At 62.3% G+C, this 115,343-nt stretch carries 102 protein-coding genes and 6 tRNA genes (1 of these 108 only partly in view); 93 read left to right on the top strand and 15 right to left on the bottom strand.

Going from position 1 to position 115,343, the window contains the following annotated elements:
• The 9 genes from alaS to mgtE form a co-directional block, all read left to right on the top strand.
• Positions 1 to 2,167 carry the 3' portion of an alanine--tRNA ligase gene (alaS, locus tag LU688_RS20140; protein ID WP_160291116.1) on the top strand. The gene continues 458 nt to the left of window position 1, outside the view, so the window shows 2,167 of its 2,625 coding nt (coding positions 459-2,625); its start codon lies beyond the left edge, outside the window; its stop codon occupies positions 2,165 to 2,167.
• 83 nt (positions 2,168 to 2,250) lie between these two features.
• Entirely contained in the window at positions 2,251 to 3,486 is a 1,236-nt protein-coding gene (locus LU688_RS20135) for an aspartate kinase (RefSeq protein WP_028691060.1), read from the top strand.
• A 168-nt stretch (positions 3,487 to 3,654) separates the two neighbouring features.
• Positions 3,655 to 3,843, top strand: coding sequence for a carbon storage regulator CsrA (gene csrA / locus LU688_RS20130; protein WP_003254503.1), 189 nt, complete (start codon positions 3,655 to 3,657; stop codon positions 3,841 to 3,843).
• A gap of 72 nt (positions 3,844 to 3,915) precedes the next feature.
• A tRNA-Ser gene (locus tag LU688_RS20125) sits at positions 3,916 to 4,006 on the top strand.
• 48 nt (positions 4,007 to 4,054) lie between these two features.
• Positions 4,055 to 4,131 (top strand) — tRNA-Arg (locus LU688_RS20120).
• Positions 4,132 to 4,201: 70 nt separating this feature from the next.
• Positions 4,202 to 4,278: transfer RNA gene (locus tag LU688_RS20115), tRNA-Arg, on the top strand.
• A 72-nt stretch (positions 4,279 to 4,350) separates the two neighbouring features.
• Positions 4,351 to 4,427: transfer RNA gene (locus LU688_RS20110), tRNA-Arg, on the top strand.
• 72 nt (positions 4,428 to 4,499) lie between these two features.
• Positions 4,500 to 4,576 (top strand) — tRNA-Arg (locus tag LU688_RS20105).
• Between the two features lie 400 nt (positions 4,577 to 4,976).
• Positions 4,977 to 6,419: a magnesium transporter gene (gene mgtE, locus LU688_RS20100; protein WP_023629439.1), complete on the top strand. Its 1,443-nt coding sequence runs from the start codon at positions 4,977 to 4,979 to the stop codon at positions 6,417 to 6,419.
• Between the two features lie 65 nt (positions 6,420 to 6,484).
• Here the strand turns inward: mgtE and LU688_RS20095 are convergent, their stop codons facing one another.
• A complete protein-coding gene (locus LU688_RS20095; RefSeq protein ID WP_003254499.1) occupies positions 6,485 to 6,811 on the bottom strand; it encodes an Arc family DNA-binding protein in 327 nt (108 codons plus the stop codon).
• A 345-nt stretch (positions 6,812 to 7,156) separates the two neighbouring features.
• On the opposite strand from LU688_RS20095, the gene phnN reads away from it, so the two are divergent.
• On the top strand, positions 7,157 to 7,780 hold the full coding sequence (gene phnN, locus LU688_RS20090; protein ID WP_094011873.1) for a phosphonate metabolism protein/1,5-bisphosphokinase (PRPP-forming) PhnN: 624 nt from the start codon (positions 7,157 to 7,159) through the stop codon (positions 7,778 to 7,780).
• Between the two features lie 74 nt (positions 7,781 to 7,854).
• Positions 7,855 to 7,931, top strand: a tRNA-Arg gene (locus tag LU688_RS20085).
• A 46-nt stretch (positions 7,932 to 7,977) separates the two neighbouring features.
• Here the strand turns inward: LU688_RS20085 and LU688_RS20080 are convergent.
• A complete protein-coding gene (locus LU688_RS20080; protein ID WP_232888127.1) occupies positions 7,978 to 8,502 on the bottom strand; it encodes a hypothetical protein in 525 nt (174 codons plus the stop codon).
• A 256-nt stretch (positions 8,503 to 8,758) separates the two neighbouring features.
• On the opposite strand from LU688_RS20080, the gene LU688_RS20075 reads away from it, so the two are divergent.
• Positions 8,759 to 9,757, top strand: a complete 999-nt coding sequence (locus LU688_RS20075) for a sensor domain-containing diguanylate cyclase (RefSeq protein ID WP_023629442.1) — start codon at positions 8,759 to 8,761, stop codon at positions 9,755 to 9,757.
• Positions 9,758 to 9,828: 71 nt separating this feature from the next.
• Here the strand turns inward: LU688_RS20075 and lpdA are convergent, their stop codons facing one another.
• Genes lpdA through LU688_RS20055 form a run of 4 tightly spaced genes read right to left on the bottom strand, consistent with a single transcriptional unit; the run spans position 9,829 to position 14,772 of the window.
• The gene (gene lpdA / locus LU688_RS20070) at positions 9,829 to 11,208 is read right to left on the bottom strand and encodes a dihydrolipoyl dehydrogenase (protein WP_038706570.1); all 1,380 of its coding nucleotides are present in this window, start codon (positions 11,206 to 11,208) and stop codon (positions 9,829 to 9,831) included.
• A gap of 2 nt (positions 11,209 to 11,210) precedes the next feature.
• A complete protein-coding gene (locus LU688_RS20065; protein WP_094011874.1) occupies positions 11,211 to 12,479 on the bottom strand; it encodes a dihydrolipoamide acetyltransferase family protein in 1,269 nt (422 codons plus the stop codon).
• A complete protein-coding gene (locus LU688_RS20060; protein ID WP_038706568.1) occupies positions 12,480 to 13,538 on the bottom strand; it encodes an alpha-ketoacid dehydrogenase subunit beta in 1,059 nt (352 codons plus the stop codon).
• 1 nt (position 13,539) lies between these two features.
• Positions 13,540 to 14,772 (bottom strand): 3-methyl-2-oxobutanoate dehydrogenase (2-methylpropanoyl-transferring) subunit alpha, encoded by a 1,233-nt coding sequence (locus LU688_RS20055; protein ID WP_094011875.1) that lies wholly within the window; start codon positions 14,770 to 14,772, stop codon positions 13,540 to 13,542.
• 198 nt (positions 14,773 to 14,970) lie between these two features.
• Here LU688_RS20055 and bkdR point away from each other — a divergent pair, with 198 nt between their 5' ends.
• The 3 genes from bkdR to LU688_RS20040 all read left to right on the top strand — a co-directional run bounded on the left by bkdR (position 14,971) and on the right by LU688_RS20040 (position 18,361).
• Positions 14,971 to 15,459: a Bkd operon transcriptional regulator BkdR gene (bkdR, locus tag LU688_RS20050; protein WP_028691050.1), complete on the top strand. Its 489-nt coding sequence runs from the start codon at positions 14,971 to 14,973 to the stop codon at positions 15,457 to 15,459.
• A 204-nt stretch (positions 15,460 to 15,663) separates the two neighbouring features.
• A complete protein-coding gene (locus tag LU688_RS20045; RefSeq protein ID WP_177182930.1) occupies positions 15,664 to 16,905 on the top strand; it encodes a glutamine synthetase family protein in 1,242 nt (413 codons plus the stop codon).
• Between the two features lie 130 nt (positions 16,906 to 17,035).
• The gene (locus LU688_RS20040) at positions 17,036 to 18,361 is read left to right on the top strand and encodes an MFS transporter (RefSeq protein ID WP_094011877.1); all 1,326 of its coding nucleotides are present in this window, start codon (positions 17,036 to 17,038) and stop codon (positions 18,359 to 18,361) included.
• A gap of 151 nt (positions 18,362 to 18,512) precedes the next feature.
• On the opposite strand, the gene LU688_RS20035 is transcribed toward LU688_RS20040, so the two are convergent.
• From LU688_RS20035 to flgA, 4 genes are all read right to left on the bottom strand, one after another.
• Complete coding sequence (locus LU688_RS20035; RefSeq protein ID WP_046854637.1) at positions 18,513 to 19,256, bottom strand: flagellar brake protein; 744 nt, start codon at positions 19,254 to 19,256, stop codon at positions 18,513 to 18,515.
• Between the two features lie 79 nt (positions 19,257 to 19,335).
• Positions 19,336 to 19,803 (bottom strand): flagella synthesis protein FlgN, encoded by a 468-nt coding sequence (locus tag LU688_RS20030; RefSeq protein WP_094011878.1) that lies wholly within the window; start codon positions 19,801 to 19,803, stop codon positions 19,336 to 19,338.
• Positions 19,804 to 19,850: 47 nt separating this feature from the next.
• Complete coding sequence (flgM, locus tag LU688_RS20025) at positions 19,851 to 20,165, bottom strand: flagellar biosynthesis anti-sigma factor FlgM (protein ID WP_046854639.1); 315 nt, start codon at positions 20,163 to 20,165, stop codon at positions 19,851 to 19,853.
• Between the two features lie 175 nt (positions 20,166 to 20,340).
• Positions 20,341 to 21,090: a flagellar basal body P-ring formation chaperone FlgA gene (gene flgA, locus LU688_RS20020; RefSeq protein ID WP_094011887.1), complete on the bottom strand. Its 750-nt coding sequence runs from the start codon at positions 21,088 to 21,090 to the stop codon at positions 20,341 to 20,343.
• Positions 21,091 to 21,154: 64 nt separating this feature from the next.
• Here flgA and LU688_RS20015 point away from each other — a divergent pair, with 64 nt between their 5' ends.
• A complete protein-coding gene (locus LU688_RS20015; RefSeq protein ID WP_046854640.1) occupies positions 21,155 to 22,084 on the top strand; it encodes a chemotaxis protein CheV in 930 nt (309 codons plus the stop codon).
• Positions 22,085 to 22,135: 51 nt separating this feature from the next.
• On the top strand, positions 22,136 to 22,963 hold the full coding sequence (gene cheR, locus LU688_RS20010; RefSeq protein WP_046854641.1) for a protein-glutamate O-methyltransferase CheR: 828 nt from the start codon (positions 22,136 to 22,138) through the stop codon (positions 22,961 to 22,963).
• A gap of 71 nt (positions 22,964 to 23,034) precedes the next feature.
• Here the strand turns inward: cheR and LU688_RS20005 are convergent, their stop codons facing one another.
• Positions 23,035 to 25,641 carry an autotransporter family protein gene (locus LU688_RS20005; protein ID WP_232888126.1) on the bottom strand — a complete coding sequence of 869 codons (2,607 nt, stop codon included), beginning with the start codon at positions 25,639 to 25,641 and terminating at the stop codon, positions 23,035 to 23,037.
• 329 nt (positions 25,642 to 25,970) lie between these two features.
• On the opposite strand from LU688_RS20005, the gene flgB reads away from it, so the two are divergent.
• The 23 genes from flgB (at position 25,971) to LU688_RS19890 (ending at position 60,587) form a co-directional block, all read left to right on the top strand.
• Entirely contained in the window at positions 25,971 to 26,378 is a 408-nt protein-coding gene (gene flgB / locus LU688_RS20000) for a flagellar basal body rod protein FlgB (protein WP_046854642.1), read from the top strand.
• Positions 26,379 to 26,380: 2 nt separating this feature from the next.
• A complete protein-coding gene (flgC, locus tag LU688_RS19995) occupies positions 26,381 to 26,824 on the top strand; it encodes a flagellar basal body rod protein FlgC (protein WP_046854643.1) in 444 nt (147 codons plus the stop codon).
• Positions 26,825 to 26,839: 15 nt separating this feature from the next.
• On the top strand, positions 26,840 to 27,544 hold the full coding sequence (locus tag LU688_RS19990; RefSeq protein ID WP_094011880.1) for a flagellar hook assembly protein FlgD: 705 nt from the start codon (positions 26,840 to 26,842) through the stop codon (positions 27,542 to 27,544).
• A 30-nt stretch (positions 27,545 to 27,574) separates the two neighbouring features.
• The gene (gene flgE, locus LU688_RS19985) at positions 27,575 to 28,948 is read left to right on the top strand and encodes a flagellar hook protein FlgE (protein WP_094011881.1); all 1,374 of its coding nucleotides are present in this window, start codon (positions 27,575 to 27,577) and stop codon (positions 28,946 to 28,948) included.
• A 72-nt stretch (positions 28,949 to 29,020) separates the two neighbouring features.
• Complete coding sequence (locus tag LU688_RS19980) at positions 29,021 to 29,206, top strand: hypothetical protein (RefSeq protein ID WP_094011882.1); 186 nt, start codon at positions 29,021 to 29,023, stop codon at positions 29,204 to 29,206.
• A 118-nt stretch (positions 29,207 to 29,324) separates the two neighbouring features.
• Positions 29,325 to 31,055: a type I secretion system permease/ATPase gene (locus LU688_RS19975; RefSeq protein ID WP_094011883.1), complete on the top strand. Its 1,731-nt coding sequence runs from the start codon at positions 29,325 to 29,327 to the stop codon at positions 31,053 to 31,055.
• On the top strand, positions 31,055 to 32,365 hold the full coding sequence (locus tag LU688_RS19970; RefSeq protein WP_201755081.1) for an HlyD family type I secretion periplasmic adaptor subunit: 1,311 nt from the start codon (positions 31,055 to 31,057) through the stop codon (positions 32,363 to 32,365). Before LU688_RS19975 ends, LU688_RS19970 begins: the two co-directional genes overlap by 1 nt.
• Before the next feature lie 65 nt (positions 32,366 to 32,430).
• Positions 32,431 to 36,834 carry a beta strand repeat-containing protein gene (locus tag LU688_RS19965; protein ID WP_289678226.1) on the top strand — a complete coding sequence of 1,468 codons (4,404 nt, stop codon included), beginning with the start codon at positions 32,431 to 32,433 and terminating at the stop codon, positions 36,832 to 36,834.
• Positions 36,835 to 37,050: 216 nt separating this feature from the next.
• A complete protein-coding gene (gene flgF, locus LU688_RS19960) occupies positions 37,051 to 37,791 on the top strand; it encodes a flagellar basal-body rod protein FlgF (protein ID WP_160291229.1) in 741 nt (246 codons plus the stop codon).
• Between the two features lie 48 nt (positions 37,792 to 37,839).
• Positions 37,840 to 38,625, top strand: a complete 786-nt coding sequence (gene flgG / locus LU688_RS19955) for a flagellar basal-body rod protein FlgG (protein ID WP_046854649.1) — start codon at positions 37,840 to 37,842, stop codon at positions 38,623 to 38,625.
• 73 nt (positions 38,626 to 38,698) lie between these two features.
• Entirely contained in the window at positions 38,699 to 39,394 is a 696-nt protein-coding gene (gene flgH, locus LU688_RS19950; protein WP_046854650.1) for a flagellar basal body L-ring protein FlgH, read from the top strand.
• A 12-nt stretch (positions 39,395 to 39,406) separates the two neighbouring features.
• On the top strand, positions 39,407 to 40,516 hold the full coding sequence (locus LU688_RS19945; RefSeq protein WP_046857711.1) for a flagellar basal body P-ring protein FlgI: 1,110 nt from the start codon (positions 39,407 to 39,409) through the stop codon (positions 40,514 to 40,516).
• A gap of 11 nt (positions 40,517 to 40,527) precedes the next feature.
• Positions 40,528 to 41,727, top strand: a complete 1,200-nt coding sequence (gene flgJ, locus LU688_RS19940) for a flagellar assembly peptidoglycan hydrolase FlgJ (RefSeq protein WP_094012429.1) — start codon at positions 40,528 to 40,530, stop codon at positions 41,725 to 41,727.
• Positions 41,728 to 41,739: 12 nt separating this feature from the next.
• Positions 41,740 to 43,788: a flagellar hook-associated protein FlgK gene (gene flgK / locus LU688_RS19935; RefSeq protein ID WP_094012430.1), complete on the top strand. Its 2,049-nt coding sequence runs from the start codon at positions 41,740 to 41,742 to the stop codon at positions 43,786 to 43,788.
• 13 nt (positions 43,789 to 43,801) lie between these two features.
• Positions 43,802 to 45,370, top strand: coding sequence for a flagellar hook-associated protein 3 (locus LU688_RS19930; protein WP_094012431.1), 1,569 nt, complete (start codon positions 43,802 to 43,804; stop codon positions 45,368 to 45,370).
• Positions 45,371 to 45,521: 151 nt separating this feature from the next.
• A complete protein-coding gene (locus LU688_RS19925; protein WP_094012432.1) occupies positions 45,522 to 49,097 on the top strand; it encodes a glycosyltransferase in 3,576 nt (1,191 codons plus the stop codon).
• A 50-nt stretch (positions 49,098 to 49,147) separates the two neighbouring features.
• Positions 49,148 to 51,886, top strand: a complete 2,739-nt coding sequence (locus LU688_RS19920; protein ID WP_094012433.1) for a glycosyltransferase family 2 protein — start codon at positions 49,148 to 49,150, stop codon at positions 51,884 to 51,886.
• Between the two features lie 436 nt (positions 51,887 to 52,322).
• Positions 52,323 to 53,024, top strand: a complete 702-nt coding sequence (locus tag LU688_RS19915) for a WbqC family protein (protein ID WP_094012434.1) — start codon at positions 52,323 to 52,325, stop codon at positions 53,022 to 53,024.
• Positions 53,021 to 53,656 carry a class I SAM-dependent methyltransferase gene (locus tag LU688_RS19910; protein WP_094012435.1) on the top strand — a complete coding sequence of 212 codons (636 nt, stop codon included), beginning with the start codon at positions 53,021 to 53,023 and terminating at the stop codon, positions 53,654 to 53,656. Before LU688_RS19915 ends, LU688_RS19910 begins: the two co-directional genes overlap by 4 nt.
• A gap of 36 nt (positions 53,657 to 53,692) precedes the next feature.
• On the top strand, positions 53,693 to 54,460 hold the full coding sequence (locus tag LU688_RS19905; RefSeq protein ID WP_094012436.1) for a hypothetical protein: 768 nt from the start codon (positions 53,693 to 53,695) through the stop codon (positions 54,458 to 54,460).
• A gap of 10 nt (positions 54,461 to 54,470) precedes the next feature.
• Positions 54,471 to 55,850: an NAD(P)/FAD-dependent oxidoreductase gene (locus tag LU688_RS19900; protein WP_232888124.1), complete on the top strand. Its 1,380-nt coding sequence runs from the start codon at positions 54,471 to 54,473 to the stop codon at positions 55,848 to 55,850.
• A 24-nt stretch (positions 55,851 to 55,874) separates the two neighbouring features.
• A complete protein-coding gene (gene rffA / locus LU688_RS19895) occupies positions 55,875 to 57,029 on the top strand; it encodes a dTDP-4-amino-4,6-dideoxygalactose transaminase (RefSeq protein ID WP_094012471.1) in 1,155 nt (384 codons plus the stop codon).
• A 48-nt stretch (positions 57,030 to 57,077) separates the two neighbouring features.
• Positions 57,078 to 60,587, top strand: coding sequence for a glycosyltransferase (locus LU688_RS19890; protein ID WP_094012438.1), 3,510 nt, complete (start codon positions 57,078 to 57,080; stop codon positions 60,585 to 60,587).
• A 94-nt stretch (positions 60,588 to 60,681) separates the two neighbouring features.
• On the opposite strand, the gene LU688_RS19885 is transcribed toward LU688_RS19890, so the two are convergent.
• Complete coding sequence (locus tag LU688_RS19885; protein ID WP_094012439.1) at positions 60,682 to 61,461, bottom strand: class I SAM-dependent methyltransferase; 780 nt, start codon at positions 61,459 to 61,461, stop codon at positions 60,682 to 60,684.
• A 299-nt stretch (positions 61,462 to 61,760) separates the two neighbouring features.
• Here LU688_RS19885 and LU688_RS19880 point away from each other — a divergent pair, with 299 nt between their 5' ends.
• The 41 genes from LU688_RS19880 to LU688_RS19680 all read left to right on the top strand — a co-directional run bounded on the left by LU688_RS19880 (position 61,761) and on the right by LU688_RS19680 (position 101,588).
• Positions 61,761 to 62,696, top strand: a complete 936-nt coding sequence (locus tag LU688_RS19880) for a ketoacyl-ACP synthase III (RefSeq protein WP_094012440.1) — start codon at positions 61,761 to 61,763, stop codon at positions 62,694 to 62,696.
• 250 nt (positions 62,697 to 62,946) lie between these two features.
• Positions 62,947 to 63,807, top strand: a complete 861-nt coding sequence (locus tag LU688_RS19875; protein ID WP_094012441.1) for a flagellin domain-containing protein — start codon at positions 62,947 to 62,949, stop codon at positions 63,805 to 63,807.
• Positions 63,808 to 63,879: 72 nt separating this feature from the next.
• Positions 63,880 to 64,257 carry a flagellar protein FlaG gene (locus LU688_RS19870; protein WP_094012442.1) on the top strand — a complete coding sequence of 126 codons (378 nt, stop codon included), beginning with the start codon at positions 63,880 to 63,882 and terminating at the stop codon, positions 64,255 to 64,257.
• 78 nt (positions 64,258 to 64,335) lie between these two features.
• Positions 64,336 to 65,739 (top strand): flagellar filament capping protein FliD, encoded by a 1,404-nt coding sequence (gene fliD / locus LU688_RS19865; RefSeq protein WP_094012443.1) that lies wholly within the window; start codon positions 64,336 to 64,338, stop codon positions 65,737 to 65,739.
• A 131-nt stretch (positions 65,740 to 65,870) separates the two neighbouring features.
• Positions 65,871 to 66,266 carry a flagellar export chaperone FliS gene (gene fliS, locus LU688_RS19860; protein ID WP_094012444.1) on the top strand — a complete coding sequence of 132 codons (396 nt, stop codon included), beginning with the start codon at positions 65,871 to 65,873 and terminating at the stop codon, positions 66,264 to 66,266.
• Between the two features lie 14 nt (positions 66,267 to 66,280).
• On the top strand, positions 66,281 to 66,577 hold the full coding sequence (fliT, locus tag LU688_RS19855; protein ID WP_094012445.1) for a flagellar protein FliT: 297 nt from the start codon (positions 66,281 to 66,283) through the stop codon (positions 66,575 to 66,577).
• Between the two features lie 166 nt (positions 66,578 to 66,743).
• Positions 66,744 to 68,219: a transcriptional regulator FleQ gene (gene fleQ / locus LU688_RS19850; RefSeq protein WP_046854671.1), complete on the top strand. Its 1,476-nt coding sequence runs from the start codon at positions 66,744 to 66,746 to the stop codon at positions 68,217 to 68,219.
• A gap of 155 nt (positions 68,220 to 68,374) precedes the next feature.
• A complete protein-coding gene (locus tag LU688_RS19845) occupies positions 68,375 to 69,592 on the top strand; it encodes a sensor histidine kinase (RefSeq protein ID WP_094012446.1) in 1,218 nt (405 codons plus the stop codon).
• Complete coding sequence (locus LU688_RS19840; protein ID WP_094012447.1) at positions 69,589 to 70,965, top strand: sigma-54-dependent transcriptional regulator; 1,377 nt, start codon at positions 69,589 to 69,591, stop codon at positions 70,963 to 70,965. The genes LU688_RS19845 and LU688_RS19840 overlap by 4 nt, the downstream gene beginning before the upstream one ends.
• Before the next feature lie 107 nt (positions 70,966 to 71,072).
• The gene (fliE, locus tag LU688_RS19835; RefSeq protein WP_046854674.1) at positions 71,073 to 71,405 is read left to right on the top strand and encodes a flagellar hook-basal body complex protein FliE; all 333 of its coding nucleotides are present in this window, start codon (positions 71,073 to 71,075) and stop codon (positions 71,403 to 71,405) included.
• Between the two features lie 15 nt (positions 71,406 to 71,420).
• A complete protein-coding gene (gene fliF, locus LU688_RS19830; protein WP_094012448.1) occupies positions 71,421 to 73,199 on the top strand; it encodes a flagellar basal-body MS-ring/collar protein FliF in 1,779 nt (592 codons plus the stop codon).
• Entirely contained in the window at positions 73,192 to 74,211 is a 1,020-nt protein-coding gene (gene fliG, locus LU688_RS19825; protein WP_023631000.1) for a flagellar motor switch protein FliG, read from the top strand. Before fliF ends, fliG begins: the two co-directional genes overlap by 8 nt.
• Positions 74,212 to 74,316: 105 nt before the next feature.
• A complete protein-coding gene (gene fliH / locus LU688_RS19820) occupies positions 74,317 to 75,090 on the top strand; it encodes a flagellar assembly protein FliH (protein ID WP_094012449.1) in 774 nt (257 codons plus the stop codon).
• Complete coding sequence (fliI, locus tag LU688_RS19815; RefSeq protein ID WP_046857712.1) at positions 75,080 to 76,435, top strand: flagellar protein export ATPase FliI; 1,356 nt, start codon at positions 75,080 to 75,082, stop codon at positions 76,433 to 76,435. Before fliH ends, fliI begins: the two co-directional genes overlap by 11 nt.
• 6 nt (positions 76,436 to 76,441) lie before the next feature.
• Positions 76,442 to 76,894, top strand: coding sequence for a flagellar export protein FliJ (gene fliJ / locus LU688_RS19810; protein WP_046854677.1), 453 nt, complete (start codon positions 76,442 to 76,444; stop codon positions 76,892 to 76,894).
• Between the two features lie 99 nt (positions 76,895 to 76,993).
• The gene (locus tag LU688_RS19805; protein ID WP_094012450.1) at positions 76,994 to 77,299 is read left to right on the top strand and encodes an STAS domain-containing protein; all 306 of its coding nucleotides are present in this window, start codon (positions 76,994 to 76,996) and stop codon (positions 77,297 to 77,299) included.
• A gap of 8 nt (positions 77,300 to 77,307) precedes the next feature.
• The gene (locus LU688_RS19800; RefSeq protein ID WP_094012451.1) at positions 77,308 to 78,999 is read left to right on the top strand and encodes a fused response regulator/phosphatase; all 1,692 of its coding nucleotides are present in this window, start codon (positions 77,308 to 77,310) and stop codon (positions 78,997 to 78,999) included.
• A 104-nt stretch (positions 79,000 to 79,103) separates the two neighbouring features.
• The gene (locus LU688_RS19795; protein WP_046857713.1) at positions 79,104 to 79,400 is read left to right on the top strand and encodes an Hpt domain-containing protein; all 297 of its coding nucleotides are present in this window, start codon (positions 79,104 to 79,106) and stop codon (positions 79,398 to 79,400) included.
• A gap of 72 nt (positions 79,401 to 79,472) precedes the next feature.
• A complete protein-coding gene (locus LU688_RS19790) occupies positions 79,473 to 80,831 on the top strand; it encodes a flagellar hook-length control protein FliK (RefSeq protein WP_094012452.1) in 1,359 nt (452 codons plus the stop codon).
• Between the two features lie 174 nt (positions 80,832 to 81,005).
• Positions 81,006 to 81,503 (top strand): flagellar basal body-associated protein FliL, encoded by a 498-nt coding sequence (fliL, locus tag LU688_RS19785; RefSeq protein WP_046854681.1) that lies wholly within the window; start codon positions 81,006 to 81,008, stop codon positions 81,501 to 81,503.
• A gap of 10 nt (positions 81,504 to 81,513) precedes the next feature.
• Positions 81,514 to 82,482 carry a flagellar motor switch protein FliM gene (fliM, locus tag LU688_RS19780; RefSeq protein ID WP_046854682.1) on the top strand — a complete coding sequence of 323 codons (969 nt, stop codon included), beginning with the start codon at positions 81,514 to 81,516 and terminating at the stop codon, positions 82,480 to 82,482.
• Positions 82,483 to 82,528: 46 nt separating this feature from the next.
• The gene (gene fliN / locus LU688_RS19775) at positions 82,529 to 82,984 is read left to right on the top strand and encodes a flagellar motor switch protein FliN (protein ID WP_046854683.1); all 456 of its coding nucleotides are present in this window, start codon (positions 82,529 to 82,531) and stop codon (positions 82,982 to 82,984) included.
• Entirely contained in the window at positions 82,985 to 83,437 is a 453-nt protein-coding gene (fliO, locus tag LU688_RS19770; RefSeq protein WP_094012453.1) for a flagellar biosynthetic protein FliO, read from the top strand.
• A complete protein-coding gene (gene fliP / locus LU688_RS19765; protein ID WP_046854685.1) occupies positions 83,437 to 84,192 on the top strand; it encodes a flagellar type III secretion system pore protein FliP in 756 nt (251 codons plus the stop codon). The genes fliO and fliP overlap by 1 nt, the downstream gene beginning before the upstream one ends.
• Before the next feature lie 21 nt (positions 84,193 to 84,213).
• Positions 84,214 to 84,483, top strand: coding sequence for a flagellar biosynthesis protein FliQ (fliQ, locus tag LU688_RS19760; protein WP_046854686.1), 270 nt, complete (start codon positions 84,214 to 84,216; stop codon positions 84,481 to 84,483).
• Positions 84,484 to 84,490: 7 nt separating this feature from the next.
• Positions 84,491 to 85,267 carry a flagellar biosynthetic protein FliR gene (gene fliR / locus LU688_RS19755; protein ID WP_094012454.1) on the top strand — a complete coding sequence of 259 codons (777 nt, stop codon included), beginning with the start codon at positions 84,491 to 84,493 and terminating at the stop codon, positions 85,265 to 85,267.
• A gap of 2 nt (positions 85,268 to 85,269) precedes the next feature.
• Positions 85,270 to 86,412, top strand: a complete 1,143-nt coding sequence (flhB, locus tag LU688_RS19750; protein ID WP_094012455.1) for a flagellar biosynthesis protein FlhB — start codon at positions 85,270 to 85,272, stop codon at positions 86,410 to 86,412.
• A 1,020-nt stretch (positions 86,413 to 87,432) separates the two neighbouring features.
• Complete coding sequence (gene flhA, locus LU688_RS19745; protein WP_094012456.1) at positions 87,433 to 89,562, top strand: flagellar biosynthesis protein FlhA; 2,130 nt, start codon at positions 87,433 to 87,435, stop codon at positions 89,560 to 89,562.
• A gap of 11 nt (positions 89,563 to 89,573) precedes the next feature.
• Positions 89,574 to 90,887, top strand: a complete 1,314-nt coding sequence (gene flhF / locus LU688_RS19740) for a flagellar biosynthesis GTPase FlhF (protein WP_046854690.1) — start codon at positions 89,574 to 89,576, stop codon at positions 90,885 to 90,887.
• A gap of 114 nt (positions 90,888 to 91,001) precedes the next feature.
• A complete protein-coding gene (fleN, locus tag LU688_RS19735; protein ID WP_023630864.1) occupies positions 91,002 to 91,835 on the top strand; it encodes a flagellar synthesis regulator FleN in 834 nt (277 codons plus the stop codon).
• Positions 91,832 to 92,572: an RNA polymerase sigma factor FliA gene (gene fliA, locus LU688_RS19730; protein ID WP_038706555.1), complete on the top strand. Its 741-nt coding sequence runs from the start codon at positions 91,832 to 91,834 to the stop codon at positions 92,570 to 92,572. Before fleN ends, fliA begins: the two co-directional genes overlap by 4 nt.
• Positions 92,573 to 92,677: 105 nt before the next feature.
• Positions 92,678 to 93,052 (top strand): chemotaxis response regulator CheY, encoded by a 375-nt coding sequence (locus LU688_RS19725; protein WP_177182950.1) that lies wholly within the window; start codon positions 92,678 to 92,680, stop codon positions 93,050 to 93,052.
• Positions 93,053 to 93,071: 19 nt separating this feature from the next.
• Complete coding sequence (locus tag LU688_RS19720; protein WP_023630862.1) at positions 93,072 to 93,860, top strand: protein phosphatase CheZ; 789 nt, start codon at positions 93,072 to 93,074, stop codon at positions 93,858 to 93,860.
• A gap of 12 nt (positions 93,861 to 93,872) precedes the next feature.
• Positions 93,873 to 96,086: a chemotaxis protein CheA gene (locus LU688_RS19715; RefSeq protein ID WP_160291302.1), complete on the top strand. Its 2,214-nt coding sequence runs from the start codon at positions 93,873 to 93,875 to the stop codon at positions 96,084 to 96,086.
• 45 nt (positions 96,087 to 96,131) lie between these two features.
• Complete coding sequence (locus tag LU688_RS19710; RefSeq protein WP_038706553.1) at positions 96,132 to 97,256, top strand: protein-glutamate methylesterase/protein-glutamine glutaminase; 1,125 nt, start codon at positions 96,132 to 96,134, stop codon at positions 97,254 to 97,256.
• Positions 97,256 to 97,996, top strand: a complete 741-nt coding sequence (locus tag LU688_RS19705) for a flagellar motor protein (protein ID WP_023631606.1) — start codon at positions 97,256 to 97,258, stop codon at positions 97,994 to 97,996. Before LU688_RS19710 ends, LU688_RS19705 begins: the two co-directional genes overlap by 1 nt.
• Positions 97,997 to 97,999: 3 nt before the next feature.
• Complete coding sequence (gene motD / locus LU688_RS19700) at positions 98,000 to 98,857, top strand: flagellar motor protein MotD (RefSeq protein WP_094012458.1); 858 nt, start codon at positions 98,000 to 98,002, stop codon at positions 98,855 to 98,857.
• A 78-nt stretch (positions 98,858 to 98,935) separates the two neighbouring features.
• Positions 98,936 to 99,724, top strand: coding sequence for a ParA family protein (locus LU688_RS19695; RefSeq protein ID WP_023631839.1), 789 nt, complete (start codon positions 98,936 to 98,938; stop codon positions 99,722 to 99,724).
• Complete coding sequence (locus LU688_RS19690; RefSeq protein WP_160291301.1) at positions 99,724 to 100,644, top strand: CheW domain-containing protein; 921 nt, start codon at positions 99,724 to 99,726, stop codon at positions 100,642 to 100,644. The genes LU688_RS19695 and LU688_RS19690 overlap by 1 nt, the downstream gene beginning before the upstream one ends.
• Before the next feature lie 67 nt (positions 100,645 to 100,711).
• Positions 100,712 to 101,191: a chemotaxis protein CheW gene (locus tag LU688_RS19685; protein WP_023630607.1), complete on the top strand. Its 480-nt coding sequence runs from the start codon at positions 100,712 to 100,714 to the stop codon at positions 101,189 to 101,191.
• 1 nt (position 101,192) lies between these two features.
• Complete coding sequence (locus tag LU688_RS19680; RefSeq protein ID WP_023630608.1) at positions 101,193 to 101,588, top strand: DUF2802 domain-containing protein; 396 nt, start codon at positions 101,193 to 101,195, stop codon at positions 101,586 to 101,588.
• 42 nt (positions 101,589 to 101,630) lie between these two features.
• Here LU688_RS19680 and LU688_RS19675 read toward each other — a convergent pair whose 3' ends face one another.
• The 3 genes from LU688_RS19675 to fliK all read right to left on the bottom strand — a co-directional run bounded on the left by LU688_RS19675 (position 101,631) and on the right by fliK (position 106,359).
• Positions 101,631 to 104,378 carry a dermonecrotic toxin domain-containing protein gene (locus LU688_RS19675; protein ID WP_160291300.1) on the bottom strand — a complete coding sequence of 916 codons (2,748 nt, stop codon included), beginning with the start codon at positions 104,376 to 104,378 and terminating at the stop codon, positions 101,631 to 101,633.
• Between the two features lie 80 nt (positions 104,379 to 104,458).
• Positions 104,459 to 104,794: an EscU/YscU/HrcU family type III secretion system export apparatus switch protein gene (locus tag LU688_RS19670; protein ID WP_160291299.1), complete on the bottom strand. Its 336-nt coding sequence runs from the start codon at positions 104,792 to 104,794 to the stop codon at positions 104,459 to 104,461.
• A complete protein-coding gene (fliK, locus tag LU688_RS19665) occupies positions 104,791 to 106,359 on the bottom strand; it encodes a flagellar hook-length control protein FliK (protein WP_160291298.1) in 1,569 nt (522 codons plus the stop codon). The genes LU688_RS19670 and fliK overlap by 4 nt, the downstream gene beginning before the upstream one ends.
• A gap of 133 nt (positions 106,360 to 106,492) precedes the next feature.
• Here fliK and ccmA point away from each other — a divergent pair, with 133 nt between their 5' ends.
• The 12 genes from ccmA to LU688_RS19605 all read left to right on the top strand — a co-directional run bounded on the left by ccmA (position 106,493) and on the right by LU688_RS19605 (position 115,302).
• Positions 106,493 to 107,125 carry a cytochrome c biogenesis heme-transporting ATPase CcmA gene (gene ccmA / locus LU688_RS19660; RefSeq protein WP_094012462.1) on the top strand — a complete coding sequence of 211 codons (633 nt, stop codon included), beginning with the start codon at positions 106,493 to 106,495 and terminating at the stop codon, positions 107,123 to 107,125.
• On the top strand, positions 107,122 to 107,790 hold the full coding sequence (gene ccmB, locus LU688_RS19655) for a heme exporter protein CcmB (protein WP_031315999.1): 669 nt from the start codon (positions 107,122 to 107,124) through the stop codon (positions 107,788 to 107,790). The genes ccmA and ccmB overlap by 4 nt, the downstream gene beginning before the upstream one ends.
• 46 nt (positions 107,791 to 107,836) lie before the next feature.
• Positions 107,837 to 108,604, top strand: coding sequence for a heme ABC transporter permease (locus tag LU688_RS19650; RefSeq protein WP_023632019.1), 768 nt, complete (start codon positions 107,837 to 107,839; stop codon positions 108,602 to 108,604).
• Entirely contained in the window at positions 108,601 to 108,777 is a 177-nt protein-coding gene (gene ccmD / locus LU688_RS19645; RefSeq protein ID WP_023632020.1) for a heme exporter protein CcmD, read from the top strand. Before LU688_RS19650 ends, ccmD begins: the two co-directional genes overlap by 4 nt.
• On the top strand, positions 108,774 to 109,229 hold the full coding sequence (gene ccmE, locus LU688_RS19640) for a cytochrome c maturation protein CcmE (protein WP_023632021.1): 456 nt from the start codon (positions 108,774 to 108,776) through the stop codon (positions 109,227 to 109,229). The genes ccmD and ccmE overlap by 4 nt, the downstream gene beginning before the upstream one ends.
• Positions 109,230 to 109,240: 11 nt before the next feature.
• On the top strand, positions 109,241 to 111,214 hold the full coding sequence (locus LU688_RS19635) for a heme lyase CcmF/NrfE family subunit (RefSeq protein WP_232888132.1): 1,974 nt from the start codon (positions 109,241 to 109,243) through the stop codon (positions 111,212 to 111,214).
• Complete coding sequence (locus LU688_RS19630; protein ID WP_160291296.1) at positions 111,211 to 111,747, top strand: DsbE family thiol:disulfide interchange protein; 537 nt, start codon at positions 111,211 to 111,213, stop codon at positions 111,745 to 111,747. Before LU688_RS19635 ends, LU688_RS19630 begins: the two co-directional genes overlap by 4 nt.
• Entirely contained in the window at positions 111,744 to 112,220 is a 477-nt protein-coding gene (locus tag LU688_RS19625; RefSeq protein WP_023632294.1) for a cytochrome c-type biogenesis protein, read from the top strand. The genes LU688_RS19630 and LU688_RS19625 overlap by 4 nt, the downstream gene beginning before the upstream one ends.
• Positions 112,213 to 113,400: a c-type cytochrome biogenesis protein CcmI gene (ccmI, locus tag LU688_RS19620; RefSeq protein WP_038706547.1), complete on the top strand. Its 1,188-nt coding sequence runs from the start codon at positions 112,213 to 112,215 to the stop codon at positions 113,398 to 113,400. Before LU688_RS19625 ends, ccmI begins: the two co-directional genes overlap by 8 nt.
• Before the next feature lie 13 nt (positions 113,401 to 113,413).
• Positions 113,414 to 113,839 carry a hypothetical protein gene (locus tag LU688_RS19615; RefSeq protein WP_038706546.1) on the top strand — a complete coding sequence of 142 codons (426 nt, stop codon included), beginning with the start codon at positions 113,414 to 113,416 and terminating at the stop codon, positions 113,837 to 113,839.
• A 148-nt stretch (positions 113,840 to 113,987) separates the two neighbouring features.
• The gene (locus tag LU688_RS19610) at positions 113,988 to 114,776 is read left to right on the top strand and encodes a PhzF family phenazine biosynthesis protein (protein WP_094012464.1); all 789 of its coding nucleotides are present in this window, start codon (positions 113,988 to 113,990) and stop codon (positions 114,774 to 114,776) included.
• Positions 114,777 to 114,885: 109 nt separating this feature from the next.
• Positions 114,886 to 115,302 carry a cupin domain-containing protein gene (locus tag LU688_RS19605; RefSeq protein ID WP_104445096.1) on the top strand — a complete coding sequence of 139 codons (417 nt, stop codon included), beginning with the start codon at positions 114,886 to 114,888 and terminating at the stop codon, positions 115,300 to 115,302.
• Positions 115,303 to 115,343 lie beyond the last annotated feature (41 nt).

Here is a 115,343-nt window from a genome sequence, read left to right as displayed (position 1 = left end):
GCGCATCGGCGACAACAAAGGCGCCCCGTACGCCTCCGACAACTTCTGGACCATGGGCGACACCGGCCCGTGCGGCCCGTGCACCGAGATCTTCTATGACCACGGCGCCGACATCTGGGGCGGCCCACCCGGCTCGCCGGAAGAAGACGGCGACCGCTACATCGAGATCTGGAACAACGTCTTCATGCAGTTCAACCGTACCGCCGACGGCGTCCTGCACCCGCTGCCCGCCCCGTCGGTGGACACCGGCATGGGCCTGGAGCGCATCAGTGCGGTGATGCAGCACGTGCACTCGAACTACGAGATCGACCTGTTCCAGAGCCTGCTGGCCGCCGCCGCCGAAGCCATCGGCTGCAGCAACGACGACCAGCCATCGCTGAAAGTGGTCGCCGACCATATCCGTTCCTGCGGCTTCCTGATTGCCGACGGCGTGCTGCCGTCCAACGAAGGCCGTGGCTACGTGCTGCGCCGCATCATTCGCCGCGCCTGCCGCCACGGCAACAAGCTGGGCGCCAAGGGCAGCTTCTTCCACAAGATCGTCGCCGCCCTGGTGGCCGAGATGGGCGAAGCCTTCGCTGAGCTGAAGAGCCAGCAGGCGCACATCGAGCGCGTGCTCAAGACCGAGGAAGAGCAGTTCGCCAAGACCCTCGAGCAGGGCCTGCGCATCCTCGAGCAGGACCTGGCCCAACTGCAGGGCAAGGTCGTCCCGGGCGACGTGGTGTTCAAGCTGTACGACACCTACGGCTTCCCCATGGACCTCACCGCCGACATCGCCCGCGAGCGCGAGTTGACCATCGACGAAGCCGGCTTCGAGCGTGAAATGGAAGCCCAGCGCGAGCGTGCCCGTTCCGCCAGCGCCTTCGGCATGGACTACAACAGCCTGGTCAAGGTCGACACCGCCACCGATTTCCTCGGCTACGACACTACCGAAGGGCAAGGCAAGATCGTCGCCCTGTACAAGGATGGTCAGTCGGTCGACCAGTTGGGCGAAGGCGAGGAAGGCGTGGTCGTGCTCGACCGCACGCCGTTCTACGCCGAGTCCGGCGGCCAGGTTGGCGACAGCGGCTACTTGCAGGCCGCTGCCGCGCGCTTCGACGTGCGCGATACCACCAAGACCGGTGGTGCCTTCCTGCACCACGGCGTGGTCGCCAGCGGTGCGCTGGTCATCGGCTCGCCGGTCGAGGCCAAGGTCGATGCCGAGGTGCAACACGCCACCTCGCTGAACCACTCGGCCACTCACCTGCTGCACGAAGCGTTGCGCCAGGTGCTGGGCGATCACGTGCAGCAGAAGGGCTCGCTGGTCGACAGTCAGCGCCTGCGTTTCGACTTCAGCCACTTCGAGGCGGTGACGCCTGCGCAGATCAAGGCCCTGGAAGACATCGTCAACCGCGAAGTGCGCAGGAACACCCCGGTCGAGACCGAGCTGACCGATATCGAAACCGCCAAGGCCAAGGGCGCCATGGCACTGTTCGGTGAGAAATATGGCGACACCGTGCGTGTGCTGAGCATGGGCGGTGATTTCTCCGTCGAGCTGTGTGGCGGCATCCATGCCAAGCGCACCGGCGACATCAGTCTGTTCAAGATCATCAGCGAAGGCGGCGTGGCCTCTGGCGTGCGCCGTATCGAAGCGGTCACCGGCGCCGCTGCGCTGGCCTACCTGAACGCTGCCGAAGAGCGGGTCAAGGAAGCCGCGCAGCTGGTCAAGGGCAACCGCGACAACCTGATCGACAAGCTGTCGGCTGTGCTTGAGCGCAACCGCCAGCTGGAAAAGCAGCTCGAGCAGCTGCAGGCCAAGGCCGCCAGCGCCGCCGGGGACGATCTCTCCAACGCGGCCGTTGAGGTCAAGGGTGCCAAGGTCCTCGCCGCCCGCCTGGATGGGCAGGATGGCAAGGCCCTGCTGGCGCTCGTCGATCAGCTGAAGAACAAGCTCGGCCATGCAGTGATCCTGCTGGGCAGCGAGCATGAGGGCAAGGTCGTGCTGGTGGCTGGCGTGACCAAGGACCTCTCCAGCCAACTCAAGGCTGGCGATCTGATGAAACAAGCCGCTGCGGCGGTCGGTGGCAAGGGCGGCGGTCGCCCTGACATGGCCCAGGGTGGTGGCGTCGACGTCGCCGCGCTGGACAAGGCCCTGGCCCTGGCAGTGCCGTTCGCCGAGCAGGGACTTTGAGATGAGGCGGCCGGCGGTCTAGTCGCCGGTCGTTTCATGTTGGATTGTTTTTTGGGGCCCTTTAGGGCTGAGGCACCTTTGAAATGGCGTTGATCGTACAGAAATTTGGCGGTACCTCTGTCGGTTCCATCGAGCGGATCGAGCAGGTTGCCGACAAGGTCAAGAAATTCCGCGAGCAAGGCACCGACCTGGTGGTCGTGCTGTCGGCGATGAGCGGGGAAACCAATCGCCTGATCGACCTGGCGAAGCAGATCACCGACAAGCCCGAACCCCGCGAGCTGGACGTGATCGTCTCGACCGGCGAGCAGGTCACCATCGCCCTGTTGTCCATGGCCCTGATGAAGCGTGGCGTGCCGGCGGTGTCCTACACCGGCAACCAGGTGCGCATCCTCACCGACAGCGCGCACAACAAGGCGCGCATCCTGCAGATCGACGACCAGAAGATCCGCGCCGACCTCAAGGCCGGCCGTGTCGTGGTGGTTGCCGGTTTCCAGGGTGTCGACGAGCACGGCAACATCACCACCCTCGGTCGTGGCGGCTCCGACACCACCGGCGTGGCCCTGGCGGCGGCGCTGAAAGCCGACGAGTGCCAGATCTACACCGATGTCGATGGCGTCTACACCACCGACCCGCGTGTCGTGCCCCAGGCCCAGCGCCTGGAGAAGATCACCTTCGAAGAGATGCTGGAAATGGCCAGCCTCGGTTCCAAGGTGCTGCAGATCCGCTCGGTGGAGTTCGCCGGCAAGTACAACGTCCCGCTGCGCGTGCTGCACAGCTTCAAGGAGGGTCCGGGTACCCTCATTACCATCGATGAAGAGGAATCCATGGAACAGCCGATCATTTCCGGTATCGCCTTCAACCGTGATGAGGCCAAGCTGACCATTCGTGGCGTCCCGGACACCCCAGGCGTTGCCTTCAAGATCCTCGGCCCGATCAGCGCCGCGAACATCGAAGTCGACATGATCGTGCAGAACGTCTCGCACGATAACACCACCGACTTCACCTTCACCGTGCACCGCAACGAGTACGAGAAGGCGCTGAGCGTGCTGGAGAACACCGCCCGCGAGATCGGCGCGCGTGAAGTGATCGGCGACACCAAGATTGCCAAGGTATCGATCGTCGGCGTCGGCATGCGTTCCCACGCAGGGGTTGCCAGTCGCATGTTCGAGGCCCTGGCCAAGGAGAGCATCAACATCCAGATGATCTCCACCTCCGAGATCAAGGTCTCGGTGGTGATCGAAGAGAAGTACCTGGAGCTGGCCGTACGCGCGCTGCACACCGCGTTCGAGCTCGATGCTCCTGCCCGACAGGGTGAGTGACACGCTGCCTGGAGGGGCGCGGCTTGCCGCGCCCTTCGCGTTTCTGGTCGCAGCGGCTGTCCCTGTCCAGGCAGCCGTGGCGGTCGATCCGGGCCAGTGCCGTCGTCCCCGGCCAGGCCCAGCTTTTCAAAGACTGTTGTCCCTGAAGATTCATGTGAGGAGAAAACTATGCTGATTCTGACTCGTCGGTGCGCCGAGAGCCTGATCATTGGTGACGGTGAGATCACCGTGACGGTCCTGGGTGTCAAAGGCAACCAGGTGCGTATCGGCGTGAGCGCGCCGAAAGAAGTGGCCGTTCACCGCGAGGAAATCTACCTGCGGATCAAGAAAGAGAAGGACGAGGAGCCAAGCCTTTAATTCTTTTGAAGTTTTTTTCAAAAAAAGGGTTGCAAACGAGGAAGGGTGTGTTTAATATTCGCCTCGTGTTGCGGTGAGGTGGCCGAGTGGCCGAAGGCGCTCCCCTGCTAAGGGAGTATACCTCATAAGGGTATCGGGGGTTCGAATCCCCCCTTCACCGCCATTATTTGCCTGAAGCGCTTCAAGCGATTCGAATGGCACAGCAAGACACGGACTCATAGCTCAGCTGGATAGAGTACTCGGCTACGAACCGAGCGGTCGGAGGTTCGAATCCTCCTGAGTCCGCCACTTTTGAAGTGGCTTTGCTTGCGAGGCTGCTTCAATCAACCAGTGGTAATCTGGTCTAAAACTACCCCACGGACTCATAGCTCAGCTGGATAGAGTACTCGGCTACGAACCGAGCGGTCGCAGGTTCGAATCCTGCTGAGTCCGCCACTTTTGAAGTGGTTTTGCTTGCAAAGGCACTTCAACAAGCCAGTGGTAATCTGGCCTAAAACTACCAACCACGGACTCATAGCTCAGCTGGATAGAGTACTCGGCTACGAACCGAGCGGTCGCAGGTTCGAATCCTGCTGAGTCCGCCACTTTTTGAAGTGGCTCTGCTTGCAAAGACGCTTCAACAAGCCAGTGGTAATCTGGCCTAAAACTACCACCACGGACTCATAGCTCAGCTGGATAGAGTACTCGGCTACGAACCGAGCGGTCGCAGGTTCGAATCCTGCTGAGTCCGCCATACATCAAGAAGCCCGCTCATTTGAGCGGGCTTTTTGTTTTCCGTATGCGCTGAATTGTCGCAGATGTCCATCTAAGCTACTGCTGTAGGCGAACCTTGCAAGGATCTGCTGCTGTAGATCGAGTCGATACAAAACGAATGTGCTTTTAACGCCAGAGCAACCGTCGCACTGATGGCTTCGAGCGTTGTCATAGCTTTAGCGCGCAAACGATTGTTCTAGCCAAAAATTTAAGCGATCCGACAGCTTGCACAGTGTATGATTGCGCCCGTCAGCCCCGCCGGGGCTTGTGGAATACCACCATGGACTTACCCAGTAGTTACTCGCTAACACGCTTCATACAGACAGATCTGACCGATTGATTCTCCCGGCGTGCTCCGCTGCTGGGAGTGGAGTTCGCCTATGACCGAAATCGAAGTAAAGAAAACCCAAGACAGCCTGCAGGATCGCCTGGCCCAGGTGATCGAACTGTTGCAGCGCCAGCGGGTGGTCGAGGACCTGACGCACCGTCAGGAAGGTCATCACCATGACCTGGTGGAAAACCTGGTCCACCGCCAGAACCTGGTCGAGCTGCAGCGCAAGCTCGACGACCTGCACCCCGCCGACATCGCCTACATCCTCGAAGCCCTGCCCCTGGACGATCGCCTGACGGTCTGGCAGTTGGTGCGCTCCGACCGTGACGGCGACATCCTGCTTGAAGTCTCCGATGCCGTGCGCCAGACCCTGATCGCCGACATGGACGATCACGAGTTGCTGGCGGCCGCCAAGGAGATGGACGCCGACGAACTCGCCGACCTGGCTCCGGAATTGCCTCGCGATGTCGTTCATGAGCTCATGGAGAGCCTCGATGCCCAGCAGCGCGAGCGTGTGCGCTCGGCTCTGAGCTACGACGAGGAGCAGGTCGGTGCGTTGATGGACTTCGAGATGGTCACCATCCGCGAAGATGTCAGTCTCGAAGTGGTATTGCGCTACCTGCGCCGGCTCAAAGAGCTGCCAGGGCACACCGACAAGCTGTTCGTGGTCGATTACGACGGTATTCTCAAGGGCGTGCTGCCCATCAAGCGCTTGTTGGTCAACGACCCGGACAAGAAAGTCGCGGAGGTCATGGCCAATGACCCGGTGACCTTTCACCCCGAGGAAGATGCCTACGACGCGGCTCAGGCCTTCGAGCGATACGACTTGGTCTCCGCTCCGGTGGTGGACAAGAAAGAGCGCTTGATCGGCCGCCTGACCATCGATGAAATGGTCGATCTGATCCGTGAGGAAAGTGAGAGCGAAGTGCTCAACATGGCCGGTCTGCGCGAGGAGGAAGACATCTTTGCCTCGGTCTGGCGCTCGCTGCGCAACCGTTGGGCCTGGCTGGCCATTAACCTGATCACCGCGTTTGTGGCGTCGCGGGTGATCGGCCTGTTCGAAGGCTCCATCGAGAAGCTGGTGGCCCTGGCGGCATTGATGCCGATCGTTGCCGGTATCGGCGGTAACTCCGGCAACCAGACCATCACCATGATCGTTCGCGCCATGGCACTGGACCAGGTGTCACCGGGCAACACCAGCCGTCTGATGCGCAAGGAGCTGGCGGTATCGTTGATCAATGGCCTGGTCTGGGGTGGTGTGATCGGGGTGGTGGCGTTCTGGCTGTACGGCAGTTGGTCGTTGGGGTTGGTCATGACCGCCGCGATGACCTTGAACCTGCTGCTGGCAGCGCTGATGGGTGTACTGATCCCGATGACGCTGACGCGCCTGGGCCGAGATCCGGCAATGGGGTCGAGCGTGATGATCACTGCCGTCACCGACAGCGGTGGATTCTTTATCTTCCTCGGCCTGGCAACGCTGTTCCTGATGTAGGTCGAGGGAGCGCCAGAAACAAGAAAGCCAGCTTACGCTGGCTTTTTTGTGTGCGCTTGGTTGGATCAGGACGCGTCGGCGGCCATTTCCACATCGTGAGCGATGAGGGCGACCAGCGCATTCTGCTGGCGGTGGGACAACTGGCGGAAGCGTTGCAGCAGTTCGCGTTCGTGAAGGCTGAGCTCTGGGCTGTCCAGGCGCATGCTCAGCTCGTCACCCAGAGCACCTTCCTGGATGAGACTCTGCTCCAGGCGGGCGATGATCTCGGAGTTCATGCTGCGGTGATGGTTGCGCGCTACCTCGGCAATGCGCTCACGCATCCCGTCTGGCAGGCGGACGACAAACTTGTCAGCGGTGCGGCTGGAGTAGATAGCCTGTTTCATTGGGCGCATATAAATTGACCGGTTGTTCTGGTTCAGGGGAGCGGTTCTCAAATTGGCCGCACGGTGGAAGTACGACCGCGGCGACGACAAAATGTTCAACCGTGATGTGATTTTGGTTCTTCATCTTGCCTCATGGTCGCCGTTTCCTTGGCGTCAATTCTGTGACAAATAGTGATCTCGATAAAGGCTTTTTGCCAGTACCAATTATCAGAAATGAGCACTGGTTTGAAAAGTTTCACATTCATCGAATTGCACAGGTGTCAGACAAATGCCGTCAAAATCTGGTAAAAGACAGCAAAGGGTCAGGGAAAATCACTAAATGCGCTGGTTTTCCATACATTGAGCATAGTGGCTATGCAATATGACGCAAGCGGTGGGGCGGCCTCAAGGGGTCGCTTGATATACCTCATGGGACCGTCTGGGGCGGGAAAAGATTCCCTACTCGAGGCGGTCCGTGAGCGATTGCTCGCCCAAGGGATTGAAACCGCCCGGAGGGTCATCACGCGCTCTGCCGAAGCAAAGGGTGAAGCCGCGCATGGCGTGAGCGCAGAACGTTTCGAGGCGATGCGCGAAGCGGGGGCCTTTGCGTTGGACTGGCAGGCCAATGGCCTGCGCTATGGCATCCCAGCACAGCTGGATCTCTGGCTCGCTGCAGGGCGCTCGGTACTGGTCAACGGTTCCCGGGCGTACCTGCCGATTGCCCGGCAGCGCTATCCCGACCTCGTGGCCGTGGGGCTGGTCGTTTCACCGCTGGTACTGCGCCAGCGCTTGCTAGCCCGGGGGCGGGAGAGCACCGAGCAGATCGAGCAGCGCCTGGCCCGAAACTTCAGGCTGCAGGCCTACGATTCCGGCGTGCATGTCGTGGACAATTCCGGGTCGTTGGCCGGTGCGGTGGAGGCGTTGATTGCACTGTTGCGTAGCGAAGGCGTGATCGCTGACACGGAGGGTAAAAGGCCGACGTGCATAATGCCCGATTGATACATGACAAATGCGCACATGCTGGTTAACATGCTCGCCGTCCCCGCCGTACAGCGTCCGCTGTTGGCTCCAGTGTCTCAGTAGCTCAATTGGATAGAGCATCCCCCTCCTAAGGGGAAGGTTGCAGGTTCAAATCCTGCCTGGGACGCCATTTCCCCTTGTGCTTTTCCATAGCCCAGTGTGCCCGCGTACCTGCCTCAGAGCTGGGCGCTGTAACGTTGCTCGGTATCCCGGGCATCCTCAGAGGCTAGCCTGCCCTGCGACTGGCTGGCGACCTGCGCGTTTTGCGCCTGATGTTCGACCTTGGCCTGGACCTTCGCTTCAATCTCTTCCTGCATACGTCGAGCGATCAGCTGATCGACCCTCATTTTTTGCTCGGGCGGCAACGCGTCGTACTCCTCCGGACTCAAGCCGAGCTCCTGAAGCATCTTTTCCTTGATCTTCTCTGCCGGCGACTTGGCCATGTAATCGCGAAACTCCTGTAGGGCGCTGGATCCTTCCTGTTTGCCCACGCTGGCCTGTTCACGCTTGGCCGCGTCCGGATTCTGCAGCATGACCATCAGCTTGGCGAAGGCCTCCTTGCGATTGTCTTCGGCGTGTTGCTGCGAAGTGCTGCCCTGATTGTTCTGCTGTGCTGAGGTTTTCGCGCTGGCCATCAGCGGCTGGAGCGCAGGCAACTGTGCTGCAGACTGTTCGAGAACGCTGCGTTGCTGTTGCTGCACGGTCTGCCACCCCAGGCCGTTCGCTGTGATAAGCATGTTTCCTCCATGAACGACTGTTAGAGAGGCGACTAAAGGGGCAAAAGCTGTGCCAGCGGTGGTGGAGCGGCAAAATAGGCCGTAAGGGCTATTCCGGCGACCTTTCGCTCGGAATATGCTTGCCCGGCAGAGGAACGGTATTGCCGCTAGCGGCAAAAAATAGCAAGTGTCGGCAGCACCGGTTACGGGGCGCAGTTGCTGGGCAACAGGGAGAGCGTCCATGAGTCAGGCAGCAAAGCCGATACCGGCTGGCTTCACCGAGCAGCAATTGCACACCTTGTTCGAACTGATCAGCGACGGCATCTGGGACTGGGATGCCAACAGCGGCTACGTCTACCGCAACCCGGGCTGGTACGCGATGCTGGGTTACCCCAGTCACTCGCTGGACAACTCCGTGCTGACCTGGGAAAGCGTGATACACCCGCAGGACTATCCGCGGGTGATGGCGCATTTCGAGGCCTATATCACCCAGCGCAACGAGCGCTACCGCATCGAGTACCGGTGCCGTTGCCAGGATGGCAGTTACCTGTGGGTCGAGGACAGCGGCCATATCATCGCCCGCAACGCCGATGGCTCGGTGGCGCGAATGCTCGGGGCCCATCGCAATATCGACGCAGGCAAGCGCCTGGTGGAGGAGCTCGAACAGCGCAACCAATCGCTGGAGGGCCAGGTGGCCGAACGTACCCGTGAGCTGTCATGGGTCAACCAGCAATTGCAGCGGCAACTGGATGAGAACCGCGAGCTGGCCGAGCGGGATGCGTTGACCCGTACCGCCAACCGCTATCGCCTGGAGAAAACGCTCCAGCAGGAGTGTGAGCGCGCCCGGCGCTTCCGTGAGCCACTGGCATTGATCGCCATGGACCTGGACGACTTCAAGCCGATCAACGACCTGCACGGTCATGCCCGCGGGGATGCCGCGTTGATCGAGGTCACCGAGCGCATCCGTCAGTGCCTGGGTGGTCGGGGGCTGCTGGCCCGCTGGGGAGGTGATGAGTTTGCCGTGGTGTTGCCGCGCACATCGCTGGAACAGGCCTGTGAGGTGGCGTCGGCGATCCGCACGGCGATGGCGGCGATCGAGCCCATCGGCACGTGTCGGCTGACCATGAGCTATGGCGTGGTGCAGTGGCGTGAGGGTGACGATGTCGGCGGGTTGCTGGCACGGGCGGATCAGGCGCTGTATCGGGCCAAGGCGGATGGCAAGAACACCGTAGCCGAGTGATGGTCAAAAAAGACCCGCGGCGCCTGGGGCGCAGCGGGCCAAATCGGCTAGTGCCGCTTCAGTGTCTTCAATCAGATGTGCAGTGCGTGCCCCAGGGCGCGCAGCGCCGCTTCCTGTACCGCCTCGCCCAGCGTCGGGTGGGCATGGATGGTCCCGGCGATGTCTTCCAGGCGCGCGCCCATCTCCAGGGACTGGGCGAAGGCACTGGACAGTTCGGAAACTGCCACGCCCACGGCTTGCCAGCCGAGGATCAGATGGTTGTCACGGCGAGCCACCACGCGCACGAAGCCGCTCTTCGACTCCAGGCTCATGGCCCGGCCATTCGCGGCGAAGGGGAACTGCGCGACGATGCAATCCACACCTTGCTGGCCGGCCTGTTCCGGGGTCTTGCCGACCACCACCACTTCCGGGTCGGTGAAGCACACCGCGGCGATTGCGGCCGGCTCGAAACGTCGCGTCTTGCCGGCGATGATCTCGGCGACCATCTCGCCCTGGGCCATGGCCCGGTGCGCCAGCATCGGCTCGCCGGCCACGTCGCCGATGGCCCAGACGTTGCGCATGCTGGTCTGGCAGCGCTCATCAATGGCGATGGCGGCGCCGTTCATCTTCAGGTCCAGGCTTTCCAGGCCGAAACCTTTGCTGCGTGGACGGCGACCCACGGCCACCAGCACCTGGTCAGCTTCCAGGCGCAGTTGCCCACCCTGGCCGTCGCTGGCCAGCAGGCAGCCGTCGGCATAGCCTTCGACACTGTGGCCCAGGTACAGGGCGATGCCGAGTTTCTTGATCGAGTCGGCCACCGGCGCGGTGAGCTCCGCGTCGTAGGTCGGCAGGATGCGTTCGCGGGCTTCCACCACGCTGACCTTGGCGCCCAGCTTGCGGTAGGCGATACCCAGTTCCAGGCCGATGTAGCCGCCGCCGACCACCACCAGGTGCTCGGGCATGGCCTTGGGCGCCAGGGCCTCTGTGGAGGAAATGATCGGCCCGCCAATCGGCAGCATCGGCAGTTCGACACTGCTGGAGCCGGTGGCCAGCAGCAGGTGTTCGCACTGGATGCGCTGGCCTTCGACTTCGACGCTCTTGCCATCGAGGATCTTCGCCCAACCATGGATCACCTTCACACCGTGCTTTTTCAGCAGCGCGGCGACGCCGCTGGTGAGGCGGTCGACGATGCCGTCCTTCCACTCGACGCTGCGGCTGATGTCCAGGCGCGGCGAGGACACGCTGATGCCCAGCGGTGAAGGTTCGGTGTAGCGGCTGGCTTGGTGGAACTGCTCGGCCACGTGGATCAGCGCCTTGGACGGAATGCAGCCGATGTTCAGGCAGGTGCCGCCCAGGGCCTGGCCTTCGACCAGCACGGTGGGGATGCCCAGTTGCCCGGCGCGGATGGCGGCCACATAGCCGCCGGGGCCGCCACCGATGATCAGCAGGGTGGTGTTGATGAGCTCTTGCATGATCACTCCACGAACAGGCAGGCAGGCTGTTCCAGCAGGCCGCGCACGGCCTGGATGAACAGTGCGGCATCCATGCCATCGACCACGCGGTGGTCGAACGAGCTGGACAGGTTCATCATCTTGCGCACGACGATCTGGCCGTCGATCACGACCGGTCGTTCGACCATGCGGTTGACGCCGACGATCGCCACTTCCGGGGTGTTGACCACCGGGGTGCTGACGATGCCGCCGAGGGCGCCGAGGCTGGTCAGGGTGATGGTCGAACCGGACAGCTCTTCACGGCTGGCCTTGTTGTTGCGCGCCGCGTGAGCGACACGGGCGATCTCGCTGGCGTTGCTCCACAGGCTGCCGGCTTCGGCATGGCGCAGCACGGGCACCATCAGGCCGTTATCACCCTGGGTGGCGATGCCGACGTGCACCGCGCCGTGGCGGGTGATGACCTGGGCTTCGTCGTCGTAGGTGGCGTTGATCTGCGGGAAGTCGCGCAGGGCGACGACCATGGCGCGCACCAGGAACGGCAGCAGGGTCAGCTTGCCGCGGCTGTCGCCATGCTTGGCGTTGAGCTGCTGGCGCAGGGCCTCGAGGGCAGTGACGTCGATTTCTTCGACGTAGCTGAAGTGGGCGACACGACGCTTGGCGTCCTGCATGCGCTGGGCGATCTTGCGGCGCAGGCCGATCACCGGCACCTGCTCGCTGTCGGTGCGTTTGCCGTAGCCTCCGGGTGCCTGCCCGGCACTGCTCTGCGGCTTGCTGATGAAGGCGTCGAGGTCTTCGTGCAGGATGCGCCCGGCCGGGCCGCTACCGTGTACGTAGCGCAGTTCGATACCGGCATCCAGGGCACGCTTGCGTACCGCCGGGGAGGCCAGCGGCTTGTCATGGGCCTCGCGCGGCACGATGGGCGCGGCTGCGTGGGTCGCGGCAACCTGCGGCTGGGGCTCGACGCGGGGCTCGGGGCGGGCCGCGGCCTGTACCGCTGCAGGTGCCGGCTCGGCCTGTTTGGCCTGAGGCGTGTCGACATGATTGCCGCTGCCTTCGACTTCGATGCGGATCAGCTCGCTGCCGACCGCCATCACCTCACCAGGCTGGCCGCCCAGGGCCAGCACCTTGCCGCTGACCGGCGAAGGGATTTCCACGGTGGCCTTGTCGGTCATGACATCGGCCACCACTTGATCTTCGGCGATCACATCGCCGACCTTGACGAACCATTCCACCAACTCGACCTGCGCGATGCCTTCGCCAATGTCCGGCATCTTGATGACGTGCGTGCCCATTCAGACCTCCATGACCCGTTTCAGTGCCGCGCCTACCCGCGAAGGGCCGGGGAAGTAGGCCCATTCCTGTGCGTGGGGGTAGGGGGTATCCCAGCCGGTGACGCGCTCGATCGGCGCTTCGAGGTGATGGAAGCAGTGCTCCTGGACCAGCGATACCAGTTCCGCGCCGAAGCCGCAGGTGCGAGTGGCTTCGTGCACGACCACGCAGCGGCCGGTTTTCTTCACCGACTCGACGATGGTCTCCAGGTCCAGCGGCCACAGGCTGCGCAGGTCGATGACCTCGGCGTCGACGCCGCTCTCTTCGGCCGCTACTTGCGACACATACACGGTGGTGCCGTAGGTCAGCACGGTGACGTCGTTGCCCGGGCGGGTGATCACCGCCTTGTCCAGCGGCACGCTGTAGTAGCCATCCGGCACGGCGCTGTGCGGGTGCTTGGACCACGGCGTCACCGGACGGTCGTGGTGGCCGTCGAACGGGCCGTTGTACAGGCGCTTGGGCTCAAGGAAGATCACCGGATCGTCGCATTCGATCGAGGCGATCAGCAGGCCCTTGGCGTCGTAGGGGTTCGATGGCATGACGGTGCGCAGGCCGCAGACCTGGGTGAACATCGCCTCGGGGCTCTGGCTATGGGTCTGGCCGCCGTAGATGCCGCCACCGCAAGGCATGCGCAGGGTCAGCGGGGAGATGAACTCACCGGCCGAGCGATAGCGCAGGCGGGCCATTTCCGAGACGATCTGGTCGGAGGCGGGGTAGAAGTAGTCGGCGAACTGGATCTCGACCACCGGGCGCAGGCCATAGGCGCCCATGCCCACGGCGGTGCCGACGATGCCGCTTTCGGAGATCGGCGCGTCGAACACGCGGGACTTGCCGTACTTGGTCTGCAGGCCTTCGGTGCAGCGGAACACGCCGCCGAAGTAGCCAACGTCCTGGCCATAGACCACCACGTTGTCATCGCGCTCGAGCATGACATCCATGGCCGAGCGCAGGGCCTGGATCATGGTCATGGTGGTGGTGGACATGGCGTTTTCCAGATGGATGCTGTTGTTGTGATCGTTCATCTCAGACCCCCAGTTCCTGGCGCTGACGGCGCAAGTGGTCGGGCATTTCCTTGTACACGTCCTCGAACATCGACGCGGCGCTGGGGATATGGCCGTTGCTCAGAGTGCCGAACTGTTCGGCGTCCTTCTGCGCCTTGATCACCTCGGCCTCGAGCTCGGCGGTGACCGCCTGGTGCTCTTCCTCGGACCAGTGGCCAAGCTTGATCAGGTGCTGCTTGAGGCGGGCGATCGGGTCGCCTAGTGGGAAGTGGCTCCAGTCGTCGGCCGGGCGGTACTTGGACGGATCGTCCGAAGTCGAGTGCGGGCCGGCACGGTAGGTGACCCATTCGATCAGCGTCGGGCCCAGGCCGCGGCGAGCGCGTTCGGCGGCCCAGCGCGAAGCGGCGTAGACCGCGATGAAGTCGTTGCCGTCGACACGCAGCGAAGCGATGCCGCAACCCACGCCACGGCCGGCGAAGGTGGTCGACTCGCCCCCGGCGATGGCCTGGAAGGTCGAGATCGCCCACTGGTTGTTGACCACGTTGAGGATCACCGGGGCGCGGTAGACGTGGGCGAAGGTCAGCGCGGTGTGGAAGTCGGACTCGGCAGTGGCGCCGTCGCCGATCCATGCCGAGGCGATCTTGGTATCGCCCTTGATCGCCGAGGCCATGGCCCAGCCGACCGCCTGGACGAACTGGGTGGCCAGGTTGCCGCTGATGGTGAAGAAGCCGGCCTCGCGCACCGAATACATGATCGGCAGCTGGCGGCCCTTGAGCGGGTCACGGGTGTTGGACAGCAGCTGGCAGATCATGTCGACCAGCGACACGTCGCGGGCCATCAGGATGCTCTGTTGGCGATAGGTGGGGAAGCACATGTCGGTGCGGTTCAGGGCCAGGGCCTGGCCGCTGCCGATGGCTTCCTCGCCCAGGCTCTGCATGTAGAAGGACATCTTCTTCTGACGCTGGGCAACCACCATGCGGCTGTCGAAGATGCGCGTCTTGAGCATGGCGTGCATGCCCTGGCGCAGCACCTGCGGCTCGATGCCCTCGGCCCACGGGCCAACGGCGTCGCCATGCTCGTTGAGCACGCGCACGAGGCTGTAGGAAAGGTCCGCGGTGTCGGCGGCTTCCACATCGATAGGGGGTTTACGGACTTGACCGGCGTCGTTCAGGCGCAGGTAGGAGAAATCGGTCTGGCAGCCTGGCCGGCCTGTAGGCTCGGGCACATGCAGACGCAGGGGGGCGTACTCGTTCATGCTTTTTACGCTCGCTCGAATGTTGTTTTTGTGAGCTTTGAAGCGGCCGCCGCTGACTGCCGGCTCGTGACTGGCAGGTCAGCGTCTTTTTACATCATAGGGGGACGGCAGGAGAATTTTTCTCTCAAGTTCGTTGCCTTTCTCCTGTGGCGCAGATAAACATTCCGTACAAACACAAAAACCAGGTCAATTTCTCTCATGCGTAAACTGGATCGAACGGATATCGGCATCCTCAACAGCCTGCAGGAAAACGCCCGCATCACCAACGCGGAGCTGGCGCGCTCGGTCAACCTGTCGCCCACGCCGTGCTTCAATCGGGTCAAGGCCATGGAGGAGCTGGGGGTGATCCGCCAGCAGGTCACGCTACTGTCGCCCGAGGCGCTGGGTCTGGATGTGAATGTGTTCATCCACGTTAGCCTGGAAAAGCAGGTGGAGCAGTCGCTGCATCGCTTCGAGGAAGAAATTGCCGAGCGCCCGGAGGTGATGGAGTGTTACCTGATGACCGGGGATCCGGACTACCTGCTGCGGGTGCTGCTGCCAAGCATCCAGGCACTGGAGCGCTTTCTCGATTACCTGACCCGCTTGCCCGGGGTGGCGAACATTCGCTCCAGCTTTGCCTTGAAGCAGGTGCGCTACAAGACCGCGTTGCCGCTGCCGGCCAATGGCATGACGTTGCGCGAGCAATGATCCGGGCGCGGTGCCTGGGGTGCTTGATATTTTAAACACCCCCGGCCTATGTTGTGTGCGTCGCCATTCCCGGCATGCGAACACAACAAGAAGGACAGCGTCATGACGACCGAAGGCCCGCGCAACCAGGCAGTGCTCCTGGAGGGCATCGATGAAATCGAGTGCGTCACCCCCGACCTCAACGGCGTGCCCCGCGGCAAGGTGATGACCGCCGAGGGCTTCCTCGAGGGGCGCCGCCTGCAGATGGCCCGTGGCGTGCTGCTGCAGTGCATCATGGGCGGTTACCCGGCGGCAAAATACTATGGCAGCGACGATGGCGACCTCGCGCTGGTGGCCGAACCCTCGCAGATCCACCGCCTGCCCTGGAGCGACGAACCTCGGGCATTGGCGATCTGCGATGCGGTGGAACTCGATGGCACTCCTTCGGGGTTGTCCAGCCGTGGCCAGCTCAAGGCGGTGATCGCCAGGTACGCCGAGCGCGGGCTGGCACCGGTGGTGGCGACCGAGCTGGAGTTCTTCGTCTTTGCCGCCAACAGCGACCCGAGCCAGCCATTCCAGCCGCCGCTAGGCAAGGACGGACGCCGGGAGATGGGCCACTCGGCCTTCAGCGTCAGCTCCAACAACGGTCTGCGCCCGTTCTTCAACGAGGTGTACCGCTGCATGGCGGCGCTGGGCCTGCCACGCGACACCTTCATGCACGAGATGGGCGTCAGCCAGTTCGAGATCAACCTGCTGCACGGCGATCCTTTGCTGCTGGCCGACCAGACCTTCCTGTTCAAGCACCTGCTCAAGGAGGTCGCGCTCAAGTATGGTCTGACCGTAGTGTGCATGGCCAAGCCACTGGCGCACACGCCCGGCAGTTCGATGCACATTCACCAGAGCCTGGTGGAGGTCGGCAGTCGGCGCAACGTGTTCAGCGACGAGCAGGGTAGGGCGACCGACACCTTCCACCATTTCATCGGTGGCCTGCAGGCCTGCCTGGCCGATTTCACCGCGCTGTTCGCGCCGAACGTCAATTCCTACCAGCGCCTGTGCCACCCCTATGCGTCACCGAACAACGCTTGCTGGTCCGAGGACAACCGTGCCGCGGGCCTGCGCATCCCGGCCAGCGCGCCTGTGGCGCGGCGGGTGGAAAATCGCCTTCCGGGCGCCGATGCCAACCCTTACCTGGCCATTGCCGCAAGCCTCGCCGCCGGCCTGTACGGTATCGAACGGCAGATTGCGCCGACGCCGGCCATCCAGGGCGAGTTCGAGGTGCCGGAGCACCTGAGCCTGCCTTGCACCCTGCATGCCGCGCTTGAGCGGCTCAAGCGCAGCGGCCTGGCGCGGGAACTGTTCGGCAGGGAGTTCATCGAAGGCTACATCGCCACCAAGACCTTGGAGCTGAGCGATTTCTTCGATGAAATCACCCCCTGGGAGCGTCGTGTGCTGGCCGCGCAGGCCTGAGCGCGACACGACCGCTACTGGATGCGCCCCCACGGCTCTTTTTGATGCTTGGGGGCCTGTGCCAAGATGGATTTGCTTTTATGCTTGCCTGCAACCCAACGCCACCTGGTCAAGGAGCTTGACGGAACGTATGCGAAATATCTGGAAGCCGTTTCAGTCGCTTTACTTCGCTGCCTTGATGATGCTGATCGGCTCGGGCCTGCTGAGTACCTACCTGGCCTTGCGCCTGGCCGCCGATCATGTCGATAGCCTGTGGATCGGTGCGCTGATGGCGGCCAACTACTTCGGCCTGGCGGTGGGGGGCAAGGTAGGGCACCGATTGATCGGCCGGGTCGGGCATATTCGTGCCTATGCCACTTGTGCCGGCATCGTCGGCGCCGCGGTGCTCGGGCATGGGCTGACCAACTGGCTGCCGGCCTGGGTCGGACTGCGCATGATCGTCGGCCTGGGGATGATGTGCCAGTACATGGTCATCGAGAGCTGGCTCAATGAACAGGCCGACGCCAAGCACCGCGGCGCGGTGTTCAGCGGCTACATGATCGCCTCTTACCTGGGGCTGGTACTCGGCCAGCTGATCCTCGTAGTGCACCCGCAACTGGGGCCGGAGCTGCTGATGCTGGTGGCGATGTGCTTTGCCTTGTGCCTGGTGCCGGTGGCCATGACCCGGCGCATTCACCCCGCACCGTTGCGCCCGGCGCCGATGGAGCCGAAGTTCTTCATCAAGCGCGTGCCGCAATCGCTGTCCACGGTACTCGGTTCGGGCCTGATCGTCGGCTCTTTCTATGGCCTGGCGCCGCTGTATGCGTCCAGCCAGGGGCTGAGCACCGAGCAGATCGGCCTGTTCATGGGCTGCTGCATCTTTGCCGGGCTGCTGGTGCAGTGGCCTCTGGGCTGGCTTTCCGACCGCTATGACCGCGCCGTGCTGATCCGCAGCGTGGCCATCGGCCTGGCACTGGCCGCCGCGCCGCTGGCGATCCTGCCGGGTGTTCCGCTCGAGCTGCTGTTCGCCATGGGCTTTGTCATATCGCTGTTGCAGTTCTGCCTGTACCCCTTGGCGGTGGCGTTCTCCAATGACCACGTGGAGAGCGAGCGGCGGGTCTCGCTGACCGCCATGCTGCTGGTCACCTATGGTGTGGGCGCCTGTATCGGGCCGTTGGCGGCCGGGGTGCTGATGAAGCTGCTGGGCGCGCAGATGCTCTACGCCTTTTTCGTGTTTTTCTCGTTGGTGCTGGTGTGGCGCATCCGGCCCAAGGCCGTTACCGGGCTGCATCAGGTTCAGGATGCGCCACTGGGGCACGTGGCTATGCCGGCGGCGGGCTCGCCCTTGTCGGCGGCACTCGACCCACGGGTGGATGAACAGACGGTGCAGGATGTGATGCAGGCGCCGGTGGCGGCGGAAGATACCGAAGAGGATGAGAAGGGCACGGTGGCGCCTAAGGTCGAAGGGACTGTGTAGGAGCGGCTTCAGCCGCGATCACCCGCGAAGCGGGTGTCGGCACCGGGTTGGCTGTATCGCGGCTAAAGCCGCTTCTACAGAGGCTTGGGTTATCTTCCGCACGAATGAAAACGCCACCCGAGGGGTGGCGTTTTTCATGGGCTGGCGACGATCAATAGTCGTCCTTGTCGAACCGCCGCGCTTCACGCTGCAGCTGGTAGACGAAGCTCTCGATCTTGCGCTGGGCCTGACCGTTGAGGTTGTGGAAGCGTACCCCGGCGAAGGTGGTGTTGATGCGCTCTTCGAAGTGCAGGTGGCGCAGTTCGACCAGCGTGTCGGTCAACCCTAGTGGGTTGCCGGCCTTGAAGCGCTCGTAGACCTGGCCCAGTTGCAGGCGATCCTCGACGTTGCCGTCGAAGCGCAGTTTGCAGCCGGTGGCCGAGATATCCAGCAGTTTGCCGCGCAGCGCGCCATTGCCCTTGAGGTGGGTGCCATCGAGGGTCACGTCGACCAGTTGCGACAGCTTCAGCGCGGCGCGGAAGGCATTGCGGCGCTGGTGATAGGTCACTTCATCGGGCAGAGGGCCACGGTAGCAGCGGTGGCCGTCGATCTCGGTGATGGTCAGCGGTACGCTGCTTTCCCAGGCGATGCGCACGCCGTCGTGGAAGCCTTCGATGCGGAAGGGTTCGCCGCTCTCGATGTACTTCTCGCCGTCGCGAGGGATCATTTCATCCAGTGCCAGGACACCGCTTTCCCGGTCGACATGCACTACATAGCTCTGGAACCGCTGGCTGCGCTCATGGAAGCTGATGATCAGCGGGTCGTGGCTATCCAGCAGCTGGCGCAAGTTGGCCGCGATCTCCAAAGGGGTGGTCAGCACCTTTGGGGGCTGGGGAGCATCGGATTCATTGAACACGGGTTATCAATCTCCAGGCAAAACGGCACACGCAAGTTACGGCATTTTGCCAGTATGTTCCGTGCCTTGAAACAAATAATCAAACCTGGCTGATTGCCCGGGGCTTGTCCATGGGCGACGTGGCGCCACGGCTGTCATAGAGCGACGGGGAGTCGCCGCCCATGAGGATTCTGATCTGATTGGTCGTGGCGTGTTGCTGCGCCTGGATGATCCGCCCGTTGGTCTCGTTGACCTGCTGGCAGTTGTCCATCAGTTGGGTCAGCACATCGAGCTGCTGCATGATGATCTCGCCGTTGGGCGACAGCTCGGCGACGGCTTTCACGCCGGCACGGTCGGCGCTGAGGCCGAGCCCAACAAGCAGGTTGTTGCGCCGCAGCCCCTGCTGCTCAAGCAGGACGATCAGGGATTGCTTGCGGGCAAGGATCTGCTCCAGCTTGGCCATATCCCGACCGTGCAGGGCAACTGCCTCCTTTTGCAGAAGGTCGAGCAGTTCCTGCGTCGGTGCTAAGTCGTCTTCGATCAGTTGCAGCAGAGTGATGTCGTGCATGGCTAACTCTTGGCGTGTTGCGTCCTTGAAGTCAGCGCGCCTGGTGGTTAGCGCTGAGCTTCGAAATCAAGCAGTTTGCTAGCGACCCGGTCGGCGTCGACCTTGTAGCTGCCGTCTGCGATGGCCTGTTTCAACTCGGCCACGCGGGCACTGTTGACGGTGGGCTGATCGCGCAGCTTGTCGCTGATCTTCTGCAATTGCTGGGCCTCTGGGCTCAGATGTACTGTTTCTCCGCTGGCACCGGTGTGCTTGGGCGCTTCGTTGGCCTCGCCGGCTTTGGCGGCGTTGCCGGACGCGGTGTTGCCGCGAACGCCGCCCGTGACGGACGGAGAGTTATTCAAACGACTGAAGTCGATGACCATGATCAAAACCCCTGGGAATTAGGACGCATGCCTTGTTTTCGACCAATCCGAAAAAAACTTTAGGCACGAATGCAATACGGCCTGAAGCGGGCTTGCGTATCCCGATATCTGACAGAGTTTAGGGGCCGAGGTTGCACACCGCCACCCTTCTGTCGAAATCCTGACGCAGGGCAGGTTACATGGCGACCTCGACTTGCCCGGCACCGGTTACCCGTGCCTTGATCACCCGCTTGGAATTGAGGTTGCGCACGCGGATCTGCGATTGCATCCCACCCTTGTCGAGGGCTTCGCCCGGCATGCGCACACTCAGGTTGCCACTGCGGGCGATGATCACTACGTGGTCGCCTTTGCGCACCACTTCGGCCTGTTCCAGGTGCTGTTGGGTCAAAACCTGGTCAAGTACCGTGGGACGCAGCAGTTTCATGCCCACGGCCTGCTCCAGCAGGGTCAGGTAGCCGGGGCCCAGTGTGCCTACATCGCGCTCGCGCAGGGCCACATCGCTTTCATCGATGACGCTTTCGCGCTTCAGGGGCCGGGTCATCACCACGACATCGCGCAGCAGGCGCACCTGGGCGGGCACGAATACGGTCCAGGGAGCGGCACCGTCGCAACGCACCTTCACTGTTACCCGGCCCAGCGGGGTCGAGCCTTCCAGCGAGGCGTCCAACTGTTGGCTGCACAGCGGCATGCGCAGGCGTGGGTCTAGTTTGTTGACTTCGATCTCGTAGCGGCCCTGAGTCTGGGTGGTGGCCAGATAATCTTCGACGGTGAATTCAAGAAAGCCTTGAGTGACACCGATAAGCTGTTCAGGCAAGGTAAAAGAGTCCGCCAGCGTACGCGCGCCGGGTGCTACCAGGCACAGCACAGCCAGGGGGCCGGTCAGCAGGCGCGTCAGTCGTCGGAAAAATGTCGTTTTCGTATGCATGACGCTCAAAAAAGCAAAGCCCGTGCCGACTTGCTGCACAGGGTAATCGTTGAAGGAGTCCGGCATGGCTGGAGTGATGGATTCGGTCAATCAGCGTACACAGCTGGTGGGGCAGAATCGCCTGGAGCTGCTGTTGTTTCGCCTCAATGGCGACCAGCTCTACGGCATCAATGTTTTCAAGGTCCGGGAAGTGCTGCAGTGCCCCGACCTGACGCTGCTGCCCAAATCCCATCCGGTGGTGCGCGGCGTGGCCAACATACGCGGGGCGACGATCCCGATCCTCGACCTGTCGATGGCGACCGGTCTGCCAGGGCTGAAGGAAGAAACACGCAAGAGTTTCGTCATCATCACCGAGTACAACACCAAGACCCAGGGCTTCCTGGTGCACTCGGTCGAGCGCATCGTCAACATGAACTGGGAAGAGATCCATCCGCCACCCAAGGGTACCGGGCGCGATCACTACCTGACTGCCGTGACGCGCGTCGACAACCGCATGGTCGAGATCATCGATGTGGAGAAGGTGCTGGCCGAGGTGGCGCCATCTTCCGAGTCGGTGTCGGAAGGTGTGATCGATGCCGAGGTACAGGACAAGGCGGTGATGTTGCGGGTATTGACCGTCGATGATTCGTCGGTGGCGCGCAAGCAGGTGAGTCGATGCCTGCAGACCGTGGGGGTCGAGGTGGTGGCGCTCAACGATGGTCGCCAGGCCCTGGATTACCTGCGCAAGCTGGTGGATGAGGGCAAGCGTCCGGAGGAGGAGTTCCTCATGATGATCTCGGATATTGAAATGCCGGAAATGGACGGCTATACCCTCACGGCGGAGATCCGCAGCGATCCGCGCATGCAAAAACTGCACATCTGCCTGCATACTTCGTTGTCCGGGGTATTCAACCAGGCGATGGTCAAGAAGGTCGGTGCCGATGACTTCCTGGCCAAGTTCAGGCCGGATGACCTCGCCCAGCGCGTGGTCGATCGGATCAAGGCGAGTCATTGAAACGGCCGGGGTTCGCCCCCGGCGCTAGCGATTTAAGAAGAGGCGGCAGCATTGTCTACGGGTAATTTGGATTTCGAACAGTTCCGGGTATTCCTGGAGAAAGCCTGTGGCATCCTGCTGGGCGAGAATAAGCAATACCTGGTCTCCAGCCGTCTCAACAAGCTGATGGAGCAACAGGGCATCAAGTCGCTGGGCGAGCTGGTGCAGCGCATCCAGACCCAGCCACGCGGTGGCTTGCGCGAGCAGGTGGTCGATGCCATGACCACCAACGAGACGCTGTGGTTTCGCGATACCTACCCGTTCGAGGTGCTCAAGAACAAGGTGATTCCGGAGTTCATCAAGAACAACCCGGGCCAGCGCCTGCGCATCTGGTCGGCGGCCTGTTCATCGGGGCAGGAGCCGTACTCGCTGTCGATGGCGATCGACGAGTTCGAGCGGACCAACCTGGGTCAGTTGAAAATGGGCGCGCAGATCGTCGCCACCGACCTGTCCGGTGCCATGCTCAACAACTGCAAGACCGGTGAGTACGACAGCCTGGCCATTGCCCGTGGCCTGTCGCAGGAGCGCCTGCAGCGCTATTTCGACACCAAGGGGCCGGGGCGCTGGGCGATCAAGCCGCCGATCCGCAGTCGCGTCGAGTTCCGTTCCTACAACCTGCTCGACAGCTATGCGCCGCTGGGCAAGTTCGACATCGTGTTCTGCCGCAACGTGTTGATCTACTTCTCGGCCCAGGTCAAGAAGGACATCCTCATGCGTATTCACGCCACGCTCAAGCCCGGGGGGTATCTGTTCCTCGGGGCGTCCGAGGCGCTCAACGGGCTGCCGGACCACTACCAGATGGTCCAGTGCAGCCCGGGGATCATCTACCAGGCCAAATGAGGCCCGACAAAAAGGCCGGTATCGCGAGATACCGGCCTTTTTGTTGGTGGTGTGAAAAGCGTTGCCTGCGATCAGAACGCGTAGCGCACCTGCGCCGAAAACACATCGGCATCGAAGCCCGACTTGGTCACGTAGTCGTAGCTCACGCCGACGCTCACGGCGCCCAGCTTGTAGTCGGCACCCACGCCGGCCTCATAGCTGTTGCGCGACACGCTGGCGCCACGGGTGACGAACGGTGTGCTGCCGAGTACGAAAGATGAGGAGTTCTGCACCGGGTCGGCGGCAAAGTCGTGGTAGGCCATCAGCTTCAACTGCGGCTCCAGACTGCCGGCGCCCAGCGGCAGGTTGCCAGCCAGGCGAATACCCGCGCCCAGCTCGATGGCTTCGTAGCGCTGGTCCTTGACCTTGAGCGCTGCGGACGAGCCTTTCTCGCGGTAGCTGTCGATATCGACGCGGCTGTAGCGCGCGGCGAGACGGGGTTCGACCAGCAGGCGCGGGTTGACCTGCCAGCCGTAGCCGCCGATCAGGTTCAGCCCCAGCAGGTTGCTGTCGTAGTCCGACTTGGCGCGGCTGCCGGCGATCTCGCGCTTGCCTTCGTTGTCGTTGACGCCATAGGTGAGGCTGGCATCGACGAAGTAGTTGTCCAGGGCGTAGCTGCCATACAGCGAAAACGCATGGCTTTGCACCTGGGTCTTGTTGCCGCGCCTGCCGTTGACGTCGGTATCGATGAAGCTGTAGGCCGCGCCGAGTGTGAGCTGGTCGTTCACCTGTCCATCGGCACCGACCGCCACGCCACGGCTGTAGGCGTTATAGCCGGCAATGCCGTCGCGTTGTTGCTGGCTGGCGTCGCTGTACAGCGACTGCATCCATACCCCGGACGTGCGGGGTGATGCGTTGGCGGTGTGGGCGCGCAAGCTGTGGGTGCGGCCGTCAATGGCGTTGCCGATCAGGCGTTGGCTGGTGATGGCGGCCTGTCGGGCGCCATCGCTGACCTCGGGTGCCAGCTGTTCGGCGAGCCTGGCCAGTTGCGCCTCGTCGGCGCCGGCGGCGGCGAGGAACAACGGGTCCTGATTGCCCAGGCGTGCCAGCAGGCCTGCCTGGGAGAGGCTGCCCAATGCCTGTTGTGCGTTGCCGTTACCGCCCTGGGCGGCGACGATCTGGTCGAGTGCCTCGGTGGGCTTGGTGCTGACGACGGCGTAGACCTTGTTGTCGTCGAGGGTGCTGGTCAGTACGTCGAGCATGGCCGAGGTGCTGGCCACCTTGGGCTTGCCGTCCGGGTCGACCTGAAGGCCGCCGGCATCGAGTACCTGCACCTGGCCGGCCTCGAGCAACAGGTAGCGGCTGCCGCCGGCCTGGAAGTCGGTGTCCTCGGGTTCCAGCAGGATTCGTGCGTTCTGGCCGAATTCGGCGATACCGCTGACCTTGAGCACAGCGGTGGTTGGGTCGGTGCTGGCTGCCAGCCACATGCCCAGCGCCGAGTTGTCGGCTACCCGCAGGTTGCCATCGAGGGTGGCGTGGAGGCTCTGCAGGCTGAACGTGGTCGGCGGCTCGCTGCTGTCGCCGACGTCGAGCCAGCCGTTGTTCGCCAGGCGGATGCTGTTGCTGCCGCGCCCGCCATAGGCAACCCCGTAGGTGCTGTCACCTTCGACTTCGATGTTGGCCAGGCCAAGGAGGTCGCCTTGGATCATGCTGCCTTTGCGCATGATCAACTCGACAGGGCGATTGCTGCCGGAGGCGTCGATGGCGACGTTGCCCCAGATCTCGCCGCTGTTGAAGATGTTCAGGTCGCCGTTGGCTTTCTGCCAGGGCGGCACGCCTGGGCCATCAAGGGTGGTGTTGCCAATGCGGATGGCGGTGTCGGCCGCTACGATCCTGCCACTGTTGTCGATGTGGCGCCCCAGGCTGTCGAAGAGGCTCGCGCCATCCAGCACGATGCCTTGCGCGCCTTGGTCGCCGGCGAAGATCTGCCCCTGGTTGTCGATGCCGGCCAGCACCGCCGGCCGGTTGCTGGCGTCCGTCGTGGCGTGGATGGCGATGGCGCCGGGGCCTGTCGCGCTGATCTCGCCACGGTTGACCACTCGCTCTTCCAGGTTCGCGCCGGCCAGGTTTATGGCGCGCGAGTTGCGGCCGATGGCGATGATGCGGGCGCCTGCGGCGTTGACCAGGTTGCCGTGGATGCGGCTGATAGAGCTGCCGGAACTGGACAGGTCGATGCCGTAGGTGGGGCCGCCATTGTTGTACGAGAAGCTGGTGCCGGCCTTGAGCAGGCCTTCGTTGGTGAGGTCGTCGTCGACGGTGCTGGCGCTCAGGCGCAAGGCGGCGCCGTCCAGGCTGGTGGTGATCACGTTGCCGCGGTTGGTCAGGAAGCCGCTGAGGTCGGTGTCGGTAATGCGAATGCCGTCGCTGCGATGGACCATGTCCACGGCAATCGTGGTGTTGTCGTTGATGGCGCTGCCGAGGGTCAGGTTGCCCATTACCTGGCTGTTCGCCAGAACGATCGCATCCTGTCCCAGACCGGTGAAGCTTCCGCTGAACTCAAGGTCGTCGGCGTAGGATTGGTGATCGCCCTTGTAGCCGGCATCGGTGAGGGCGATGGTCTGGGGCAGGGCCATTGCGGGAGCAGGGCTGGCGCCGATCAGAAGGGCCAGGAGGGTCTTGCGTAGGTTCAGCGGTGGCACGGTTTCTTTCCTTTGAAATCGTAATGAAAGCAGCGCGCATCCATGCGGGCGAAAACCGTACGTGCGTGTGGTGATGCGCGGGACGCGGATGCTACCTGATTGGTGGCCAATTGACATGTTTGTTTGACGTCAATTTTTTGGTTTGCCGCTTTTGCCGCCTGCCGATTGCCGCCTGGGTAGCTCAAGGCGGAAGCACATTGCCGCTTTTCTGGCATAAGGTGCGGTATGAAACAGGCAAAACCCCCGTACTCATGGGGTTCAAGATGGTTGGCACAGGGCTTGCTAAAGCCATAGCAAACGAACTCTGGTCACCTTCAAAGGTCCCCGACATGAGCATCAGCTTCGACAAGGCGCTTGGCATTCACGAAAAGGCACTGGGCTTTCGCGCCCAGCGTGCCGAAGTACTGGCCAACAACATCGCCAACGCCGACACTCCCAACTACAAGGCGCGTGACATGGACTTCTCGTCCGTACTCGCTGCCGAGTCCGACAAGCAGCAGAAGGGACGCATAGCCCTGGAGCGTACCGACAGCCGTCATATCGAGGCCGAAGGCCTGGCCATGATGGACGATACGCTCAAGTACCGCACGCCGATGCAGCCGTCGATCGACCAGAACACCGTGGACGCGCACCTGGAACAATCGAACTACGCGGAAAACGCCGTTGGCTTCCAGGCCAGCTTCACCCTGCTCAACAGTAAATTCAAAGGGCTGGTATCGGCCCTGCGTGGAGAGTGACCATGTCCCTTGCCAGTGTCTTCAATATTGCCGGTAGCGGCATGAGCGCGCAGAACACGCGCCTGAACACCGTTGCGTCGAACATCGCCAACGCCGAGACCGTGTCGTCGAGCATCGACCAGACCTATCGTGCGCGCCACCCGGTATTCGCCACCACTTTCCAGCAGGCCCAGGCCGGCGCCGGCCAATCGCTGTTCGAAGACCAGGGCCAGGCCGGGCAGGGTGTCGAGGTCAAGGGCATCATCGAGGATCAGAGCAATCTCGAAGCCCGCTACGAGCCCAGCCACCCGGCGGCGAACAAGGATGGCTATGTCTACTACCCGAACGTCAACGTGGTTGAAGAGATGGCTGACATGATCTCTGCCAGCCGCGCGTTCCAGACCAACGCCGAACTGATGAACACCGCCAAGACCATGATGCAGAAGGTACTGACCCTGGGTCAGTGATAAGGAATCCGGACCATGGCAGTGACCAACACCAACAATGGCGTGAACCTGAACGACGTACTCAACGCGTCCGGGGTCAGCACCGGTACCAAGAAAACCACCACCGAGCCCGTCGACAAGAACGCGCTGGGCAAGGATGCGTTCCTCAAGCTGCTGGTTACCCAGATGCAGCACCAGAACCCGCTGGATCCGCAGGATAACGGCGAGTTCATTGCGCAGCTGGCGCAGTTCAGTAGCCTGGAAGGTATCCAGACCCTGAACAGCTCCGTCAACAACATCATTGGCGGCATAGCGTCGAGTCAGGCGCTGCAGGCCACCACGCTGGTGGGGCGCTCGGTGATCCTGGACACCGACAAGGCGATGGTCGACACCACCGCCAGCTTCACCGGTCAAGTTGTCGTGCCGCAGAACATCACCGACGGCAAGGTCGAGATCAAGGACAAGGACGGCAAGGTGGTCAAGACCATCAGCCTGGGCGAACAGGCCAAAGGCACCGCCGACTTCATCTGGGACGGCACCAACGAGAAGGGTGAGAAGGTCGACCCTGGCCAGTACACCTTCACCGCCACCACGACGGTCGATGGCAAGGCACAGACCATGTACACCCTGCTGCCGGCGAAGATCACCAGCGTCAGCTTCCAGGGTGGTAGCGAGATGATGCTCACCTTGGCAGGCGGCCAGAAGATCGGCGTCTCGAAAGTACAATCGATTGGAATCTAAGGCCGCTAGATCGGCATAAGGAGTGAATGCATGTCTTTCAATATCGGCCTTAGCGGTCTTTACGCAGCCAACAAGCAGCTGGACGTTACCGGCAACAACATTGCCAACGTCAACACCGTCGGCTTCAAGTCGTCGCGTGCCGAGTTCGCCGACGTTTACGCAGGCTCCAACCGCCTGGGCGTGGGCAAGAACCAGGTCGGCAACGGCGTGCGCCTGGCTGCGGTTTCCCAGCAGTTCGGCCAGGGTGATGTCAACAACACCGGCAACGTGCTGGACATGGGTATTCAGGGGCGGGGTTACTTCGTGCTGTCTGATAACGGCTCGATGACCTACACCCGTGCTGGTGCATTCCAGACCAACAAAGACGGCTACGTGGTGACCTCGGACGGCCTGAACCTTCAGGGTTATGGCACCGATGCCAATGGCAAGATTGTCAAGGGCGTGCTGACCGACCTGCGGATCGATACCTCGGCGCTGGCGCCAAAGGCCACCACGCTGATCGAGCAGGGCATCAACCTGAACTCCTCGGCCCCCGACATTCCGCTGGAAATTGATGATGGTTCCGGCACCATGATCCCGAACAAGCCGTTCGACCCGACCGATCAGAGCACCTACACCAAATCGTTCCCTACCAAGGTCTATGACAGCCAGGGTAACGAGCACGTCATGGAGCAGTTCTACCGCAAGACAGGTAAGAACGAATGGACCATGTACACCCTGGTCCAGGGTCGCAACCCGCTCAATCCGTCCAGCACCCAGCCGTTGACCGCCACCATGTCGTTCAACCCCGATGGTTCGGTGAAGTCCATGGCGGCCAAGAACGATGGGAGCACGCCTCCAGTACCTGGCGTGCCGGCGAGCGATTGGAGCGTGGTCAACAACACCTTCACCCTGAAAAACTGGATTCCCGCCGCCAAGGATGCGGCGGGCAATTGGGCTCCCAACGGATCCCAGGGTAATGCTGACGGCATGCAGCTTTCGATGAAGAGCACCACTTCCTACAACACTGAAACTGCTCGTATGTCGCAGTCCCAGGACGGCTATGCCACCGGCATCCTGTCGAACCTGTCGATCGACTCCACCGGTGTCATGTTCGCCAGCTTCAGTAATCAGCAGTCCCGCGCCATCGGCCAGGTGGCAATCGCCAACTTCGCCAACGAACAGGGCCTGCAGCAGACGGGCGGCACCCGCTGGAAGGAAACCTTCTCCTCGGGCATTCCAGGTATCGACGCGCCGAAAACCGGTACGCTGGGCGAGATCGAGTCCAACTCGCTGGAAGCCTCCAACGTCAACCTGACCCAGGAACTGGTCGAGCTGATCAAGGCCCAGAGCTACTACCAGGCCAATGCCAAGACCATCTCCACCGAAAGCACCATCATGCAGACCATCATCCAGATGACCTGATGGCCGCTGGCTGATCGCTTGTCAACGAACCCCTTTGCAAGAAGGGGTTCGTCGTTTTCAAGGAGAGTCCCCATGAGAAAGCTGCTGGCTGCCGCTGTTGCGGCGTTCTGTCTGCTCCAGGCACAGGCCGCGATGGCTCCCTGGTGGCGCTGGGAAAGCCAGGCCGATGGGCACTTGGTGTGCTCGCAATTGTCACCCGGCGATGGCTGGAAACGCTTTGCCGGGCCCTTTGACAATGCTGCCTGCAGGTCGCTTTGACCTAAGGCAAAAAATGATGGCTTGAAGCCATCGATTGGCGGATTTTCTTCAGGTATGATCCGCGCCATCTCACTCGTTCGAGTGTCTGGCAAGCGTCTTTTTCCAAGGATCGGAACTCTTGAAAAGCAGTAAGGATACTGGTGCCAAAGTGCTGCCGGCAGCGCTTGGCGTGGCCTTGAAAAAAGGCCTGATCGGCGCGGCCCTGTTTTCGGGCGTGGTCAACCTCCTGGCGTTGATCGGTCCCCTGTTCATGCTCGAAGTCTATGACCGGGTCATTCCCAGCCGCAGCCTGCCCACTTTGGTGGCGCTAGGGTTGCTGGTGGCGGGGGTGTACCTGGTGTTCGCCGTGATTGACATCATCCGCTCGCGTGTCATGTCGCGTATCGCCGCAGCGGTAGAGGGCGCGCTTGGCGGGCAGGTATTCAAGGTCATCGCCGGCACGCCGCTGAAAGTCGTGCTCGACCAGGATCCCCTCAAACCCGCCCAGGAGCTTGAGCAGATCCGTGCCTTTATTTCTGGCCCCGGGCTCATGGCGTTCTTCGACCTGCCCTGGATGCCGGTGTACCTTGCGGTCAGTTTCTATATCCATCCGTCCCTGGGCTGGTTGGCGCTAAGCATGATCGCGCTGATGGTGCTGCTTACCTGGCTCACCGACCGTGGCACCCGCCAGGCCATGCGCGACGGCGCGGCACTTGCCAGTCAGCGCAACCGACTGGGGCAGCAAGCCCATGCCGGGGCCGAAGTACTTGCCGCGATGGGCATGACCGATCGTGCCGCAGCGCGCTGGCAAGTCCTGCAGGGGCGCTATGCAACCCTGCAACGGCATAGTGCCGACGTCGGCGGATTCTATGGTGGCATCACCAAGGCATTGCGTCAGTTGGTGCAGTCGGCCTCCCTGGGCGTGGGTGCCTGGCTGGTGATCCAGGGGGATCTCAGCGGCGGCGCCATTGTCGCAGCCTCGATCATCGTTGCCCGTACCCTCGCCCCGGCCGAACAGATCATCGGCACTTGGCGCAGCCTGGTGTCCGCGCGGCTGGCTTGGCAGCAGTTGCGGGCGGTGCTGGAGATTTTTCCGGAGCAACCTGAAAGGACCTCGCTCCCCAAGGCCTGCAGCCAGTTGCGGGTGACAGACCTGTGCATTGCGCCTCCGGGAGTGCAACGTCTGGTTGTTCAGGGGGTGGGTTTCAGCCTGGCGGCCGGGAGCGCATTGGCGGTGATCGGCCCCAGTGCGTCGGGCAAGTCGTCGCTGGCCCGGGCGTTGGTGGGCGCCTGGCAGGCGATCCGCGGCCAGGTCTGCCTGGATGGTGCGGCGCTGGAACTTTGGCCGGATGCGCAGCGCTCGGCATTGACCGGCTATCTGCCGCAGAGCGTCGACCTGTTCGAGGCCAGCGTGGGCCAGAACATCGCGCGCCTGGACCCGCAGGCCGATTCGGCAGCGGTTATCGCGGCAGCGCGTCAGGCCGGCGTGCATGAAATGATCCTGCAACTGCCGCAAGGCTACGACACGCCAGTCGGCGAGGGTGGCGTCAATCTGTCGGCAGGACAGCGGCAACGCATCGGCTTGGCCCGGGCCTTGTATGGCGAGCCGTTCCTGGTGGTGCTCGATGAGCCCAACGCCAACCTCGATGCCGAAGGCGAGCGTGCGCTGGCCCGGGCGATCGAAGGTGTGAAGGCGCGGGGTGGAGTGGTGGTGGCCATCGCCCACCGTTCCGGCCTACTCGCGGTGATGGACCAGGTGTTGGTGCTGGAGCAGGGCGCACAGGCGGCGTTCGGCCCGCGTGACAAGGTACTGGCACGGCCGGTGGCGATTGCCGATCCACGAGTGGCCAAGGGAGGGGGGCAGGCATGATGCGCATCGATGATGAGCAGCAGCTGGTGCGATCGCTGCGTTGGCACTTGAGGGTTGGTCTCGGGGTCGTGGTGGTGTTGCTGGGTGGCGCGCTGCTGTGGTCGGCTGCCACCGAGTTGGCCAGCGCTGTGATCGCGCCGGGGACAGTGGCGGTGCAGGACAGTGTGAAGAAGGTCCAGCACCCCACTGGCGGTGTGGTCGCGCAGTTGCTGGTCAGCGAAGGGCAGTCGGTGCAGGCCGGCGATGTGCTGATGCGCCTGGATGCCACCTTGCAGGAGGCTAGCCACGCCATTGTCGCCAAGGCCCTGGACCAGGCCCTGGCGCGCCAGGCCCGGCTCGAGGCCGAACGTGATGGCCTGGCGCAGGTGGATGTCCCGCCACGCCTGCTTGCGCGTGCAAGCGAGGCCCAGGTGCAGGCGGTGTTGGCCAGCGAGCGGCAATTGTTCGCCGACCGCCGCCAGTCCCGCGACGGGCAGAAACAGCAGTTGCGCGAGCGCATCGAGCAACTGACCCAGACCATCGCCGGCCACGACCTGCAGCAGCGTACCAAGGGCGAGGAGATTCGCCTGATCGACGAGGAGTACCAGGCCGTCAGGACCTTGCAGAAGAAGGGCCTGATGACCCTTGATCGGGTCAATGCACTGGCCCGCGGTATCGCTCGTCTGCAGGGCGAACGCGGTCAGTTGGTCGCGGCCATCGCCGAGGCGCGGGCACGCATCGCCGAGACCCGGTTGGAGTTGCTGCAAGTTGATCAGCGTTTTCGTGAGCAGGTCTCTCAGGAGTTGCGCGACCTCATGGCCCAGCAGGGCGAATGGGTCGAGCGCGAAGTCGCCGCCGCCGACCAGCTCAAGCGCATCGAGGTGCTGGCGCCCAGTGCTGGTCGCGTTCAGCAGTTAGCGGTGCATACGGTAGGTGGGGTGATTTCACCGGCCGAAACCTTGATGCAAATCGTGCCATTGGATGAGGAGCTGCTGGTGGAGGCGCGCATCAGTCCGCAGGACATCGACCAGGTCGTACTCGGCCAGGATGCCTTGCTGCGTTTCAGTGCGTTCAACCGTGCAACCACCCCCGAAGTGCTCGGGCGAGTGGTGCGCCTTTCCGCCGACCAGGTAACCGACCCGCAGAGCGGTCTCGGTTTCTATCGAGCCGGCATTCATATCGACAAGGCCGAGCAGCGCAAGCTCGACGGCCTCACGCTGGTGCCGGGCATGCCGGTGGAGTCGATGATCCAGACGGGTCGTCGCACCGTGCTGTCCTATCTGCTCAAGCCAGTAGGCGACCATGCGCAACGGGCATTCAGGGAAGGATGAGCGTCGACGAGTGTGTTGGCGTTTTCAGGCAAGGATTGTTCAACCAGTGCAAGGAATGAGTAGACATGGCTGTAATTCAGGGAACCGAAGGCCCCGATAATCTGGTTGGTACCAGTGGGGACGATCAGATTTTTGGCAAGGGCGGCGACGACATCATCAATGGTGGTGACGGCAACGACACGCTTTACGGTGGCGCCGGTGCCGACCGCTTCATCGGGGGCGCGGGCAACGACACTGTGTCGTATACCGATGCCGGTGCCGGCATCACCTTGAACTTCAAGACCGGTGTGCACACTGGCATCGCCGCCGGCGATACCTTCGAAAGCATCGAGGTGTTCCAGGGTTCGAACTACGCCGATACCTTCATTAGCGACGCTCGCGCACAGAAGTTCAACGGCGGCTTGAACGACACGATGGACTATTCGTTGTCCGAGCAGGCGGTGAAGATCACGGTAGATGGTTCTGGCGGCACCGGCCAGGGTGGTGATGCAGAGGGTGATACGTTCACCGGCATGTACAGTGTCATCGGCAGCAGCCAGAACGACACCTTCATCATGCAGGCGACAGGTTCGAGCAAGAGCTTTGCCGGTGGTGCCGGTAACGATACCTATTACCTGTACAACACCGCTGGTGTGTTCGAGCAGGCTGGCGGCGGCATCGACGAGGTGCGCACGACCCTGGCCAGCTACACCCTGACCCCTGAGGTGGAAAACCTCACCTACATTGGTACCGGCAACTTTACCGGGGTTGGCAATGCCAGCGACAACATCATCACCGGTGGCAGTGGCAACGACGTGATGCGTGGTGGCGCCGGTGCCGACCGCTTCATCGGTGGCGCGGGCAACGATACCGTGTCGTATACCGACGCCGGTGCCGGTATCACCCTGAACTTCAAGACTGGCGTGCACACCGGCATCGCCGCCGGCGATACCTTCGACAGCATCGAGGTGTTCCAAGGTTCGAACTACGCCGACACCTTCATCAGCGATGCCCGTGCGCACACCTTCGAGGGCGGTCTGAACGACACGATGGACTATTCGCTGTCCGAGCAGGCGGTGAAGATCACGGTAGATGGTTCTGGCGGCACCGGCCAGGGTGGCGACGCCGAGGGTGACAAGTTCACGGGCATGTACAGTGTCATCGGCAGCAGCCAGAACGACACCTTCATCATGCAGGCGACAGGTTCGAGCAAGAGCTTTGCCGGTGGTGCCGGTAACGATACCTATTACCTGTACAACACCGCTGGTGTGTTCGAGCAGGCTGGCGGCGGCATCGACGAGGTGCGCACGACCCTGGCCAGCTACACCCTGACCCCTGAGGTGGAAAACCTCACCTACATTGGTACCGGCAACTTTACCGGGGTTGGCAATGCCAGCGACAACATCATCACCGGTGGCAGTGGCAACGACGTGATGCGTGGTGGCGCCGGTGCCGACCGCTTCATCGGTGGCGCGGGCAACGATACCGTGTCGTATACCGACGCCGGTGCCGGTATCACCCTGAACTTCAAGACTGGCGTGCACACCGGCATCGCCGCCGGCGATACCTTCGACAGCATCGAGGTGTTCCAAGGTTCGAACTACGCCGACACCTTCATCAGCGATGCCCGTGCGCACACCTTCGAGGGCGGTCTGAACGACACGATGGACTATTCGCTGTCCGAGCAGGCGGTGAAGATCACGGTAGATGGTTCTGGCGGCACCGGCCAGGGTGGCGACGCCGAGGGTGACAAGTTCACGGGCATGTACAGTGTCGTCGGCAGCAGCCAGAACGACACCTTCATCATGCAGGCGACAGGTTCGAGCAAGAGCTTTGCCGGTGGTGCCGGTAACGATACCTATTACCTGTACAACACCGCTGGCGTGTTCGAGCAGGCTGGCGGCGGCATCGACGAGGTGCGCACGACCCTGGCCAGCTACACCCTGACCCCTGAGGTGGAAAACCTCACCTACATTGGTACCGGCAACTTTACCGGGGTTGGCAATGCCAGCGACAACATCATCACCGGTGGCAGCGGCAATGACGTGATGCGTGGTGGCGCCGGTGCCGATCGCTTCATCGGTGGCGCGGGCAACGATACCGTGTCGTATACCGACGCCGGTGCCGGTATCACCCTGAACTTCAAGACTGGCGTGCACACCGGCATCGCCGCTGGCGATACCTTCGACAGCATCGAACTGTTCCAGGGTTCGAACTACGCCGATACCTTCATTAGTGACGCTCGTGCGCACACCTTCGAGGGCGGTCTTAACGACACGATGGACTATTCACTGTCCGAGCAGGCAGTGACCATCACAATCGACAACACCGGTGGCAAGGGGCAGGGTGGCGACGCCGAGGGTGACAAGTTCACGGGCATGTACAGTGTCATCGGCAGCAGCCAGAACGACACCTTCATCATGCAGGCGACAGGTTCGAGCAAGAGCTTTGCCGGTGGTGCCGGTGACGACGTCTACTATCTGCACAACACCGCTGGCGTGTTCGAGCAGGCTGGTGGTGGCATCGACGAGGTGCGCACGACCCTGGCCAGCTACACCCTGACCCCTGAGGTGGAAAACCTCACCTACATTGGTACCGGCAACTTTACCGGGGTTGGCAATGCCAGCGACAATATCATCACCGGTGGCAGTGGCAACGACGTGATGCGTGGTGGCGCCGGTGCCGACCGCTTCATCGGTGGCGCGGGCAACGATACCGTGTCGTATACCGACGCCGGTGCTGGCATCACCCTGAACTTCAAGACCGGTGTGCATACTGGTATCGCCGCAGGCGATACCTTCGACAGCATCGAGGTGTTCCAAGGTTCGAACTACGCCGACACCTTCATCAGCGATGCCCGTGCGCACACCTTCGAGGGCGGTCTGAACGACACGTTGGACTATTCGCTGTCCGAGCAGGCGGTGAAGATCACGATAGAGGGTAATGGCGGCAGCGGGCAGGGTGGTGACGCCGAGGGTGACAAGTTCACGGGCATGTACAGTGTCATCGGCAGTAGCCAGAACGACACCTTCATCATGCAGGCGACAGGCTCGAGCAAGAGCTTTGCCGGTGGCGCCGGTGACGACGTCTACTACCTGTACAGCACCGCTGGCGTGGTCGAGCAGGCTGGTGGCGGCATCGACGAGGTGCGCACGACCCTTGCCAACTACACGCTGACCAACGAGGTGGAGAACCTGACCTTCATCGGTACCGGCAACTTCACCGGCTATGGCAATGCCAGTAACAATGTGATTGTCGGTGGTGCTGGCAATGACACCTTGTTTGGTGGCGCTGGTGCCGACCGATTCGTCGGTGGGGCGGGTATCGACACCGTTTCGTATGGCGACAGCAGTTCAGGCATCCTCCTGAATCTCAAGACCGGCCAGCACGGTGGCATCGCCGAAGGCGATACCTTCGAGGGCATCGAGAAGTTCGTCGGATCATCCTTGGGTGATGTCTTCGTGGCCAACGACCAGGCCAATGACTTCAATGGCGCTGGCGGCGTCGATCTGTTGACGTTCGCGGGTGAGGGGGCTGGCATCACGCTCGATCTGAACGCAACCGGCAATGACCTGTTCACCAGTATCGAGAGCTTCGAGGGCACGGCCTTCAATGACACGTTCATCGGGACTGCCGCGAGCGAGAACTTCATCGGCGGCGCTGGGGCGGATGTGATCAATGGCGGGGCCGGGCGGGATTCGGCCTGGTACATCTCGAGTAATGCTAGTGTGTCGGTAGATCTTGCCACGGGGGTTGTGGGGGGTGGGCATGCCGAGGGTGATGTACTAAGCGGTATCGAGGGGGTGGCGGGCTCCGCGTTCGCTGATGTGCTCAATGGCGATGCCGGGGCGAACACGCTCTACGGCGCGGAAGGTGATGACGTCATCAATGGCGGCGCGGGCAATGACATTCTCTACGGGGATGGTATCTATTCCACCGATTTCGGCGCCTTGGCGCGCCCGGCCAATACCCAGGTTGCCCAGGCGGACACGATCAATGGTGGTGACGGCGACGACACCATCACGGGTGCGTTGAACGATACAGGCTCCATCTATCATGGGGACGCTGGCAACGACACGATCCAGACCGCCAATGGCAAGGCGTACGGTGATGACGGCAATGATCGCCTCGTTGGCAATGGCTACGCCTATGAGCTGTATGGTGGTGCCGGTGCCGACCGCCTTGACATGATGAGCGCCGGTTATGCCTTTGGGGGTGAGGGCAGTGATATCTACACCATCTATTCCAAGGCTGGCGTGGTGATTCAGGACACCGGTACCGCTGGTATCGATGTGGTCGTGCTGAAGAACATCCAGACATTCCAGGATGTCGTGGTACAGAACGATGGCGTCAATGCCTATATCTTCTCCAAGGCGGACTGGAATGCCGGCAACCTGGATTCTGGTGTGATGCTCAGTAATTGGTACGCCGGCTCGAACACCATCGAGTCGTTCCAGACCAACAACGGAGATACCTTCACCATCACCTGACAGCCAAGTGTCGCCAGGTAGCGTCGAGGGCGGCCAGCCCTTGCCGCTGCCGGCCGCCCGCCGCCGAGATTTTGTCTCGCGCGCGCCGGGCGTTTCAGCAAAGGCCCCGTAAACCGGGGTCTTTGCCGTTTCTGTGGTAGTTGGCGCGAAACTTGCTCGACGCTTGCCACAGCCACGGCGACCGGCAATCGATCGCCCGTGCAGCGGAGGATGACTGTGGACAAGATGCTTTACGTGGCCATGACCGGTGCCAGCCAGAACGCACTGGCGCAGAAGGCCCATGCCAACAACCTGGCGAACGTTTCCACCAACGGTTTCCAGCGCGACCTGGAGCAGGCGCGCTCGATGCCGGTGTTTGGTGACAGCTTTCCGGCGCGTGCTTTCGCCATGAGCGAACGCCCGGCCACCGATTTCAGTGCCGGCCCGTTGGTTGAAACCGGTCGTGAACTGGATGTGGCGGTCACCGGTGATGGTTTCATTGCCGTGCAGGCGCCCGACGGCAGCGAAGCGTATGTGCGTACCGGCAGCCTGAACATTGACGCGCTTGGCGTGCTGCGGGCCGGCAATGGCATGGCGGTCATCGGCAACGGCGGCCCTATCGCCATTCCGCCAGAGCAGAAGGTCGAGATCGGTGACGACGGCACCATCAGCATCCGCGCCATGGGCGAAGACCCACGGGTAATGGCCGAAGTGGATCGCATCAAGCTGGTCAATCCGGACACCAAGGGCATGACCAAGGGGCTGGACGGTCTGATCCACACCGCCAGCGGCCAACCCGCGGACGCCGATGTGAATGTGCGTGTGGTGTCGGGTTTCCTCGAGGGCAGCAACGTCAATGCCGTCGGCGAGATGACTTCGATGCTGGCGCTGTCCCGTCAATTCGAACTGCACGTCAAAATGATGAGCGCGGCCAAGGAAGGCGACGAAGCCATGGCGCGTGTTTTGCAAATCGGCTAATCACATTTGAACGAGTGCCGTAAAACAGGCGCACGAGGAGAACACTAAATGCTTCCGGCTCTTTGGGTCGCTAAAACCGGCCTGTCCGCCCAGGACACCAACCTGACGGTCATCTCCAACAACCTGGCCAACGTTTCGACCACCGGCTTCAAGCGTGATCGTGCCGAGTTCCAGGACCTGCTGTACCAGATCAAGCGCCAGCCTGGCGCGCAGTCCACCCAGGACAGCGAGCTGCCTTCGGGCCTGCAGGTCGGTACCGGCGTGCGCGTGGTCGGCACCCAGAAAAACTTCCAGACTGGCGGGTTGCAGAACACCGAGAACCCGCTGGACATGGCGATCAATGGCCGCGGCTTCTTCCAGGTGCTCCAGCCTGATGGCACCGTGTCGTACACCCGTGACGGCACCTTCCACCTGAACTCCGACGGCCAGGTGGTCACCGCCAACGGTTTCGCGCTGGAGCCTGCCATTGTCGTGCCGCCGGATGCCCAGACCTTCACCGTGGGCCAGGACGGCACCGTGTCGATCACCACCCAGGGCAACCCGGCTGCGCAGATCATCGGCAACATCCAGACCGCCGACTTCATCAACCCGGCCGGCCTGCAGGCCATGGGCAACAACCTGTTCCTCGAAACCGCCGCCAGCGGTGCGCCACAGGTCGGTACCCCGGGGCTGAACGGCTTCGGTCTCACGTTGCAGCAGACCCTGGAAAACTCCAACGTCAGCACGGTCGAGGAGATGGTGAACATGATCACCACCCAGCGCGCGTACGAGATGAACTCCAAGGTCATCTCCGCCGCAGACAAGATGCTGTCGTTCGTCACTCAGCAACTGTAAGTCCTGGCGGCCCAGCCACTTCGGGCCGCCGATAAACCGCACGCTGCTACAGCGCCTGCTAGAGGTAAGTGTCATGTATCGTCTGTTGTCCGTTTTCGCCCTGGGGGGGGCGGTGTTGCTGGCTGGTTGCGTCGCACCGACGCCCAAGCCCAACGACCCGTACTACGCGCCGGTTCTGCCGCGCACCCCGCTGCCGGCAGCGGCCAATAACGGCTCGATCTACCAGGCCGGTTTCGAACAAGGCTTGTATACCGACCGCAAGGCGTTCCGGGTGGGTGACATCATCACCATCACCCTCAACGAGCGTACCTCGGCGAGCAAGAACGCAGGTTCCCAGATCCAGAAGAACAGCAAGGCCAATATCGGCCTCACCTCGCTGTTCGGTACCGTGCCCAACACCAACAACCCGCTGGGCAGCGGGGACCTCAGCCTTGACGCAGGCTACAGCGGCGATCGCAGCACCAAGGGCGACAGCAAGGCCACTCAGGGCAACACGCTCACCGGTTCGATCACCGTTACCGTGGCCGAAGTGCTGCCCAACGGCATCATTGCCGTGCGTGGTGAAAAATGGATGACCCTGAACACCGGCGAAGAGCTGGTGCGCATTGCCGGCCTGGTACGTGCCGATGACATCGCCACCGACAATACCGTGCCGTCCACCCGTGTGGCCGACGCGCGCATCACCTATTCGGGCACCGGCTCCTTCGCCGATGCCAGCCAGCCCGGTTGGCTGGACCGTTTCTTCATCAGCCCGCTCTGGCCCTTTTGAGTACGGATGACCATGTTCAACGCTAGGCGGTTGATTGCCGCGACACTCCTTCTGTCCTGCGCGTTCGGTGCTCACGCCGAGCGCCTGAAAGACATCGCCAGCATTTCCGGCGTGCGTGCCAACCAGTTGATCGGCTACGGCCTGGTGGTCGGCTTGAATGGCACCGGTGACCAGACGACGCAAACACCGTTCACCCTGCAGACCTTCAACAACATGCTGTCGCAGTTCGGCATCAAGGTGCCGCCTGGGTCTGGCAACGTGCAGCTGAAAAACGTGGCGGCGGTATCGGTGCATGCCGACCTGCCGGCCTTCGCCAAGCCTGGCCAGGTGGTCGACATTACCGTGTCGTCGATCGGTAACTCCAAGAGCCTGCGTGGCGGTAGCCTGTTGATGACCCCGCTCAAAGGGATTGATGGCAATGTCTACGCCATCGCCCAGGGCAACCTGGTTGTAGGCGGTTTCGATGCCGAGGGTCGTGACGGTTCGAAGATCACCGTCAATGTTCCGTCGGCTGGCCGCATCCCGGGTGGTGCGTCGGTCGAGCGTGCCGTACCCAGCGGTTTCAACCAGGGCAACAGCCTTACCCTCAACCTCAACCGCCCAGACTTCACCACGGCCAAGCGGATCGTCGACAAGGTCAATGAACTGCTCGGCCCTGGCGTGGCCCAGGCCCTTGATGGCGGTTCGGTGCGGGTGACCGCGCCCATGGACCCGAGCCAGCGCGTCGATTACCTGTCGATCCTGGAGAACCTCGAAATCGATCCGGGACAGGCGGTGGCCAAGGTCATCATCAATTCGCGTACCGGAACCATCGTCATCGGCCAGAACGTCAAGGTCTCGCCTGCGGCCGTCACCCACGGCAGCCTGACCGTGACCATCACCGAAGACCCTATCGTCAGCCAGCCAGGGCCATTCTCCAATGGCCAGACTGCGGTCGTGCCGCGTTCGCGGGTCAATGCCCAGCAGGAAGCCAAGCCGATGTTCAAGTTCGGCCCCGGTACCACGCTGGATGAAATCGTCCGTGCAGTGAACCAGGTGGGTGCGGCGCCAGGCGACCTGATGGCGATCCTCGAAGCCCTGAAGCAGGCCGGCGCATTGCAAGCCGACCTGATCGTGATCTAAGGGGGCGTCTGATGAATCCTAAAACTCAGGTGTCCAGCCAGATCGACAGCGGCGCCTACACCGACCTCAATCGCCTGAGCGCGCTCAAGCATGGTGATCGGGATAGCGAGGGCAATGTTCGCAAGGTAGCCCAGGAATTCGAGTCGATGTTCATCAGCGAGCTGCTCAAGGCATCGCGCAAGGCCACCGATGTCATGGCCGATGAAGACAGCCCGATGAACAGCGACACGGTCAAGCAGTACCGAGACATGTACGACCAGCAGCTGGCTGTGAGCATGTCCCGCGAGGGTGGTGGTATTGGCCTGCAGGACGTGCTGGTGCGCCAGTTGTCCAAGAACAAGGCCGCCTCCGTGAACACCAGCCCGTTCCCGCGTATCGAAGGGCATGCCCCGGCGTTGTGGGCGTCGAAAGTCGCCGCGCCAGTGCATGCCGAGGCAGGCGCGGGTGTGCGCAATGACGTGGCGGCGCTCAATTCGCGGCGCCTGGCGCTGCCGGGCAAGCTCACCGATCGGCTGCTGGCCGGTATCGTCCCGTCTGCCGGCAACCCAGGCACGGCGACCAACACGGCGGCGTTGCCGCGCCGGGGCGATATCCCGGTCGGTGGCGTTGCAACCGGCGACTGGGAGCCGGCCAGGGCGTTCGCGGTCCCGAGCGGCAACCTGCAGATTCTCGGGCGCGCTGTGGCTCAGCCCCCGCTGGCACCGAAAAAGGCTTTCGCCGACAGCGACGCCTTCGTCGAGACCATGCTGCCGATGGCCGAACAGGCGGCCAAGCGCATTGGCATCGACCCGCGGTACCTGGTGGCGCAGGCAGCGCTGGAAACCGGCTGGGGCAAATCGGTCATGCGCAATGCCGATGGCAGCAGCAGCCACAACCTGTTTGGCATCAAGGCAACTGGCAGTTGGCAGGGTGGTGAGGCGCGTGCGATCACCAGCGAGTTCCGCAATGGTGCGTTCGTCAAGGAGACGGCTGCGTTCCGTTCCTACGACAGCTATCAGGAAAGTTTCCACGACTTGGTAACTTTGCTGCAGAGCAATTCACGCTATCAAGATGCCGTGAGCGCCGCCGATAAACCAGAACAGTTTGTGCGAGAGCTGCAAAAGGCCGGTTACGCCACCGACCCCAATTACGCCAGCAAGATCTCGCAGATCGCGAAGCAGATGAAGTCGCAGCAGAGCTACGCAATGCTCGGTACCAGTACACAACTTTAAGGGCAGGGAACCATGGCGAGTTTGATCAATATCGGTATGTCGGGGCTGGGTGCCGCCCAGTCCGGGATGTACGTCCTGGGTAACAACATCGCCAACGCCGATGTTGAAAGTTACTCTCGCCAACAAATGGTGCAAAAGACCAAGGGTGCCCAGCAGGTTGGCCAGGTATTCATGGGCACCGGTACCACCCTGGCCGATGTGCGACGGGTGTACAACGCCTTCATCGAGAACCAGTTGCGTACCACCACGTCGCTCTCCAGTGACGCCAACACGTATCTTAATCAGATCGGCCCGCTCAACACTGCCCTGTCCGGCGCCGATACCGGTATCACTGCCGCACTCAAGAGCTTCTTCAGCGCCATGCAGGATGCTTCGGCCAAGCCCACCGAAGATGCCTCGCGCCAGTTGCTGCTGACCAGCGCACAATCACTTGCCAAGCGTTTCAATACGTTGTCGGCGCAGTTCACCCAGCAGAACGCCAACATCAATGGCAGTCTGGGGTCGATGGCCGAACAGGTGAACAACATCACCAAGACCATCGCCGACCTCAACCAGCAGATCGCCAAGCTCGGTGCTGTCAATGGCCAGCCCAATGACTTGCTTGACCAGCGTGATGGCGCGGTGCGCGAGCTGAACAAGCTTGTCGGCGTGGACGTGGTGGAGCGCGAGGGCAACTACGACATCTACCTGAAGAACGGCCAGTCCCTGGTGCTGGGCAACTCCACCCAGACGCTGGGTGTGGAACCCGCCTCGACCGACCCGACGCGCATGAATCTGGTGCTCAATCGCGGTTCGACCAAGATGGACGTCACCGACAGCACTACCGGTGGCGAAATCGGTGGCTTGCTGCGTTACCGCAGGGACACCCTCGACCCTGCGCTCAACGAACTGGGCCGTGTGGCGTTGGTGGTCGCCGATGCGATCAACAGCCAGCTGGCCCAGGGTATCGACAAGAATGGCCAGTTCGGTGCGACCCTCTTTGGCGACATCAACAGTGCAACGGCCGTTGCCGGGCGCAGCATCCCCAAGCTGGGCAACAGTGCCGGTTCCGGCAACCTCGATGTGCACATCAAGGACAGCGGCAAGCTCACTACCAACGACTATCAAGTCGTCTTCACCAGCGCCACCGAGTATTCCGTGCGGCGTCTGCCCGATAATTCCGAGATGGGTACCTTCGACATCACGGCCGACCCACCTCCTGTGATCGACGGTTTCACGCTCAACCTCAATGGTGGCACCCCGGTTGCCGGCGACAGCTTCAAGATCACCCCGACCCGCAACGCGGCGGCCAGCATGGAAACCGTGCTGACCGACCCGAGCCGTCTGGCCATGGCCAGCCCGCTGAACGCCACCAGCGGTTCGGGCAACAAGGGGACCGGGCAGACCTCCCAGCCCACGTTGACGTCCAAGCTGGATATCTACGACGCCAAGCAACGCTCGGACATGCAGGCGGGGCTGAAGTATTCGACCCCGGTCAAGCTGGTGTTTGGCGACGATTCCGTATCGCCTCAGGCGTACACCATGTACGACTCCAAAGGTAACCCGCTTGGCAGCGGTACGGTCATCCCTGGCCAGGAAAACAAGCTGCAGCTGTCTGTGCCAATGGTCGATGGCAGCGGCAACCCGATCAAGGACGCCAGTGGCGCTCAAATGAACTTCTCGTTCGAGATGAGCATCTCCGGTGCGCCCAAGAATGGTGACAACTACACCGTATCGCTGACCAAGGCCGGTTCTGCAGACAACCGCAATGCACAGTCGGTGATCGACCTGCAGACCAAACCCACGGTCAATACCGGCGATGGCAGCAAGGGCATCAGCTTCACCGATGCCTACGCCAAGCTGGTATCCAATGTCGGCGGCAAGACCAACCAGGCATCGATGGACAGCGACGCCACCAACGCGCTGCATGGTTCTGCGCTGACCAGCCGCAACTCCAGCTCGGGGGTGTCGGTGGATGAAGAGGTCGGCAACCTGGTCAAGTTCCAGCAGTACTACACCGCGTCGTCGCAGATCATCAAGGCGGCCCAGGAAACCTTCGCAACCTTGATCAACAGCCTTTAAGGAGCCGTAGGCCATGCGCATCTCCACTCCGCAGTTCTACGCCAGCAGCAGCGCCAACTACGAGCGTACTTTTGGCAATGTAAACAAGACCCAGCAAGAAGCCAGTGACTTCATTCGCGTGCGCACCGCCGCCGATGATCCGGTTGGCTACGCGCGTCTGTTGCAGCTCGAACAGCAGCAGAACATGCTCGACCAGTTCAAGGGCAACATCACCAACGTGCGCAACGCGCTGGGCTCCAGCGAAAGCACGCTCAATGCCATTGGCGCGGTGCTGCAGCGGGTCAACGAGCTGGCCATGGGCTCCGGCAATGCCAGCTTCACCGATGCCGACCGCAAGGCCAACGCCTCTGAGCTTGCCTCCCTGGAAGACCAACTGTTCTCGCTGATGAACAGCCGGGACGAGAACGGCAAGTACCTGTTCTCGGGCTCCAAGGGCGACACTCCGCCTTACGTGCGCAATTCCGACGGCACCTACAGCTATCAGGGCGACCAGAGCCAACTCATGCTGCAGGTGGGCGACATGCTCAGCCTTGCCGCCAACGAGACGGGCTACAGCGCGTTCGAGCAGGCGCTCAATACCAGCCGCAGCGAGACCAAGCAGACAGCCCCGCTACCTGATGACGGGCGTGTCAGCCTGTCCAATGGCCAGGTTTCCGGCAGTGCCACCTACAACGACCGTTTCCGTAGCGGCGAGCCCTACAGCATCGAGTTCACCAGCAGCACCGAATACAAGATCCTCGATGCCGGGGGCAACGATGTGACCCTGGAAGCCAGCCAGGGCGGCAAGTTCGACCCCAAAGGCGATAACATCAGCATCAATTTCCGCGGTGTAGACCTGCGCCTGAAGATCGATTTCAAGCCGGGTGACGAAGGCAACCCGGACGCCGCCATCGCCGGCCATACGTTCAGCCTGAGCTCCAAGGCCGACTCGATCTCCGGTACCCGCAGCCCAGGCAATACGTCGTCCGAGCAGGTCACCGACGCCAAGATCACCGATCCGACCGCCTACAAGGCCGCGTTCCCGGGTGGTGGTGCTGTACTCAAGTTCACCAGCGCCACCGACTTCGAACTGTACGCCGCGCCAATGACCGCCGACAGCCGCCCGATTTCCTCGGGAACTCTCAGCGGGAATACGGCCACCGCAGCCGGTGTGAGCTTCGAATTGTCCGGCCCGCCAAGCGCCGGGGATTCGTTCGGCGTCAAGGTCGATACTCATCAGAACCAGAACATCCTCAACACCATCGGCCAGTTGCGCGGCGCGCTGAACACCCCGCAGGACCATGACCCGGCTGCTCGCCAGGCCTTCCTTGCTTCGTTGGACTCGGCGATCGGCAACATTGCCAGTGCCACCAACCAGGTGTCGTCTTCCATCTCTGCAATTGGCGGTCGCGGTCAGGCCCTCGATGTACAGGCTGAAACCAACGAGGCCCTGGGTATCGAGAATACCAAGACCCAGGGTTCGATCCGCGACAGTGATATCGGCGAAGTGATGATGCGCCTGGAGATGCAGAAGAACCAACTGACAGCCTCGATGCAATCATTCGCAAAGATTTCCAGCCTGTCGCTGGTCAACTACATCTGAGCCATGCTCCTGCGCTCAGTGGGTCAACTACGCGCAGTCCTGCCTCACCTTTTCCGGGGTGAGGCCACTGTGCGACGGTGCCAGAGGCCTTCGGGTGCCGAGCGGGGCAGGGTGTCGCCCTGTAGCGAATTTCTGTTTTGAGTGAGTACCTGTGAGCGCACAACCCCTTGTCACCATCGCCATCCCTGCGTTCAACCCTGAGTTCTTCCGCGCCACACTGGCCAGCGCAATCGCCCAGGATTACCCGAATCTGGAGATTGTCGTGTGTGACGACAGCCCCGGGGGCGAGATCGAGGCGGTCTGTGATGAGCTGCGTGTCACTTCGCCAGCTCCCTTGCGCTATGTGCGCAACCCGGTGCGCCTTGGTTTCGCCCGCAACCTGCTGGCTTGTCTGACGCACGCCTCGGGCGAGCTGATCAAGTTCCTCTGTGACGACGACACGCTGTTTGCCGGCTGTATCAGCCAGCAGGCCAGTGTGCTCGGCGAGTCGCAGCAGATCAGCATGGTCATTTGCCAGCGCCTGTTGTGCGCCGCCGATGACGTGCTGTTGCCTTCACGCGCGCTGAACTTCGTTATTTCCATGCACAGTGCGGTGCTGCATGGTACCGACCTGCTGGAAAGCGTCGCCGATGATGCACCCAACCTGTTCGGTGGCTTGAGCCACGCTTTGCTGCGTCGTGATCAGGTCGCGACGTACCTGCCTACCCTGGTGCAGGATGGGCAGGGTTTTTCCGCTCGCCTGGACCTGGCGCTCTACGCTTGCGTTCTGCGGCGCGGACAGCTGGCCAGCCTGGAGCAGGTGCTGAGCATGGAGCGGGTGCATCCGGGGCGACTTAGCCATCAAGGCACCATGGTCGAGGCTTACAAGAGCGAAACCCAATGGCTGCTGCAGATGCTTGCCGAACGCAATGCCGAGCCAGCGCCTGCCCACGGTTGGGTGCGCTACATGCCGTTGGCGGACTATCTGGAAAACCCCCAGCAGAAGTGGGATGAACTCGATCTGCGGCGCTTGTTCGGGGCGCAGATGGCCAACTTCAACCAGCAGATCGGTACCCACAGCTTGAGTTTTGCCGAGCTGTACGCTGAATGGCTCGAGCATTGCCGGCTGTCCGCCGGGCAGGAGCGGCTCTTGCCCAAGCGTGTGGAGCAATGGCCTAGACAACCCGGTATCGCGGTGGTGGTGTTCTGTGAGGCGGGCGACGAAAAGGTGCTGCGTGCAACGCTGGACAGTCTCTGGCAGCAATCCTACCCAGCCCGGCAAGTCCTGGTGGTGACACCTGAGGGTTTCGAGCGGCCGGTGCAGGACCGTGCTCGGTACCTGGTGCGTGGCAACGCGGATTTCGTCACGCTCAATCAATGGCTGGCTGACGGTCCGTCGCTCGACTGGCTGTTCCTGCTGCGTGCTGGCGACTGCCTGCATACCCATGCGCTGGTGATCATGGCCGAGCGCATGGCGCTGCGTGCTGACAGCCTGTGCCTGTACATCGATGAGGGCGCCAACGACAGCCTCGCCGCGTCGGCACCGATCTTCAAGCCGGATTTCAACCTTGACCTGATGCGCAGCCTGCCCTACGTCGGGCGCCTGTTGGCATTCAACAATGCGGCGGTGCGTGAGCTTGGGGGCTTTGACGCCAGCTTCGAAGGCCTGGCGCCTCACGACCTGCTGTGGCGAATGATCGAGGCCCATGGCCTGCAGGTGGTAGAGCATATCCCTGAAGTGCTGGTGCAGTGCCGACACGGCTATGCTGAATGGCTGGGCGACACTGCTGGCCACGTCCAGGCGCCGCGTGTGTTGGAGGCGCACCTGCGGCGTCTGGGAGTGGACGCTCAGGTACAGGGTATTGCTGGCAGTCTGATGACCCGAGTCACCTACCTGCATCCCCAGGTCGCGAGCGTTTCGATCATCATTCCTGCCGTTGGCGACCTGGCGGTGCTGGTGCGGTGCGTCGAGTCTGTGCTGGCGAGTACCACACATCCCGATTTCGAGGTGGTGCTGGTTGCCGGTGCCGGGACGCCGGGCGATGTTCGTACCTGGCTCGACGGTTTGCGGAATCTGGGAAGCGAGCAATTGCGGGTGCTCGAGAGTGCCGCCCATGGCCGAGCGCAGAGCTTCAACGAAGGCAGTGTGCACGCCCGGGGCGACTATCTGCTGCTGTTGGACGCTGGCTGCGTGCTGTTCGAGCCGCAGTGGTTGTCCGAGCTCCTGCAGCTTGGCCAGCGTCCCGAAGTCGGGCTGGTCGGGCCCAAGTTGTTCGACAACAGCGGGGCCGTGGTCTCGGCCGGCCTGGTCCTGGGAATGCAGGCCACGGCGGCCAGTCCGTTCCTGGGCTGCCCGGTGAACGAAGGCGGCTACATGAACCGGCTTAGCCTGGTACAGAACTGGAGCGCGCTGAGCCTGGACTGTCTGTTGGTGCGGCGCGAGTTGTTCGCCGAGCTGGGGGGACTGGACACGGCCGCGCTGCAGGCATCGCTGCACGACGCCGACCTGTGCCTGCGGGCGCGGGTCGCGGGTTATCTGTCGGTGTGGACGCCGTTCGCGCGGGTGGCCAAGCTGGGCACCCAGGCGGCCGAGGAAAGCTCGCCGCGAAGCTGGCAGGACGACCGTGATGCCTTGTATGCGCGCTGGCTGGCCTGGGTGGCGAATGACCCGGCCTACAACCGCAACCTCAGCCTCAAGCTGCCGAACTTCAACTTCGACCCCGGATTGCGAGGCGGATGGGATCCGTTCATCGCGCGGGCCATGCCGTCTGTCCTGGCGCTGCCCAGCAGCACCTCGGCGGTCGGACACTATCGAGTGGTCCAGCCGTTCGATGAGCTGGAGCGGTCGGGCTGGATACAGGGGCGTATCGACTACAGCGCGCCGGGGCTGATCGACCTCGAGCGGGAAAAACCCGATGTGGTGATCCTGCAGTGCCGCTACCTGCCCGCGAATGTCCGGGATATCGAGCAGTACAAGCGCTTTTCCAGTGCGCGGCGCATCTACGAGCTGGACGACTACATCATCGAGCCGCCAAAGAAGAACGACCATGCGCGCAACATGCCGAGCAACATGCGCGAGCTGGTCAGCAAGGCGATTTCCCTGTGCGACCGGGTTGTGGTCTCCACCGAGCCATTGGCCGACGCGTTGTCCAGCATGCACCACGATATCCGTGTAGTCCCCAACATGCTCGCCGCATCGCTGTGGAGCGGGCTGACCAGCCAGCGCCAGACCAGCGTGCGTCCGCGTGTGGGGTGGGCAGGGGGTACCAGTCACCGCGGTGATCTGGAATTGATGCTGGATGTAATCAAGACCTTGGCCGGCGAAGTCGACTGGGTGTTCTTCGGCATGTGTCCAGAGACACTGCTGCCCTACGTCAAGGAGTTTCACCCGGGGATCTCTTTCGCGGACTATCCGCGCAAGCTGGCCAGTCTCAACCTGGACCTGGCGGTGGCGCCGTTGGAGCAGAACCTGTTCAACGACTGCAAGAGCAACCTGCGCCTGTTGGAATATGGCGCGTGCGGCTTCCCGGTCATCTGCACCGATACCAAGGCATACGCAGGTTACCTTCCCTGCACCAGGGTCCGCGAGAACACTACCGAGCAGTGGCTGGATGCAATCCGTATGCACCTTGCCGATCCGATGGCCAGCTACCGCCAGGGAGATGCGTTGCGCGAGGCGGTCCTGCGTGACTACGTACTGAACGAACACCATCTGCAGCACTGGGCCAACGCCTGGCTGGCTGACTGAATCCTGGCGCCTGGCCAAGCCAGGTGCCGAACCCCTTGAACAGGTGCCCTATGAACGAAACTACACTCGGATCGCGTGATGAAGTGACCGTCGTCCTGCTCGGGCATGAGCAGGCGGATCACCAAGCTCGTGCGGCGCACTACTATCACCGGGCGGGCGTGCCTTGCCAGGGCCTGACGCCGGCAGCGCTGGTCGATGCCGCCACCCTGGGAGAATTGCTGGCGCAGGTGGCGACGCCGTTCGTTTGCCTGGCGCTGGATGCCGATTTCGTCCTGGGTGCCGCGTTGGACAATGCGGTGCGCTACCTGCGCGCCCAGCCGGGGGTAATGGCCGTGCAAGGCCACGCCCTGGCCTATGCGCCCGGTAATAGCCAGCTGACCTACCACAAGGTGGGGGAAGCTTTCGCTGCACATCCCGGGGAGAGTGTGCTGGATCGCTTGCGACATTACGCGGACGCCGAACAGCAAGCCTGGCGTGCGGTAATTCGTACGCAGGCGCTACGGGCCGCACTGGTGTCGCTGCCGGAAGGGCTCGATGCTGCAGGCTGGCGGGTGGCATTGTCCTGCGCAATCCTGCTGCGCGGGGCAGTCGCCCATCTGGAGCAGACCGATGTGATCTGCGAATCGCAGCCTGAGAAACTGTCCTCTGCCGTGCACGAGGAGCGTATGGTCCAGACTGTGCGGGCTTTGCGTCAGTGGGGCGGTGGGCATGACGCGGGCGTCCTGTCCGCTGATGACGGCTTCGAGGCGCTCAATCGCTTCGTACGCAACACCTGGTGCCAGGGTGAGCAGCCGCTGCTCTTCACCTCACGCTGGACCAGCGTGATCGATGACCCGGTGCGTTCGTTCGAGCCCGAGCAGCATGTGGAACTGCCTTATTACAATCGCCCGTTGTTCGATCAGTTGACCGAGGTGGAGTTCCTCTGTCATGCCTGGCCGACCGGCAAGCGTCATCGGCATGCCCTCGAGGGGGCCTGGGTCCGTCAGCGCGACCTGCTGGTGATGCACCCCAATGACACCCGTGAGAGTCTTGAGGAGCGTTACTGGAAGGCGCTGGGTCTGGGCCTGTTCAATGTCCAGGTGTGCCGCTCCCTCAATCAGGTGCTGACCGGTGAGGACAACACGCACCATGCCCGCGAGATGGGCGACTGGATGGCACGGCTGCTCGGGGTACCGCACAGCGAGACACGCCATTCCCTGCTCGACACGCCATCGGGGCAGGTGCTCGCGGCGATCGATGCGGCCACCCCGGATGAGGCTGCGCACAAGCGAGTGCAGTCCCATCTGGCCGAGTACCCGGCGCCGCAGATTGCCTTCGTCGTGCTTGACCTGAACAACGATGACCTGGCCTTGCAGGCAACCTTCGACAGCCTGTTGGCCAGCGGCGTGCGCAATTTCAAGCTGGTGGTGCTCAAGGCCGGCAAACCGCCGGCGATTACCACCGCGCGGGACACCTTGCACTTCATCCAGGTCGCAGAGGGCAACTGGGTCTCGCATCTGAACCAGTTGGTGCGCCAGTTGCCCAGCGAGTGGCTGCTGTTGCTTGAGGCCGGTGATGTGCTTCTTGCTGGTGGACTGATGCGTCTGGCGGTAGAGCTTGCCCAATCCCCGGCTTGCCAGGCCATTGCCGCCGACGAAGTCCAGCGTGACAGTGATGGGCGCCTGTTCGCTGTGCGCCGGCCTGGCAGCGATCTGGATCTGTTGCGCAGTCAACCAGGGCTCATGGCGCGGCACTGGCTGCTGCGTCGCCAGGTAGTGCTCGACCTGGACGGTTACAACGGTACCGACCCTCAGACCCTGGAGTATGATTTGCTGTTGCGCCTGGTCGAGCATCACGGTGTAGGCAGCCTGGCGCACATGGATGAGTACCTGGTGGTCAGCCAGCAACCTTCCTCGGCATCCACAGAGGAGGCGCGCAAGATCCTCAATCGCCACCTCACTCAACTGGGCTATCGCCCTCAGATCAGTGAGCAAGGGGCTGGAGGGCTGGCAATCGAGTTCCGCCATAGCGCCACACCGCTGGTCAGCATCTTGCTGGCGGGCGAGGTCGGGCCTGCGTGGTTGGCCGGCATTTTCCAGCGAACCCGCTACCCGCGCTACGAAGTGGTACTGGCGCTTCCCGGGCAACCTTCTGCGACCAAGGTCGAAGCGTTCCAGGCATTGGGTGGCCGATTGCGGGTCGTTACCGGCGAAGTCGGTGCAACGCATCAGCAACTGCTCGGATTGGCGGCCGGCGAGGCTCGTGGCGATTACCTGGTGTTGCTGTCGCCGCATTGCCAGGTCATTACCCCGGCCTGGATCGAATCGCTGTTGAACGAGGCGCAGAGGCCTGAAGTAGGGGTTGTCGGCGCCAGCCTTTGGTCGACTGACGGTACGTTGCTGCACGCAGGCTATCAGCTGTTGGCCGGCCCCAGAGTGCATGCACCCTGGCGGCAACTGTCGCTCGAAGGTGTCGCCAAGGCCCGCTGGCCGCTGTCGGTGCGCAGTTGTTCGGCAGTATCGGATGGTTGCCTGATGGTGGGGCGTGAAGCCTTCGTGCACTGCGGTGGCCTGCCGCTCGCAGGGGACGTCGGTGTCGGCTTGAGCCTGGCGGTCGCCCAGGCTGGGTTGATGGTGGTCTGGACGCCTCGCGCGCAGTTACTTGCCACGGACCTGCCGGTCCTGGGTGATGAGGCGTCTTCGCAATTGTCGGCGCATTGGCCTGAGGCTTTCCAGGGGGATGGTCAACTGGATTCCCTTGGCGCGGGTGAAGCGTCACCTTCCAGTAACTGGATCGCTCAGTTGGGATAACTCAACGCTATTGTGTCTAGCCCTGTATGTGCCGGACGCATGGCTGGACTGCTTCTGACAAGCGACTCTTCATGCATGGCCGCCTACGGGGTATCCAGTTCTCCGAGGCGGCCATTTGTCGTTGTGTGGGGGTGCGTCTTGAGTCCGTGCCCATTGTGCAAATTCTAGATAACGGGAATTGGGGGATTTGCTATCCGTCCAAAACCTCTTTGATAGTTCTCGGGTACGGCCGGGAGGGCTGCGGCCCCTGTCGAAATCCACTCTACGACTGTCTCCCTGAGCGCCATCAAGGGAACAAGGGGCTACGTGTTGTTAGCCGGGCGCGAGCTGGCGCGGGATTTGCAAAAGCCGGGTTACAAGCCCGGCTTTTTCTTGCCTGGTGGCGATTTATTGACAGGCAGAATGTAGTGCCTGTGCTGTGCCTATGAGGTTCGGGATGCAAAAGAAAGTGGCGGTGGTGCAATCGAACTACATCCCGTGGAAGGGGTATTTCGACCTGATTCGCAGTGTCGATGCGTTCGTTTTATATGACGATGTGCAGTACACGCGTCGCGACTGGCGTAATCGCAATAAGATCAAGACCGCCCAAGGTGAGCTCTGGCTTAGTATTCCGGTAAAAAACCGCGGTCGATACGAGCAACTGATCAACGAAGTCGAGGTCAGCGAGGCGGATTGGGCGGCCAAGCACTGGAAGACAATCGAGATGAACTATCGGCGAGCCGCCTGCTTCGATCAGATGGAGCTCCCCGTTCGCACGCTTTACGAGCAAGCCTCCGAGGTCGCTCGTCTTTCCTCCATCAACCAGCTTTTCATCACCGGCCTGTGTGCTCTGCTCGGTATCGATACACCGCTGTATCGCTCCGAGGAACTCGGGCGTAGCAGTGAAGGTAAAAACCAACGGTTGATACATCTTTGTCAGGCCCTTGGGGCGACCGAATACCTATCGGGACCGGCAGCCAGCAGCTATCTGGACGAGGCTGCGTTCGCCGCTGGCGGCCTTGAAGTCTCGTACATGAGCTATGCCGGCTATCCGGAGTATCCGCAGTTGTTCGGTGGGTTTGAGCATGCGGTCAGTGTCCTCGACCTGCTGTTCAATACCGGTAGTGAAGCATCGAACTTTCTGGAGCGTCATCCATGAGCAAAGATATCTTGCAGGGTGTGGCGGATTACTATTCGTCGCGTATTCGTACGCACGGCGCAACTCCAGAGGGGGTCGACTGGAATGGCAGCGCTTCCCAGCAACAGCGTTTTGCCCAGTTGCTTAAACTGGTGCCCGTCGAAGAGCAACGTGCGGGCTTCAGTCTTATCGATGTCGGGTGCGGTTACGGCGCGTTGCTGACCTGGATGCGTGAGCAGGGGCTGCCTGTGGACTATCACGGTTATGACCTGTCCGAGCAGATGATTGCCGCAGCCAGGCAGCAGCATCCGGCTGATGACGCAGTGCGCTTCGAAGTGGCCGAAAGTGCGTCGCGACAGGCGGATTATGCGGTGGCCAGTGGCATCTTCAACGTTTGTCAGAACACCGCTCGCGACACGTGGGAGAGGTACATCGCCGACGTATTGCGGGCGATGGATGCCTGCAGCCGCAAAGGCTTTGCCTTCAATTGTCTTACCTCGTACTCGGACCCGCCCTTCATGCGTGATTACCTGTATTACGGGGATCCTTGTTTCTACTTTGATCTGTGCAAAAGAACCTACTCCAGAGAGGTGGCACTCTTGCATGACTACGGCTTGTACGAGTTCACCTTGCTTGTGCGCAAGTCTTCCTGACGCGCCGTCCCTATCCCTCTTTGCCTGGAGAACATCATGCTCAAAAGCGGTTCCACTTCTGTCACCCAATCCAGCGATAGCCAGCTCGACGCGCGCGAGCAGCTTTGGCAGGCGTTCGCGAACGCACCTCTTGATGATGCTGAGAAAGAGCGAAATCTTGGTTTGTTCATTCGTTCTGCGTCCTTGGCGCGAATGCTGGCAATTTCCGATCTGTACAGGGAAATCGTTCGCCTGCCTGGCTCGGTGCTCGACTTCGGCACCTGGCGTGGGCAGAACGCCGTACTCTGCGAAAACCTGCGCGCCATCTTCGAGCCCTTCAACAAGCAGCGACGTATTGCCGCGTTCGACACTTTTGCGGGTTACCAATCCCATGCCGGCGATGGCAAGGTCGCCAATGTCAATTTTCAGGATGGGTGCTATGCCACCGGCAATGGATACGCCGACTATCTGCGGCACTTGCTGAGCCTGCATGAAGGCATTAACGCGCTGCCGCAGGTACCAGGCGGTCATCAGGTCGTAGAGGGTGATATCAAGGATACCTTGCCGCAGTTCATCGAAGAACAGCGGAACTTGCTGGTGGCGCTGGCCTTCTTCGATATGAACCTTGAAGGGCCGACGCGCTTTGCCCTCGAGCAGATCCTGCCGCGTTGCCTGCCGGGCTCGCTGCTGGTGTTCTTCCAGTTGCAGCGCGATTTCCTGCCGGGTGAAGGCTATGCCTATGTAGCCGAAGTACTGGGGAAAGTGCGTCACGAGATCAAGCGATCGGAAACCTATCCGTCGCTGTGCATCGTCAAGCTTCTGTAAGGGGGTCACCATGTTTCTGATTGTTGGTAATGGCATGGTCGCCCTGGCTAACGCCGCAGGTTTGTCGCGTAGTGTTCCGGGCGAGTGCATTCAGGTTGTGGGCCCGGCAGCACGCCCTTACAGCGCCTCCATGGCGGCTGCGGCAATGCTCAACTCTTTCGCCGAGCTCGAGCCTGGCGCACTCGATCAGCCGCGTGATCGTCTGAAGTTCGAGTTAAGCCAGGCATCTGCTCGTCTGTGGGGGGATTTCGTAAAAGAATTCGATATTCCTGCTGAACACTACCGTCTGGGCACCGTGCTGATAAACAACAACGCATCCAACCGTTTCGAGGATGCCGCATTCGATGCCATCGCCGGTTATCTTGACGAGTTCGACGAGCCTTATGAACGCGTCGATCCGCAGCTGGAACCCGCCTATGTGCCGGGTGAGAGCTATCGTACGCGCCAGGCTTTGTTCCTGCCGCGCGAGGGCGTGCTCAATCCGGATGGTGTGATCCATGCGCTGCAGGCCGCGCTGCAAAGGCGTGGTGTGCGCTTTGTCGATGGCGTGGTGAAGTCGCTCGACAAGGTCAGCGGTCGTACCCGTGGCGTAACCCTCGAAGACGGGCGCGTGCTTAGCGCCGAGCGGATTGTGTTGGCCAACGGCAGCATGGCCACGCGCCTCTGGGAGGAGGAAGGCTGCATTCGGGTGATCAATGGCGTCGGCGCCACGGTGGTGTTGAAGAACCCAGGAATTCAGGGGCGCTATGTCCTGCGCACGCCAAATCGTGGCGGTGCTTGCGGAATCTACCACGCGCCCTACCAGGGTGATCAGTTCGTCGTCGGTGCCACCAATCTGGTGACCACCGCCGACGAGCACTTCCCTCGCGCAGAGTCGGTGGCCGCGCTGATAAACGGTGCGATCAACCAGGTCAACCATCTGCACCGTACCAGTGGTTTCATTCGTTACAACTTTGGCTATCGTCCGCTGAGTCTCGATGGCTACCCGGTCATCGGCCAGCTTAACGACAACACCTTCATTGCCTCCGGCACTCGTCGTGATGGTTACCATTTTGCGCCATGGTTGGCCGACAACCTGGCGGCCTTGCTGCTGGACAAGTCGATTTCCTCGCAGGCCGGCAGCTACTTCGAATTCACCCGGCCGCAGCGTAGCGCATGGCTCGACCAGTCGGTGGAGGCATGCTGTCGCAAGTACGCGGCAGTCAAGTGCTCGGCACTCTCGCAGCACGGTTTGGATGCGGGGCATACCGACGCCGATCAGGCGCTGGAGCAGTATTACTACCAGCGGGCGCGCGCCTTCTTCGACAAGCATGAGCTCGAGCGAACAGTTCAGGTCGACTTCCTGGATGCCCTGCTGGGTGGCTACCTTTCCCTGTCGGACTTCGCCTGAAGCGTGAATACCGGAGACATGAACGTGAACAACCAGATCATTCCTTTCAATAAGCCATTTGTGGTTGGCAAAGAGCTGTTCTATATCGCCCAGGCGGTGATGAATGGTGGTATCGCCGGCGATGGACAGTTCACGCGCTTATGCCAGGAATGGCTCGAGGTCAATCTGGGGTGTCCCAGGGCGCTGCTGACGCATTCGTGCACGGCGGCCCTCGAGATGGCGGCGATCCTGGCGGATATTGGGCCGGGAGATGAAGTCATCATGCCGTCGTTCACTTTCGTGTCCACTGCCAACGCTTTCGTTCTTCGCGGCGCGGTGCCGGTTTTCGTGGATGTGCGCGAGGATACCCTCAACCTGGACGAGCGCCTTATCGAAGCCGCCATCACCGAGAAGACCAAGGCGATTGTCGCGGTGCATTATGCGGGGCAGCCTTGCGATATGGCTGCCTTGCTGCATCTGTGCGACAAGCACGGTCTGATTCTCATTGAAGATGCCGCCCAGGCGATCCTCGCCCGGGAAAAGGATCGCGCACTGGGGACCTTTGGGCATCTGGGATGCCTGAGTTTTCATGAAACGAAGAATGTGATCAGCGGTGAGGGAGGGGCGCTACTCATCAACGATCCCAAGTTGATTGAGCGGGCTGAAATCATCTGGCAGAAAGGTACCAATCGCAAAGCCTTTTCCCGAGGCGAGGTGAGCAAGTACACCTGGGTGGATGTGGGGTCGTCTTTTCTTCCCAGCGAGCTGACGGCTGCTTTCCTCTATGCCCAACTAGAGCAGGGAGAGAGCATCAATGTACATCGTCGCGCTTTGTACGAGTCCTATTACCACCAACTAGAGCCTCTCGAAGCGGACGGTTGCTTGACCTTGCCTTGCGCGCCGGGTGGCAAGCCGGCCAACGCACATATCTTCTACATATTGATGCGTAGCAACGAGGCGCGTGGAGAGTTGATCGCGTTTCTTCGCGAGCGGGGTATCTATGCTGTGTTCCACTACGTGCCCTTGCATGATTCCCCGGCAGGCCTGCGTTACGCGCGCAGTGTCGGTCAGTTGCCTGTCACTCAGGAAGTTTCTGCAAGCTTGCTGCGCCTGCCGCTTTATTCTGACATGACCATCGAGCAGGTCACCGAGGTGTGCGAGGCGATCTTCCAATTCTTCGCAGGTACGCAGAAGGCGTAACGGCCTTGGCTCGGCGACTATTCAGCTGATTTCTGGAGTTTTTACCCCATGTCGAATTCCGTGCAGGTGGGCGCGGGCCTTGAGCAGGCCATGAAGCGTCTTCGGTTGATGTATGCCCGGCCGGAGCACCCGTACTACATCATGGCGCCGGACTACCGGGAAACCTCATCGGGGATTGCCTCGCTTCATTACCTCTGTCACCTGCTCAACCTCAACGGGCGAGAGGCCTACATCCTGGGCGGCAAAGTGGTGAACCCCGAGCTTAAGACGCCGTTGCTCGATGATGAGGCCAGCGAGCGTCACAGGCTTGCTGGTCGGGTGCCAATCGCAGTCTACCCCGAGGTCACGGTGGGCAACCCCTTCCATTGTTCGGTCGTGGCACGCTTTCTGTTGAACTTCGAAGGTTTCATCAGTGGGCGAGGAATGGAGGCGGCTCCCAGTGACCTGTGTTTTTACTCAGGCAAGCTGATCGCGCAAGACCACGGTCGTCCGGAAGGTGACCTGTTGTGCCTGCCTACCATCGATGTGGACCTGTTCTGTGCCGGAGAGCCCGTTGATCGGCGTGAAGGCCGGTATCTGTATCAGAATCGCCATCCGCTCGATGCCATTGACTATTCGATACTGCCAGAGGATATCCGCCTACTGAGCATGGCGAACGCTCTGACGTTGTCGGAGCTGGCGCAGCTGCTTCGCCGGGCGGAGGTGATGTATACCCATGAATGGTCGATGACCTGCGTAATCGCGGTGCTTTGCGGGTGTCCGGTCATTTTCATACCTGGGCATGGCATCGACCAGGCCTTCCTCGATGCCAGCTTTGTCGGCAGTGCCGGCTTCGCCATGCTGGATCGCGAAGATGCGTTGGCACATGCCCGTGGCGGCCTGGATGGAGCTTTGCAGCGTTATGTCGAGCGAACGGCGCCGTTCTGGAATCAGCTTGAAGTGTTCATCGCCAAGACGCAGGCGGCCGCCCGTCGTGAAGCCGTGGGTGATCGGCTAGGAGGGCGTGGCTGGTTGCGTCAGCGTTATCCCCGGCCGCGGCAGATGCAGGTGATTGATGAGCATCTGGCCAGTGCTACTGCTGTGCGCTTTGTCGTGCTGGTAAAGGACCATGGAGACGATGCAGCGCTGGCGGTTACCTTGGATAGCCTGGCTCGCGGCCTGTATCGGGAGGTGCGGACCTGTGTGTTGGATAGGGAGGGTTCCCGGGCGGGGTCGGCCACGGCCATTGATGCCTGCCTGAATGGGAGCTCCGATGAATGGTTCATGCTGGTCGATGCAGGCACCGAGTTTACCGCCAGTGGTTTGCTGGTGACGGCGCTCGAGCTGGTTCGGGCCTCGTCGGACTGCCTGGCTGTCTACGCTGACGAAGCCTTGTGCCAGGCGCAGGGCGTAGTCGAGACCGCCCTACGCCCTGATCTGAATCTGGATATGTTGCTGGCTTTCCCGGAGAGCCTGTCGCGACATTGGCTGTACCGATGCGATGCCTGGCGTCAGCTAGGTGGTTTCAGCGAGGCTGCCGGTCGTGCGCTCGAGCTGGATTATCAGTTGCGTTTGATCAGTGAGCACGGGTTGGGATGCGTTGGTCATGTAAGTGAGCCGTTGCTGATTGGCAATGCGTTGCTGCTACAGCCGTGTGAAGACGTTTGCGCGGTCATCGAGGCGCACCTGCAGGGGCGAGGATATCTCGGCGCTCGGGCGTTGCCATTGACCACTGCTCCTGGTCGCTATCGAATCGAGTACGCGCATCAACAGTCGGCCTCGGTCAGCATCATCATTTTCCTTGAAGGGCAGTTGGTGAACTTCCAGCGTTGTCTGGAGGGCTTGCTGGCGCAGACGGCTCATGTCGGGTACGAAGTATTGCTGGTTGAGCCGGGCAGCGACGATGAGGTGCTACTGGACTGGTTGGCGATGGTCGGGCAAATGGGGGAGGGGCGCTTCAAGGTCCTTCGCTTCGAGCCCGGCCATGCACGCGCGGCCATGTGCAATGCGGCAGCCGAGCAGGCTCGTGGCGATTATCTGCTATGGCTGGATGCTGATAGCGTGGTGCTTGATGATGATTGGCTGCCCACGTTGCTCAATCATGCCCAGCGTCCGGAGGTGGGGGCGGTTGGTTGCAAGCTGTTGTCCCGCGATGGTGCTATCCATCAGGCAGCCCTGGTGCTGGGGCTGGGGGGCGGGGTTGGGCGTGCCTTCGAGGGGCGGTCGGTGCAGGATCCGGGTTACATGGGGCGCCTTGGACTGGAGCAGGATTGTTCGGCTGTCGGTGGTGAGTGTCTCATGGTGCGCCGCTCGCTGTTTGTCGAGCTTGGTGGCTTCGATACCGATCCGTTGTATTCCCGCTGGGCGGCTGTGGACCTGTGCCTGCGGTTGGCTCAGGCGGGTTATCTGAATGTCTGGACGCCTCACGCCAGGGTATTGCTGGATGCTCCGCCGCCTGCGCCGGCCAGTGCCGAGCAGGAGGAAGCGCTATATGCGCGCTGGTTGCCGCAGTTGGCGCATGATGCGGCGTACAACGTCAACTTTTCGCTGAGTACCGGCGAGGAGTTCGCCGTTCAGGGCTATGAAATGAGTTGGCGACCGTTGCAGGGGGTGGTGCCAAGCGTGCTGGCCTTTGTGGTCGATCAGGAGCAGGCAGTACCCTCGCGGCTGCTGGAACCCATGGGGTCCTTGCGTGAGGCAGGTCGTCTGGAGGGGGCTGTGGTCGCCGGGACATTGTCAGCTGTGGAAATAGAGCGCTTCAATCCCTCAAGTGTTGTCCTGCAGGGGGCGCTGGATGAGGCTGGGCTATTGACCTTGCGTAGGCTGCGAGCTTTCTCGCAGGCGTTCAAGGTCTACGATCTGGATCGTTATCCGCAGGATCTGGGCGGTGCACACCTGCTTCATGGCGAAGATCTGGAGCGGCGTATCCGGCCTGCGGTGATGCAGGCTGACAGGGTGCTGGTTGCAACGGCCGCCGCAGCCGAGAGGCTGCAGGGTTGGCATGACGATGTCCGGGTGCTCGAAAATGTGCTGCCAGCTTCGTGGGGGCGCTTGCAAGGGGGGCGGCGCGCAGGAGAGAAGCCCCGCGTGGGATGGATCGGGTGTCGTGATGCGTACCTGCTCGCCGAAGTAGTGCCGGTGCTGGCGGGCGAGGTCGACTGGGTTGTGCTGGGGGATTGTCCTGCCAGCTTGTTGCCCTATCTCAAAGAGCATCATCATGCTGTGGATGCGCAATCCCTTGGCGTCACCCTGGCTGCCTTGGACCTGGACATCGCCCTTGTGCCGATGGGCGAGTCTGAGGTGAACGCATTTTCCGGTGACGTGCGTGTGCTCCAGCATGCGGCGTGCGGTCAGTCGGTAATCTGTAGTCGGGTGGCTGGCTTCGCAGGTGGCGATACCTTGCCATTGTCGAGGGTGAGCAATCAGGCCTGTGACTGGATTCGGGCGATACGTCTGCATCTTGATGATCGTGATGCATCTGCGGCCCTTGGCAGCGCCCAGCAGGCGATGGTGCGCAGTGATTGGTTGCTCGAGGGGCAGAGGCTGGACGCCTGGCGACGCGCCGTGCTCGCGGGTTGATCGAGTCGGTGAATTCACAACAAGGGCGCCAGGAGTGGCGCCCTTGTTGTTTGTATGGGCCCGCATGGGCTGAAGTGACCCATGTGGGGCAGTATCAGCAGAAACTGATATTGTGCTGCTGGCTTCCGTAGACTACACGCGCTGCGGTGATCAACTGGTAGGGGATTTCGACGTAGGGGACGTCCGAGTTGGTCAGGGCCATGTCCATCAGCTGAACGAGCATGGAGTTCTTCCTGACCAGGATTACATCCGACCAGTCGGTATTGGTCATGGCGACCGGGATGAAATCAGAGCGTTTGATGAAGCTACCCAGTGCTTCGAGCACGCCCAGGTTCTGTTTGGTGCCATTCGGGCTGTGGCAGCAGTCATTGAGCATGATGAAGCCGTCTTCGGCGACCAGGTCCTGGTAGTACATCAGGTCGCGCAGGATATATTCGTACTGGTGGTTGGCATCGATGTACACCAGGTCGAACTTGCTGATGTCGGTTTCCTGTCGGATTTTTTCGATGGCGCCGATGGTCTCGGAACGGATAATTGTCACTTCCGGCAGGTGAGTGAAGCGTTCCCGGCATTCTTCGTACAGTTTGTCCCAGGTCTGCTGGTCGTGAAGGGAGCCTCCGTAGTAATAGGCGTAGGTATCGACGGGAGCGACCCAGGGCGGCAGTTGATCGAAAGGGCTGTACGCATCGTTGGCCGCCTTGCTCCAGCTGTCGATGAGCACCATCTTTTCCGGCGACAGCGCCGAGTGGATTTTAAGTGCGTTTTCTCCGCGCAGAACCCCAAGCTCGGCGACGATCGGACGCTTTTCCATTATTTGGAAAAGTGCGCCCAGCAGCGTGTACAGATTTTCCCGATGGGTGTGGCAGACCTTCATTGCGCTGTCCTTTATCGTTGGGTGGTCTTGCTTGCAGAGGCCGAATCCGCACAGGTTCAATTCGCTTCGGCTCGGCCCGGCATTCTGGATCTGGATTAGCTAACGCAAGATATGTGCCGCTGGCATGCCTTGCATGTGGCTGTATAGGTGGGAGAAATGCATCATTGCGTGACTTGGCAGTCGAAACGTGCATCTTTAATCTATTGAGTCAGCGGGCAGCCTCGTCGATGCGGTAGGCAGGGTGCATGATCTTGGTCGCGAAGCCCGCGAATTTTCGCCATTTCCATCGGGAAGCCACAATGATTGGCATCAAAAGCATCGCCAGTTACGTACCTGTAGAGGGTGTCGACAATTACGCCCAGGGTGCGAAATTCGGCAAGGATCAGGATTTCATCTTCGGCAAGATCGGTTCGACCTTCCTGCCGCGCAAGGGTTTCGATCAGGAAACCTCCGACCTGTGCGTCGAGGCCGCTCGGGCACTGTTTGCTGGCAACCCGGCGCTAGATCCGGCGTCCATCGATGTGGTGATCGTCGTTACCCAGAACGGCGATGCCGAAGGCCTGCCGCATACCGCGGCGATCGTCCAGAACAAGCTGGGCTTGTCTACCGCCATCGCTGCCTTCGATATCTCGCTGGGCTGCTCCGGCTATGTCTATGGCCTGTATGCCATGAAGGGCTTCATGGATGCCGCGGGGCTGAAGAATGGCTTGTTGATCACCGCAGATCCCTATTCGAAGATTGTCGACCCTGAGGACCGCAACACCACCATGCTGTTCGGCGATGCTGCAACGGCCACCTGGATGGGAGAGGGCGCTGCCTGGCAGCTGGGCAAGTCGCTGTTTGGCAGTGATGGGGCGGGTGCCGAGCACTTGCGCACCACCGAAGGCACGTTCTTCATGAATGGTCGTCAGGTCTATAATTTTGCCCTGGTCAAGGTGCCGGCGCACCTGCAGCAGTTGCTCGAGACCAGTCACTTGAAGGCCGAGGATATTGACCTTTACTGCCTGCATCAGGGGAGCGCGGCGATCGTCGATGCGGTCTCGCAGCGTTTCGACGAGGGGCGTCAGCGCGAGAAGTTCGTCAAGGACATGGTCGAGACTGGCAATACCGTGTCTTCGAGCATTCCGCTGCTATTGGAAAAGCATGTGATCGGCTCGCAGTGCAGGCGTGTCGCGCTCAGTGGTTTTGGCGTCGGTCTGTCATGGGGCTCGGCAATCATCGAGCGCAATGGCTAAGCTCCGCGTGTCTATATAGAAGAGGCGCTGTCCGTTATCGGTCAGCGCTTTTTTGTTTTTTGGCTGTTGGTAATTTGGTGTCAAACCCCTGATTTCATTGGAGTGGCAGGATGCCAGTAAAAAAATTGGGAAATCGCCCTAAAGCAAACTGCCCTGGCGACGATAAACATTACGAAGGTTCTCTAGGCCACCTACCCGGCGAATTGCCAAGGCCGGAAGCCGTAGTACCCAATCCAACGAGGAATTCGTCATGGCTTTGACTGTAAACACTAACACCACCTCTCTGGGCGTTCAGAAGAACCTGAACCGTGCTTCCGACGCACTGAGCACTTCGATGACCCGTCTGTCCTCCGGCCTGAAAATCAACAGCGCCAAAGACGACGCCGCCGGCCTGCAGATCGCTACCCGCATGACCTCGCAGATCCGTGGTCAGACCATGGCCATCAAAAACGCCAACGACGGTATCTCCATCGCCCAGACCGCTGAAGGCGCGATGCAAGAGCAGACCAACATTCTGCAGCGTATGCGCGAACTGGCACTGCAATCGCGTAACGACTCGAACAGCTCGCAAGACCGCGACGCACTGGACAAAGAGTTCCAGTCGATGCTGCAAGAGATCGACCGTATCGCTGACTCCACCCAGCTGAACGGCAAGAACCTGCTGGACGGTACCGGCGGCCAGATGGTCTTCCAGGTTGGTTCGAACGTTGGCGCTGCCAACCAGATCACCATCAGCCTGAGTGCTGCGATGAAAACCACCGGTACTGGCGCAGCCCTGACTGCCCTGGCCGGCAAGAGCATCACCGGTGCCGACAGCTCCTCCGCTCAAGCTACCTTCAGCGCCGCTGTAAGCGCCATCGACGCCGCTCTGCAAGCGATCAACACCTCGCGTGCCGATCTGGGTGCTTCGCAGAACCGTCTGACCAGCACCATCAACAACCTGCAGAACATCAACGAGAACGCCGAAGCCGCCCGTGGCCGTGTACAGGACACCGACTTCGCTGCTGAAACTGCCCAGCTGACCAAGCAGCAGACCCTGCAGCAGGCTTCGACCTCGGTTCTGGCCCAGGCCAACCAGCTGCCATCGGCAGTCCTGAAGCTGCTGGGCTAATCTGCCTGATAGCTGATGGCGGGGGAGTGCTCTCCAGGCGCTTCCCCGCCTTTTCATTGTGAGGTGCTGGACATGGACATGAGCGTCAAGCTGAACCTGTCTTACCCGGCTGCGCGCACGGCCGAGCAGGTTGCTGAAAAACCGGTTGCGCGGTCGCCAGGCACTTCCGGTGACGGCGAGAAGCAGCAGGATCCGGGCAAGGTGCAGAGCGCCGACAAGGTACAGGCTGCAAATGATGTCAAAGGCGCTGTCTCGGAGATCGAGAAGTTCCTGAAGGAAACGCGACGCAATCTGGAGTTCGTCACAGACGAAGAGTCCGGTAAGATCGTGGTCAAGGTCATTGCCAGTGAAACTGGTGAGTTGATTCGTCAGTTGCCCTCGGAAGAGGCCCTGCGGATCGCCCATAGCCTGAGCGATGTCAAAAGTATTCTGTTCGACGCCAAGGTCTGATTGGCGGCGAGCGCAAATATGTGATTCAAGTCAGTCTTGCAGGAGCGGGGCTGGCCCATCGAAGAGAGGAGCGACAGCATGGCAAGCCCGATTACTACCAACACGGGTGCGGGCTACGGGCTCGATATCAAGAACATCGTCAGCGTGTTGGTGAATGCCGACACCTCGGCCAAGGCCAACCAGATTGCTCGGCAGACGAGCAACAACTCCGCGATGATCTCCGGTATCGGTTCCCTGCGCAGCGCCTTGACGGCGTTCCAGGACGCCATGAAGAAGCTCAACGACAAGAACGCGCCTTCGTTCAATGCCTTCGCAGGCACTTCCGCTGACGAGAAAGTGGTCAAGATCAAGTCGAGCAACTCGGCGGTCGCAGGGACCTACGATATCAAGGTCGACAAGTTGGCTACCGCCTCCAAGGTTGCCAGCAAGCAGTTCGCAGGTGGTGCCAGCACGGCGATCGGCGCCGGTGAGCTGACCATCAGTCAGAACGGCAAGGACTACAAGGTCAATGTCGCCAGCGGTGCCACGCTGCAGAGCGTGCGCGACCAGATCAACAAGGAAATGAGCTCCAACGGCATTACCGCCAACATCATCAACGAGGCGGGCGGTTCGCGCCTGGTGTTCAGCTCTACCACGACCGGCAAGGGTAGCGACATCTCTGTCGGTGGTATTCCGGAGCTGGCCATCAACGGTACTCAGCCCATCAGCGGAAGTGGTGCGGGTTACATCAGTGGTTTGGCCCAGGACGCGGAGTTCTCCATCGACGGGCTGGCACTGAAAAGCCCGAAGAATACCGTCGACCAGGCCATCAGTGGCCTGACGCTCGAGCTCACCGGTGTCTCCACGGGCGGTAATCCCACGAAGGCGACTGTTGCGCTGGACAACGAAGGCCTGAAGAAATCCGTGCAGTCGTTCGTCGATGCCTATAACACCCTGCAGAAGGCTGTTACTGCGCTGGTCACACCTGAGAAAGATGCCAATGGCAACGTCAAGAGCCTTGGTCCGCTGACCAACGACCCGACTACCCGGTCGTTGCTGGGTGATGTGCGCAAGGTGCTGACGGAAGTGGGGGCAGGAGACAAGCTGACCACGCTCAGTCAGTTGGGTATCAACACCCAGAAAGATGGCACCCTGGAGTTCAACAGCACCAAGTTCACCTCTGCATTGAACGACAAGAAGCTGGGTTCTGAGATCCAGGAGCTGTTCACGGGGACCAATGGTCTGTTCGAACGGATGAACAAGGCCATCGATCCATACAACTCGACCGGCGGCATGCTCGATTCCCGCAAGACGAACCTCGACAAGGCGGCCAAGAATCTGGAAAACCAGCAGGCGGCGCTGGATCGTCGCACCGAGTTGCTGACGGCATCGCTGACCAAGAAATTCTCCGCGCTCGACACCGCCCTGGCCAAGATGAAGAAGCAGGGCGAGCAGATCACCTCGATCTTCGAGGCCATGAATGCCCAGGCCAAGAAATCCTGATCGATCGAGCATGACAAAAGCCCGGCGGCGCCACACAGGCGTGCCGGGCTTTGTCTTTTCTGGCTAAAGTTTTTTGACGTGGCGGCGATACAAGAGGTATATGCACTTTTTCGCTGCAACGAGGTAGATCCATGAACCCGATGTTGGCCCTTCGGCAATACCAGAAAGTCAATGGCGCGGCACAGACTTCCGAGGCCAGTCCGCACCGTCTGGTGCAAATGCTCATGCAGGGTGGTCTCGATCGCCTGGCCCAGGCCAAGGGCGCCATTGCCCGCAAGGATATCGCCCAAAAGGGCATCCTGATCGGCAAGGCCATCGATATCATCGGGGGCCTGCGCGAAGGTCTCGACCTGGAAAACCATGCCGACAGCTTGGCCGACCTGGACAACCTGTACACCTACATGAGCCGTCGCCTGGTCGAGGCGAACGTCAAGAACGACCCCGAGATCATCGACGAAGTCGCGCGGCTGCTGATCACGGTCAAGGAAGGCTGGGATGCGATCGGCGAGCAGCTGCCGACGCCCTGAAGCAGGAGGTTGTCATGAGTGAGGTAATCGATCGTATCGACCAGACCCGCGAGTTGCTGCTGGCCGCCTTGGCCAGCCGTGATTGGGATGCGGTGGGCGAACTAGATCTTGAATGCCGTCTGTGTGTTGAAGACGTGCTGGCCGAGGCCTTGTCTAACGAGGATGAGGTTCGCGCAAGCCTGGAGCAGCTGCAGGGTGTCTATCGGCAGCTAATTGAAGTTGCAAGTGGCGAGCGTCAATCGGTAGTCGACGAGATGGCGAAGATCCGTCAGGCAGAAAACGCGACAAAGGTATACCATTTGTTCACCTGACCACAGGTGACACAAAAATCAGCGCGCCATAAATTTGACTGTGTGCCGTTTTTTGACTTTACTAGTGGCTGTTTTCGAAATTCAGACGTCCGAACACTGACCATTCAGTCGGAATGATGTCGTGCACGCCTTCGGGCGCCGATATGACTAGGGAAGTTGCTATTGCATGTGGCGTGAAACCAAGATTCTCCTGATCGATGACGACAGCGAACGCCGCCGCGATCTGGCGGTGGTCCTGAATTTTCTCGGCGAAGAAAACCTGTCCTGCTCCAGCGACGACTGGCAGCAGGTGGTCGAGGGTTTGTCTTCCAGCCGTGAAGTGCTGTGTGTCCTCATCGGTACCGTAAATGCCCCGGCCAGCGTGCTGGGGCTCCTTAAGACAGTGGCCGGGTGGGATGAGTTCCTTCCGGTTCTGCTTCTGGGTGAAATTTCTTCTGCGGACTTCCCCGAGGACCTGCGCCGTCGTGTGCTGTCCAACCTCGAGATGCCGCCGAGCTACAGCCAGTTGCTCGACTCCCTGCACCGTGCCCAGGTCTATCGCGAGATGTACGACCAGGCCCGCGAGCGCGGTCGTCAGCGCGAGCCCAATCTGTTCCGCAGCCTGGTGGGTACCAGTCGTGCCATCCAGCATGTGCGGCAGATGATGCAGCAGGTCGCTGACACCGATGCCAGTGTGCTGATCCTTGGCGAGTCCGGCACCGGCAAGGAAGTGGTGGCGCGCAACCTGCACTACCACTCCAAGCGCCGCGAGGCACCCTTCGTCCCGGTCAACTGCGGGGCGATCCCGGCGGAGTTGCTCGAAAGCGAATTGTTCGGTCACGAGAAGGGCGCCTTTACTGGCGCGATAACCAGCCGTGCCGGGCGTTTCGAGCTGGCCAACGGCGGTACGTTGTTCCTCGACGAGATCGGCGACATGCCGCTGCCGATGCAGGTCAAGCTGCTGCGCGTACTGCAGGAGCGCACCTTCGAGCGGGTCGGCAGCAACAAGACCCAGAGCATCGATGTGCGCATCATCGCTGCGACGCACAAGAACCTCGAGACCATGATCGAGGACGGGACCTTCCGCGAAGATTTGTATTACCGGCTGAACGTGTTCCCTATCGAGATGGCGCCGTTGCGTGAGCGGGTGGAAGATATCCCGCTGCTGATGAACGAGCTGATCTCGCGCATGGAGCACGAGAAGCGCGGTTCGATCCGCTTCAACTCCGCGTCGATCATGTCGTTGTGCCGCCACGGCTGGCCGGGCAACGTCCGCGAGCTGGCCAACCTGGTGGAGCGCATGGCGATCATGCATCCGTACGGGGTGATCGGTGTGGCGGAGCTGCCGAAGAAGTTCCGCTACGTCGATGATGAAGACGAGCAACTGGTGGACAGCCTGCGCTCCGACCTGGAAGAGCGCGTGGCGATCAACGGCCATGCGCCGAATTTCGCCAACCACGCCATGCTGCCGCCGGAAGGTTTGGACCTTAAGGACTACCTCGGCAGCCTGGAGCAAGGCCTGATCCAGCAGGCGCTGGATGATGCCAATGGCATCGTTGCGCGTGCTGCAGAGCGTCTGCGTATCCGTCGGACCACGCTGGTCGAGAAGATGCGCAAGTACGGCATGAGCCGGCAAGGTGGCGAGGACCAGGCCGACGAGTGACGTTTGCTCGCCCGGGGTCGCGATGCGGCCCCGGGCGTTGACGTCGATCAGCGTGCAATGCTGCCTGGTGTCATTGTCCCCATCTTCGGCACGGCTATTGCTACACCGCAGGCAACATACCGTTTTTATGACGGTCAGCCATGCGAGAGAGCACGATGCCCCAGGCCGCCCACCGTTCCCCAGCCCCCGATTCGCGAGGGCACACCCCGCTTGAGCAGGAGAGCCGGCAGGGTCTTGAGCAGGCGTTCGCCCTGTTCGATCAGGTCTCCAGCCAGTTGAGCCACTCCTACAGCATGCTTGAGTCGCGGGTCAGCGAGCTCAAGGGCGAGTTGGCAGTGGTCAGTGCCCAGCGCATGGCCGAGCTGGACGAGAAAGAGCGCCTGGCCAACCGTCTGCAGAACTTGCTCGATCTGCTGCCTGGCGGGGTGATCGTCATCGATGGTGAGGGCTGTGTGCGCGAGGCGAATCCGGCGGCTCGCGAGCTGCTGGGTGAACCTTTGACCGGGCTGCTGTGGCGCCAGGTGATTGCGCGCAGTTTCGCGCCGCGCGAGGACGACGGTCATGAGGTTTCCTTGCGTGACGGGCGTCGTTTGTCCATTGCCACCCGCTCTCTGGATGCCGAGCCCGGGCAGTTGGTGCTGCTCAATGACCTGACCGAAACGCGTCGCCTTCAGGGCCAGTTGGCGCGACACGAGCGTCTGTCTTCGTTGGGGCGCATGGTTGCCTCCCTCGCGCATCAGATTCGCACGCCCTTGTCGGCCGCGATGCTCTATGCCAGCCACTTGGCGGACCCGGAGCAGGCGTTGGCCTGCGACACGCGCCTGCGTTTTGCCGGCAATCTCAAGGAACGCCTGCACGAACTGGAGCATCAGGTTCGCGACATGCTGGTGTTCGCCCGTGGCGAGCTGCCACTCAATGATCGAGTCAGCCCCAAGGGGTTGTTCCAGGCCTTGCAGCAAGCCGCTCACTCCCATGTGCAGGGGCATGCGGTGCGCTGGCAATGTGATACCCATCTGGGAGAACTGCTGTGCAACCGCGATACGCTGGTGGGTGCATTGCTCAACCTGATCGAAAATGCCGTGCAGGCCGGTGGCGAGTCGGCGCGTTTGAAGATTCATCTGCTGCGCCGCGAAAACGCTGTGCACCTGTGTGTCAGCGATGCAGGCAGTGGTATCGATAGCCAGTTGTTGGCGCGTTTGGGGGAGCCGTTTTTGACCACCAAGTCCACGGGTACCGGGCTGGGGGTGGCTGTGGTCCAGGCAGTGGTGCGGGCGCACCGCGGTACGCTGCGCCTGCGTTCCCGGGTGGGGCGCGGTACATGCGCCACCGTGGAGCTGCCATTGATCGGTGTTCAGGAGGAGGCGGGGCAATGACGATGAAGGTGCTGCTGGTCGAGGATGACCGAGTCCTGCGCCAGGCGCTGGCCGACACCCTGGAGATCGGCGGCCTCGCTCACCGTGCAGTTGGTAGTGCTGAGGAAGCGTTGCGGGCGGTCGCAGAGGAATCCTTTGCGCTGGTAGTCAGTGATGTGAACATGCCTGGCATGGATGGCCACGAGCTGCTGGCACAATTACGCCGTCACCACCCGCACTTGCCGGTGCTGCTGATGACGGCTCACGCGGCTGTGGAGCGTGCGGTGGAAGCCATGCGCCAGGGAGCGGTCGACTATCTGGTAAAACCATTCGAACCCAAGGCCTTGCTCGACCTGGTGGCACGCCATGCTGTCGGTGGCGGTGCCGTGGGTGACGAAGCGGGGCCTGTTGCCTGTGAGCCTGCCAGTCGGCAACTGCTGGAGCTGGCTGTAAGGGTTGCGCAAAGCGACTCGACGGTGTTGATTTCCGGCGAGTCGGGCACGGGCAAGGAAGTGCTGGCGCGATTCATACATCAGCAGTCGCGCCGAGCCGGGCAGGCGTTCGTGGCGATCAACTGCGCGGCGATTCCTGACAACATGCTCGAAGCCACGCTTTTCGGCCATGAGAAGGGTGCCTTTACCGGGGCCATCGCCGCGCAGGCTGGCAAGTTCGAGCAGGCGGACGGCGGTACCTTGCTGCTCGATGAGATCTCTGAAATGCCGCTGGGGCTGCAGGCCAAGTTGCTGCGTGTGCTGCAGGAGCGTGAGGTGGAGCGGGTAGGCGGGCGCAAGCCGGTGGTGCTGGATATTCGCGTGTTGGCTACCACCAACCGCGATCTGGCGGAGGAGGTTGCTGCCGGCCGCTTCCGGGAGGACCTGTACTACCGCCTATCGGTATTCCCCATGGCTTGGCGTGCATTGCGTGATCGGCCGGCCGACATCGTGCCGCTCGCAGAGCGTTTGCTGGCACGTCATGTCAGCAAGATGCACCACGCTCAGGTCAAGCTATCCGCTGAGGCGCGGGCGTGCCTGCAGGCTTACGCCTGGCCTGGCAACGTCCGCGAGTTGGATAATGCGCTGCAGAGGGCGTTGATCCTGCAGCAGGGCGGAGTGATCGAGGCGGCGGATTTTTGTCTGGCTGGCGCCATTCCATTGTCGGCATCCAAAGTGGCCACTATTGAGCCGGTATTTGCGGATTCTGGGGGTGAGGCCGGTGGGCTGGGTGATGACATGCGTCGCCACGAATACCAGATGATCATCGACACCTTGCGTGCCGAGCGCGGTCGTCGCAAGGAGGCGGCCGATCGTCTGGGGATCAGCCCTAGAACCCTGCGTTACAAGCTTGCGCAGATGCGTGATGCCGGGTTCGATGTCGAGGCCAGTCTGTTCGGCTGATACGTCCTTTTGAATGTTTTCTGAGTGGCTGGCACTTCTCTTGCTAGCTCCATCACTATTCGCTGCATGAGTGTCAAAAAAAGTGCGGCCGCCGGAGAGAGAAGTCCATGACCCAAGGTGTTGAATTCAATCGTCTGATGTTGGACATGCGCGCCATGCAGGCCGATGCCATGTCCCTGCCCAAGGTTGGCGCCGCGCCTGAGCTCGCGCCTGGGCAGAGCAGCTTTGCCGATATGCTCGGCCAGGCCATTGGCAAGGTGAATGAGGTTCAGCAGGCATCCAGCCAATTGTCCAGCGCTTTCGAAATTGGCAAGAGTGGTGTTGACCTGACTGACGTGATGATCGCCTCGCAAAAGGCTTCCGTGTCGTTCCAGGCACTTACCCAGGTTCGTAACAAGCTGGTGCAAGCGTACCAGGACATCATGCAGATGCCGGTATAAGGGCGAGAGTGAGTCATGGCCGAAGCAGTCGTCGATAACGCCCCCGCCAAGAGTGGCCCTCCAGCAGCCAAGCCGCCGCTGTTCGGCATGTCGTTCCTGGAAAACATTTCGCAGATGCCCATGCTGCGTCAGGTCGGCCTGCTGGTCGGGCTGGCGGCAAGCGTGGCCATCGGCTTCGCCGTGGTGCTCTGGTCGCAGCAGCCGGACTACCGCCCGCTCTATGGCAGCCTGGCGGGCATGGACACCAAGCAGGTGATCGATACCCTGACCACCTCCGACATCCCGTATCGCGTGGAGCCGAACTCCGGCGCGCTGCTGGTCAAGGCCGACGATCTCTCCCGTGCGCGTCTGAAACTCGCTGCGGCCGGCGTGGCGCCGAGCGATGGCAATGTCGGCTTCGAATTGCTCGATAAAGAGCAAGGGCTGGGTACCAGCCAGTTCATGGAAGCTACCCGTTACCGTCGCAGCCTTGAAGGCGAGCTGGCGCGTACGGTATCGAGCCTGAACAACGTCAAGGCAGCCCGTGTGCACCTGGCGATCCCGAAAAGTTCGGTGTTCGTGCGCGATGAGCGCAAGCCCAGTGCTTCGGTACTGGTCGAGCTGTATCCGGGGCGCGCCCTGGAAGCCGGCCAGGTGATGGCGATTGTCAATCTGGTGGCGACCAGTGTGCCGGAGCTGGACAAGTCCCAGGTGACCGTAGTCGACCAGAAGGGCAACCTGCTCTCCGACCAGTTGCAAGACACGGCCCTGAGCATGGCGGGCAAGCAATTCGACTACAGCCGTCGCATGGAAAGCATGCTCACTCAGCGTGTGCACAATATTCTGCAGCCAGTGCTGGGTAACGACCGCTACAAGGCAGAGGTGTCTACTGACGTCGACTTCAGTGCTGTCGAGTCCACCTCCGAACAGTTCAACCCCGACCAACCGGCGCTGCGCAGCGAGCAATCGGTCAATGAGCAGCGTGCCAGCAGCCAAGGGCCGCAGGGTGTGCCGGGGGCGTTGAGTAACCAGCCGCCGGCCGGTGCCTCTGCCCCTGAAAACGCTACCGCTGGCGCGACACCTGCCGGCGCGATTCAGCCGGGCCAGCCGCTGGTGGACGCCAATGGCCAACAGATCATGGACCCGGCGACTGGCCAGCCGATGCTGGCGCCATACCCGAGCGACAAGCGCCAGCAAAGTACCAAGAACTTCGAACTGGACCGTTCCATCAGCCACACCCGCCAGCAGCAAGGTCGCCTGACCCGCCTGTCGGTAGCCGTGGTGGTGGACGACCAGGTCAAGCTGGACCCCGCCACTGGCGAAGCCACCCGTACCCCGTGGGGCGCCGAGGACCTGGCGCGCTTCACCCGCCTGGTACAGGATGCGGTAGGTTTCGATGCCAGCCGTGGCGACAGCGTTACCGTGATCAACGTGCCGTTCGCCGCCGACCGTGGCGACGAGCTGGTCGATATTCCGTTCTACTCGCAGCCCTGGTTCTGGGACATCGTCAAGCAAGTGCTGGGTGTGCTGTTCATCCTGGTGCTGGTGTTCGGCGTGCTGCGTCCAGTGCTCAACAACATTACAGGTGGCGGCAAGCAGGCGGCCACGGACAGCGACATGGAGCTGGGCGGCATGATCGGTCTGGATGGCGAACTGGCCAACGACCGCGTCAGCCTGGGTGGCCCGACAAGCATTCTGTTGCCGAGCCCGAGCGAGGGTTACGAGGCACAGCTCAACGCAATCAAGGGCCTGGTGGCCGAAGACCCGGGCCGCGTGGCCCAGGTCGTGAAAGAGTGGATCAACGCCGATGAGTGACAATCGAGCCATTACCGCCAAGCTGAGCCGCGTCGACAAGGCGGCCATCCTTCTGCTCTCGCTCGGCGAGACCGATGCCGCGCAAGTCCTGCGCCACATGGGGCCCAAGGAAGTGCAGCGGGTGGGTGTGGCCATGGCGCAGATGGGCAACGTCCATCGCGAGCAGGTCGAGCAGGTAATGAGCGAGTTCGTCGAAATCGTCGGCGACCAGACCAGCCTGGGCGTCGGTTCCGACGGCTACATCCGCAAGATGCTCAACCAGGCCCTCGGCGAGGACAAGGCCAACGGCCTGATCGACCGCATCCTGCTCGGTGGCAACACCAGCGGCCTGGACAGCCTCAAGTGGATGGAGCCGCGTGCCGTGGCCGATGTCATCCGCTACGAGCACCCGCAGATCCAGGCCATCGTGGTCGCCTACCTCGACCCCGACCAGGCCGGCGAGGTGCTGAGCAACTTCGACCACAAGGTGCGCCTGGACATCGTCCTGCGCGTGTCGTCGCTCAACACCGTACAGCCAGCGGCGCTCAAGGAACTCAACCAGATCCTCGAGAAGCAGTTCTCTGGCAACTCCAATGCCGCGCGCACCACCCTGGGTGGCATCAAGCGCGCCGCCGATATCATGAACTTCCTCGACAGTTCGGTGGAAGGCGCGCTGATGGACTCGATCCGCGAGATCGACAGCGACCTGTCGGAGCAGATCGAAGACTTGATGTTCGTCTTCAACAACCTGGCCGACGTCGACGACCGTGGCATCCAGGCGCTGCTGCGCGAAGTGTCGTCGGACGTGCTGGTGGTGTCGCTCAAGGGCGCCGACGAGCGGGTCAAGGACAAGATCTTCAAGAACATGTCCAAGCGTGCGTCCGAGCTGCTGCGCGACGACCTGGAGGCCAAGGGGCCGGTACGGGTCAGCGACGTGGAAACGGCGCAGAAGGAAATCCTCACCATCGCCCGCCGCATGGCCGAGGCCGGCGAGATCGTGCTTGGCGGCAAGGGCGCCGAGGAAATGATTTAAGCGGCAGGTTTCAAGCTGCAAGCGACAAGAAACAGCGGGTCAAGCAAGGGCTGCCGTTTCTTGCTGCTTGAAGCTTGATGCTTGCAGCTAAAGAGGTTTTTGAGCATGTCCACCACCGAACACCCCAGCGATCTGATCCGTGCCCGCGACCTTGAGGGCGTGGATGTCTGGTCGTTGCCTAGCTTCGATCCGGAGCCTGAACCCCAGCCTGAGCCTGAGCCGACCGTCGTCGAGGAAGAAGTCGAAGAGGTGCCGCTGGAGGAAGTCCAGCCCCTTACCCTCGAAGAGCTTGAGGCCATTCGCCAGGAGGCCTACAACGAAGGTTTCGCCACCGGCGAGCGGGAAGGCTTCCACAGTACCCAGCTCAAGGTTCGTCAGGAGGCCGAAGTGGCGCTGGCCGCCAAACTTGCGAACCTGGAACAGGTCATGAACCACCTGCTGGAGCCGATCGCCGAGCAGGACACGCAGATCGAAAAGGCGCTGGTGCTGCTGGTGGCGAACATGACCCGCCAGGTCATCGGCCGCGAGTTGCGCGCAGATTCCAGCCAGATCACCCATGTGCTTCGTGAGGCACTGAAGCTGCTGCCGATGGGCGCTGACAACATCCGTATCCATCTCAATCCCCAGGACTTCGAGCTGGCCAAGACCCTGCGCGAGCGCCATGAGGAAGATTGGAAGCTACTTGAGGACGAAGCCCTGCTGCCTGGCGGTTGCCGGATCGAAACCGCCCACAGCCGCATCGACGCGACCATGGAAACCCGTATCGAGAAGGCCGTGGCGCAGCTGTTCGACCAATCCCATGACCAGGCATTGCACCCCGCGGCGCCGGATATTCAGGTCGAACTCGATGAGCCCGCAGGTGAAGCCGATGCGCCTTGAACGCACCAGTTTCGGCAAGCGCCTTGAAGGCTACGCCGATGCGGTGAGGCTGCCTGAGCAGCCAATCGTCGAGGGCCGCCTGCTGCGTATGGTCGGCCTCACGCTTGAGGCCGAAGGCCTGCGGGCAGCAGTGGGTAGCCGCTGCCTGGTGATCAACGACGACAGCTATCACCCTGTGCAGGTCGAGGCCGAAGTCATGGGTTTTGCCGGTGGCAAGGTGTTCCTGATGCCGGTCGGCAGCATTGTCGGGCTGGCGCCCGGTGCCCGCGTGGTGCCGCTGGATGACAGCGGCCGCTTGCCGATGGGCATGAGCATGCTCGGGCGGGTGCTCGATGGCGCCGGCCGTGCGCTGGATGGCAAGGGCGGCATGAAGGCCGAGGATTGGGTGCCGATGGATGGCCCGGTCATCAACCCCCTGAACCGTGACCCGATCAGCCAGCCATTGGACGTGGGCATTCGCAGCATCAATGGCCTGCTTACCGTGGGTCGCGGCCAGCGTCTGGGGCTGTTCGCCGGTACTGGTGTGGGCAAGTCGGTGCTGCTGGGCATGATGACGCGTTTTACCGAGGCCGAAATCATCGTGGTGGGGCTGATCGGTGAGCGGGGCCGCGAGGTTAAGGAGTTCATCGAGCACATTCTTGGTGAAGAGGGGCTCAAACGTTCGGTGGTGGTGGCCTCGCCTGCGGATGATGCCCCGCTGATGCGCCTGCGGGCAGCCATGTACTGCACGCGAATCGCCGAATATTTCCGTGACAAGGGCAAGAACGTCCTGCTGTTGATGGACTCGTTGACCCGTTTCGCCCAGGCCCAGCGTGAGATCGCCCTGGCAATCGGCGAGCCGCCGGCCACGCGTGGGTATCCGCCGTCGGTGTTCGCCAAGTTGCCCAAGCTGGTGGAGCGTGCCGGTAATGGCGAGCCGGGCGGTGGCTCGATCACCGCGTTCTATACCGTGCTCTCCGAGGGCGACGATCAGCAGGACCCGATCGCAGACTCGGCGCGGGGCGTGCTCGACGGGCACTTTGTGTTGTCCCGGCGCCTGGCCGAAGAGGGGCACTACCCGGCCATTGATATCGAAGCCTCGATCAGCCGGGTGATGCCTCAGGTGGTAGACCCTGATCACTTGCGCCAGGCGCAGAAATTCAAGCAGTTGTGGTCGCGCCTTTCGCAAAGCCGCGACCTGATCAGCGTCGGTGCCTATGTGGCTGGCGGTGACCCGGAAACCGACCTGGCCATTGCCTTGCAGCCCAAGCTGGTGGACTTCCTGCGCCAGGGCCTGGATGAAAACGTTGGCATGGCCCAGGGCCGCGAGCAGTTGGGCGCAATCTTTGCGCCGCCGGGGAACTGATAGGCCATGGCCCAGCCCAGCCGTGCCGCACGCCTGGCTCCCGTGGTGACCATGGCCGAGGAGGCCGAGCGCAAGGCCGCTCAGCGAGTAGGGCACTTTCAGCGAATGTTGACCGATGCGCAGGCCAAGCAGGCCGAGCTTGAAAGTTTCCGTGAGGCCTACCAGCAGCAGTGGATCAGCCGTGGCTCCAAGGGGGTCGACGGCAACTGGCTGGTCAATTACCAGCGTTTCCTTGGTCAGTTGGAAACGGCCATGACCCAGCAGCGCCAGAGCATGGCCTGGCACCAGAACAACCTCAACAACGCACGCAACGCCTGGCAGCAGACGTACGCACGGGTGGAGGGGTTGCGCAAGCTGGTGCAGCGCTACCTCGACGAGGCACGCAGGGCTGAAGACAAGCGCGAGCAGCGCCTGCTCGACGAGTTGTCCCAGCGCTTGCCGCGGCAGGGGCATCTGTAGGAAAGGGCTTGCCCGCCCGGCGTCAGCGCCTTGCACCGGCCCGTGGTGCCTGCTAAACCTTCAGAAGTCGCATTCGCCATCATCGAAGGAATCGCTCGCATGGCAGTCGAATCTGATTTTTCACAGGACGGAAAAAAGCTGACGATCAAGGTCAAGGGTCGTTTCGATTTCGGCAAGCATCAGGAATTCCGGGAGGCATACGAGCGGCAATGCCCGCGCCCGGACTCCGTGGTGGTCGACCTGAAGGAGGCCACTTATCTCGACAGCTCGGCGCTGGGCATGCTGCTGTTGCTGCGCGACCATGTCGGCGGTGAGGAGTCGGATATCCGCGTGGTCCATGCCAGCCCGGACGTGCGCAAGATCCTCGCCATCTCCAATTTCGAAAAACTGTTCGACATCAGTTGAGTACCGTTATGCCCGCCGAGCAAGCGTTGACCGTGCTGGTGGCCGAAGACGGCGCCGCAGATCGCCTCTTGCTGGCGCAGATTGTCCGGCGCCAGGGGCATGAGGTGTTCACTGCCGAGAACGGTGAACAGGCCGTGGCGATGTTCATCGAGCGACGGCCGCAACTGGTGTTGCTCGATGCCTTGATGCCGGTGATGGACGGTTTTGAAGCTGCGCGGCGAATCAAGGCGTTGGCCGGCGAGGCCCTTGTGCCGATCATCTTCCTGACCTCACTCAACGAAGAGGAGGGTCTGGTACGCTGCCTCGAGGCCGGGGGCGACGACTTCATGGCCAAACCCTACAGCGCCGTCATTCTTGCGGCGAAAATCCGTGCCATGGACCGTTTGCGCCGGTTGCACGCCACGGTGCTCGAGCAGCGTGACCAGATCACCCGTCACCATCACCACTTGCTCAACGAGCAGCGTGTGGCCAAGGCGGTGTTCGACAAGGTCGCCCATTCCGGCTGCCTGAAGGCGGCGAATATCCGGTATCTGCAATCGCCCTATGCACTGTTCAATGGCGATCTGCTGCTGGCAGCATTCACCCCGTCTGGCGACATGCATGTGCTGCTGGGGGATTTCACCGGGCACGGTTTGCCGGCTGCAGTGGGGGCCATGCCGCTGGCGGAGGTGTTCTATGGCATGACCGCCAAGGGCTATGGCCTGGCCGAGACGCTGCGGGAAATGAACGCCAAGCTCAAGCGTATTCTGCCGGTAGACATGTTCTGCTGCGCGCTGTTGCTCAGCCTGAGTTTTCAGCGCGGTACGGTCGAGGTCTGGAATGGCGGGATGCCGGATGGCTATCGTCTGTCTGCCGAAGGTGAGGTGCTGGGCATGCTGTGTTCCCATCATCTGCCGTTGGGGGTGCTGGCGCCGGAGCAGTTCGACGATGCCACCCAGGTGTTGCCACTGGCGGTCGGCGAGCGGTTGTTCCTGCTGTCCGATGGTGTGGTGGACACGGGGGATGCCCAAGAACGCTTGTTCGGGGTCGATCGCTTGCGCGATGTGCTGGCTGACAACCGCAACCCCGATCTGTTGTTCGATGAGGTAATGCAGGCTTTGGCAGTTTTCGGCGGGCAGTCGCGTGATGACATCAGCTTGTGCGATATCCGCATGTCTGCCCCTGAGGAGCTGGCGCCGCAACCAGTGGTGTACTCCGACAGTGGCCGTTCCAGCCCTCTGGACTGGTCGTTGCGGTTCGAGCTGCGGGGGCAGAGCCTGCGCCGCTTCAACCCGGTGCCTTATCTGGTGCAACTGTTGCAGGAAATTCACGGGCTCAGGCCTAGCAGCGGGCGCCTGCACAGTGTCCTGAGCGAGTTGTATTCCAATGCGCTGGAGCACGGTGTGCTGGCGATGGACTCCCGGCTCAAGCGCGACGCCCAGGGCTTTGCGCAGTATTATCGACAGCGTGCCGAGCGCTTGATGCACGAGGTGGGCGGGTTCGTGAGCATCGGACTGCAGGTTGAACCGCGGGGTGCTGGCGGGCGTCTGATGATCGAGGTGCGAGACAGTGGCGCAGGCTTCGACGTGGCGCGTGAGCTTGCCAGGACGCCTGAGCAGCAGGCTTTCAGTGGCCGAGGCATGGGCCTGGTACAGCGCCTGGCAGGTCAGGCCCGCTGGTTGGAGGGTGGTCGCCTTGCCCAGGTGGATTTTGAATGGTGAGCCTGCGGGATGCCCGCGGGGTCTGGCTTAGCGAGGCTTGATCAGGGAGTGAGCAAGTGGACGTGCACATCAATCAACAGGTGTTGAGTGACTTGCGGGAGGTCATGGAAGATGGCTACCTGCAGTTGCTGGAGACCTTTCTGGAAGACTCCGAGCGACGCCTGAACCAGTTGCACAAGGCCAGGGATGCCGATGAGCTGGGCATGGCAGCGCACAGCTTCAAGGGCAGTAGCAGCAATATGGGGGCCGTTGGCCTGGCCGCATTGTGCCAGCAGCTTGAAGAGCGTGTGCGCCAGCAGCCCTTGTATGGGATCGAAGACCTGATCAATCGCATCGATCAGGAATACCTGGTCGTCCAGCGTTACTATCGCAGTGAACGGCAACGAGTTTCCGCGCAATAGCTTAACCTGGCGCGAGTTTTGCTTTTCCAGCCCCAGACGTATTTTTCCAGGTTCTGGAGCGGAGATTGTTCAATGCCTGTCGCACCCAATCCATTGTTGCAAGCCGGCCTCGCCAATCAGGCGCAACGCCAAGCTGCCAGTGCGGCGGAAAAGCCGCTGCAGGCCGCGAAGCAAGGCGCCGGCTTTGATCAGGTGATGGCCCGACAAGAGCGTGACAGCACCCCGGTCAAGAGTGCCCCGGCAAGGGATGAAAAGCCCGCCAGCCAGGTGCCGCCGGCGAAGAACAAGGCGCAGCCAGACCCAGCCGCGGGCGGCAAGCAGGCCGCGGATAAGGCGCCGGCCGTTGCCGATGACGGCAAGAGCTTGCCATCGACTGCATCTTCGCAGCCCGTCGACGACACTGATGAGGCCGCCGATGGCAGTGCAGTACCCCCGCTCGATGCCAGCCTGGTTGCCGGCCAGGTGACCGATGCCCAGGCCGGGGCGCAACTGCTCCAGGCCCAGGCGGAAGCGGTGGCCCCGGTGTTGCAGGCGGCGGTTCGAGCGCCGCTGCAGCCTGCGCCAGCGCCGGTACAGGTAGCGCAAGAGGCTGAGCAAACCACGGCGTTCGACCCCGAGGCCGATGCACTTGCCGATATGCCGGCCTTGCGCCTGGCGCTTGAACAGGATGCGCAGTCCAAGGGCAAGACGTCGGCCCATGCCGTTGTCGATAACAACGGTCAGCAAACTGCCAACCCTGCTACTGCAGCCGTCAATACCTTGGCGACATTGGCCGAGAAAGGGGAGTCGGAGCCGGGGCAGGGTGAGCGCGGTGACAAGGCCTTTGCCGGCCTGCTCGATGACGGCCTCAAGGATATCAAGGGTGCCAGCAGTGATACCCGCGTAGACGATTTCGCCAACCGCCTAGCCAGCCTCACCCAGGCGGTGACGCCCAAGACCGCCAACGCCGTGCCCGCCACGCCTGGCCCGCTGCAGCAACCGTTGGCGATGAACCAGGGCGGCTGGACCGAGGGGTTGGTCAACCGGGTCATGTACCTCTCCAGCCAGAACCTCAAGTCTGCGGACATCCAGCTTGAGCCGCGGGAGTTGGGACGCCTGGATATTCGCGTCAACGTGGCGACAGACCAGTCGACCCAGATCCACTTCGTCAGCGGCCATGCCGGTGTGCGCGACGCCCTCGACAGCCAGGTGCATCGCCTGCGAGAGCTGTTCGCCCAGCAGGGCTTGGCCCAGCCCGACGTCAGCGTGGCTGATCAGTCCCGTGGCCAGCAGCAACAGCACGAGGCGCAGCAGGGTGGGTCGGGCCTGTCCGGGGTGGCGGCGCGGCGTGGCAACGCAGCGGAGGGGGACGATGCCGATCCCGCTGAAGTCGCGCGCCCTGTCGAGCAGCAGGTGGTGGTAGGCGACAGTGTGGTCGATTACTACGCTTGATTTTTCGGGCATGCCTGGCGTTGCCTATGCGCAGCGACGCCAGGCGTAATTTTGCAGATGCCGCATCTCGTAAAGAGGTTGCCACCCCAGAAGCTTGCAAAGGCAAATCTGGCATAACACTTGCTCAGCCACGTCATCCTTCTTTGAAACCCCGATGGACGACGGATTATTGGCATGGCGAAGAGCGACGCAGTGAAAGACCCCGCCACTAAAGGCAAACTCAAGCTGATCCTGCTGTTGGTGCTGGCACTGCTTCTCGCAGTCGGCCTGTCGGTGGGTGCGACCTGGTTCTTCATGCACAAGAGCGAGTCGGCTCCGGCGCCTGAAGCAGCCCAGAGCAACATCAAGCCAGCGGCGATCTACGAGCCCCTGGCACCGGCCTTTGTCGTCAACTTCAACCAGAATGGCCGTCAGCGCTACATGCAGGTGAGCATCACCATGCAGGGCCGCAGCCAGGCTGATCTGGAGGCGCTGAAAGTACACATGCCGGTGATCCGCAACAACCTGGTGATGATGTTCTCCGGGCAGGGTTTCGACACCCTCGCCGCGAGCCCGGTCGGCCAGGAAATGCTGCGCCAGAAGGCCACCGCGGTGGTCCAGGAAGTGGCGCAGAAGGAAGTCGGCAGGCCGGTCGTCGACCAGCTGCTGTTCACCAATTTCGTATTGCAGTAGGAGCACATAGATGGCCGTGCAGGACCTGCTGTCCCAGGATGAGATCGACGCCCTGCTGCATGGGGTGGACGATGGGCTGGTACAAACCGAGAGCACCGGCGAGCCCGGCAGCATCAAGAGCTACGACCTGACCAGTCAGGACCGTATCGTCCGGGGGCGCATGCCGACCCTGGAAATGATCAACGAGCGTTTCGCCCGCTACACCCGCATCAGCATGTTCAACCTGCTGCGTCGCTCCGCCGACGTGGCGGTGGGCGGCGTGCAGGTGATGAAGTTCGGCGAGTACGTGCACTCGCTGTACGTGCCGACCAGCCTGAACCTGGTCAAGATCAAGCCGTTGCGCGGCACCGCGCTGTTCATCCTCGACGCCAAGCTGGTGTTCAAGCTGGTGGACAACTTCTTCGGTGGCGACGGCCGCCACGCCAAGATCGAGGGGCGTGAATTCACCCCGACCGAGCTGCGCGTGGTGCGCATGGTCCTGGACCAGTGCTTCGTCGACCTCAAGGAAGCCTGGCAGGCGATCATGCCGGTCAACTTCGAGTACATCAACTCCGAGGTCAACCCGGCCATGGCCAACATCGTCGGCCCCAGCGAGGCCGTGGTGGTTTCGACCTTCCACATCGAACTCGATGGCGGTGGCGGCGACCTGCACGTGACCATGCCGTACTCGATGATCGAGCCGGTGCGTGAAATGCTCGATGCCGGCTTCCAGTCCGACCTGGACGACCAGGATGAGCGCTGGGTAAAGGCGCTGCGCGAGGATGTGCTGGACGTCAATGTGCCGCTGTCGGCCACTGTTGCCCGCCGTCAGCTCAAGCTGCGCGACATCCTGCACATGCAGCCAGGCGATGTGATCCCGGTCGAACTGCCGGAGCACCTGGTATTGCGCGCCAATGGCGTGCCGTCGTTCAAGGCGCGGCTGGGATCGCACAAGGGCACCCTGTCGCTGCAGATCATCGACCCGATCGAGCGCCGCTGACGGCGTGCCGGTCGCTTAAACGTATTGAATGCCTGTCGAGGAAATCATGGCTAACGAAAACGAGATCAACTCTCCAGAGGAACAGGCCCTGGCCGATGAGTGGGCTGCGGCCCTGGAAGAGACCGGCGATGCCGGCCAGTCCGACATCGATGCGCTGCTGGCTGCAGACTCCGGCGCCGGCCGCCTGCCGATGGAAGAGTTCGCAAGCTCCCCCAAGCCCAACGAGAATGTCAGCCTCGAAGGTCCCAACCTCGATGTGATCCTGGATATTCCGGTGAGCATCTCGATGGAAGTGGGCAGCACCGAAATCAACATCCGCAACCTGCTGCAACTCAACCAGGGTTCGGTGATCGAGCTTGATCGCCTCGCCGGCGAGCCGCTGGATGTGCTGGTCAACGGCACGCTGATCGCCCATGGCGAGGTCGTGGTGGTCAACGAGAAGTTCGGCATTCGCCTGACCGACGTGATCAGCCCCAGCGAACGTATCAAGAAGTTGCGCTGAGTGAAGCGCATGGTGCGGGCCATGCTGGCCCTTGGCACGTTGCTGGCCAGTGAGGTGGTGATCGCCGCTGCCGAGCCGGTAACCGTGCCGGCTGCGGCGCCTGCCCCTGGCGGCTTCGGCGCGCAGCTGGCGCAAACCGTATTCGGCCTGCTGGTGGTCGTCGGCCTGATCTTTTTCCTGGGCTGGTTGCTGCGGCGCATGCAGGGTTCGGTGCAGCGGGGCGCTCCGGTCATCGAGATCGTCGGCACCCGTGCCATTGGCCCGCGCGACCGGCTGCTGCTGATCCAGGTGGGCAAGGAGCAGATTCTCATTGGCCATACCCCTGGCAGCATCGAGGCGTTGCATGTGCTGGCCGAGCCTGTCGACGTGCCCGCCGATGCGCGCCAGGCCACGCCGGAATTCGCCCAGCGGCTGCTTGAGCTGATGGGCAAGGATCAGAAGGACAAGAAGTGATGACCGGCGCACTGCGCTTACTGTTGACGCTGGCGCTGCTGCTGGCTGCACCGCTGGCCCTGGCTGCCGACCCGTTGTCCATCCCGGCCATCACCCTGTCCAATGGCGCGGACGGGCAGCAGGAGTATTCGGTCAGCCTGCAGATTCTGCTGATCATGACGGCGCTGAGCTTCATCCCGGCGTTCGTCATCCTGATGACCAGCTTTACCCGCATCATCATCGTCTTCTCGATCCTGCGTCAGGCTCTGGGCCTGCAACAGACTCCCTCGAACCAGATCCTCACCGGCATGGCGCTGTTCTTGACCATGTTCATCATGGCGCCGGTGTTCGAGCGGGTGAACAAGGATGCCATCCAACCTTATCTGGCCGAGCAGATGACGGCCCAGCAGGCCATCGACAAGGCCCAGGGCCCGTTGAAGGACTTCATGCTGGCACAAACCCGGCAGAGCGACCTGGACCTGTTCATGCGCCTGTCCAAGCGCACCGATATCGCAGGCCCGGATCAGGTGCCGCTGACGATCCTGGTGCCGGCGTTCGTGACCTCCGAGCTCAAGACGGCGTTCCAGATCGGCTTCATGATCTTCATCCCGTTCCTGATCATCGACATGGTGGTCGCCAGTGTGCTGATGGCCATGGGCATGATGATGCTGTCGCCGCTGATCATTTCGTTGCCGTTCAAGATCATGCTGTTCGTGCTGGTCGATGGATGGGCGCTGATCATGGGCACCCTGGCGGGTAGTTTTGGCGGTGTCTGACGCCATCAAGGAGAGCCTTGCATGACACCTGAAGTCGCTGTCGACCTGTTCCGTGAAGCCTTGTGGATGACCTCCATGATGGTGGCTATCCTGGTGGTGCCGAGCCTGCTGGTCGGCCTGGTGGTGGCGATGTTCCAGGCGGCCACGCAGATCAACGAACAGACCCTGAGCTTCCTGCCGCGCCTGTTGGTGATGCTGGTCACGCTGATCATCGCCGGCCCTTGGCTTGTGCAGAAGTTCATGGAGTACTTCATTGGCCTGTACACCAGCATCCCGCAGTTGATCGGTTGACGCGGCCATGCTGGAGCTGACCGATACTCAGATCGGTACCTGGGTGGCTACCTTCATCCTGCCGTTGTTTCGGGTGACGGCGCTGCTGATGACCATGCCGATCTTTGGCACCAAGATGCTGCCGGCCCGGGTGCGGCTGTATGCGGCCTTGGCCATTACCGTGGTGATAGTGCCGGCGCTTCCGCCGTTGCCGCCGATAGACCCCTTGAGCCTGCACGGCGTGCTGTTGTGCGGCGAACAGGTGATCGTTGGGGCGTTGTTCGGGTTCTCCCTGCAGTTGCTGTTTCAGGCCTTCGTGATCGCGGGGCAGATCATTGCGATCCAGATGGGTATGGCGTTCGCCTCCATGATGGACCCGACCAACGGTGTCAACGTGGCGGTGGTCAGCCAGTTCATGACGATGCTGGTGAGCGTGTTGTTCCTGCTGATGAATGGCCACCTGGTGGCGTTCGAGATCCTCACCGAGAGCTTTACCACGCTGCCGGTGGGCAACGCTCTTGTGGTCAACCATTTCTGGGAGATGGCGGGGCGCCTTAGCTGGGTGCTGGGGGCGGGGTTGCTGTTGATCTTGCCGGCAATTGCATCGCTGCTGGTGGTCAACGTTGCGTTCGGGGTCATGACCCGCGCAGCCCCACAGTTGAACATCTTCTCCATCGGCTTCCCGCTGACACTGGTGTTGGGCCTGATCATTTTCTGGATCGGCCTGGCCGATATTCTTTCCCATTACCAGGCACTGGCCAGCGAAGCGCTGCAGTGGCTGCGTGAGCTGGCACGGGCGCGCTGAGCATGGCAGAGAGCGAGAGCGGTCAGGACAAGACAGAGGAACCCACCGACAAGCGCAAGAAAGACTCGCGCGAAAAGGGGGAGATTGCCCGTTCCAAGGAGCTGAACACCGTCGCGGTAACCTTGGCAGGCGCGGGTGCGCTGATGGCGTTCGGTGGCTACCTGGCCGAGACGTTGATGGCCTTGATGCGCATGAACTTCAGCCTTACGCGGGAGGTGCTGGTCGACGAGCGCAACATGGCGGCATTCCTGTTGGCCTCGGGCAAGATGGCCATCTGGGCTGTGCAGCCGGTACTGCTGCTGCTGTTCGTGATTTCATTCGTGGCGCCCATTGCGCTGGGAGGGTTCTTGTTCTCGGGCAGCTTGCTGCAGCCGAAGTTCAGCCGCATGAACCCGTTGTCGGGGATCAAGCGCATGTTCTCACTGAATGCGTTGACCGAACTGGTCAAGGCCATGGCCAAGTTCTTCATGATCCTGATCGTTGCCCTGGTCGTGCTGTCGGCGGACCGTCAGGCGTTGCTGGCGATTGCCAATGAGCCGCTCGAGCAGGCGATCATCCACTCGGTGCAGGTGGTGGGGTGGAGTGCGTTGTGGATGGCGGCGGGGCTGCTGTTGATTGCGGCGGCGGATGTGCCGTTCCAGCTTTGGCAGACGCACAAGAAAATGAAGATGACCAAGCAGGAAGTGAAGGACGAGTACAAGGACAGTGAGGGCAAGCCTGAGGTCAAGCAGCGTATCCGGCAGTTGCAGCGTGAGGCGTCGCAGCGGCGGATGATGGCGGCAGTGCCTGAGGCGGATGTGATCATCACCAACCCGACTCACTATGCGGTGGCGTTGCAATACGACCCTGAGAAGGGGGGTATGGCGCCGTTGCTGGTGGCCAAGGGCACCGATTTTGTCGCGCTGAAGATTCGTGAGATCGGGGCCGAGCACAATGTGCAGATACTCGAGTCGGCGGCCCTGGCGCGGGCTATCTACTACTCCACCGAGCTTGAGCAGGAGATCCCGGCGGGGTTGTACCTGGCGGTGGCGCAGGTATTGGCGTTTGTGTTCCAGGTTCGGCAGTACCGGGCGGGCAAGGGCAAGGCGCCTGAGCCTTTGAACAAGGATTTGCCGATTCCCGATGATTTGCAGCGTGATAGCTGAGTTTGTAGTTTGTAGTTTGTAGTTTGTAGTTCGGAGTTCGGAGTTCGGAGTTCGGAGTTTTCGGTTGTATTGGGGGTTGTGTGCGCATTCATTTGCGATGGCGACGCTTATTCACCTTTCCGCCCTTACGGCGGCCTACTTTGGTCTTGGCCAAAGTAGGCAAAGCCGCTCGCTCCATTCATACGGCCCCTACGCTTCGCTCCGGGGTTCCCTCGCTCCGGCCTTGCTCCCGGGAGGACCGCGCTGAACGCCCCATCCTGGGGCGCAGCGCTTGACGGGCATCCATGCCCGTCACCTCCCTCCGCAAGACCTGCGTTCGGCCTCCTGAAGTCGCGAAGGTACGAGCGGCGCCTGGGCTGGCGCAGCTGTCGCTAGTTGGAACGTAATTAATCTCTCGATTGTTTCACGGGGCAAGCCCGCTCCCACAGAGACGAATACTGCTTGACGTGAAATCAACGTGGGAGCGGGCTTGCTCCGCGATACGTCGGAACAGCCAATATATAACTAGCTGTCAAATAACCAAATTCGCATTTTCAGCTCTTGCTCTTGCTCTTGCTCTTGCTCTTGCTTCTAAGCGCACGATAGATCAGGCGCCACCAATTGCGACTTCAGGAGGCCGAGCGGAGTTCTTGCGTAGTGGGGCGACGGCCATGGATGGCCGTCGAGCGCTGGGGCCCAGGATGGGCCGTACAGCGCGGTACCCACGGGAGCAAGAACGGAGCGAGGGGACCCCGGAGCGAAGCGTAGGGGCCGGATGAACGGAGCCGAACGGTTTTGCCTCCTTTTCCCAAGAGAAAAGGAGGTCGCCGTAAAGGCGAAAAGGTGACTGTGCGTCGACGTGGCGGATGAATGCGCATACAAGAATCAAAACACACACTCTTAAGCCCGAGCCCGAGCCCGAGCCCGAGCCCGAGCCCGAGCCCCTCAAAATCCCCACCCCCAGAAAAGTTGGAAGGCTTCTTGCAAAGGCAGCGCCAGGCGCCACGCAGGCGTCAAAGTTTTGCTTGAAGAGGAATCGCGGTGGATCGCACTCAGTTAATCAGCAACGCCCGCAACAACCTGGCCGGTCTCGGCCGGGGCAATCTCGGCGTGCCGCTGCTGCTGCTGGTGATGTTGGCAATGATGATGTTGCCGATACCGCCGTTCCTGCTCGACGTGTTCTTCACCTTCAACATCGCCCTGTCGATCGTGGTGCTCCTCGTCTGCGTCTATGCGCTGCGTCCCCTGGACTTCGCCGCCTTCCCGACGATCCTGCTGGTGGCGACCCTGCTGCGTCTGGCGCTGAACGTCGCGTCCACCCGCGTGGTCATGCTGCACGGTCAGGAAGGCCATGGCGCCGCGGGCAAGGTGATCCAGGCCTTCGGTGAAGTGGTGATCGGCGGCAACTATGTCGTCGGTGCCGTGGTGTTCGCCATCCTCATGATCATCAACTTCGTGGTGGTGACCAAGGGTGCTGGGCGTATCTCCGAAGTGAGCGCACGGTTCACCCTCGACGCCATGCCCGGCAAGCAGATGGCCATCGACGCCGACCTCAACGCCGGCCTCATCGACCAGGCCCAGGCCAAGGCGCGGCGTAGCGAAGTTGCTCAGGAAGCCGAGTTCTACGGTTCCATGGACGGTGCCAGCAAGTTCGTGCGCGGTGACGCCATTGCCGGCCTGCTCATCCTCTTCATCAACCTCATCGGTGGCATGCTTATCGGCATGTTGCAGCACGGCATGAGCTTCGGCGATGCCGGCAAGGTCTATGCCTTGCTGACCATCGGTGACGGTTTGGTGGCGCAATTGCCATCACTGCTGTTGTCCACTGCGGCTGCAATCATGGTCACCCGCGCCTCGGGCTCCGAGGACATGGGCAAGCTGATCAATCGTCAGATGTTCGATTCGCCCAAGGCGCTGGCGGTTTCTGGCGGGCTGATGATTGTCATGGGGTTGGTGCCGGGCATGCCGCACATGGCCTTCCTGGGCCTGGGTGGAGTGGCCTGTGGTGGCGCCTACCTGCTCTGGAAAAAACAGCAAAAGGCCAAGGTCGTGGCCCAGCAGGAGGCCCAGCGCCAGCAGGACCTGCTGCCATCGCCGCAACGCGCCATGGAAACCAAGGAGCTGGGCTGGGACGACGTCACCCCCATCGACATGATCGGCCTGGAAGTCGGCTACCGCCTGATTCCGCTGGTTGATCGCAACCAGGGCGGCCAGTTGCTGGCGCGGATCAAGGGCGTGCGCAAGAAGCTTTCCCAGGATCTGGGCTTCCTCATGCCCACCGTGCACATTCGCGACAACCTCGACCTGCAGCCCAGCGCCTACCGCCTGACGCTGATGGGTGTGATCCTGGCCGAGGCCGAGATCTACCCGGACCGGGAGCTTGCGATCAACCCGGGCCAGGTGTTCGGCGCCCTCAACGGCATCGCCTCGCGAGATCCGGCATTTGGCCTGGAGGCAGTGTGGATCGATGTCGGTCAGCGCGCCCAGGCGCAATCGCTGGGCTACACGGTGGTGGACGCCAGCACCGTGGTCGCCACCCACCTCAACCAGATCCTGCAGAAACACTGCCACGAGCTGATCGGCCACGAGGAAGTGCAGCAGCTGCTGCAAGTGCTGGCCAAGGTCTCGCCGAAACTGGCCGAGGAGGTGGTGCCGGGCGTCATTTCCTTGTCGGGCCTGCTCAAAGTCCTGCAGGCGCTGCTCGCCGAGCAGGTGCCGGTGCGTGACATCCGCAGCATTGCCGAAGCCATCGCCAACAACGCGGCCAAGAGTCAAGATACCGCCGCGCTGGTGGCGGTGGTGCGCGTCGGATTGTGTCGCGCCATCGTGCAAAGCATTGTCGGCGTTGAGTCCGAGCTGCCTGTGATTACCCTTGAGCCAAGGTTGGAACAGATCTTGCTCAATAGTCTGCAAAGGGCCGGGCAGGGTCAGGAAGATGGTGTTCTTCTTGAGCCGAGCATGGCCGAAAAGCTTCAGCGTTCGTTGATCGAGGCAGCCCAGCGCCAGGAAATGCAGGGCCAGCCGGCCATCCTTCTGGTAGCCGGCCCGATCCGCGCCATGCTGTCGCGCTTCGGTCGCCTGGCTGTACCGAATTTGCATGTTTTGGCGTATCAGGAAATACCTGACAACAAGCAAGTCACCATCGTTGCCACCGTGGGCCCCAACGGCTGAGGTAGTGGGTTATGCAAGTTAAGCGTTTTTTTGCCGCCGATATGCGTCAGGCCATGAAGCTGGTCCGTGATGAGCTCGGCTCCGATGCCGCCATCATTGGCAACCGGCGCATTGCTGGCGGTGTCGAGCTGACGGCTGCGCTGGACTACAAGCTGTCCGCCCTGGCCCCGCGCGTGCCCAACGCAGAGCTCGAAGACGAGCTGCGCAAGACCCAGTCGCGCATCGTTACCGCCCAGGCCGAACTGACCGGGCGTGGCGATGCCGTCGAAGGCGGCAACCGGCAATTGTTCGCCGGGCAGCCGCTGACCGCCTCGGAGCCGCTGATCGAGCAGCATGTCGATGAACCCGCGGTGGTTACCGCGCCGGCGTCGGCACCGGTTGATCCACGCCTGTTCGATGCCATGCGTTTCGAGCTGACCGGCTTGCGCGAGCTGCTTGAAGTCCAGCTCGGTTCGCTCGCCTGGAGCCAGCTGCAAGGCAGCAAGCCGCAGCAGGCCAACCTCTGGCGCCGGCTGCAGCGCCTTGGCCTTTCCGGTGGCCTGGCCCGCGAGCTGCTCGACCTCACCGCCGGCATCGAAGAACCACGTCATGCCTGGCGCATGGTCCTGGCGCACTTGGCGCGGATGATCGATGTGCCCGAGATCGAACCGATCGAAGAGGGCGGGGTGATCGCCATGGTCGGCCCCGCCGGCATGGGCAAGACCACCACGCTGGCCAAGCTCGCCGCGCGCTACGTGCTCAAGTACGGCGCGAACAACCTGGCGCTGGTGAGCATGGACAGCTTCCGCATTGGCGCCCAGGAACAGCTCAAGACGCTGGGTCGCATCCTCAATGTGCCGGTCACCTACGTCGATCCGGGCGAGTCGCTGGCCCAGGCCCTGGAGCCGCTGCTGCGCAAGCGTGTGGTGCTGATCGACACTGCCGGCCTGCAGGCCAGTGATCCGGCGCTGCGCATGCAGCTCGAGACTCTGGCCGGGCGCGGCATCGCCGCGAAGAATTACCTGGTGCTGGCGACCACCAGCCAGAAGCAGGTGCTCACCGCCGCCTACCACAGCTACAAGCGCTGCGGCCTGGCCGGGTGCATCCTGACCAAGCTCGACGAAACGGCCTGCCTCGGCGAAGTGCTGAGCCTGGCCATCAGTCATGAATTGCCGGTGGCCTATCTGACCGATGGGCCGCGCATTCCCGACGACCTGCAGCTACCGCGCAAGCACCAGTTGGTAAGCCGCGCCGTCAGTGTGCAATTGCAGGAAGAGCCCAGCGACGAGGCCATGGCCGACATGTTCGCTGATCTGTACCACAGCCCTGGCAAGCGCGCGGGTTGAGGGTGAATACTGTGCAAAGTACCTACATCATGGGGTTGCCCGGCCGGACCGTGGCCTTGAATGTTCAGCCCCTCATGTGGCCTGGGTCCAAGCGAGACAAGGTAAAGAACAGACATGGGTAGCATGCATCCCGTACAGGTGATCGCCGTGACCGGTGGCAAAGGTGGCGTCGGCAAGACTAACGTTTCAGTGAACCTGTCCCTGGCGCTGGCCGAGCTCGGCCGCCGGGTGATGTTGCTGGACGCCGACCTGGGCCTGGCCAATGTCGACGTTCTGCTGGGGCTCACGCCCAAGCGCACCCTCGCCGACGTGATCGAAGGCCGCTGCGAGCTGCGCGATGTGCTGTTGCAAGGCCCGGGTGGTGTGCGCATCGTCCCGGCGGCCTCCGGCACGCAGAGCATGGTGCACCTGGCGCCCGCGCAACACGCCGGCCTGATCCAGGCCTTCAGCGACATCGGCGACAACCTCGATGTGCTGGTGATCGACACGGCTGCGGGTATCGGTGACTCGGTGGTCAGTTTCGTCCGCGCCGCCCAGGAAGTGTTGCTGGTGGTGTGCGACGAGCCGACCTCGATCACCGACGCCTACGCGCTGATCAAGCTGCTTAACCGCGATTACGGGATGAACCGGTTCCGTGTGCTGGCCAACATGGCCCAGAGCCCACAGGAAGGCCGCAACCTTTTCGCCAAGTTGACCAAGGTCACGGACCGCTTCCTCGACGTCGCCCTACAATACGTCGGTGCCGTGCCTTACGACGAATGCGTGCGCAAGGCCGTGCAGAAGCAGCGGGCGGTCTATGAGGCCTTCCCTCGGTCCAAGTGTGCGCTGGCGTTCAAGGCCATCGCGCAGAAGGTCGACAGCTGGCCGCTGCCTGCCAACCCGCGTGGGCACCTGGAATTCTTTGTCGAGCGCCTGGTGCAGCCCACCAGTGCAGGGCCGGTGCTATGAACGCGAGCGGTTTCAAGATGTACAGCAAGGCCGCCAAGGACGCGCAGTACGAGCTGATCGAACGCTACGCGCCACTGGTCAAGCGTATCGCCTACCACCTGTTGGCGCGTCTGCCGGCCAACGTCCAGGTCGAGGATCTGATCCAGGCCGGGATGATCGGCTTGCTGGAAGTGGCCAACAAATACGATGCGAGCAAGGGTGCCAGTTTCGAAACCTACGCCGGTATTCGTATTCGCGGCGCCATGCTCGACGAGGTGCGCAAGGGCGATTGGGCGCCACGTTCGGTGCACCGCAACACGCGCATGGTCAGTGACGCGATCCGCTGTGTCGAAGCAAAGACTGGCCGCGACGCTAAAGATCACGAGGTTGCTGCCGAACTCCAATTGAGTCTCGATGATTACTACGGGATTTTGAATGACACCTTGGGCAGCCGCCTGTTCAGTTTCGACGACCTATTGCAGGACGGCGAACATGAAGGGCTGCACGAGGACGGAGCCAGCGGCCAGCTGGAGCCGGCGCGTGACCTGGAAGACGAGCGCTTCCAGGCTGCGCTGGCCGATGCGATCGCCAACCTGCCGGAGCGTGAACGCCTGGTCCTGGCGCTGTACTACGACGAAGAGCTGAACCTCAAGGAAATCGGTGAGGTGCTGGGGGTCAGCGAATCGCGTGTCAGCCAGTTGCACAGCCAGTGCGCCGCGCGTTTGCGCAGCCGCCTTGGGGAGTGGCGGGCACGTTGAACCCGGGTTCAGTGCAGTCGTTTTTTTTGTAGTGCCGAATTGATTGAGCGCGCGCTCGGCGCCGAGCGCGTTTAAGACTGCTTGGAGGTCTAATTGAACAAAGACATGAAAATCCTCATCGTTGACGACTTTTCGACGATGCGGCGGATCATCAAGAACCTGTTGCGTGACCTGGGGTTCACCAACGTCAAGGAAGCTGATGACGGCAACACGGCACTGCCGATGCTCAACAGCGAGCCTTTTGACTTCCTGGTAACCGACTGGAACATGCCGGGCATGACCGGTATCGACCTGCTGCGCGCGGTCCGTGCCGACGAGCGCCTCAAGCACCTGCCGGTACTGATGGTCACCGCGGAAGCCAAGCGCGAGCAGATCATCGAGGCGGCCCAGGCCGGCGTCAACGGCTACGTGGTCAAGCCTTTCACCGCCCTGGCGCTGAAAGAAAAGATCGAAAAGATCTTCGAACGCGTCAACGGCTGAGTCACGTCTGGGGGGCGCAATGGAGTCAACCAACAACTCTTTGGGTGAGTTCGAATCAACCCTGAAGAAGCATGCCCAGGAGCTGGTCGAGAGCCTCGAGCGCGGCCGGTTCGGTGAGGCGGTGCAGCTGATCCACCAACTGAACCAGACCCGCGACCGCGGGCTGTACCAGGAAGTCGGCAAGCTCACCCGCGAACTGCACAGTGCAATCGTCAACTTCCAGATCGACCCGGCCATGCCGCAGGCCGAGGAAGTGTCGCAGATTACCGATGCCGCCGAGCGCCTCTCCTACGTGGTCCGCCTCACCGAAGGTGCGGCCAACCGCACCATGGACCTGGCGGAGGCGTGTACCCCGGTGCTCAACGATCTTGCCAGCGAGGCGCAGAGCCTGTCCGCCGACTGGCAGCGCTTCATGCGCCGCGAGGTGGCAGCGCCGGAATTCCGTGAGCTGGTCAAGCGTGTGGACAGTTTCCTGACGCACAGTGCCGAAGGTAATCAGAAGGTCGCGGGCCATATCAACGATATCGTCCTGGCCCAGGATTATCAGGATCTCACCGGCCAGGTGATCAAACGGGTGACCACGCTGGTCACCGAAGTCGAAAGCAATCTGCTCAAGCTCGTGCTGATGGCAAGCCAGGTCGACCGCTTTGCCGGTATCGAACATGACCACCAGCAGCTGCGCGCTGAAAAAGATCAAGAAAAACATCCGACTCGGGGTGAAGGTCCGCAGATTCATGCCGATAAGCGTGAAGACGTCGTGTCCAGCCAGGACGATGTCGACGATCTGTTGTCCAGCCTGGGTTTTTAAGGAGCACGTTTAATGAGCTTCGGCGCCGATGAAGAAATCCTCCAGGATTTCCTGGTAGAAGCCGGCGAAATCCTCGAGCAACTGTCCGAGCAATTGGTCGAGCTGGAAAGCCGGCCCGATGATGCGGACCTGCTCAACGCGATTTTCCGCGGTTTCCACACTGTAAAAGGGGGCGCCGGCTTCCTTCAGCTCAATGAGTTGGTGGAGTGCTGCCACATTGCCGAGAACGTGTTCGACATCCTGCGCAAAGGTGAGCGCCGGGTCGACGCGGAGCTGATGGACGTGGTGCTCGAAGCACTCGACACGGTCAACAGCATGTTTGGCCAGGTACGTGAGCGCACCGATGTCACGCCGGCCACCCGTGAGCTGCTGGCAGCGCTGTCGCGCCTGGCCGAGCCCGCTGGTGCCGACGAGCCGGCCCCGGTCGAGGTGGCCGCTGTCGCCGAGGCGCCGGCTGCCGAGCCCGACATCACCGACACCGAGTTCGAGCAACTGCTTGATTCGCTCGATGCGGTCAAGGCCGAGGCCCAGGTTCACGAGCAACTGCAGGGTGAACAGGTCAGCGCGGGTGGTGACGAGATTACCGACGCCGAATTTGAGTCGTTGCTCGACCAGTTGCACGGCAAAGGCCAGTTTTCGCCAGATACCGCTGCCAGTGAGCCAGCGGCCGTTGCCCCTGCCAGTGATGAGATCACCGACGACGAATTCGAGTCGCTGCTCGATCAGTTGCACGGCAAGGGCACCTTCGCCGTCGACGCATTGCCTGGCGTCGCTGCGCCTGCAGCCAGTGAGGCCCCAGCGGCGGCCGACGAGAGCATCACCGAACACGAATTCGAGGCGCTGCTCGACCAGTTGCACGGCAAGGGCAAGTTTTCTGGCGAGGCGGTTGTTGCCGAGGCGCCAGCCGCCGCTGTTGCCGCACCTGTCGCGGCCAAGGCCGAAGCCAAGCCGGTTGCCAAGCCGGCGCCTGCCCCCGCTCCCGCGCCAGCCGCTGCCAAGCCTGCCGCTCCGGCCCGGGCGCCGGCGCCGGCCGCCGACAAGCATGGCGCCAGCGAGGCGGAGACCACCGTGCGGGTCGACACCGCGCGCCTGGACGAGATCATGAACATGGTCGGCGAACTGGTGCTGGTGCGTAACCGCCTGGTGCGCCTGGGGCTCAACAGCGGCGACGAGGCCATGTCCAAGGCCGTGTCCAACCTCGATGTGGTCACCGCCGACCTGCAGACCGCGGTCATGAAGACGCGCATGCAGCCAATCAAGAAGGTCTTCGGGCGGTTCCCGCGCCTGGTTCGCGACCTGGCTCGCCAGCTCAAGAAAGAGATCAACCTGGAGCTGGTCGGCGAAGAAACCGACCTGGACAAGAACCTGGTCGAGGCTCTGGCCGACCCATTGGTGCACTTGGTGCGCAACGCCGTCGACCATGGCGTCGAGATGCCCGACGAGCGCGAGGCCTCCGGCAAGTCGCGCATGGGTCGGGTGGTGCTGTCCGCCGAGCAGGAAGGTGATCACATCCTGCTGTCGATTTCCGACGACGGCAAGGGCATGGACCCGAGCATCCTGCGCGCCAAGGCCGTGGAAAAGGGGCTGATGGACAAGGACGCGGCCGACCGCCTGAGCGAGTCGGACTGCTACAACCTGATCTTCGCCCCGGGCTTCTCGACCAAGACAGAGATCTCCGACGTGTCCGGCCGCGGTGTCGGCATGGACGTGGTGAAGACCAAGATTTCCCAGCTCAACGGCTCGATCAACATCTTCTCGGCCAAGGGTCAGGGCTCGAAGATCGTCATCAAGGTGCCGCTGACACTGGCGATCATGCCGACGCTGATGGTGATGCTGGCCAACCAGGCGTTCGCCTTCCCGCTGGTCAACGTCAACGAGATCTTCCACCTCGACCTGTCGCGCACCAACGTGGTCGATGGCCAGGAAGTGGTGATCGTGCGCGACAAGGCGCTGCCACTGTTCTACCTCAAGCGCTGGCTGGTCCAGGACCACGAGCACGAAGAGCAGCACGAAGGTCATGTGGTGATCCTCTCGGTCGGCACCCAGCGCATCGGTTTCGTGGTCGACCAGTTGGTCGGCCAGGAAGAGGTGGTGATCAAGCCGTTGGGCAAGATGCTGCAGGGAACCCCGGGCATGTCCGGCGCGACCATCACCGGTGACGGCCGTATCGCGCTGATCCTCGACGTCCCGAGCATGCTCAAGCGTTACGCCGCCCGGCGTATTTGATTTCGGTGGCGCGCCCAGGCGGGTGCGCCGCCTAACGGAGTGTTTATGGCAGTCAAGGTCCTGGTGGTGGATGATTCCGGTTTCTTCCGCCGCCGTGTCTCGGAAATTCTCGCGTCCGACCCGACGATCCAGGTCGTGGGTACCGCGACCAACGGCAAGGAAGCGATCGACCAGGCGCTGGCGCTCAAGCCCGATGTCATTACCATGGACTATGAAATGCCCATGATGGACGGCATCACTGCGGTGCGTCACATCATGCAGCGCTGCCCGACGCCGGTATTGATGTTCTCCTCGCTGACCCATGAAGGCGCCCGCGTCACCCTCGACGCCCTGGATGCCGGTGCGGTCGACTACCTGCCGAAGAATTTCGAAGACATCTCGCGCAACCCGGAGAAGGTCAAGCAGATGCTCTGCGAGAAGGTCCACACCATCTCGCGCAGCAACCGACGTTTCAGTGCCTATTCGAGCCCGGCCCCAGCCGCCGCGCCTGCACCGGCCAGCAGCCAGGCTCCAGCCAGCAGCTTTGCCGGTACCGCGCCTGCGCGCACTGCCACCCCGGCCCGCGCCGCAGCAACGGCTGCCACGCATTCGCCGGCACCCAAGCGTAAGCCGTACAAACTGGTTGCGATCGGCACCTCCACGGGCGGTCCGGTTGCGCTGCAGCGGGTGCTGACCCAACTGCCCGCCGGTTTCCCGGCGCCGATCGTGTTGATCCAGCACATGCCGGCGGCCTTCACCAAGGCCTTTGCCGAGCGCTTGGACAAACTGTGCAAGATCAATGTCAAAGAGGCCGAGGACGGTGACGTGCTGCGCCCGGGCCTGGCCCTGTTGGCCCCGGGTGGCAAGCAGATGATGGTCGACGGCCGTGGCACGGTGAAGATCCTGCCGGGCGATGAACGCCTGAACTACAAACCCTGCGTGGATATCACCTTTGGTTCCGCTGCCAAGTCCTACGGCGACAAGGTGCTCTCGGTGGTCCTCACCGGCATGGGCGCCGATGGCCGCGAAGGCGCGCGCCTGCTCAAGCAGGGTGGCAGCACCGTGTGGGCGCAGGATGAAGCCAGCTGTGTGATCTATGGCATGCCCATGGCGATCGTCAAGGCCAACCTCGCCGACGCTGTCTACAGCCTTGACGAGATCGGCAAGCACTTGGTCGAGGCGTGCGTCTGATGGATGTATTGAGCCTGATCGGCCTGATCCTCGCCTTTGTCGCCATCGTCGGCGGCAATTTCATGGAGGGCGGCCACGTCGGTGCGCTGATCAACGGCCCGGCGGCACTGATCGTGCTGGGCGGCACCCTGGCGGCGGCATTGCTGCAGTCGCCGCTGTCGTCGTTCAAACGTGCCCTGCAGATCATCCGCTGGATTTTCTTCCCGCCACGGGTGGACCTGGCCGGCGGCATCGACCGGGTGGTGAACTGGAGCCTGACGGCGCGCAAGGAAGGCCTGCTGGGCCTGGAAGGCGTCGCCGATGCCGAGCCTGACCCCTATGCGCGCAAAGGCCTGCAGTTGCTGGTCGACGGTGCCGAGCCGGAAGCCATTCGCAGCATCCTCGAAGTCGATTTCTTGACCCAGGAGTCCCGTGACATCCAGGCTGCCAAGGTGTTCGAGAGCATGGGCGGCTACGCGCCGACCATCGGTATCATCGGTGCGGTCATGGGGCTGATCCATGTGATGGGCAACCTCGCCGATCCCTCGCAACTGGGCAACGGCATCGCCGTCGCCTTCGTCGCCACCATCTATGGCGTGGCCAGCGCCAACCTTATCCTGTTGCCGGTCGCCAACAAGCTCAAGGCCATCACCCTGCGCCAGTCGCGTTACCGCGAGATGCTGCTCGAAGGCCTGCTGTCGATTGCCGAAGGCGAGAACCCACGCTCGATCGAGCTGAAGCTGCAAGGCTTCATGGAGTAAGCCATGGCACGCCGTCGCAAAGTCGAAGAGCACGAGAACCACGAACGCTGGTTGGTCTCGTATGCCGACTTCATTACCCTGCTGTTCGCCTTCTTCGTGGTCATGTACTCGATTTCGTCGATCAACGAAGGCAAGTACAAGCAGATCTCCCAGGCGCTGATCGGCGTGTTCAACGACCCCGAGCGCAGCATGAAACCGATCCCGATCGGCGATGAGCGCCCGCTGAGCGTCAAGCCGGCCGAACCGTTGATCAAGGACAGCGAGCAGACCGACGCGGGCCTGGCGCAGACCAGCGCCGACCCGCTCAAGACCATCGCCGACGATATGCGTGACGCCTTCGGCGACCTGATCAAGTCCAACCAGATGACCGTGCGCGGTAATGAATTGTGGGTGGAGATCGAGCTCAACTCCTCGCTGTTGTTCGCCAGCGCCGATGCCATGCCCAGTGATGTCGCATTCGAAATCATCGAGAAGGTGGCAAAGATCCTCAGGCCGTTCGCCAACCCGGTGCACGTCGAGGGTTTCACCGACAACCTGCCGATCCGTACCGCCCAGTATCCGACCAACTGGGAGCTGTCGTCGGCGCGGGCGGCGAGCATCGTCCGCTTGCTGGCCATGGAAGGGGTCAACCCGGCGCGCATGGCATCGGTGGGGTATGGCGAGTACCAGCCGGTGGCCAGCAACGACACTGCCGACGGCCGCGCGCGCAACCGCCGGGTGGTGCTGGTGATCTCGCGTAACCTGGAAGTGCGCCGCAGCCTGACCGGCAGCGGCAGCGCCAACGCCACCCCGGACGCGGCGATGCGCCGGGCTGGCACACAAAGTGCACCAGCCTCGCCAGCACCGACGACCGGGGGCTGATTTCGTCAAATCCCCGTCACTGAACTTCACACCGTTCCCGGCAGGGCAGGCGGCCATACCGGGAGGAAGCAACGCACGATGAGAGTCTGGGCAGTAGCCAATCAAAAAGGTGGCGTCGGCAAGACCACCACCACCATCGCCCTGGCCGGCCTGCTGGCCGAGGCGGGCAAGCGCGTGGTCGTGGTCGACCTCGATCCGCACGGTTCGATGACCAGCTATTTTGGGCACAACCCGGATGCGCTGGAGCACAGCTGCTACGACCTGTTCTTGCACAAAGGCACGGTGCCCGACGGGCTGCCAGGCCAGCTGCTGCTCCCCACCAGTGACGAGCGTATCTCGCTGCTGCCGTCGAGCACCGCATTGGCGGTGCTCGAGCGTCAGTCACCGGGCCAGAGTGGCCTGGGCCTGGTGATCGCCAAGAGTCTGGCGCAGCTGTGGCAGGATTTCGACTTCGCCCTGATCGACAGCCCGCCCTTGCTGGGCGTGCTGATGGTCAACGCCCTGGCCGCCAGCCAGCAGTTGGTGATCCCGGTGCAGACCGAGTTTCTCGCGGTCAAGGGCCTGGAGCGCATGGTGGGCACGCTGGGCATGATCAACCGTTCGCGCAAGCAGGCGTTGCCGTACCAGATCGTGCCGACCCTGTTCGATCGACGCACGCAGGCGTCGCTGGGCACCTTGAAAGTGCTGCGCGACACTTATGGCGATCAGGTCTGGCAAGGTTACATTCCGGTGGATACGCGCCTGCGCGATGCCAGCCGCAACGGTGTCACGCCCTCGCAGTTCGACGGCAAGAGCCGTGGCGTGGTGGCCTACCGGGCGCTGCTCAAGCATCTGCTCACCTATCGCTCCGCGCTGCAGGTGGCCTGATGAACCAGGCACCGCACATCACCACCAAGCCGCAGATGGCCTTGCAGTCATACCTGGATGGGTTGCTGCAGGAGGCTACCGAGCCACTCGAGCTGCCGCAAGAACAGGACGCGGCGGTCGCGCCGCACGTGGAGCAGGCCCCCGGCGATGAGTTCGAGGCGGCGGTCCGCGAGGAACAGGCCCGCGATGCCCAGCGCCAGGTCATGCCGGCCGCGCCTGCGCCCCGGCCTTTTGCCGAGCCGCAGGCCAAGGTCCTGCCAACCGTGCTGCCGCCCGTCACGCCTGTCATGGACCCGGTGGTGGCGGTGGTCGAGCGTGAGGTGGTGGCAGAGGCCAGCATCCCGCTATTGACCGAAGCTCCGGCCATCGAGCCGGCGACGCCACTGGTGGAACTGCATGTACCGGCGGCGCCTGCCGCGCCCACACCACCGGCCACGGTCGACGGGCGCCCGGAATGGGCCGCCGAGCCATTCGAATGCCTGCTGTTCGATGTCGCCGGCCTGACCCTGGCGGTACCGCTGGTATGCCTGGGCTCGATCTATACCTTGGCCGGCCAGGAACTGACGCCGCTGTTCGGCCAGCCGGACTGGTTCCTCGGCATCCTCACATGCCAGGCGGGCAACCTCAAGGTGTTGGATACCGCCCGCTGGGTCATGCCCGACCGCTATCGGGACGATTTCCGCCAGGGCCTGCAATATGTCATATCGGTCCAGGGCTACGAATGGGGGCTGGCCGTGCACCAGGTCAGCCGCTCGCTGCGCCTGGACCCGAAAGAGATCAAATGGCGCAGCCAGCGCGGCCAACGCCCATGGTTGGCCGGCACGGTGATCGAACACATGTGCGCGTTGCTCGACGTCGCCGAACTGGCCGAGCTGATCGCCAGTGGCGCGGTCAAGCATATGAACACCAAACACAACTGAATCAACGCCGCTACTGCCGCGGCAACACAGAGCACACCGCCAATGGCGGATTTTGAGGGCTAGGGGAATGAAAAAGTCGTCTGCACAAGGTTCCGAAGATCCGATCCTGCAGTGGGTAACCTTCCGTCTGGACAACGAGTCCTACGGCATCAATGTCATGCAGGTGCAGGAAGTTCTGCGCTACACCGAGATTGCCCCGGTACCGGGCGCCCCCAGCTATGTGCTGGGCATCATCAACCTGCGCGGCAACGTGGTGACGGTGATCGACACCCGCCAGCGCTTCGGCTTGATGTCGAGCGAAGTCACCGACAACACCCGTATCGTCATCATCGAGGCGGACAAGCAGGTGGTCGGCATCCTCGTCGACAGCGTCGCTGAAGTGGTGTACCTGCGCCAGTCGGAGATCGAGACCGCGCCGAACGTCGGCAACGAAGAATCGGCGAAGTTCATCCAGGGCGTGTGCAACAAGAATGGCGAGCTGCTGATCCTGGTCGAGCTGGACAAGATGATGACCGAGGAAGAGTGGTCCGAGCTGGAGAACATCTGAGTTGATCTTCGAGGTTGCTGTCATCTTCCTGGCGCTGCTGTGGGCACTGAGCCTGTGGTTCTTCCTCAACTACAGCAAGCGCCAGCGCGAGCTGGCCGCCCAGCAGGCCCAGGGCGATGCGCTGCGTGACCAGCGCATCAAGGACCTCGCCAAACGCTTGGACGACTACCAGAACGGTACCGTGCGCATGGGCGAAGCGATCCATGAATTGCGCGCGGTGGTGGCGCCGCTGCCCGAGAAGCTCCAGCAACTCGAGCAGCGCGACCCCAACAGCGTCACCTTCGCCCAGGCCGCCAAGCTGGTGGGCATGGGCGCCAGCGTCGAGGAGCTGACCCAGACCTGCGGGTTGACCCAGGCCGAGGCGCAGTTGATGAGCAAGCTGCACCGCGGCGAGTGAGCAAGGAAGGCGACCCGGCGGTCGCCTTTTTTCATCCCGCAATCAGGGCTTTGCCCATGAATGATTGCCACCCACTCGCATCAGGCGGTTGAACGGCAGCCACTGGCGTAATGCAGCCCGATAGGCCTCTGGATTCACATACTGGAAGGTATTGATGCGGGGCATCTGGAACAGATTGGTGATATGGCGCAGGGTCCTCAGCACCGGCAGGTGCTGGTCTACGACGTCGGTGAGCAGCCCCGGGCCGGTCAAGCGGTTGAGGCTGGCGGCATAACGATAGAAGCCGGCTGGGTCGTCCCGCAGACTGGGGCAGCTGCCATAGAACTCTGGTTCAACCAGATAGCGGCTGCGCATCTCCTCGCTGATTGCCAGCAGTGTCGGGTTGCCGGCGTGGCTGCCGATCAGGCTGGTGTTGAACTGGCAGTTCATCCCGAGCTTTTCGTTGGACATCGGAGGGAACAGCAGCAGCCCGTCGTCGGTGGTGCTCAGGTCCACCTGCTCGATGGCTTCAGCGGGGCTGCCCACCGGCCGGCCATTCACCTTGTAGGGATATTCGCCCACCGCCAGCAGGTGGTCGTCAACGTCCATGTAGATACCGCCTTGGCTGTGGAGCATGCAATAGCGCAGCACATCAGAGGCGGAGGCGAAATTGCCGCCATCGAGGGCTGCCTGATACTGGGGATGGTATGGGCCTTCACGAAAGTGGCGGAACCAGTCCTGTTCCTCCAGTGGCACTATCTGCACGCCAGGTGCTTTCTTTGCAAGCAGGTGCAGATTTTCATCAAAGGCGCTGGTGCTGGCCTTCGACAGGTATAGCCGCAGGGTGTAGGAACTGCCGTGCAGGCGTTCTGCATTGCTGCGCAGATTGCTCAGTAATGGCGGGTCGATTGCTTTGTCCCCCACCCATAGGCTCAGGAATTGTCGTGGAACGGGCCGTGCCCCGGCTGGAAACGGACCAGGCATCTGTACCGGCAAATGCAGTTCCACGCCAAGGGCGCGCAGCGTGCGCATGCGCATGGCATCGGTGACCTCTCGGCCGGCCAGGCTCACCGGTTGCAGGTCGCGGGTGCCGAGCCGGGGAAGGTAGTACTGGGGATCGACCGCATTAATATCGCCCTCGAGGATGAAGCTGTCGTTCTCCAGGTCGTAAACCACTTCGGTGTTGTAGCCGCCCACGCAGGCTGCCAACAGATCGGGTGTTCCATCAAATCGTGGTCTTCGATCAATGGCTTGGTAGGTAGCCGTATCGGCGCCCTCCAGCGCTGGGATGGGGTCGGGAATGTGGAAGTAGGGCGCGACCTCGCTCACGGGTAAGCGCGGCGGTGAGACGGGGCTTAGTGGATAGCCCAGTCGACCATTGATCGCCTGCGGCGCGATGAAACCCTCGTTCTTGAAGCGGTAGAGCGCTGCATCGCGCGTCAGGGTAGCGTGCGCCAACGGCAGGGCGTTTAGCACGCCAAAGGTAGCCATGCCTACGCCTTCGGCGCGCTCCTGCTGGCCATGACCATTGATCACCTGATCCAGACCCAGACCAAGTTGAGCGATGCCGCCCAAGGCAAGGATCGGCGCCAGTTCCGGTACGACGATGGCAAGCGGGGCGAGCAGGTTGACCGCCGCGTTCAGGTAGGCGCGCCAGCGAGCTTTGGTGATTTCGCCATTGCTGGTGATGCGATAGTCGGCGTCCTCATAGCTGCGTTTGCGTTGTTGGTGGGTCAGCGCCCAGAAAAGCTCCTCCTCGATCAGCGGGCTGTACTTGTCCGGCTTGTAGTTGACGTAGGTGCTTGGCTGCCAGACGCCTTCAGCGGTGAACCCGGGGCGGTTGCTAGACAGGTGGTTGAGTGTGGGGAAGGCGGCGAGCCCGTCCAGTGCGGTAGCCAAGCCGCTGAAGTCGAGGCCGTCGGGTTGGTCGGCGAGAGCAAAGTGATGTAGCAGGGCAGCGCGGGTGTCCGTGTTGCGGCACTGACTGGCGACCCAGTCCTGCAGCGCCGAGGGGGTGGCGAAGGTATGCAGTGGCGCGGAGTTGCCAGGGATATAGAGCAGGGTCAGGCCGCTTTCAGGGTCGCTGATCTGCAGCAGGTCGGTGGCGACATAGCCATAGATGTTCACGAAGCGTCGGAGCAGCGGCTGCGGGGCCTGCTCCAACCCCGCAGCGCGCCAGGCGAGCCGGCGCGCCTGGTCGTCGAGGCTGCCTTCGGCGAGCTGGCGGTTGCAGGCGGTAATGAAGGCGATTTTCGCCGCCAGCCGATGACTGGTTGCGTGGCTACGCCAGTACGTGTCCAGCATGGCCTTGTAGGCGCTGTGAAAGTCGAGGTTGCAGATAAACTGCTGGAGGTCTTCTGCAGCCAGTCTCACATGGGTCCGGGCGCTGTATTCGCTGGGGGTGGTCTGGCGGAACAAGCCATTGTAGATGGGATAGCCGCTACTGTTGGATAGTGGACCAGGGGGATCCAGTCGGTCGACCAGGGTGATGCTTTGGCTGTCGGGAAAGTGCCCGGCCCAGGGGCTGTTCAAGGCTGCGCCAATGAGGTTGTTGCTGGACTCGCCCTGCCAGTTGGCCATGACGGCCTGAGTGAGCGTCATTTTCTGTGCCACGACGCCAACCTCGCCCACGCCGTGGCGCCATTGATGGTGCAGTACGACCACATCGGTGCGGTCGGGGTCCAGAGACTGACCGCGGCGAGCGGCCCAGTCGCGAATCGCCGTGGCCGCGGCATGATCGGGGCGTGGGAAGTCCTTGAGGTGGTCGCGGACATAGCGCACACCGGCATTGTTGACGAAACGGGGCTTCATGGTGATGACCCTGGAAAGAATGGGTCGTCACGATGAGCGATTCGCCCCGCCCGCGTGCGGCAGTCGGCTACCGCCCGTCGTCAGGAATGGTAGGGCAGGCCGGGCAGTTGGGGGGTGATGTCGCGCTCGGCGGCGGGTGCATCGCTGAAGCCCATGGGCATCTTGCCGCGCAGCTGCCAGGCGAACGCGATGATCTCGGCGATGGTCAGGTATAACGCCTCGGGGATCTGTTCCCCCAGCTCCAGGCGCGCCAGTAGGCGCACGAGCTCGGCGTTCTCGTAGATCGGCACGTCATGTTCGCGGGCCAGGGCGAGGATGGCTTCGGCCAATTCGTCGTCGCCTTTGGCGCTCAGGGTCGGGGCCTGTTGCCCGTCGTAGATCAGGGCAATGGCCTGGCGCGGTTGCTTGCTGCTCATGCGTTCTCGTCCACCCAGCGTTGTTCCAGGCGCGTGCGCGGGCCTTGGGGCGGCGTGCCGGGGTGGCATTCCAGGTCGCCAACGTCCAGCCCGCGGGCCACCAGGCGTTCGCGCAAGGCGCCCAACTGGCTGTCGATCAGCCGCGCGGTTTGTTCCTGCTGAGCCCACAGCTGGCCGGACAGTCGACCCTGGGCCAATTGCGCCTGGACCTGCAGCGGGCCAAGTGGGGACAGGTCGAATGCCAGTTCGATGCGCCACAGTGCCTTCAACGGATCATCCTGTTCACGTTCACGATCGGCTTGTTGCTCCGGGGTTTCTTCGCGTTGCAGCTTCACTTGCAGGGGAATGAACTCCTGGCCATGGCGCACCGGGACCTCGGTCTGCCAGGTGGTCTGCTGGTTACCGTTGTCGAGTGTGCCGCTCTGCTGCAGGCTGGACAGCGAATGGCTCTGCAGCCGCGAGATCGCCGCGGCGGCCAGGCGCAGCAGTTGCTGCAGGTCGCCTTCGCTTTCCAGCTTCTGCAGCAGCCGCGAGGGCAGGGGAAAAGCGCTTGGCAGCGGTCGTGGGCTGACCTGGCCGAGCATGCCCAGGGCGCTGCGCGCCAGCCCTGGCAGGGCCTGGGCGAGGGTGCCGGTGGCGAGCGCGGTAGCCAGCGGTGGATGGCCGGGCACGCTGGGCAGCGCCTGGGCCACCAGCTTGACCAGTTGTGCCTTGAGGTCGGGCGCGATGCCGCTGGCGAGTCCGCCCAGCAGCTTGGATTCGAAGAACGTGCCGCTGTTGTTCAGTGCCTGGGCCAGGTTTTTCGCATCGCCGAGTTGCCGCGCTTCCGGCAGGCTGGCGAGCAGGCGCTCGGCACTGGCGCGCAGCTCCGGGGCTGCATCGGGGCTGCTGGTGATCTGCTGCAGGCTGTTGAGCACACCCGGCAAGGAGGCCTGGAGGCTTTGCTGGGTCGACAGGTGCTGGGTAACGGCCAATTGGTCCTGGCGGCCGCTCAGGGGCACGAAGCGCAGCGCCTGCTCGCCCTGCACCAGCGCGCTGAGCAGGCTGCCCACGGGAAGCCTGCGCGGGCTGTCGATGGCCAGGGTGGCACCCGCCTGGCTGCTGTTGAGCAGGCTCACCAGCGAGCGGAAGGTGACGGCTGAGCCAGGGCTTTGCGGCAGTACCTGGCTGGTCAGCACCTTGGCCTGCAGCAAGGTGCCGACCGGGAGCTGCCGGGTATCCAGTTGAGTCAAGGTAGCGATGTTGCCGGCACTGGCCTGCTGCACCATCACCGCCAGGCGGCTGCTCTCGGGCTGGGTGACGGTGATCAAACTGCCGGGGGGCAGCGGCTGGCTGGCGGTGGTCAATACCTGGATCTGGTTGCCATTGGCCTGGGTGAGCCGCAGCAGCATCTGGAACTCCTGGCCGATCTGGCGCAGGGTGACGACCTTGGCTTCGGCGACTTCTCCAGGCGGCAGCAGACCGGGCTGGGCCTGCAGCAGGCGCAGCAGTTCGCCGGACATCGCGGCCCTGGTCGCTTGGGCGCTTACCGCGGTTTGTGTGCTGAGACTATTGATTTCAGTCATGATTGTATACAACCTGTCGAACCAGCCCTCTTGGCAGCGCCGTGGCGCGTGCAATAATGCCGCTCGCTCGCCATTGCCAGTATAACGGCAGGGGTTGGAGCGACTTGAGACACAGACTGCATAAGGCGATACCGTGACCCTTCACCTCCAAGCTGCGGGCGTGGCCTGCGAGCGCGACTGGCGGCTGCTGTTCGAGCACCTGCACTTCGAGCTGCACCCCGGCGACATGCTGCAGATCGCCGGCCCCAACGGTAGCGGCAAGACCAGCTTGCTGCGCCTGCTGGCCGGGCTGATGCAGCCCACCGCCGGGCAGATCCTGCTGGGGGGGCAGCCGTTGGCCGAACAACGCCATGCCCTGGCCAGCATCCTGCTGTGGATTGGCCATGCCGCCGGGATCAAGGACCTGCTCACCGCCGAAGAGAACCTTGCCTGGCTCTGCGCATTGCACCGCCCGGCCAACCGCGAGGCGATCTGGAAGGCGCTGGAGGCTGTCGGCCTGCGCGGTTTCGAGGACGTGCCCTGCCATACCCTGTCCGCTGGCCAGCAGCGCCGCGTGGCCCTGGCCCGGCTGTACCTGGACAGCCCGCCGCTGTGGATCCTCGACGAACCTTTCACCGCTCTTGACAAGCAGGGCGTGGCCCAACTGGAAGCGCACCTGGCGGCGCACTGCGAGCAGGGTGGTACCGTGGTGCTGACCACCCACCATACGCTCGAGCGCAAGCCATCCGGCTATCGCGAGCTGAACCTGGGGCAATGGGCGGCATGAGCGTATTCCTTCTGCTGTTGCGCCGCGAGGCGCGGCTGTTGTTCCGCCGCCCGGCGGAGCTGGCCAACCCGCTGGTGTTCTTCGCCATTGTCGTTGCCCTGTTCCCGCTGGCGGTAGGGCCAGAGACACAATTGTTGCAAACCTTGTCGCCAGGACTGGTCTGGGTAGCGGCCTTGCTGGCGGTATTGTTGTCGCTCGACGGGTTGTTTCGCAGTGATTTCGAGGACGGCTCGCTCGAGCAGTGGGTGCTTTCGCCGCATCCGTTGGCCATGCTGGTACTGGCCAAGGTGCTGGCGCACTGGATCTTTTCCGGGTTGGCGCTGGTATTGTTGGCACCGCTGCTGGCGCTGATGCTGGGGCTGCCGCCCAGTTGCCTGCCGGTGCTGCTCGCCTCCTTGTTGCTGGGCACCCCGGTCTTGAGCCTGCTGGGCGCGGTTGGGGCGGCGCTGACGGTCGGTCTCAAGCGCGGCGGCCTGCTGCTGGCATTGTTGATTCTGCCGTTGTATATCCCTGTATTGATCCTGGGCAGTGGTGCGTTGCAGGCGGCGTTGCAGAATATGCCCGCCACCGGTCATCTGCTCTGGCTCGCCAGCCTGACGGCCCTGGCGGTGACATTGGCACCCTTTGCGATCGCGGCCGGCCTGAAGATCAGCGTCGGCGAATAACGAGTGCCGGGCATTGCAGCCCGGCCAACACCCTGGATGTACCCTGATGAAAATAAGCTGGACGTGGTTCCACAAGCTGGGTTCCCCCAAATGGTTCTATGCCATCAGCGGCCGCATGCTGCCGTGGCTGACCGTTTGCGCCATCGTGCTGTTGCTGGTCGGCATCACCTGGGGCCTGGCCTTCGCCCCCCAGGACTACCAGCAGGGCAACAGCTTCCGCATCATCTATATCCATGTGCCGACCGCCATGCTGGCGCAGTCGTGCTATGTGATGCTCGCCGTGGCAGGCGTGGTGGGGCTGGTGTGGAAGATGAAACTGGCCGATGTCGCGCTGCAGTGCGCGGCGCCCATTGGTGCCTGGATGACCGCGGTGGCCCTGGTCACCGGGGCAATCTGGGGCAAGCCCACCTGGGGCAGTTGGTGGGTCTGGGATGCGCGTCTGACGTCCATGCTTATCCTGCTGTTCCTGTACTTCGGCATCATTGCCCTGGGTCAGGCCATCAGCAATCGCGACAGCGCTGCCAAGGCCTGCGCAGTGCTGGCGATCGTCGGCGTGATCAACATCCCGATCATCAAATATTCGGTGGAGTGGTGGAATACCCTGCACCAGGGCGCCACCTTCACGCTCACCGAAAAGCCGGCAATGCCGGTGGAAATGTGGGCGCCGTTGCTGATCACCGCGTTGGGCTTCTATTGCTTCTTCGGAGCCGTGCTCTTGCTGCGCATGCGTCTGGAAGTGCTCAAGCGCGAGGCGCGGGCCAGTTGGGTCAAGGATGAAGTGCTGAGCCAGCTTGGCCGGGAGGCGGCACGATGAGCTTTGCCTCCTTCACTGACTTTCTCGCCATGGGCCACCATGGCCTGTACGTCTGGTCGGCCTATGGCATCTGCCTGGCGGTGCTGGCGTTGAATGTCGCCGCGCCCCTGTTGGCCCGCCGTCGTTACCTGCAAGAAGAGGCGCGTCGTCTGCGCCGGGAGAACAAACCGTGAATCCGCAGCGTAAGAAACGCCTGTTCATCATCCTAGGCTTGCTGGCCGGCGTCGGCGTCGCCGTGGGCTTTGCCCTGAGTGCGCTGCAGCAGAACATCAACCTGTTCTACACCCCGACGCAGATCGCCAACGGCGAGGCGCCCCTGGACACCCGCATCCGCGCCGGTGGCATGGTCGAGAAAGGCTCGGTGCAGCGCTCGGCCGATTCGCTCGACGTGCGCTTTGTGGTCACCGACTACAGCAAGTCGGTGCCTATCACCTACCGCGGCATCCTCCCCGACCTGTTCCGCGAAGGGCAGGGCATTGTCGCCCTCGGCAAGCTCAATGCCGACGGCGTGGTGGTGGCCGATGAGGTATTGGCCAAGCACGACGAGAAATACATGCCGCCGGAAGTCACCAAGGCGCTGAAGGAAAGCGGCCAGGCCGCCAGCGATGCGGGGGCCAAGCCATGAACGCGGCCCTGGTGATCCCCGAGCTGGGCCAGCTGGCGATGATCCTGGCCATCTGCTTCGCCGCCGTGCAGGCCAGCGTGCCGCTGCTCGGCGCCTGGCGCGGCGACAGCCTGTGGATGGGCCTGGCGCGGCCGGCGGCCTGGGGGCAGTTCGCCTTCCTGGCCTTCGCCTTTGCCTGCCTCACCCACGCCTTCATGACCGACAACTTCTCGGTCGCCTATGTGGCCAGCAACTCCAACAGCGCCTTGCCCTGGTACTACAAGTTCAGTGCCGTCTGGGGCGCGCACGAAGGCTCGCTGCTGCTGTGGGCGTTGATCCTCGGCGGCTGGACCTTCGCCGTGTCGATCTTCTCGCGCCAGTTGCCCCAGGTGATGCTGGCCCGGGTGCTGGCGGTCATGGGCATGATCAGCGTGGGCTTCCTGAGCTTCCTGATCATCACTTCCAATCCGTTTCAGCGCCTGCTGCCGCAGGTGCCGGGCGACGGTCGCGACCTCAACCCGCTGCTGCAGGACTTCGGCCTGATCGTCCACCCGCCGATGCTGTACATGGGCTACGTGGGCTTCTCGGTGGCGTTCGCCTTCGCCATCGCCGCGTTGCTCGGCGGGCGTCTGGATGCGGCCTGGGCGCGCTGGTCGCGGCCCTGGACCATCGTCGCCTGGGCCTTCCTCGGCGTCGGTATCACCCTCGGCTCGTGGTGGGCCTACTACGAACTGGGCTGGGGCGGCTGGTGGTTCTGGGACCCCGTCGAGAACGCCTCGTTCATGCCCTGGCTGGTGGGCACGGCGCTGATCCACTCGCTGGCGGTCACCGAAAAGCGCGGGGTGTTCAAGAGCTGGACCGTGCTGCTGGCCATCGCCGCCTTCTCCCTGAGTCTGCTGGGTACATTCCTGGTGCGTTCCGGTGTACTGACCTCGGTCCACGCGTTCGCCGCCGATCCTTCGCGCGGCATCTTCATCCTGTTCTTCCTGCTGTTCGTGGTCGGCGGCTCGCTGACCCTGTTCGCCCTGCGTGCCCCGGTGGTCAAGAGCCAGGTGGGCTTTGCCTTATGGTCCCGTGAAACGCTGCTGCTGGCCAACAACCTGGTGTTGGTGGTGGCGGCGTCGATGATCCTGCTCGGCACGCTGTACCCGCTGGTGCTCGACGCCCTGACCGGGGCCAAGTTGTCGGTCGGCCCGCCGTACTTCGACGCCTTGTTCCTGCCGCTGATGGCGCTGCTGATGGTGGTGCTGGGTATCGGTGTGGTGGTGCGCTGGAAGGACACCCCCGGCAAGTGGCTGGCCGGCATGCTGACCCCGGTGCTGATCGGTAGCGCGGTGCTGGCGCCGATCGCGGGGTTGATCGTCGATGACTTCGACTGGCCGGCCCTCAGCGTGTTCGCCCTGGCCGCATGGGTGGTGCTCGCTGGCGTGCGCGATATCCTCGACAAGACCCGTCACAAGGGCCTGGTCAAAGGCCTGGGTGGCCTTGACCGCAGCTATTGGGGCATGCACCTGGCGCACCTCGGGCTGGTGGTCTGCGCCCTGGGCGTGGTGCTGTCGAGCAACAACAGCGCCGAGCGCGACCTGCGCATGGCACCGGGTGAGAGCGTCGAGCTGGGCGGTTACCACTTCCTGTTCGAGGGCGCCAAGCACTTCGAAGGCCCGAACTTCATCTCTGACAAGGGCACTATTCGCGTTTCGCGCAATGGCCGCGAAGTGTCCGTGCTGCACCCGGAAAAGCGCCTGTACACCGTGCAGCAGTCGATGATGACCGAGGCCGGCATCGATGCCGGTTTCACCCGCGACCTGTATGTCGCCTTGGGCGAGCCGCTGGAAAACGGCGCCTGGGCGGTGCGGGTGCATATCAAACCCTATGTACGCTGGATCTGGCTGGGCGGTCTGCTGACCGGCCTGGGCGGCTTGCTGGCGGCCTTCGACCGGCGCTACCGCGTCAAGGTCAAGACCCGGGTGCGTGAGGCCCTGGGCGTGTCTGGAGCAACTGCATGAAGCGTTGGGTCATGGTGGTGCCCCTGGCGGTGTTCCTGCTGGTGGCGGTCTTTCTCTACAAGGGGTTGTTCCTCAAGCCCGACGAACTGCCTTCGGCGATGATCGGCAAGCCATTCCCGGCGTTCTCCCTGGCGTCGGTGCAGGATGACCGCACCCTGACCCAGGCCGACCTGCTCGGGCGCCCGGCGCTGGTCAACGTGTGGGGCACCTGGTGCCCGTCCTGCAAGGTCGAGCACCCCTACCTGAACCAGCTGGCCGAGCAGGGCGTGGTAATCCACGGGGTCAACTACAAGGACGACAACGCCGCCGCGCTGAAGTGGCTGGCCGAGTTCCACAACCCTTACCAGCTGAACATCGCCGACCAGCAAGGCACGCTGGGCCTGGACCTGGGCGTGTATGGCGCGCCGGAAACCTTCCTGATCGACGCCAAGGGCATCATCCGCTACAAGCATGTCGGCGTGGTCGATGCCACGGTGTGGCGCGAGCAGTTGGCGCCGCTGTACCAGGGCCTGGTCGACGAGGCCAGGCCATGAAGCGCTGGCTTACTGCTGCCGTGCTTGGCCTGAGCCTGGCCGGGGTGGCCAAGGCCGCCATCGACACCTACCAGTTCCGCGACGAAGCCGAGCGCGAGCGCTACCAGCAACTGACCAAGGAACTGCGCTGCCCCAAGTGCCAGAACCAGGACATCGCTGATTCCAACGCACCGATCGCCGCCGACCTGCGCCGCGAGATCTTCCGCATGCTGGGTGAAGGCAAGAACAACCAGCAGATCGTCGATTTCATGGTCGATCGCTACGGTGACTTCGTGCGCTACAAACCGGCGCTGAGCGGGCGCACCTGGCTGCTCTGGTTCGGCCCGGGGATTCTCCTGGCCGGTGGTTTCGTGGTGTTGGCGGTGATCGTCCGCCGTCGCCGCGGGCAGGCTGTGGCCGGCAACACCGAACTGTCCGCCGACGAACGCGAGCGTCTGGCCAAACTGCTGGATAAAGAACATACCCATGACTGAATTCTGGCTTAGCGCGGGCCTGTTGTTGCTCGCCGCCCTGGCTTTCCTGCTGCTGCCGATCCTGCGTGGCCACCGCCGCCAGCAGGCCGAACAAGACCGTACCGCCCTCAATGTGGCGCTCTACGAGGAGCGCGTCGCCGAACTGTCCGCCCAGCAGGCGGCCGGGGTGCTTGACGACCGGCAATTGGCCACGGGGCGTGACGAAGCCGCCCGCGAGCTGCTGGCTGACACCGAACGCGACGATGCGGTGCGCCAGGGCCGCCTGGGCAAGGCCATTCCGTTGCTGGCGGCGGTGCTGGTACCGGTGATGGCTCTGGGGCTCTATCTGCACTTCGGCGCAGCCGACAAGGTCGAGTTGACCCAGGAGTTCGCCAGCGCGCCGCAGTCGATGAGCGAAATGACCACACGCCTGGAGCGCGCGGTGCAGGCCCAGCCGGACTCGGCCGAGGGCCTGTACTTCCTTGGCCGGGCATACATGGCCGAGCAGCGGCCGGCTGATGCGGCCAAGGCCTTCGAGCGTGCCGTGGCCCTTGCCGGGCGCCAACCCGAGCTGCTCGGGCAATGGGCCCAGGCGCTGTACTTCGCCGCCGACAAACAATGGTCGGCGCAACTGCAGGCGCTCACCGATGAAGCGCTGAAAGCCGATCCACGAGAAGTCACCAGCCTTGGCCTGCGTGGCATCGCTGCTTTCGAGGGCGAACGCTTCCAGGAAGCCATCGACTTCTGGCAGCGCCTGTTGGCGCAATTGCCGGAGGGTGATGCCTCTCGTGCCGCGCTGCAGGGTGGCATCGATCGTGCCGCCGACAAGCTCAAGGCCGGGGGCGGCAAGGTCGCCGAGGCCGCGCGCCTGAAAGTACGGGTCGAGCTGGGCGCGGCGCTCAAGGACAAGGTGCGCCCGGATGACACCGTGTTCATCTTCGCCCGTGCCAGCAATGGCCCGCCCATGCCGCTGGCGGCCAAGCGGGTGACGGTGGCACAGTTGCCGATCGAAGTGGAGCTGTCGGATGCCGACGCGATGATGCCGCAGATGAAACTGTCGGACTTCACCGAAGTCCAACTGGTTGCCCGAGTCTCGCGCGCCGGCGTGCCGACTCGCGGCGAGTGGAAGGGCCAGAGTGCGCCACTGGCCACCACCACCCAGGCCACCCAGCACCTGACCATCGACAGCCCCGATTCGTAAGAGAGCAACCGTCATGAACAGCACCGTCCGCCTGACCCTGATCACCCTGGCCCTGGGTCTTTCCGCGTGTACGGTGCACCAGCCGGGGGAGCGTGAACCGCTGCCACCGATCGAGACCACGCCGCCACCGCACCAGGGGCCGGTGGTCAAGCCACTGCCAGGTGGCCAGCCCGGTACCCAGCCGAGCAAGCCGGCGGCGATTCCCAAGCCCATGCCACGCACTTCTGCCAGCTTCGCGCCGCCGCCCGGTGGCGCCAGCCATTGGGATCCGAAGCTTGGGGTCTATGTACTGGAGAAGCAACCCAATACGTTCTACCGCCAGCGCACCTACTACCGCTGGAACAACGGCTGGAGCTGGTCGCTGAGCCCCAGTGGGCCTTGGCAGGAAACCGACAGCAGTGGCGTGCCGGGCGGCTTGGGCAGGGCGTTCGCGCAGTAGCGATCATCTGCCAGGTGCGAGCGGGATGGGTTCGATGATTAGCCGGCGATGCCCGCTGCGTTGAGGGTGCTGGGCAATACGGTTCCGGTTAGCGGTTGAATCTTGTTCGAGTCCGCCCGGTGCTGCGCCGGGCTTGAGGAGCCTTTGCATGCAACTAGAGATTTTTCAGGTCGATGCCTTTTCATCCGTGCCATTCGGCGGTAACCCGGCGGCGGTGATTCCCCTGCAGCAGTGGCTGCCCGACGACGTTCTGCAGCGCATCGCCGAGGAAAACAACCTGTCCGAAACGGCGTACTTCGTACGAAATGGCGAAGCGTTCGATCTGCGCTGGTTCACCCCGGCGGTGGAAGTCGACCTGTGTGGGCATGCGACATTGGCCGCGGCCTGGGTGCTATTCGAGCAACTGGGGGAGCAGGCTGAGGTGCTGCGCTTCAATACCCGCAGCGGGGAATTGCGGGTGAGCCGCAACGCTGATGGTCTGCTGGCAATGGATTTCCCGGTCAAGCAGCCGGTTGCCGTCGAGATTGCGCCGGGGTTGCTCGAGGCGTTGGGGTTGAGCGAGGCCCGGGCGTTGTATCGGACGGACGATTATGTATTGGTGATCGACGATGCTTCGCTGATCGAAGGGCTCAAGCCGGATTTCGTGGCGTTGTCGTCATTCGATGTGCGGGGGATTGCAGTGACGGCGGCGGGGCGGGGGTTCGATTTCGTCACGCGATGGTTCGGGCCCAGGGTGGGGGTCAATGAAGATCCGGTGACCGGGTCGGCCCACACTTCCCTGGCGCCTTATTGGGCCGAACGGCTGGGCAAAAACAGCTTGCGCTGTGAGCAGGGTGGGGCGCGCAAGGGGCAGTTGCAGTGTGATGTGCCGGGCAATGGGCGAGTGATCATCAGTGGGCGGGGGGCGCTGTATCTGCGGGGTGTGATTTTTATTTGAGTGCCACTGGCGGGCGGCCAATCGGCCTCCCGCTATTTCCGCGAATTGGCCGTTTGCCCTTTGTGACGCCGGGCTTAACCTGCAGGCAGATCCCTACAAGAGAAGCCCCATGCGTTCTGTCCATTTCCCCGCGGCCCTGCTGACGCTCGGCCTGCTCGCCCCACTATCGCTGGCCTGGGCCCATGGCGAAAAGCCCGATCAGGTCAGGATCCTCCAGGAGCAGCTCCCCACCAATTCCCCTGGCAACAAAGCCGTGATGCTCACGGTGAGCTATGCCCCTGGCGAGGCATCGCCCGGCCACTGGCATCCGGGTGCGGTCATGGCCTATGTGCTGGAAGGCGCGGTGACATCCAAGCTCAATGACGAATCGGAGAAGACCTACAAGGCCGGCGAATTCTGGTACGAGGCTCCGGGGACGGTGCACAGCGTCTCGCGCAATGCCAGTAAAAGTGCCCCAGCCAAGCTGCTGGTATGGAGCCTGGTGGAAGAAGGCAAGCCGGTGACCGAGCCGTTGCCCAAGCGCTGAATCGCAGGTAATAAAAAACCTCCAGTGCATGCGCATCTGGA

The sequence above is a fragment of the Pseudomonas soli genome (assembly GCF_021283165.2).
GTDB classification, from domain to species: Bacteria; Pseudomonadota; Gammaproteobacteria; order Pseudomonadales; family Pseudomonadaceae; genus Aquipseudomonas; species Aquipseudomonas soli.
Note: the sequence above shows the minus strand (reverse complement) of the source record. Positions and strands in the feature narration are given on the sequence as shown.

Bases quoted from the DNA above. Each gene is read 5' to 3' on its own strand.
- LU688_RS20135 (WP_028691060.1), top strand. From the start codon at position 2,251: ATGGCGTTGATCGTACAGAAATTTGGCGGTACCTCTGTCGGTTCCATC.
- csrA (WP_003254503.1), top strand. From the start codon at position 3,655: ATGCTGATTCTGACTCGTCGGTGCGCCGAGAGCCTGATCATTGGTGAC.
- mgtE (WP_023629439.1), top strand. From the start codon at position 4,977: ATGACCGAAATCGAAGTAAAGAAAACCCAAGACAGCCTGCAGGATCGC.
- LU688_RS20095 (WP_003254499.1), bottom strand. From the start codon at position 6,811: ATGCGCCCAATGAAACAGGCTATCTACTCCAGCCGCACCGCTGACAAG.
- phnN (WP_094011873.1), top strand. From the start codon at position 7,157: ATGCAATATGACGCAAGCGGTGGGGCGGCCTCAAGGGGTCGCTTGATA.
- LU688_RS20075 (WP_023629442.1), top strand. From the start codon at position 8,759: ATGAGTCAGGCAGCAAAGCCGATACCGGCTGGCTTCACCGAGCAGCAA.
- lpdA (WP_038706570.1), bottom strand. From the start codon at position 11,208: ATGCAAGAGCTCATCAACACCACCCTGCTGATCATCGGTGGCGGCCCC.
- LU688_RS20065 (WP_094011874.1), bottom strand. From the start codon at position 12,479: ATGGGCACGCACGTCATCAAGATGCCGGACATTGGCGAAGGCATCGCG.
- LU688_RS20060 (WP_038706568.1), bottom strand. From the start codon at position 13,538: ATGAACGATCACAACAACAGCATCCATCTGGAAAACGCCATGTCCACC.
- LU688_RS20055 (WP_094011875.1), bottom strand. From the start codon at position 14,772: ATGAACGAGTACGCCCCCCTGCGTCTGCATGTGCCCGAGCCTACAGGC.
- bkdR (WP_028691050.1), top strand. From the start codon at position 14,971: ATGCGTAAACTGGATCGAACGGATATCGGCATCCTCAACAGCCTGCAG.
- LU688_RS20045 (WP_177182930.1), top strand. From the start codon at position 15,664: ATGACCGCCGAGGGCTTCCTCGAGGGGCGCCGCCTGCAGATGGCCCGT.
- LU688_RS20040 (WP_094011877.1), top strand. From the start codon at position 17,036: ATGCGAAATATCTGGAAGCCGTTTCAGTCGCTTTACTTCGCTGCCTTG.
- LU688_RS20030 (WP_094011878.1), bottom strand. From the start codon at position 19,803: ATGCACGACATCACTCTGCTGCAACTGATCGAAGACGACTTAGCACCG.
- flgM (WP_046854639.1), bottom strand. From the start codon at position 20,165: ATGGTCATCGACTTCAGTCGTTTGAATAACTCTCCGTCCGTCACGGGC.
- flgA (WP_094011887.1), bottom strand. From the start codon at position 21,090: ATGCATACGAAAACGACATTTTTCCGACGACTGACGCGCCTGCTGACC.
- LU688_RS20015 (WP_046854640.1), top strand. From the start codon at position 21,155: ATGGCTGGAGTGATGGATTCGGTCAATCAGCGTACACAGCTGGTGGGG.
- flgB (WP_046854642.1), top strand. From the start codon at position 25,971: ATGAGCATCAGCTTCGACAAGGCGCTTGGCATTCACGAAAAGGCACTG.
- flgC (WP_046854643.1), top strand. From the start codon at position 26,381: ATGTCCCTTGCCAGTGTCTTCAATATTGCCGGTAGCGGCATGAGCGCG.
- LU688_RS19990 (WP_094011880.1), top strand. From the start codon at position 26,840: ATGGCAGTGACCAACACCAACAATGGCGTGAACCTGAACGACGTACTC.
- flgE (WP_094011881.1), top strand. From the start codon at position 27,575: ATGTCTTTCAATATCGGCCTTAGCGGTCTTTACGCAGCCAACAAGCAG.
- LU688_RS19980 (WP_094011882.1), top strand. From the start codon at position 29,021: ATGAGAAAGCTGCTGGCTGCCGCTGTTGCGGCGTTCTGTCTGCTCCAG.
- LU688_RS19970 (WP_201755081.1), top strand. From the start codon at position 31,055: ATGCGCATCGATGATGAGCAGCAGCTGGTGCGATCGCTGCGTTGGCAC.
- LU688_RS19965 (WP_289678226.1), top strand. From the start codon at position 32,431: ATGGCTGTAATTCAGGGAACCGAAGGCCCCGATAATCTGGTTGGTACC.
- flgG (WP_046854649.1), top strand. From the start codon at position 37,840: ATGCTTCCGGCTCTTTGGGTCGCTAAAACCGGCCTGTCCGCCCAGGAC.
- flgH (WP_046854650.1), top strand. From the start codon at position 38,699: ATGTATCGTCTGTTGTCCGTTTTCGCCCTGGGGGGGGCGGTGTTGCTG.
- LU688_RS19945 (WP_046857711.1), top strand. From the start codon at position 39,407: ATGTTCAACGCTAGGCGGTTGATTGCCGCGACACTCCTTCTGTCCTGC.
- flgJ (WP_094012429.1), top strand. From the start codon at position 40,528: ATGAATCCTAAAACTCAGGTGTCCAGCCAGATCGACAGCGGCGCCTAC.
- flgK (WP_094012430.1), top strand. From the start codon at position 41,740: ATGGCGAGTTTGATCAATATCGGTATGTCGGGGCTGGGTGCCGCCCAG.
- LU688_RS19930 (WP_094012431.1), top strand. From the start codon at position 43,802: ATGCGCATCTCCACTCCGCAGTTCTACGCCAGCAGCAGCGCCAACTAC.
- LU688_RS19920 (WP_094012433.1), top strand. From the start codon at position 49,148: ATGAACGAAACTACACTCGGATCGCGTGATGAAGTGACCGTCGTCCTG.
- LU688_RS19915 (WP_094012434.1), top strand. From the start codon at position 52,323: ATGCAAAAGAAAGTGGCGGTGGTGCAATCGAACTACATCCCGTGGAAG.
- LU688_RS19910 (WP_094012435.1), top strand. From the start codon at position 53,021: ATGAGCAAAGATATCTTGCAGGGTGTGGCGGATTACTATTCGTCGCGT.
- LU688_RS19905 (WP_094012436.1), top strand. From the start codon at position 53,693: ATGCTCAAAAGCGGTTCCACTTCTGTCACCCAATCCAGCGATAGCCAG.
- LU688_RS19900 (WP_232888124.1), top strand. From the start codon at position 54,471: ATGTTTCTGATTGTTGGTAATGGCATGGTCGCCCTGGCTAACGCCGCA.
- LU688_RS19890 (WP_094012438.1), top strand. From the start codon at position 57,078: ATGTCGAATTCCGTGCAGGTGGGCGCGGGCCTTGAGCAGGCCATGAAG.
- LU688_RS19885 (WP_094012439.1), bottom strand. From the start codon at position 61,461: ATGAAGGTCTGCCACACCCATCGGGAAAATCTGTACACGCTGCTGGGC.
- LU688_RS19880 (WP_094012440.1), top strand. From the start codon at position 61,761: ATGATTGGCATCAAAAGCATCGCCAGTTACGTACCTGTAGAGGGTGTC.
- LU688_RS19875 (WP_094012441.1), top strand. From the start codon at position 62,947: ATGGCTTTGACTGTAAACACTAACACCACCTCTCTGGGCGTTCAGAAG.
- LU688_RS19870 (WP_094012442.1), top strand. From the start codon at position 63,880: ATGGACATGAGCGTCAAGCTGAACCTGTCTTACCCGGCTGCGCGCACG.
- fliD (WP_094012443.1), top strand. From the start codon at position 64,336: ATGGCAAGCCCGATTACTACCAACACGGGTGCGGGCTACGGGCTCGAT.
- fliS (WP_094012444.1), top strand. From the start codon at position 65,871: ATGAACCCGATGTTGGCCCTTCGGCAATACCAGAAAGTCAATGGCGCG.
- fliT (WP_094012445.1), top strand. From the start codon at position 66,281: ATGAGTGAGGTAATCGATCGTATCGACCAGACCCGCGAGTTGCTGCTG.
- fleQ (WP_046854671.1), top strand. From the start codon at position 66,744: ATGTGGCGTGAAACCAAGATTCTCCTGATCGATGACGACAGCGAACGC.
- LU688_RS19845 (WP_094012446.1), top strand. From the start codon at position 68,375: ATGCCCCAGGCCGCCCACCGTTCCCCAGCCCCCGATTCGCGAGGGCAC.
- LU688_RS19840 (WP_094012447.1), top strand. From the start codon at position 69,589: ATGACGATGAAGGTGCTGCTGGTCGAGGATGACCGAGTCCTGCGCCAG.
- fliE (WP_046854674.1), top strand. From the start codon at position 71,073: ATGACCCAAGGTGTTGAATTCAATCGTCTGATGTTGGACATGCGCGCC.
- fliF (WP_094012448.1), top strand. From the start codon at position 71,421: ATGGCCGAAGCAGTCGTCGATAACGCCCCCGCCAAGAGTGGCCCTCCA.
- fliG (WP_023631000.1), top strand. From the start codon at position 73,192: ATGAGTGACAATCGAGCCATTACCGCCAAGCTGAGCCGCGTCGACAAG.
- fliH (WP_094012449.1), top strand. From the start codon at position 74,317: ATGTCCACCACCGAACACCCCAGCGATCTGATCCGTGCCCGCGACCTT.
- fliI (WP_046857712.1), top strand. From the start codon at position 75,080: ATGCGCCTTGAACGCACCAGTTTCGGCAAGCGCCTTGAAGGCTACGCC.
- fliJ (WP_046854677.1), top strand. From the start codon at position 76,442: ATGGCCCAGCCCAGCCGTGCCGCACGCCTGGCTCCCGTGGTGACCATG.
- LU688_RS19805 (WP_094012450.1), top strand. From the start codon at position 76,994: ATGGCAGTCGAATCTGATTTTTCACAGGACGGAAAAAAGCTGACGATC.
- LU688_RS19800 (WP_094012451.1), top strand. From the start codon at position 77,308: ATGCCCGCCGAGCAAGCGTTGACCGTGCTGGTGGCCGAAGACGGCGCC.
- LU688_RS19795 (WP_046857713.1), top strand. From the start codon at position 79,104: ATGGAAGATGGCTACCTGCAGTTGCTGGAGACCTTTCTGGAAGACTCC.
- LU688_RS19790 (WP_094012452.1), top strand. From the start codon at position 79,473: ATGCCTGTCGCACCCAATCCATTGTTGCAAGCCGGCCTCGCCAATCAG.
- fliL (WP_046854681.1), top strand. From the start codon at position 81,006: ATGGCGAAGAGCGACGCAGTGAAAGACCCCGCCACTAAAGGCAAACTC.
- fliM (WP_046854682.1), top strand. From the start codon at position 81,514: ATGGCCGTGCAGGACCTGCTGTCCCAGGATGAGATCGACGCCCTGCTG.
- fliN (WP_046854683.1), top strand. From the start codon at position 82,529: ATGGCTAACGAAAACGAGATCAACTCTCCAGAGGAACAGGCCCTGGCC.
- fliP (WP_046854685.1), top strand. From the start codon at position 83,437: ATGACCGGCGCACTGCGCTTACTGTTGACGCTGGCGCTGCTGCTGGCT.
- fliQ (WP_046854686.1), top strand. From the start codon at position 84,214: ATGACACCTGAAGTCGCTGTCGACCTGTTCCGTGAAGCCTTGTGGATG.
- fliR (WP_094012454.1), top strand. From the start codon at position 84,491: ATGCTGGAGCTGACCGATACTCAGATCGGTACCTGGGTGGCTACCTTC.
- flhB (WP_094012455.1), top strand. From the start codon at position 85,270: ATGGCAGAGAGCGAGAGCGGTCAGGACAAGACAGAGGAACCCACCGAC.
- flhF (WP_046854690.1), top strand. From the start codon at position 89,574: ATGCAAGTTAAGCGTTTTTTTGCCGCCGATATGCGTCAGGCCATGAAG.
- fleN (WP_023630864.1), top strand. From the start codon at position 91,002: ATGGGTAGCATGCATCCCGTACAGGTGATCGCCGTGACCGGTGGCAAA.
- fliA (WP_038706555.1), top strand. From the start codon at position 91,832: ATGAACGCGAGCGGTTTCAAGATGTACAGCAAGGCCGCCAAGGACGCG.
- LU688_RS19725 (WP_177182950.1), top strand. From the start codon at position 92,678: ATGAAAATCCTCATCGTTGACGACTTTTCGACGATGCGGCGGATCATC.
- LU688_RS19720 (WP_023630862.1), top strand. From the start codon at position 93,072: ATGGAGTCAACCAACAACTCTTTGGGTGAGTTCGAATCAACCCTGAAG.
- LU688_RS19715 (WP_160291302.1), top strand. From the start codon at position 93,873: ATGAGCTTCGGCGCCGATGAAGAAATCCTCCAGGATTTCCTGGTAGAA.
- LU688_RS19710 (WP_038706553.1), top strand. From the start codon at position 96,132: ATGGCAGTCAAGGTCCTGGTGGTGGATGATTCCGGTTTCTTCCGCCGC.
- LU688_RS19705 (WP_023631606.1), top strand. From the start codon at position 97,256: ATGGATGTATTGAGCCTGATCGGCCTGATCCTCGCCTTTGTCGCCATC.
- motD (WP_094012458.1), top strand. From the start codon at position 98,000: ATGGCACGCCGTCGCAAAGTCGAAGAGCACGAGAACCACGAACGCTGG.
- LU688_RS19695 (WP_023631839.1), top strand. From the start codon at position 98,936: ATGAGAGTCTGGGCAGTAGCCAATCAAAAAGGTGGCGTCGGCAAGACC.
- LU688_RS19690 (WP_160291301.1), top strand. From the start codon at position 99,724: ATGAACCAGGCACCGCACATCACCACCAAGCCGCAGATGGCCTTGCAG.
- LU688_RS19685 (WP_023630607.1), top strand. From the start codon at position 100,712: ATGAAAAAGTCGTCTGCACAAGGTTCCGAAGATCCGATCCTGCAGTGG.
- LU688_RS19675 (WP_160291300.1), bottom strand. From the start codon at position 104,378: ATGAAGCCCCGTTTCGTCAACAATGCCGGTGTGCGCTATGTCCGCGAC.
- LU688_RS19670 (WP_160291299.1), bottom strand. From the start codon at position 104,794: ATGAGCAGCAAGCAACCGCGCCAGGCCATTGCCCTGATCTACGACGGG.
- fliK (WP_160291298.1), bottom strand. From the start codon at position 106,359: ATGACTGAAATCAATAGTCTCAGCACACAAACCGCGGTAAGCGCCCAA.
- ccmB (WP_031315999.1), top strand. From the start codon at position 107,122: ATGAGCGTATTCCTTCTGCTGTTGCGCCGCGAGGCGCGGCTGTTGTTC.
- LU688_RS19650 (WP_023632019.1), top strand. From the start codon at position 107,837: ATGAAAATAAGCTGGACGTGGTTCCACAAGCTGGGTTCCCCCAAATGG.
- ccmD (WP_023632020.1), top strand. From the start codon at position 108,601: ATGAGCTTTGCCTCCTTCACTGACTTTCTCGCCATGGGCCACCATGGC.
- LU688_RS19630 (WP_160291296.1), top strand. From the start codon at position 111,211: ATGAAGCGTTGGGTCATGGTGGTGCCCCTGGCGGTGTTCCTGCTGGTG.
- LU688_RS19625 (WP_023632294.1), top strand. From the start codon at position 111,744: ATGAAGCGCTGGCTTACTGCTGCCGTGCTTGGCCTGAGCCTGGCCGGG.
- ccmI (WP_038706547.1), top strand. From the start codon at position 112,213: ATGACTGAATTCTGGCTTAGCGCGGGCCTGTTGTTGCTCGCCGCCCTG.
- LU688_RS19615 (WP_038706546.1), top strand. From the start codon at position 113,414: ATGAACAGCACCGTCCGCCTGACCCTGATCACCCTGGCCCTGGGTCTT.
- LU688_RS19610 (WP_094012464.1), top strand. From the start codon at position 113,988: ATGCAACTAGAGATTTTTCAGGTCGATGCCTTTTCATCCGTGCCATTC.
- LU688_RS19605 (WP_104445096.1), top strand. From the start codon at position 114,886: ATGCGTTCTGTCCATTTCCCCGCGGCCCTGCTGACGCTCGGCCTGCTC.